Origin of the sequence: Ideonella paludis (assembly GCF_018069865.1) — a bacterium.
In the GTDB taxonomy this organism is placed as follows: domain Bacteria; phylum Pseudomonadota; class Gammaproteobacteria; order Burkholderiales; family Burkholderiaceae_C; genus Ideonella; species Ideonella paludis.
Map to the genome: position 1 here is coordinate 456,032 of NZ_JAGQDG010000003.1, position 115,343 is coordinate 571,374.

A 115,343-nucleotide genomic window follows, 5' to 3' on the forward strand; every position below is an offset into this window, starting at 1 on the left:
GTCGACACCAATCTCAAGGCGGTGTTCCGCATGTCGCGCGCCGTGTTGCGCCCCATGATGAGGCAGCGCTACGGCCGAATCGTCAACATCACCTCGGTGGTTGGGGGGATGGGCAACGCGGGCCAAGCCAACTATGCTGCGGCCAAGGCCGGTGTGGCGGGCATGACCCGCTCCCTGGCTCGAGAACTGGGCAGCCGCTCGATCACGGTGAACTGTGTGGCCCCAGGCTTTATTGCCACCGACATGACCGATGCACTGCCCGAGGCGCAAAAAGCTGCGCTTCAGCAACAAATCCCCTTGCAACGCTTGGGCCAAGCCGAAGAAGTCGCCCATGCGGTGGCGTTTTTGGCATCGCCACAAGCAGGCTATATCACTGGCAGCGAACTACCCGTCAATGGCGGTATGTTCATGAACTGAACCCCCTGGGGCGGAGTACCCACGCTGCCAGCGTAGAATCCGCCCCGTTTTTGAATCACCTCCCGGAGGAGATATGAGCGATATCGAAGCACGCGTCAAGAAGATCATTGCCGAACAACTCGGCGTTCCCGAAGCTGACGTCGTCGGCGACAAGGCCTTTGTGGCCGACCTGGGCGCAGATTCCCTGGACACTGTGGAGCTGGTCATGGCTCTGGAAGACGAGTTCGGCATCGAAATCCCCGATGAAGAAGCCGAAAAGATCACCACGGTGCAATTGGCGGTTGACTACGCCAAGAACAACGCCAAGGCTTGATCCTGACTTCGGGTGCTCTTTGGTGAGCGCCTGACACCAGTCGCCCGCTCTGCCGGGCCCTGGGCCCTACAACGCACCGATCTTCACGCATGACTCGTCGACGCGTCGTCATTACCGGCCTTGGGCTCATCAGCCCGGTCGGCAACACCGTTTCCGAAGGCTGGGCCAATTTGGTCGCTGGCCGCTCGGGCATTGGCACCATCACCAAGTTCGATGCGTCGGGCTTGACCTGCCAAGTTGCCGGTGAGGTCAAAGGTTTCCAAGTCGAGGACTACATCCCCGGCAAAGAAGCCAAGGCCATGGACACCTTCATCCATTTCGGCATGGCTGCGGCCATTCAGGCTGTACAGGATGCGGGCTTGCCGACGGGCGACGCCCTGTCCGAAGATGAAGCTGAGCGCATCGGCTGTCTCATCGGTTCAGGGATCGGTGGCATTCCCGGCATTGAGGCCACGGCCAAACTGATGTTTGACCGCGGCCCTCGCCGGATCTCCCCATTTTTCGTGCCGGCCTCGATCATCAACATGATCTCCGGGCACGTCTCCATCCGCTTTGGTTTCACGGGGCCCAACTTGGCCATCGTGACGGCCTGCACCACGGGCCTGCATTGCATCGGCCAGGCTGCACGCATGATCGAAGCGGGTGATGCCGACGTCATGGTGGCAGGTGGCTCAGAGGCCACGGTCTCGATGTTGTGCGTCGGTGGTTTCGCCTCTGCGCGTGCACTCTCCACCCGCAATGACGATCCCACCACGGCCTCGCGCCCCTGGGACAAAGACCGCGATGGCTTTGTGATGGGTGAAGGCGCGGGTGTCATGGTCTTGGAAGACTATGAATACGCCAAGAAGCGTGGTGCGCGCATCTATGCCGAAGTCGTGGGCTTCGGCATGGGCGCCGACGCTTATCACATGACAGCCCCCAATGTGGATGGCCCCAAGCGGTCCATGAAGGCTGCGCTGCGCAATGCCGGCTTGAACCCAGATCAAGTTCAGTACCTCAATGCCCACGGCACCTCCACGCCCCTGGGTGACCTGAACGAAACCAATGCCATCAAGCTGGCCTTTGGTGACCATGCCAAGAACCTGGTGGTGAACTCCACCAAGTCGATGACGGGTCACTTGTTGGGCGGCGCCGGCGGTGTGGAGTCGGTCTTCAGTGTGCTGGCCTTGCATCACCAAGTCTCGCCGCCCACCATCAACATCTTCAACCAAGACCCGGAATGCGATTTGGACTACTGCGCCAATGAAGCGCGGGAGATGAAGATCGACGTGGCCGTCAAGAACAACTTCGGCTTCGGTGGCACCAACGGCACGCTGGTGTTCCGACGCGTTTGATACCTAGGCCTATTCGCAGCATGGGGGCCGCGCTCTGCACCGCGCCTCCACCTCAAAGGGCTGGGGGCCTGGCTGACCTTTGTGGTCACCACACGTGGGCCTTGACCTGATGGACAGCCCCACCGACCTCGACGCTGCTTTGGTGGCGCGCGTACAGCGCGGCGACACCAAGGCCTTTGAAATGCTGGTCATCAAGTACCAGCGGCGCATCGAGCGCCTGATCGGCCGCATGGTGCGCGACGTCGACTTGGTGCAAGACATTGCCCAAGAGACCTTCATCCGAGCCTACCGCGCTCTGCCGGGATTTCGCGGCGAGAGCGCGTTCTACACCTGGCTCTATCGCATTGCGGTCAATACGGCCAAACGCGCGCTGGGCGACCTTCAGCGCGATCCACTCGTCACCGAAGCCTCTCGGGCAAGTGCTGACGAAGAGGATGAAACTTATCGGCCAGATTTGGAACCAAGCGATGGAGCCACCCCGGAATCGGAGTTGGCCAGCAAGGAAGTCGCTGCGGCGGTGAATGCGGCCATAGAAGCGCTGTCCGAAGATCTTCGGCAGGCCATCACCTTGCGCGAGATTGAAGGTCTGAGTTATGAAGAGATCGCTGAGATCATGGCTTGCCCGATCGGAACGGTTCGCTCGCGAATCTTCCGGGCTCGCGAAGCCATTGCGTTGCGGCTGCGTCCGCTATTGGCCACCCGTGCGGGTGAGCGCTGGTGAGGGGGACGATCTCATGGTTTGGTTTGTTGGAGTAAGGTCATGACATCCGCGATTCCCCACCCAAAGCCACTGACCCCCGAGCAATGCAGCGCCCTCTTCGATGGTGAGGCTGAAGCCGCTGAGTTGGAGCAGCTGTGCCGCCAATGGGCTGATGACGACACCCGTGAGGATTGGCACACATGGTCTCTGATCGGCGATGTCTTGCGCTCGGAAGACCTGGCGCAGACGCCGAGCCATGACGCGCATTTCTTGGCGGGCCTCAGGCAGCGTTTGGCGCAGGAGCCGACCGTCTTGGCGCCCGCGGCTGCCGCCTTGACGCAACAACGGCTAGAGCCTGCCCAGGCAGCGCCTCGACAGCGGCGCGTCGGCACCCGTTACTGGCTGGGCTCGGCGGCAGTGGCGGCCTCTGTCGCCGTCGCTGTGGGCAGTTGGGTCCGTCAACCGCAGGGGCTGCCGCAGGCTGTTGCCCCAGGCTTGGCACAAGTCGGGCCAGCCCCTGAGGTGAGCGCACAAATGCCCATGACCATGGTGCGTGACCCCGAATTGGACCGCTACTTGGCGGCCCATCGTCAGTACGTGCAAGGCCCAGCCCTGGCTGCGCCCGGTGGCGTGCGCCAAGTGGCCGTGAATCCCAGCCGCTGACGCCTCATGAAGCCCACTGTTGCTTTGCGTTTGTGCGTCTGCGTGATGCCGCTTCTCGCGGGCGTCATGGCGTTGCCGGCCCACGCTCAGGACGCCGCAACAGCACAAGGCCATGACGCGCGAGCCTGGCTCTTGCGCATTCATGAAGCGGCCTTGCAGCGCAACTACCAAGGCACCTTGGTGGTCTCCAATGGCGTGCAGACGTCCACCTCGCGGGTCCAGCACTTTGCCGATGGCGGCCAGCAAGTGGAGCGCATCGACTGGCTGGATGGTGAAGCGCGCAGCATGATCCGCCACAACGATGTGGTGCACACGCTGTGGCCCAACGCCAAGCTGGCGCTCATTGAGCAACGCGAGCCACGCGCGACCTTTCCGGCGCTGTTTTCGGGCGGTGAAAAGCGCGTCCTCGAATGGTATGAGCTCCATCCCTTAGGGCTGGATCGCGTGGCCGGCTTGCCCGCCGAAGTGGTGCTGCTCAAGGCGCGTGATGCGCTGCGATTCAGTCAGCGTTTGTGGGCGGAGCGTCGAACAGGGCTGTTGCTGCGTGCGGATGTGCTGGCGGCCAACGGTCAGTTGATGGAATCGGTGTCCTTTACTGAGGTCAGTATTGGCATACGTTCGCAAGCTGAGCAGGCCATGGCGGTGCTGCGCCATCTGCCGGGCTATCGCGTCATTCGCAACCAAGCGCTCCCAACGGCTTTGGAGCAAGAAGGTTGGGTGCTCTCCAAGCCCCCTGCGGGCTTTCAGGAGGTGACCTGTGCGCGGCGCTCACTGGATGTGATGGCCTCCGACAGTTCACCCATCGTGCTGCAAACTATCTTTGCAGACGGATTGACACATATCTCGCTTTTCATCGAACCTTTTGACCCCAAAAGGCACCAAGCAGAAGCGGTCACCACCCTTGGTGCTACGTCCACTTTGGCGACCCGCAGGGGTGACCACTGGGTGACGGTCGTCGGGGACGTTCCTCTGGAGACCCTCAAGAAGTTTGTGCAAGCCTTGAGCCGCAAGCGTTGACGCAAGCGCCGGCCACGGCTTGATGTCGTTGAGAAAAGGAGAAAGCGTGCTGTCTCAATCGAGTTTGTCTCAGTCCAAGTCCCGCAGCCCCATGCTGGGCCTGTTGCTGGCCTCGGTCACCGCGTTCGCCCTGGTGGCGGCGCCCGCCGCACAGGCCCAGCCCAAGGGCTTGCCCGACTTCACCGAGTTGGTGGAGCAAGTCGGCCCGTCGGTGGTCAACATCAAGACCTCTGAGCGGGTGAAGAGCCCTGTGCGTGGCGGCGGTGGCATGGACCCGAATGTCGAAGAGTTCTTCAAGCGATTCGGCATCCCCATGCCCAATCGCCCAGATGGCCGCACGCCCCGTGGTGGCGATGATGATGGCCCGCAGCGCCGTGGTGAAGGCTCGGGCTTCATTCTCACCTCCGATGGCTTCGTGATGACCAACGCCCACGTGGTCGATGGTGCGGATGAGTTGTGGGTCACCCTGACCGACAAGCGCAAATACAAAGCCAAGGTGGTGGGCGCGGATGCGCGCACCGATGTGGCTGTGGTCAAGATCGAAGCCACGGGCTTGCCCGCGGTGAAAATTGGCGATGCCAACCGCCTCAAAGTGGGCGAGTGGGTGATGGCCATTGGCTCGCCCTTTGGCTTGGAGAGCACGGTCACCGCTGGCATCGTCAGCGCCAAGCAGCGCGACACCGGCCAATACCTGCCCTTCATTCAAACGGACGTGGCCATCAACCCTGGCAACTCTGGCGGCCCGCTGATCAATATGCGGGGTGAGGTGGTGGGCATCAACTCCCAGATCTACAGCCCCTCAGGCGGCTATGCCGGCATCTCCTTTGCCATTCCGATTGACGAAGCCACGCGCGTTTCCGACCAACTGCGTAACGGCGGTCGTGTCATCCGTGGGCGCATCGGTGTGCGTATCGCTCCTGTCACAGAAGACGTCGCGGAGTCGATTGGCCTGGGCAAGCCCGTGGGCGCCTTGGTGCAAGGTGTCGAGCCCGGCTCACCGGCTGAGAAGGCGGGCATTGAGGCCGGTGACATCATCGTCAAGGTCGACGGCCGCGCCATCGAAAAGGCTGGCGATCTGCCGCGCATCATCGGTGCCACCAAGCCAGGCAGCAAAGCGACCTTGCAGGTCTTCCGTCGTGGCGGCACCAAAGACATCAGCTTGAGCGTGGTTGAGTTGGAGGCCGACAAAGCGCGAGGCAGCAGCCCCGCAGAGTCGACGCCGGCCTCACCCGTCAAGACCACGCTCGGCCTTGGTGTGGTGGACCTGACGGATGCCCAAAAGCGTGAGCTCAAGCTCAAGGGCGGTGTGCGTGTCGAGTCGGTCGACGGGCCTGCGGCGCGTGCCGGTGTGCGTGAAGGCGACGTGATCACCTTGATGGATAACACCGAAGTGAGTGACGTGAAACAGTTCACGGCGCTGGCGGCCAAGCTCGACAAGAACAAGCCGGTGACGGTGCTGGTGCGGCGAGGAGACTGGGTCAATTACGTGGTGATCCGCCCTAGCCGCTGAAGCCTCAGCCCCACAGACCCGCTGTCCGACCTGGGCAGCGGGTCTTTCCATGTGGTGGAATCCTGAGTCCAAGGAGAAGAAATTTCTGATTGGCGTGTGCGTCGTATCAGGGCCACAAATCAAATGGGTGAGCGCCTACATACTTTTTGCCTGAGCCGCATTGCTCGCGCTCAGCGATAGAATCTGGCGCAAATCTACCGAGATTGTTTCGATAATGAGCGTTGAGTGCGGGGTCGGTGCAACACTCCTGGCTGGCCACTCCAGGTTTGTGGATAAGTTGTTTATAACTTTTCCTGTTGGCACCTTGCAACGAGCCTCTCGCACCAAAAGTCGGGGCTTGCGGACAGGCCCTTTTGGCTACAATGAAGGCCCAACAAGCAGTTGCCATAAGTTTTGTTGGAAGGCGCGTCTCCTCTTGGACGTGCCTTTTTTTTAACCGTGGCGAGCCGCTGCGGTGGGAGTGCTCCAAAGCCATTTGAGTGGGTGTTTCACTCGAAAGAGCAGGGGGCTTTCACTGGCGCTCTCCACCCCCCAATGGCCCCGCTCTGGTGGGGCATGTTCGCGCTGAGAAGCGCTGCTGACTCAAAGCCGCTGGCCCTGTGCCTGCGCATCTCTCTTGCATGGACCACATTCGCAACTTCTCGATCATTGCCCACATCGATCACGGCAAGAGCACGCTGGCGGATCGCATCATTCAACGCTGCGGCGGCCTGAGCGACCGAGAAATGGAAGCCCAGGTGCTCGACTCGATGGACATCGAGCGCGAGCGAGGCATCACCATCAAGGCCCAAACCGCTGCACTGCAATACAAAGCCCAAAACGGGCAGGTCTATAACCTCAACCTGATCGACACGCCGGGCCATGTGGACTTCTCCTATGAAGTCAGCCGCTCGCTGTCGGCCTGCGAGGGCGCACTCTTGGTCGTCGACGCATCGCAAGGCGTTGAAGCGCAGACCGTGGCCAACTGCTACACCGCTCTGGATCTTGGTGTTGAGGTCGTCCCGGTCCTCAACAAGATGGATCTGCCGCAGGCGGACCCGGAGCGCGCCAAGGAAGAGATCGAGGATGTGATCGGCATCGATGCCAGCAACGGCATCCCATGCTCGGCCAAGATCGGCATGGGCATCGACGAGATTCTGGAAGCCGTCATTGCGCGTATGCCGCCACCCAAGGGCAACCCCGAGGGCCCGCCGCGCGCCATGATCATCGACTCCTGGTTTGACAATTACGTCGGCGTGGTGATGTTGGTCCGCGTGGTCGACGGTGAGCTCAAAAAGGGCGACCGCATCCGCATGATGGCCACCAACGCCATCTATCCGGCGGAGCATCTGGGCGTCTTCACGCCCAAGAGCGAGAACCGCGAGGTGCTCAAGGCTGGCGAAGTGGGCTTCATCATCGCCGGCATCAAAGAGCTGCAGGCCGCCAAGGTGGGTGACACCATTACCCTGGAAAAGAAGCTGCCCAACAACGCTGGCCCGGCCAGCGAGGCGCTGCCTGGCTTCAAAGAGATTCAGCCCCAGGTGTTTGCCGGCCTCTACCCCACCGAGGCCAGCGAATACGACCAACTGCGCGACGCCCTGGAAAAGCTCAAGCTCAATGACAGCTCGCTGCGCTATGAGCCCGAGGTCAGCCAGGCGCTGGGCTTCGGCTTCCGCTGTGGCTTCTTGGGCCTGTTGCACATGGAGATCGTGCAAGAGCGCTTGGAGCGGGAGTTCGACCAAGACCTGATCACCACCGCGCCCAGCGTGGTCTACGAGGTGGAACTGAACGACGACACCGTCATCGAGGTGGAAAACCCCTCCAAGATGCCGGACCTGGGTCGCATCAAAGAAATCCGCGAACCCATCGTCACGGTGCATCTGTACATGCCGCAAGACTATGTCGGCCCGGTGATGACGCTGTGCAACCAAAAGCGCGGCATGCAGCTCAATATGGCCTATCACGGCCGCCAGGTCATGCTGACCTACGACATGCCGCTGGCCGAGATCGTGCTGGACTTCTTTGACAAGCTCAAGAGCGTGTCACGCGGCTACGCCTCAATGGACTATGAGTTCAAAGAGTACCGCGCCTCCGACGTGGTGAAGGTGGACCTGCTGATCAATGGCGATCGCGTCGATGCGCTGTCCATCATTGTTCACCGTGCGCAGAGCCAGTACCGCGGCCGTGCCGTCGCGGCCAAGATGCGTGAGCAGATCCCGCGCCAGATGTACGATGTGGCCATTCAGGCCGCGATTGGCGCCAACATCATTGCCCGTGAGAACATCAAGGCGCTGCGCAAAAACGTGCTGGCAAAATGCTACGGCGGTGACATCACCCGTAAGCGCAAGCTGCTTGAAAAGCAAAAAGCCGGCAAGAAGCGCATGAAGCAGATTGGCTCGGTCGAGGTGCCGCAAGAAGCCTTCTTGGCCATTCTGCAGGTGGACGACTGATCGTCGGCCGATGTCCTTCGATTTCCAGATTCCTCTCATTTCGCCCGCTTCACCGTGGGCTGGACAAAACGCATGAGTGCATTGACGGCCGTCCTCTACGCGGCGCTGATCGCCTACCTGGGTGGTTGGTACATGGACATGTGGCACGGCAACTTCTCGCTGCTGCTGTTCATCCTCTCGGTGGTCACGGGCCTGTACTGGCTGGCAGAGATCTTCCGCTTCAAGCCCGCCCGCGAGAAGGCCGCGATCCAACTGGAGTCGCAAGATGCCGCTCGCCGCGCGGAGTTGGCCAAGCAAGGCATCGACCGGGTGGACGGCGACATCACCCAGGCCCGCGAGCGCCTCTTGATGCAACCCTGGTGGCTGGATTGGACGGCGGGCTTGTTCCCCGTCATCGTGGTGGTCTTCCTGATGCGCTCATTCCTGTTTGAGCCCTTCAAGATCCCCACCGGCTCCATGATCCCGACGCTGGAGGTCGGCGACTTGATCTTGGTGAACAAGTTCCACTATGGCGTGCGCCTGCCGGTGATCAACAAAAAGATCATCGACAACCATGCGCCCAAGCGCGGCGACGTGGTGGTGTTTCGCTATCCCATGGATCCTCGCATCGACTACATCAAGCGCGTGGTCGGCCTGCCTGGTGATGAAGTCTCCTATTTGAACCACGAGCTGCGCATCAATGGACAGCCTGTGCCTGTCACGCCTTTGGGCGAGCAGTATGACGACCTGGCCTACCGCTACATGCTGCGCTTCTCGGAGCGGCTGGGTGAGGTAGATCACCGAATTCAGCAAGAAAAGACACCCCTGTCTTTCAATGGTTCGCGGTACGATTTCGCTTTCCGCGATCAATGCCGCCACAGTTTAGAAGGTGTTGTTTGCAAAGTGCCCGCAGGCAACCTGTTTGTCATGGGTGATAACCGTGACAACTCTGAAGATTCGCGTTATTGGGGCTTTGTGCCCGACGAGAATCTCGTAGGGCGTGCCTTTGTGGTGTGGATGAACTTTGGAAACTTGGGCCGTATCGGGGCCTTCCATTGAGACTCAAAAGGACTCGCGACATGCTGCATACACGCCAACGCCAACGTGGATTGACCATTTTTGGCCTCGTGGTTTGGGCTTTCTTTGTGGGCTTCATGGGCCTGATGGCCATTCGCGTCTGGCCGTCCTTTAATGAATACCTGACCATTCAGCAGACGCTGACCCGCATCATGAAGGGCGACAGCCGTCCGGGCTCGGCTGGTGAAGTGCGCGCGGCGTTCGATAAGCAGTCTCAAATCGAGTTCTCCATTGCCACCATCAAGGGCGCTGATCTGGAGATCGAAACCGTCAACGAGCGCATGGAAGTGCGCTTCGACTACAACAAGCAAATCCCCTTGGTGGGGCCGGTCAGCCTGCTGGTGAACTACAGCGGCAAGGTGCGCTGATCCATGCGCTTGGGTGTGTCATGAGTGCGGCCTTAGAGGCCTTGCAGCAGCGATTAGGCTATCGCTTCCAGCAGGCCAGCCTGCTTGCTCGCGCGCTGACACACCGCAGCCACGGCGCTGACCACAACGAACGCCTGGAGTTCTTGGGCGACGCTGTCCTCAACCTCACCATCTCCCGCCTGCTCTACGACCGCTTCAGTGGCTCGGATGAGGGCGATCTGACCCGTGTCCGCGCCCACCTGGTGCGCGAAGAAAGCCTGCACCGCGTCGCCTTGGCTCTGCGCCTGCCCGAGGTGCTCAAACTGTCTGAAGGCGAGGCGCGCGGCGGCGGCGCCCAGCGCCCGTCCATCTTGGCCGATGCCACCGAAGCGTTGTTGGGCGCGGTGTACCTCGACGGCGGTGATGCAGCGGCTCACGCTTTGGTCAAGCAGCTCTTTGGGGAGCTGATTGACACCACCACCATCGACAACTGGCGCAAAGACGCCAAGACCGAGCTGCAGGAACTGTTGCAGGGCAAGCGCTTGCCCGTGCCCAGCTATCGCATTGTGGCCACACACGGCCAAGCCCATGCGCAGACCTTTGATGTGGAAGCGGCCGTGCCCGCGCTGCAACTCAGCAGCATGGGCTCGGGCCGCTCACGCCGCGCGGCCGAGCAAGAAGCGGCTCGCCAACTCCTGGACAAGCTTCGGGCGCCGCCCGCACGCTGACCTCCTCAACCCTTGTGGTGCCCGAATTGAACCTGCCCCCAGAGTCCGACCTGCCTGAGATGCCCGACATGCCCGACATGCCAGAGCTGCCCCCTGGTGCGGCCCGCACCAGCCCCGAAGGCGCGCGCTGTGGCTTGGTCGCCATCGTGGGCCGTCCCAATGTGGGCAAGTCCACCTTGATGAATGCCCTGGTCGGGCAGAAGATCAGCATCACCTCCAAGAAGGCGCAAACCACACGCCATCGCATCACGGGCGTGCGCACGGTCGAAGAAGCGCAGTTCGTGTTTGTCGATACGCCCGGCTTTCAGATGAAGCACGCCACGGCGCTGAACCGCAACCTCAACCGCACCGTGCAGTCCACCTTGTCCGATGTGGACGTGGTGCTGTTCTTGGTGGAGGCCGGGCGCTTTGGGATGGACGACGCCAAGGTGCTGTCCCTGATCCCTGAAGGCAAGCCGGTGGTGTTGATCCCCAACAAGCTCGACACCGTGCACCGCCGCTCAGACCTGCTGCCTTGGCTCAAGAGCATGCAAGAGCGCCACCCCTTTGCCGAGTATGTGCCCATGTCGGCGCAAAAGCAGGCGGACGTCGACCGCCTCTTCCAGATCATCAAGCCCTATCTGCCTGAGCAAGATTGGTTCTACGAGGAAGACGCGCTTACCGACCGCAGCGAAAAGTTCCTGGCCAGTGAGCTGATCCGCGAAAAGCTCTTCCGCCTCACCGGCGATGAGCTGCCCTACAACTCCACCGTCGTGATCGAGAAGTGGGAAGAGGAGGGCAACTTGCGCCGCATCAGCGCCGCCATCGTGGTCGAGCGCGATGCCCACAAAGGCATGATCATTGGCAGCGGCGGCGAGCGCCTCAAGCGCATTGGCAGCGAGGCGCGCCAAGAACTCGAGCGCCTGACCGACGGCAAGGTGTTCTTGGAGCTGTGGGTCAAGGTCCGCTCGGGCTGGGCCGACAGCGAAGAACACCTGCGCTCCTACGGCTACGAATGAGCAACGCACGCGGGGGTGACGCCAGCACGGCCAAGCTGCCGCGCAGCCGCGCCGCCACCACGGCGGCCTATGTGCTGCACCGCTATGACTGGAGCGAGACCAGCCTGATCCTCGACCTCTTCACCCGCGAGCAAGGTCGGCTCACCGTAGTCGCCAAAGGCGCCAAGCGCCCCTATTCGCAACTGCGGCCGGTGCTCCTGCCCTTTCAAGGCCTGCTGGCCAGCGTGAGCCGCCCCAGCCGCGACGAAAACGCCGAGGTCAGCACTCTGCGCGGGGCTGAATGGCTGGGCGGCGCGCCCATGCTCAGCGGAGCGGCCCTGTTCTCGGGCTTCTACCTCAATGAGCTGCTGATGAAGCTGCTGCCCCGGCATGACCCGCATCCATTGCTCTTTGATGCCTACGCCGTCACACTGCCTGCGTTGGCGCAGCCCGATGAATGGGTGTCGGCGGCGGCCTTGCGGGCCTTTGAACTGGTGCTGCTGCGCGAGACGGGCTTTTTGCCGCAGCTCGACCGCCTCAGCACCCAAGGCGCGGTGCAGGCGGGCAAGGCCTATGGCTTGCGCCCTGGCTTGGGCCTGATCCCCGCCACGCCGGACGACCACCCGGTGCCCGGAGAAACACTGTTGGCTATCCAAGCCGCATTGACCGAGGGCGACCTGGCCCGCGTCCAATATGCTTGCGCGGCGCAAAGCACCGCGCTCAAGCTGAGTTTGCGCACGGTGCTTCACTATCATCTGGGCACCCCCCGCCTGCGTACCCGCGACGTGATGCTGGACGCGCAACAATTGCTGGACACGCAGCGCCCTTTGGCGCCCGCGACCCCCACCGCTTGATGGACTGCAGACCATGAACCCGCTCGTCGCCCCCGAATCCTCCGCGCACGCTCTTGGCCGCACGGCTTTGTCGGTCAACCTCAACAAAGTGGCCCTGCTGCGCAACACCCGCCATCTGGGCATCCCCAGCGTCACACGGGCTGCCGAGATCGTGCTCGAAGCCGGGGCCGACGGCATCACCGTCCACCCTCGGCCAGACGAGCGCCACATCCGTGCCCACGACGTGCATGAGCTGGCCGCGCTGCTCAAGCGCTGGCCCCAGGTCGAGTACAACATTGAGGGCAATCCGCTGCACAACCTGATGGACTTCATCCGCGCCGTGCGGCCGCACCAAGCCACCTTTGTGCCCGACAGCGAAGGCCAGTTCACCTCCGACCACGGCTGGAACCTGCCCGCCGACGCCGACACCTTGCGCCCCCTGATCGACGAATGCCATGCCCTGGGCATGCGCGTCAGCCTCTTCATGGACCCGATCCCTGAGCAAATGGCCCACGTCCGTGCGGTGGGCGCGGACCGGGTGGAGCTCTACACCGAAACCTATGCCTCGGCTTTTGGCACGCCCCGCGAACAAGCCGTGCGCGACCAATTCGCCGCCACCGCCCGCGCCGCTTTGGCGGCGGGCTTGGGCGTCAATGCCGGGCACGACTTGAACCGCGACAACCTCACCGCCTTTGTGCGTGAAGTGCCAGGCGTGGCCGAAGTCTCCATCGGGCACGCCTTGATCGCCGATGCGCTGGAGCTGGGCTACAGCGCCACCATTCGGGCCTACCTGGGCTGCATCCACGCGGCCGGCGCGACAGCATGATCCACGGCATTGGCACCGACATCTGCGACAGCCGCCGCATCGCAGCGTCGCTGGCGCGTCGAGGTGATCGCTTTGCCAGCAAGGTGCTGGGGCCGAATGAGCTCAAGGTCTTTGCCGCTCGCCGCGCTCGCAATGAGGCGCGCGGGGTCATTTACCTGGCCACTCGTTTCTCCGCCAAAGAGTCCTTTTCCAAAGCCATTGGTTTGGGCCTGCACCTGCCCATGCGCATGCCGGATTGCGAGATCCTCAACGAGCCCTCCGGCAAGCCCTTTGTGCGCCTGCATGGGGAGCTGGCCACTTGGTTCGACGCCCAAGGCCTGACCGCCCAGGTCACCCTCAGCGACGAGAGTGACTATGTGGTGAGCTTTGTGGTGGTGGAGCGGGCCAGCGCCTGAGCACGGCATGGCTGGCCCCCAGGTCTCCCTCGACGAGGTCAGCTTCAGCGCCATCCGGGCGCAAGGGGCCGGCGGCCAAAACGTCAACAAGGTGTCCAACGCCGTGCACCTGCGTTTTGACATCCAGGCCTCCTCGCTACCCGCGGACGTCAAGGCGCGCTTGCTGGCGCTGCCTGACAGCCGCATCACGGCCGACGGCGTGGTCGTCATCAAGGCCCAAGACTACCGCAGCCTGCCGCAGAACCAAGCTGACGCCATGTTGCGCCTGCAAGCCCTGGTGGACGCCGCCGCCCAGGTGCCCAAGAAGCGCAAGCCCACCCGGCCGACGCGCGGCTCGCAGCAACGAAGGCTGCAGGGCAAGGCCGTGCGCGCGCAGGTCAAAGCGGGTCGTGCTCGGGTTGACGATTGACTACAGCCCCACTTGAGCCAGACGCCCCAAGAACTTCTCTGGCGGCATGAAGCCGACGATGCGGGCCTGGGTTTGCTCCTGGCCTTTCGCATCAAAGAGCAACACGGCGGGTGGGCCAAACAGGGTGAAGTGGCGCAGCAGGGCGCGGTCTGCGGCATCGTTGGCCGTGACATCCGCCTGCAGCAACAAGGCCTTGGCCATGCGCGCCTGCACCTCGGGCTTGGCAAAGGTCAGGTGCTCCATCTCCTTGCAAGACGTGCACCAGTCCGCGTAGAAGTCCAGGATCACGGCCTGCCCGCGCTGACGGGCTGCATTCAAGGCCAGATTGAGGGAAGCCACATCCTTGACCCGCTCGAATCGCGGCGCCTCGGGCTGCGCCGCCGTGCCCGCCACGGCTGCGGTGCTGCTGCGCTCTGCCAGGTGCCGCAGCGGCTGCAAGTAAGCCGTGCCACCCGACAGCGCACCGATCACCAAGCTGGCACCCCAGAGGCCAGCCAGCAAGGCCAAGCCCTTGGCCAGCACGGTCGCCCGAAAGGCCGCCACAGCACCCACCAACAGGCCTGCGCCCAGCAGCAGCATCACCACGGCCTGCGGCAGCACCGGCGCCACCAGCCACAAGGCCACGCCCAAGAGCAGCACGCCAAACACCGTCTTGACCCGCTCCATCCAGGGCCCGGCCCGGGGCAGCAAGGTGCCGGCCGACAAGCCCAGCGCCAACAAGGGAATGCTCATGCCCATGGCCAGGCTGAACAAAGCCACCGCGCCCAGGGCCGCATCCCGGGTCTGGCCGATGTAGACCAAGGCACCGGCCAAAGGGGCCGCTACACAAGGCCCGACCATCAGCGCCGACAAGCCGCCCATGGCAAAGACGGCCGCATGCTGCCCACCCGGCAGGCGTGAGGCTGCGCCTTGCAGCCGGGTTTGCACGGCAGCGGGCATCTGAAACTCCCAGACGCCAAACATCGACAGCGCCAGTGCACTCAGCAGCAAAGCGAATGCCCCCAAGACCCAGGGGTTCTGCAGTGCGGCCGCCAAGCCCGCACCCGCCAGCCCGGCCGCTACCCCCATCAAGGTGTAGATGCAGGCCATGCCCATGGAATAAGAGAGGGCCAGCATGAAACCGCGCGCGCGCGAGACCGTGCCCGTTTGCCCCACGATGATGGACGACAAAATCGGCATCATGGGCAGCACGCAGGGCGTGAAGGACAGGCCGAGCCCAAAGACGAAGAACAAGCCCACGACCCACAGCCACTGGCCCGAATGCAGAGCGGCGACGATGCCGCTCACATCATCGGCTTGGGTTTCCTTGAGGCTGGTGCTGCCTTGGGTGCGGGTGCTCGCCTTGTCGGCCGTGGCTGCGGCGACCGGCGCTGCGAGCGCTGTGCTGCTCGGCAAGCTGCTGTCATCTTCTCGCCACTGCGCTTGAAGCTCGCCAGACGCCCCCGTGCTGACCCTCAACTCACCGGCTTGAGGGGGGTAGCACAGGCCTTGCTCTGCACAGCCCTGGTAGCGCACGGCATAACGTGCGTCCGCCTGGCCTGGTGCGACGGTGAAGCGCAGTGTGGCCTGCTGCTTCCACACCACCATGTCTTTGCCAAAGTTGGGGTCGAACTTGGTGAGGCCTTCTGGCAGTTGCACGCTGGAGGCGTCCAAGCGCGTGCCTTCCAAACCGCTGATCTCGGTGCGTTCGCGATAGAGGTAGTAGCCCGGAGCGATGGCAAAGCTCAGTTGCGCGGTTCGGCCCTCGGTGATGCTGACGCTGGGTTTGAAGGCCTGAGCGGGCTCCAAGAAATTGTCTTCGGCTAACGCAGGGTTCAGCAGGCTCAGGGCCAACAGGGCGCCGCCCAGGCCGCGGTGAATCGTGAGGTTCATCATGTCAGTGAGTCCACAAATGGCCATCCATGCGCCCTTGCGCATCCACCGCCAAGAAGCGCGCGCCTTGAGCCCGCAGCCAGTCGGCGCCCGCCGCGCCCATCAGCATCGCGCAGGTGCTCAGCGAGCCTGCGGCAATGCACAGCGGTGCGACCACGCTGATGGACTGCCAGTGCTGCACGGGCCAGCCGCTCCGAGGGTCGATCAAGTGGCAGTAGCGTTGGCCGTTGACGTCAAAGTAGCGTTCGTAGTCACCGCTGGTGGCCAGGCCCCCGTCAGTCATCGCAACATGGGCCATCACGGTGTCGGGGGCGCGGGGGTGTTGCAGGCCCATCTGCCAGGGCCGGCCACTGGGGTGGGGGCCTAGCACCCGTATGTCACCCGCGAGGTTGACATAGCCGCTGTTCACACCATGGCTCAGCAGCACCGCCGCAGCGCGGTCGGCGGCGTACTCTTTGCCGAAGCCGCCAAAGTCCAACTCCATGCCGGCGTGCTGCAGGTAGATCGACTCCCCGTCCCAGCGCACCTTGTCCCATCCGACACAGGGGCGCAGGGCGGCCAACTCTGCCTCGCTGGGCAGGCGGCCTGAGCGAAAGTCCCAGGCCCGTCGCCACACGCCGCTGGTGATGTCGAACAGCCCCTGGCTTTGCTGGAACAGGCGGTCGGCAAAGTGCAGCAGACCGGCGGTTTCGTCGTCCACGCGGATGCCACAGCCCGTGCCCGCTGTGGCGTTGATGCAGGACAACACACTGTCGATGCGGTAGCGGGAGTACTGCCGCTCAATGCGCAGGATCTCGGCCTGCGCGGCCTCCACGGCCTCGAGCAAGAGGGCTTGGCTGTGCCCGGTGAGGCGCAGCTCAGCCTCACCGCCCAGGGCCACAAAGCTGAAGCCGAGGTCATGCTCGGTGGGCTCCGCCGCTTCAGGCGGCGCCCAGGCCAGACCACGCTGTTGAGGTGCAGACGAGAGCATGGCCATCCTCAGAATTTGTAGCTGCCACCCAGCATCCAATGCCGGGCCGAGAACGGTGCCAAGCCTGGTGAGCCCTCACCGCCCACACGCCAGGCGCCACGCTGCTCGTACTGCTCCACGCGCACATCCAGGCTGAGTGCGGGAGAGACCATCCACTCACCCTTCAGTGACAGCGCCACCGCGCCGAAGCCGGCCAGCCGTTGATCGGCCGAAACCAGCCCGTTGCTGCCCTCTCCGGGCAGAGCCGGCGGAGCGTCGCTACCCGGTCGGGGGTCCACATAGAACGAGGCCGCGCGCTGGCTGTAAAGCCTCAGGCCAGGCGTGATGGTCCAACGCGACCCTATGCTTTGCACCCAGTGACCCTCCAGCGTGTGGGCGCGCACGCCAAAGCTGTCGCCATACCAGCGATAGCTCAGTTTCAGCGCCGCATCCCAGGCGTCAATGGCATGGTTCCAGCGCAGCAGTGCGGTGCTTTGGTGGCGGCTGCGGGGCCGGACATCCGGGAACTTGTAGGGGTCCGAATAAAAGCCCTCACCGCGCCGATGGGTCAGGCTGAACTGCACCAGGTCGCTGGCGGTCCAAGCCTGGGTCACCGAGGCCATGGTCTCCAGCGTGCGGCGCTTCTCTTGCAGACTGGGCTGGCCCGTGGCCCCGATCTTGTCGCGCGTCCAACCCAGGCCCAGTTGATAGCTGCGGTTGTTGTCCTCGGTGCTCCAGCGGTGCTCTACCGACAGGCTGCGCGAGCTGTAGTCATTCTCATCCGACAGCGCGGTCCCCACGCTCCACGACTGGCGATGGCCATAGTGCGTGATGCGCAGGTCCCCGGCATCGCGGCGCTCGGTCTGGCGGGAGGCGCCAGAGACAGCGCTGTGCCAGCGCGGCGAGGCACCGGAGACCGTGTCTCTGACCAAACCGGCTTCCAAGCCCCACTGCTCACCCAGCGGGGTGATCAAGCCCAGCGAAGGGGCTCGCACATGGGTACGCTCCAGGCCGGGCTGGCGGTCTTGATAGTCCAACAACTTGAAAGACAACTCGGTCTTTTCAGGTGCTTGCTGGGCCATGGCAGGTGCAGCCAGGCCGGGCAGCAGCAAGGCTGCGGCCAAGACGCTGCTGCAGCTTGTCGCGTCAGTTGCAGCCACAGCCACCTCCGCCCACGCTTTGGCCGCCCGAGGCGTTCTCTTTGCTGGCATAAATGTGCTGGGTGAAGCGCTGCTCCAGCCCGTCGCCGTCCATGCGCATCGCCGGCTTGGCCAGTTGGCCCTTTTCCCAGGCTGCGGGGGGTGTCATGGCGCAGCCGCCCAAGGTGGACAGCAGCACCAGACTCAGCGCGGCAAAGTGTGCGCCGCAAGACCTGCGGGCTGTTGTACTTGTCATGCTCATACTCACTTTAGTTTTCATGCGAGACCTAGCGCTTGCGCTAAGCGAGTCTCGATCCCAGCGGCGTCACTCTCCTTGAAGCCGGTGTGCCGCCACACCAGCTCCCGTTGGGCGTTCACCAGCATGGAGCTGGGCATGCCCTTGACTTGAAACTCCCGCGCACTGCGGCCCGTGGCGTCAAAGAGCACGGTGAACTGCGCGGGCATCTCCGCCAAAAAGCGGTCGGCGTCGGCCCGCTTGGCATCCAGGTTCACAGCCACGATGGACAAGCCCTTGTCCTTGAAGCGCTGGTGCAGCTTGTTCATCCAGGGGAATGACTGTCGGCAGGGGCCGCACCACGAGGCCCAGAAGTCCACATAAGTGAGCTTGGACGTTGGGCTCAGCAGAGGCACCACACTGCCGTCCGCTTTGGGCAGGCTGAGGGCCGGAACGGACTCGCCCGCCCAGGCCGGTGTCGCAGCGAGGCCGCCGCCCACCCACAGGGCCAAGCCCTGCAGGCTCTGGCGCCGCGTGAGGAGGTCGCTCATGCCTGACCCCCTTGTGCCTTGCGGCGGTGCCACAGCAGCAGGCCGGCCAGCAGCGTCATGCCCCACAGCAGCGGGTCGAAGCGGGCCTCTCCACCGCCCACGGTGCAGCCGCCACCCCCTTGGTTGGTGGCCGACTCACGTTGCCCGTTCAGCGTCACTGCGGCTGGGCTGCCCGCCGCATTGCTGCTGATTTGCAGCGTGCCGCTGGCTTGCTCCGCGTTGCCCGATGCCCAAGTCACTTGCAGTGTGCAGGTGGCTGCGGGCGCCAGGGTCAGCGGCGCGGCTGCACAGCCATTGCTGCTGCCGGGGCTGACGCTGAAGGCGGCATTGCTGCTGCTGTAGGCACTGATGTTCAGCGCCGCGTTGCCGCTGTTGCTCAGCGTCACCGTTTGAGCGGCCGAGGTGCCGCCAGTTGCAGGCACGCTGAAGCTCAAGGATGAGGTCGACAACATCAGCTTAGGCGCGGCCGCCGCCACCCCCGTCCCCCCCAGCGCAATGGTGCCGGGGTTGCTGCCGTTGCTGCTGACGGTCAGCGCGGCATCGCGAGCACCTGCGGCACTGGGTGTGAAGCTCAGCTTGACCGTGCAAGTGCTGTTGGCCGGCAGCGCCAGGCCTTGCGCACAGGTGGAGCTGGCATCGACGCGGTAGTCGCTGGCATGGGTGCCGCTCAGGGCCAGGCTGGCCAGTGTGGCATCGCCCGGGCCTTGGTTGCTCAGCGTCAGCGTCTTCATCGCACTGGCCGCGCCGACGGTGGCCTCACCAAAGGCCAAGCTGGTGGTGGCCGGGCTCCACACCAAGGTCGGTGAGCTCAGCGTGCCCGTGCCGCTCAAGCTCACGCGCTGGGGTGAGCCTGCCGCATCGCTGGTGACGGTGATGGCCCCGCTGGCAGCCCCGGCGCCGGTCGGGGTGAAGCTCACTTGCAAGGTACAACTGCCGCCCGCTGGCAAGCTGCTGCCGCAGGCATGGTTGACACCAAAGGCCCCGCTGGCGGCAATGCCGGTGATGCTCAGGGCCGCGTTGCCGGTGTTGCTGAGCGTGATGTTGCGATTGGCACTGCTGGTGCCGACGACTTGGTTGCCAAAGTCCAGGCTGCTCGGAGAGAGGCTGACCACCGGGGCGGGCGCTTGTTGGCCGTTGCCACTGAGGGCTACGCTGCCGGTGCCGTTACTGGCGTTGGAGGCAAGCTGCAAGGTGGCGCTGCGGCTGCCCACGGCGCTGGGCCGGAAGGTCAGCTCCACCGTGCAGCTCTGCGCGGGCTGCAAGGCTACGCTGGTGCTGCAGGTGCCGGCCGTGGTGTAGTCCGCCGCCGCAGCGCCACTCACCGCCAAGCTGCTGAAGCTCAGGGCGGCTGTGCCGGAGTTGCTGGCCGTGACACTGCGGCTGGCGCTGCTTTGGTTCAAGGTCTGATTGCCAAAGTCCAGGCTGGTGGCATTGAGCGTCAAGGTGGGCACGGCCACGGCTGTCGCGGTGCCACTCAGGCCCACGCTCACGCCGTCCGGGATGCCGCTGTGCACCAGGCTCAGCGTGCCGCTGCGCTGGCCCGCCTGGGTGGGCTGGAACAGCACATCCACCGTGCAAGCACTGTTGGCTGCCAGCGTGCTGCCGCAGGTGCCGCCTTGGCGGGTGAACTCGGCAGAGGTGCTGACGGTGATGTTGCTGAGCGCCACGCGGCCCGTGCGCACGGTCAAGGTCTGCTTGGCGCTGCTGCTGCCCACCGGTGTGCTGGCAAAGCTCAGTGCGGTGGGCGCGTTCCCCAAGAAGGCAGCGATATCCGCTTGGTCAGCTGCGCTGAGCGTGCTGGAAAACACGCCCATGCCGCCACGGTTGGCAGTGATTGCACTTTGCAGCACCGAAGGCGTGTTGCGCGTGTTGAGCGAACGGGCATTGGTGGGGGACTCGGCCGGCCCATGGCAGGCCATGCAATTGGTGTCATAGAGCGTGCCGCCCCGCACGGGGTTGGCGGCGGCCCACACCGAGGGCACCGTGGACATCAAGCACAGCGCAGCGGCCAGGGGCAAGGGGTTAAGACGAGGCGTCATGAATCAGTCCTTCGCAGTCAAGGGGAGAGAAGAGGGGAGAGAAGAGGGGAGAGATGAGCGGCCAGGGCCAGGTGCCACAGCAGATTCGCCCCGGCGTGCAGGGCGATGCAGGGCCACAGACGGCCTGTGCGTTGAAAGACGATGCCAATCACCCAGGCGGGTAGCACGGTGAGCCATGCGGCCGGGTTTGGCTGCAGGGCGGCATGGCACGCTGCAAAGGCCAGTGCCGTTACGAGGTTGGCCCAATGCCCGGCTAGGCGTTTGCTCAAGGCGGTCTGGAGCCCGCTGCGGAACAGCGTCTCTTCCACCCACGGCCCCAGCAGCACACTGCGCCACACCACGGCCCAAGGCAGGCACAGCAGCGCTGTCACGGTGCAGACCAGCCACAGCAGGGCCGCGGGCGTGCACCATCCGCCAAGACGGTGGCTGAGATGCACAGCAAGCAACGGTGAAACAGGCTGGGACGACATGGGTCGTGAACTCAAAGCGCAGCGGCCGAGATGGCCTCTGATGTGCTGTCAGTTCCACACTTCGCTTGGCAGGTTGCAGGCCGCGCCGAAGATTCGGGAAAGCACCAGGGCTGACGTGCTCCTCTGGTCATCCCAGCGCGGTGCCGTTCATGCGCCTGAATCTGCAGTTGATCGGCTCTGAGTAGCTGCTCGTGGCCCATGGCCTTAGCATCTGACTCCTCTCAACAGGAGCCCTTTCGATGAAGCTGACTTCGCTCTCTTTGGCGGTCGCCACCTTGACCGTGTCGCTGATGTCTGCCGGCAGCACGCTGGCTGCAGACGCCACCCCTGCGGCCTCCCGCACCGTCATCACCCAAGCGGACCAACTCCCGCGCCGCACCGTCACCTTGCCCAAGCTGCCCAGCGAACTGCTGGCGGTGCCTTTGGCCGAACTGCAGGCCATTGCCGCCCCGGTCGAGAAAAACCTGCTGGCCGACCTGCAGCGCTATGACATTCAAGATCCCGCGACCCAGCGTGAGTACTACGCCGCCTTGGCCGCGATGGCCCAATTGCGGGGCGACTGGGCGGCCGTGCCGCAGTGGACGGCCAAGGGCCGAGCCCTGCAAGAAAAGGCCGGTGGCAAGCTGACCAGCGGCCTGCTCACAGACTTGTTGTCGCAGCAGCGCGCCGAGGGCCGCGACGCGGCCTGGCTGCAAGCCGAAGTTCAACGCCGCTATGGCGCCTTGCCTTGGGCCGACGTGCAAGCCGTGGTCAAGGCCAACAAGGGCGGCATTGAGACCTTCAATCCTGAACTCATCAAAGGTGCGTTCCAATCCCAAGTGGATGCCGTGGCCAAGAACGGGCAGATGACCATCCCCGAAGGCTTGGTCACCGCCATCGTCAACTCACGCATGCAATTGGAATTGCTGGCTGCGAATAAGCAAGCGGTGGTGGCCGGCTTGCAAGCAGTGATCGACGCCCAGGCACAAGCCGTGGCCAAACCCGACATCTGGACCCCGCGGACCTTTGCCATCCCCGCCACGGCCCCAGCGCAGCCGGTTGTCGTGGGCATCTGGGATTCGGGCGTGGACCTCGCCCTCTTCAAGACAGCAGCCGCCAAGGGCATGGCCTTTGATGACGACGCCAAGCCCTCACCCCATTTGCTGCGCCCCCTGGGAGAAGCCCAGGGCCGCTGGCCTGAGCTGCGGGCGGTGATCAAGGGCGCGATGGACCAACGCGCGGCCTTGGACACGCCGGAGTCGCGTGCCTTCCGCGCCAAGATGGCGGGGCTCAAGGCCGATCAGGTGAAGGCCTTTTCTGAGGACGCTTCGCTGGCCGGCCTGTATGTGCACGGCACGCATGTGGCCGGCATCGCGGTGGACGGCAACCCCTTTGCGCAGGTCTATGCCGCCACCATGCTGTGGAGCCACTTGAACGAGCCCTTCAAGCCCAACGAGGATCGCTCCAAGGCCACGGCCGCCGCTTACACCGCCATGGTGCAAGGCTTCAAGAAAGCCGGCGTCAAAGTGGTGAACATGAGCTGGCGCTATGGCCCCAGTGCGTATGAATCCGCGATGGCCTATCACAACATGGGTGGTAGCCCCGAGGCCCGCAAGCAAGAGGCGCAGCGGCTCTTCAAGATCGAGAGAGACGCGCTGCATCAGGCGATTGCAGGGGCTCCTGAGATCTTCTTTGTGGCCGGGTCAGGCAATGAAGACAACAGCGCGGACTTCGAGGAGTACATCCCCGCAGGCTTCTCGCTCCCCAACTTGATCACGGTGGGCGCGGTGGACAAGGCCGGGACGGAGACCAGCTTTTCCACCTTCGGCAAGACCGTGGCCGTGCATGCCAATGGTTTTGAAGTCGAGGCTCCGGTGCCCGGCGGCGTGCGCATGAAGCTCAGCGGCACCAGCATGGCCAGCCCGCAGGTGGCCAACTTGGCCGCCAAGCTGCTGGCGCTCAAGCCGGGCCTCACGCCGGTGCAGCTCAAGACGGCCATCCTGGACGGCGCCGAGCGCCAAGCCGGGGCGGACGGCAAGCCCGGGCGGGTCAACCTGATCAACCCACGCAAGAGCGCGGCCTTGGTGGGTATCGCCCTCTAAGCCTTAACGCAGGGCCACCGTCTGCTTGCGCCAGGCGGGCTCGGCCCAGCGCTTGAAGCCGCTCAACAACTCTGGCGTACTCGCCTGTTTGTCGATGTTGAGCGTGTCTTGCAGCGCGACTTCAAAGCGGCGCGTGAAGCGGCCCTCCGTGCGGCTTTCACGCGCCAGCAGCAGCTTGGGCTCGGCCTCGGGCACCCAGCCGGCGAACTCGACATAGCCGATGTCGCTGCCCAGCACATTGCCGCTGGCCGGCGGCAACACCTCCACGACCCAGCCGCTGTCGGTCTTCTTCATCAGCCACAGCTCACGCCAGGCGGGCAGGGGCTGCACAGCCAGGGCCACGGCATCGCCGCGCACATTGACCTTGGCCGAGGCCAGCCACGGCACGCCCCAGGTGCAGCGCTTCAAGAGCGGTGCTTGCGGGCCATGCTGGGCATCCACCAGCAGCACACAGGTTTGGCCGGGCTCACCGGCCTGGGTCATCAGGCTGGGCCTGGCCGACAGGGTTGGCGCGGTGACCGCCGCTTCGGCCGCCCAGCGTGAAGCGCCGACGCGGATCGCCGCTTCTTTGTAGGCGGCTTGGTCGTCTTCACTTAACTCAGTCTTGAGGATGGCGGCCAGCTCGTGCACCGCTCGCTGGCCCGCCGGCTGCGCGGCCTGCCCCCTGCGCGCTTGCGAGTGGGCCAGTTCGGCCCAAACCCCGGCGCGGCGCAGGCGCAGTTGGTTGCGCATCTGCTCGGGCAGGGCGGTCCACTCGCTCGCGTTCAGGCTGTCCAGCAGCGCGGCACGGCGCTGGGTGTGGCCCTCGCGCTCGCTCAGGGTCAAGGTGGGCGCCACGCAGTCATGGCGCGTCAGGCCGAGCAGGGCGCGGCCTTTGTGCTCCGGCGTGGCTTGCGGGTGGGCCAGCAAGCGTTGGTAGGCCTCGCCGTCGTAGCACAGGCGCACGCTGCCGTCTTGCTCAATGCTCTGGAAGTTGACGCCGTAAGCGCGCACGCCGTCCAAATGGCCAGACAGCCGTGCGTCCACGCCCCCGGTGGGCGCGGCCGTCACTCCGGCCTGAGCCAAAGCCACGGCATTGCGGCTGGAGGCCCGCTGGGCCAGGCGCTCGGCCATTTGGCCCACGGCCTCCAAGGCTTCGGGGTTGAGTTGGGCGGCGGGCACGGCCCTGAGGTAAGCGGCGGCGTAGCCAATGCCCAGGCTTTCGGTGCCCGGTGTGTCGCGCACAAAGCGCAGCACGGACAGCAACTCTTGCGCCCTGGCCGCATCGGTGCTGATGGGGCGCACTTGCGTGGCCCGGATATAGCCCGGCCGCTCACGGCGGTGGTCCCACACCTGCAGCCAGCCCAGGCGCTCGCCGCGCACCTCCAGCGCATCACCGGGCCAGAGCTGGGCTTGGGTGGGCGCGTTGTCGTTGGCGGCGGCGCGCAGGGGCGCCGCGTCTTGGGTGACCAGGGCCAGGCTGAGAGCTGCGGCGGCGATCATTGCTCGGCTCCTTCTGGGGCAGCGCTGTCGTCGGCGGCTGGGGTGGCGCGCGCGGTCTTTTGCATGCCGCCAATCAGCGCGGCGCCCAGGAAATCGCCGTTGCTGGGCGGCGGCGCGATGATGACTTGGATCTTGTCGCTGAGCTTGTCAGCCATGGTCTTTTGGATCAGCAGCGGGTGGCGGGTGACCAAGGCGCCTTCGCGGGCCATTTGCTCGGCGTTGGCTTGGCCGACTTTGGCCAGGCGGTAGGCTTCGGCGTCGGCCAGCTTTTGGCGCGAGTCGGCCTCGCCCTGGGACTCAATGCGGCGCGCTTGGGCCGAGCCCTCGGCGCTGCGGATGCGGGCGACCTTCTCGGCCTCTGCTTCGAGTTGGCGCTGCTCGATCTGCTTTTGCTTGAAGGGCAGCACATGCTTCATGGCTTCTTCTTGGGCTTTGGCAGCGATCACCTGTTCCCGTGCGGCGGCTTCGGCATCGGTCTCACGGCGCACCTTTTCGGCCTGGGCTTCCAGCTCGGTCTGCTTGACCTGCTTTTCCTTCAGCTCCAGCGTGTAGCGCATCTTCTCGCTGGAGAGTTCTTCCGAGAGCAGTTGGTCCATGCCACGGCGGTAGTCGGCCGGCAAGTCCACCTTGCCAATCTGCACACTGCGCAGCAGCAGGCCATCGGCCGCCAGCTTGGGCCGCAGCTCGGCCTCGATCTGCTGCTGGATGTCGGCCCGCTTGCTGGAGAAGATTTCACGCACGGTGTAGCGCGCCATGGTCTTGTAGACCACGCCTTGCACGGCGGGCTGCACGATGTCTTGACCGATGTCGGCGGGCAGGTTGCGGGCGCTGCTGGAGAGCTTGGCCGGGTCCACCGCCCAGCGCACGCTCAAATCCACGCCCAGCGACAGCCCTTCCACCGACTGAAAGGGCGAAGGCCCGGTGGCGCTGGCGCTGTCGGTGGGGCGATAGAGCTGGTCGCGCAGCGGCAGGCGGCGCAGCTGATGCAGGCCGGGCAGTACCACGACGCTGCCCTCCCGGAACTCGGTGCTGCCTCCGGTCAGCAGGTTGTTGCGCAGGCCTGCCTCACCGGCCGCCACGGTGCTCAGCGGCGGGTGATTGACCAGAGCCCAGCCCAGGGCGCCAACACCGGCCAGCAGCAGGAGGCCGCGCCGTGCGCCCAAGAGGCCTGAGGCCAGCCCGCCAGTGGCTTGGCCCAAGGCATTGGCGCTGCCGCTCACCGCGCGGCGAGCGGCCTGGGCCAGGCGGGAGAGGCGTGAGTTCGGGGTGTCGGGGGCGGTGTCCATCGTGTGCTCCTTGAGCGAGTGGGGTTGCGATGGAGATCATTCTTCGCAAAGGCCCCGGAGCAAAAAAGCGTGGGGCAGGGAGGCTTTGCTCCCGTTTGGCCGCGGCTTTCTTCCGGGCCCGGAAGAAATCCTCACAGCCCCATCCGCCACTCCTCCTGATAATGGGGTGCATGACCCTGATTGCTGTGATCGAAGACGATGCACCCACCAGCCAGCAGTTGCGCGGCTGGATTGCAGCCGCCCGCCCCGACGCCCAGGTCCACGCCTGGTTCAACCGCGACGAGGCCGAGGCCGCGCTGCTGAGAGAGCGCTATGACTTGGTGCTCATGGACATCGAGCTGGGCCGGGAGCGCAATGCGGGCGTGGCCCTGATCAACACCTTGAACAAGCACCGACCGGGCACGCCGGTGCTGGTGGTCTCGGCCATGCCGGCGGCCATCTACCGCAGCATCATGAAGGCGCTGGACGCCTGGGACTATCTGCAAAAGACGACCTTTGAAGAAGCCGACTTCATCGAGACCCTGCTCGACATCCTGCGCGCCACCAAAGACCGCAGCCCTGCTGCGAGCGCGCCGGCCACGGCTGCTGCGCCCGAGCTGGTGCTGGACCCGCTGCGCCAGGGCAGTGCGCTGTGGCGCGGGCAGCGCATCAACCTGCCGCTGACAGCCCAGCGCATCTTGGCCGCCTTGGTGCAACGCAAAGGTGAGGTGGTGAGCTACGAAGAGCTCTACCAGGTGGTCAAGAGCGGGCGCAACCGCGACAACATCCGCAAGCACGTCAGCACCATTCGCGACGCCTTTCGAGAGCTGGACGAGGGCTTTGAGGCCATCGAGAACATCCCCATGCGCGGCTTTCGCTGGAGCGGGCCGTGAGCGAGACGGGCCGCACCGCGGTCTCTGCCGGGGCGGCCTCGCTGTGGACGCGCGGCAGCCAATTGCTGCTGCCCGCCCGCATTCCGCTGCGCCTGCGGGTGTTCTTTCGCGGTGCGTTTGCCCTGCTGGCGCTGGCCACACTCGGCTTGGCGCTGTCGGTATTGATCGAAGAAAAGATCCAGGGCCTACAAAGCTATACCCAGGGTTTTGCCAAGACCCTGGGCCAGATCAGCGACCGGCTGCGCCACCCCACGGGCCAGTTGGCCCTGCTCAACCCGAGCATGGCGCCCCAGCCCGGCGTGGGGCTGCGGCCGGTGGTCTTGCCCTTCTCCGCCATCGACTTTGACGACCGCGCCAAGGTGCAGCAGGCGGTGGAGATGGCCGGCTGTGGCGTGCGCTACGCCTTGCCCGGCGGCCAAGAGGCCCAGTTGTGTGTGGCCATTGGCAGCAGCCCGTTGGCGGGGGGCTTCATCTACGCCGTGGGCAGCGTGCCCAGCCCGGCCCTGGTGGCGCGGCGGGTGGGGGAGCGTGACCTGAGCGCTGCGCATCGCGTGCGGGTGACCCTGCAAATGCGCGGTCAAACCTCTCGTTGGATGGCCCCCTTTGAGGCGGGGCTCGAGCCCTTGGCCGCGGGCAGCAGCTTGGCCCAGCGCGGCCGGCTGACCGGCTTTGTGGAGGGTGAGGACGGCCAGACGGCCGACAAGCCAGTGCGGGACTTTCGCGGCTGGCTTTGGCGCGATCTGCGCTGTTTAGGGCCGGTGCCCTCTGCGGCGGCCAGCGCTGCAGAGCCCGAGGACTGCCTGCGTCAAGCCTTCTTCTCGGTGCGTTTGCCAGTGGAGGTGTTCCGGGACGATCTGCATCTGCGCCGCGCCCAGGTGGTGTGGCCGCCGGCGGACCTGGACCGCATGCTGCTGCGCGTGCAGGTGCTGCCGCCGGGGGCCGACAGTGCGCCTTTGTTCGACAGCGCCCAGGGCGAGCCGACGGCGCCGTTTTCACTGCAGGCCCTGCAAGCCTTGTTGCTGCCGGGTGAGACGCTGAACATCCGCAGCGCCAGCGGCGCACAAGTGGCCGAGCTGAGTGGTCAGGTCGACAAAGAACCCAGCGCCCCGCTGATGGATGCCTTGATACGCCGCTTGCCGGTGGATGGCTATGACACGCCCTTGGTGGCGCGCGAGACCATCCGCACCAGCCTGGGCACTTATGAGCTGACATTGACGGGCGATGTGCGCAGCGTCAACCGCCAGCTCAGCGTGGTGGCCACGCGGGTGGCCTGGTTTGTGGGGGCGATGCTGCTGGCGGTGTTGTTGACCTGGTTGGCCATCGAGCTGCGCATCATCCGGCGCATCACGGTGCTGACGCAGCGCGCGGCCCGGGTGTCGCAAGAGGTCAAGGGCCCGGCCAGTGCCGTCACGCTGGACGTGGCCGACCTGCGCGGCGCGGATGAGCTGGGCCTGTTGGCGGGCACCTTGGGTGACCTGATGCAGCGCGTGAATGACGATGTGCGGCGCGAGCACCTACGCGTGCAGCAAGAGAAAGACCAGTGGCATGCGGTGGGGCACGAGATCATGTCGCCCTTGCAATCGTTGATGGCCCTGCATGGCAGCGCTGAGGACCCCAGCCATCGCTACATCCAGCGCATGCAGCAGGCCATCAAAGTGCTTTACGGCCAGGCCTCGCCCACCGAGGCCTTTGAAGCCACCACACTGGGTGTGCAGGCCTTGGACATCGCCGCCTTTTTGCGGCAAGTGGCCCAGAACGCCCCCCATGCGGGCATTGAGCAGGTGGTGTTGGAGGCGCCGGCGTCGGACACGCCACTGCGCGTGCGGGCCGACGAATATGCCCTGGAAGATGTGGTGACCCATGTGCTGAGCAATGCCGATCGCTATCGCACGCCGGGCTCGCCCATCGAGCTGCGCCTGATGGCCACCGAACAAGGCGTGGAGGTGCAGGTTCACAACCAGGGCCCCCAGGTGCCGGCTGAGTTGCTGGAGCGGGTGTTTGACTACGGCGTGTCGGACGAGGCCCCCTTGCTCGGCGACACCCGAGAGGGCAGTCACCGTGGACAGGGCTTGTTTGTGGCCCGCACCTATATGGCCAAGATGGGCGGCACCATCCGTTTGGACAACACACCCGGGGGGGTGACGGTGCGCTTGAGCCTGTTGGGGGCTTAACCACGCTGTAGTGACTTTGTGGCGTGACGGAAGTCCTGGGAAAACCCCGTCCCACGTTTGCAGGGATAACCCCCCTCATCTCGTCACATCACCGTCACGAAATGCTTGCACAATGATCTCACTGCGACAAAAACAACCGACCGCACCAATGGGCGGAACCCGGAACCCGTGACCGGAGTCTCAGTGACCGCTGGCTTTTTAGCTCTGCGGTAAGCCCAGGGCCACGTCAGTGGCCCTTTGCTTTTTCTGCCACGTCAGTGGCCCTTTGCTTTTTCTGCCACGTCAGTGCGCCTTTGCTTTTGGGGGCCTGTCTTCAGGCCAAGAGCGCAGGGTCCCAAGCGTGCACCGTGTGGGTTTGCTCGCCCAGGCCCGCCACGCCCAATCGCATCTGATCGCCAGGTTTCAGGTAGACCGGGTTCGGCTTGATGCCCATGCCCACGCCAGGCGGCGTGCCGGTGCTGATCAAGTCCCCGGGCTGCAGGGTCATGAAGCGGCTCACATAGCTGACGATGTGCGCCACGCTGAACACCATGGTGCGCGTATTGCCGTTTTGCATGCGCTGGCCGTTCAGCTCCAGCCACAGATCCAGCGCTTGCGGGTCGGGCACTTCGTCGGCCGTCACCAGCCAAGGGCCGACCGGGCCAAAGGTGTCGCAGCCCTTGCCCTTGTCCCAGGTGCCGCCGCGCTCCAACTGATAAGCCCGCTCCGACACATCGTTGACCACGCAGTAGCCGGCCACATGGGCCAGGGCGTCGGCTTCGCTGACATGGCGGGCCGTGCGGCCGATCACCACGCCCAACTCGACCTCCCAGTCGCTGCGGGTGGAGTCAGGGGGCAGCACCGTGGGGTCGGTGGGGCCGCAGAGGCAGCTGATGGCCTTCATGAAGATCACGGGCTCTGACGGCAAGGGCAGGCCGGCTTCGGCCGCATGGTCGGCATAGTTCAGGCCGATACAGATGAACTTGCCCAAGCCCGACCACGGCACATCCAGGCGCCCAGGCTTGAGCACCACCGGCAAAGCCTGTGGGTCTAAGGCACGCAGTGCCGTCAAGCCCTCCGCCGAGAGCGTTTGCGGCGTGATGTCGGCCAGCAAGCCACCCAGGTCGCGCACCTGGCCTTGGGCATCCAACAAAGCCGGGCGTGTGGCCCCCGGCGGTCCGTAGCGGAGCAGTTTCATGGACTTGGGTCTGTTAACAGGCCCCAAAGCCTAGCGGATTTGAGGCGGATCGACCTAGTCTCAAAGCGCAGCCTTGGTTGGCGGCGGGCCTTGATCTGGCGCAACTCGGGCGGCTGGCGGCTCGTGGACAGTCGGCACAACGGCCCCACGCGAGAGATTTCATGGACCACCACCCCGCCAGCCCCGTTGGATTTGCCCCCGTGGACGAACGCGCTCCGCTGACCCGCGCCCGCGCACGGGTGCGCCAAGCTTTGGCCAACACCGCCAGCCGCAGTCCCGCATCCGCAGCGCTGCCCAATGTGGATGATTGGTCTGAATTGTTCCAAGGCCAGGCCATCACGGCCGCTGAGGCCGCGACCCTGAACCGCGTGGCCCAAGTGGGCTCGGTGGCTCAGGGCAGCCTTGTCTTCAGCCGGCAGCAGGTGGCGCAAAGCGTCTTCTGGGTCAGCCAGGGTGATGTGGCTTTGGGCCTGCATCAGGCTGAAGGCAGCTTTCGCATTGAGCAGCACTTGCAAGGCCCCGCCTGGCTGGATGCGAGTGCGGGCTGGCTGTGCGTGCCGCATGCGCAAGACGCTCTGGCGCTCTCCGCGGCGACCGTAGTGCAGATGCCCTGCGCTGCGCTGCGGTCGGTGTTTGAGCGCTCGCCCGCGCTGTCGCAGCGTATGGTGGTCTCGCTGGCGCGCGAGGTTCGCGGCCTGGCACTGGCTTCACAGGCTTTGCTGCATCAAGACGCGCCGGCACGTTTGGCAGCTTGGCTGATGTCGCTGTGCCGCCCTGCGGGGCCCGAGGCCAGCCACGGCGCGGTGGCTTTGCCCATGCGCAAGCGCGACATCGCCTCTCAGCTGGCCATTACTCCAGAAACACTGTCTCGGCTGATGCGCAGCCTCGCCGACCAAGGCGTGATTCGGGTCGACGGCTACACCGTCCATGTGCTGGACATTCCCGCCTTAGCCCGCCGCGCCCTGTAAAGGGGCAGCGGGGCCGCAGGGCTTGGCAGGGCAGGGGCCGCGCGATGCGGCCGGGGCGCAGATCAGCCGATGCTGTCGATCAGGCCCATGTCGGCCGAGCTCATCAGGGCTTGGATGTCCATCAGGATCAACATGCGGTCGCCGACATTGGCGATGCCCGTCAGGTAAGACATGTCCACCTGGTTGTTCATCTCGGGGGCGGGCTTGATGGCGTCGCGGGACAGCTCCAGCACGTCCGACACCGAGTCGACCACCGCACCGACCACGCGGCCGCGGATGTTGAGCACGATCACCACCGTGAAGGCATTGAAGTCAGCTGAGTCGCAGCCCAGCTTCACCCGCAAGTCGATGATGGGCACGATCACGCCGCGCAGATTGACCACGCCCTTGAGGAAGGAGGGCGAATTGGCAATGCGGGTGGGCTGCTCGTAGGAGCGGATTTCTTGCACGCGCAGGATGTCGATGCCGTATTCCTCGCCGCCCAAGCGGAAGGTCAGGTATTCGCCATGAGCCGCTGAGGCGCCAGTGGGCACTCGGCCGCGGGACCCCGGCAGTGCACGATCAGCCTCTTGGCGGGTAGCGAGGGGGGCTTCAGCAATCATGTCCATGGTCGGTCCTTAGTGGCGGGCGGCGGAAGGGAGAATCTCAAGATGGCGTGTTATCGGCAGGTCTGCGGTGGCATTCAAGGGTTCAAAATGTTTCCCAGTCCCCGTCGTCTGCGGCCGCTTTGGGGGCAGGGCTGGCCATCGGCGAGGGGGCTGCGGCAGGTTTGAGGGGCGCTGAGGGGGCCTTTGCCACCTGGGCCAAGACCTGCTGGGCGGCCGTCTCATGGGCCGCCGGCGCACTCGGCGCCGATGCGGGCCGCAGGACGGGCGCAGCCGGGCTGCTGAACCTTGGTGCGTCGCCCAACTGGAAAGCAGACACCGCTGAGATCAACAGCTCGGTTTGCGAGCGCATGCTGGCCGCAGCGGCGGCGCCTTGCTCCACCAGCGCGGCGTTTTGCTGGGTCATTTGGTCGAGCTCGGCCACCGAGGTGTTGACTTCGCTGATGCCTCGGCTTTGTTCCACCGCGGCGGACGAGATCTCGCCAATGATGTCGCTGACCCGGTTGACTGAGGACACCAACTCGTCGATGGCGGTGCCGGCCACGCCCACCAAGCGGGCGCCGGTTTCGACCTTTTCGACCGAACCGCCGATCAGCGTCTTGATCTCGCGGGCCGCTTCGGCCGATCGCTGGGCCAGCGAGCGCACCTCTCCAGCCACAACCGCAAAGCCGCGGCCTTGCTCGCCAGCTCGGGCGGCCTCGACCGCAGCATTCAGGGCCAGGATATTGGTTTGGAAGGCAATGCCGTCGATCACACTGGTGATGTCGGCAATCTTGCGGCTGGCGCCAGAGATCTCGGCCATATTGGAGACGACCTCGGCCACCACCTTGCCACCGCGCTGGGCCGCTTCTGCGGCCGAAGCCGCGAGTTGGTTCGCCTGGGTGGCCGACTCCGCGCTGTGCTGCACGGTGCTGGTCAGCTCTTCCATCGCGCTGGCGGTGCGCTGCAGGTTGCTGGCGGTTTGCTCGGTGCGCTGGCTCAGGTCCAGGTTGCCCGAGGCCACCTCGGTGCTGGCCAGGTGAATGCTGTTGGAGCCATCGCGCACCTTGGCCACCACGCTGCGCAAGGAACTGCGCATGTGGTCCAGTGCGGTCATGAAGTCGTGGACCTCATCGCGGCCTTTGTCTTGCTGCACCGCGTTCAAGTCCCCCTCGGCCATGCGCTGGGCTTGAGAGGCTGCTTCTTGCAGCGGGCGGGTCACGGAGCGGGCCACGTTGACCATCAGCCACATGGCCATGGCCATCACCAGCAAGGCGCTGCCAGCGCGGAAGTTCGATTGCATCTGGCCGCGCTCGCGTTGTTGGGCGCGCGCTTGGGTGATGCTGTCTTGCGTGGCGGTGGCCCAGGCCCCCAGCGAGGTGCGGGCTTGGTCCAGCGAGGGCTGAGCGCGGCTGGTGTAGGCATAGCCGGCGTTGGCATCGATCTTGGCGTCCACCACCTGCTGCAACACCGGCTCGACCTCGGTGGCATAGGCTTTCAAGGCGGCCAGGCCTGCTGTGACATGGGTGTTGCGCTGGGTGTCGCTGCTGTCGCTGGCCTTGGCGGCCTCCAACAAGTCGTTGGCTTGCTTGACTTGCTTGCCCCAGGCCGTCTTTTGCTCAGCGGCTTCGACGGCATTGTTGGCCGTCAACAGCACTGCTTGCTCCATGCGCGCCATGCGCTCCAGGGAGGCCAGCACGGTGCTGCTGTCGCGCTGCGTCTCCATCTGCCATTTCAGCATCTGGTCGGCTTGGGCTTGCACTTCTTTGTAGGCCAAGGCCGCCCAGGCGCCCAGGCTGACCAGCACCAGGCTGATCAGGCCCATCGCACCCAGCAGGCGCCGTTGAATGGACAGTTGGCGAAGCAGTTGAATCATGGTGGGGACAACTTCTAGTCGATCGAGAAATCAAGCAGACACCCGGAAGCGGGCGACGACGGCGTTGAGCCGCTCAGCTTGGTCTCGCAGGCTCTCCGCGGCAGCGGCGCTTTGCTCGACCAAGGCGGCGTTTTGTTGGGTCATTTGGTCCAAGTGGCTGACGGCACCGTTGACCTGGCTGATGCCATCGCTTTGTTGCGCGGTGGCTTGGGTAATGCCTTGAATGGTTTCGGTGACGCGCTGCACCGACTGCACGATGTCGGTCATCGTGGTGCCGGCGTCTTGCACCAGGCGGGTGCCGCCGTCGATGCGCTCGACCGACGCTTGGATCAGGGTCTTGATCTCGCGGGCCGCCGCGGCGGAGCGTCCGGCCAGGCTGCGCACTTCAGAGGCCACCACCGCAAAGCCGCGGCCTTGCTCGCCCGCCCGCGCCGCTTCCACCGCGGCGTTCAGGGCCAAGATATTGGTTTGGAAGGCAATGCCGTCGATCACGCCGATGATGTCGGCGATCTTGCGTGAGGCCGTGTGGATGTCGCCCATGGTCTGCACCACTTGGTGCACCACTTGGCCGCCGCGTTCGGCCACCGAGGAGGCCGAGCTGGCGAGTTGATCCGCATGCACCGCAGCGTCGGCACTGTGGCGCACACTGCTGGTGAGTTGCTCCATGGACGAGGCCGTTTGCTGCAGGCTGCTGGCGGTGGTTTCCGTGCGGTGGCTCAAGTCTGCGTTGCCCGAGGCCACCTCGCTGGAGGCCACATGGATGCTCTCGCTGGCGCGGCGCACATCGCTGACCACGCTGCCCAGCTCTTTTTGCATATGGGCCAAGGCACGCAGCAGATCGGCCGTTTCGTCCTTGCCGTCGGTGTGGATCTCCGCCGTCAGGTTGCCGTCTGCAATGGCCAGCGCCACCTCACGGGCATGGCTGATTGGCGCCGTGATGGAGTGGGAGTTCATCAGGGTCAAGGGCACGACCACAACGATGACCAGTGTCATGGTGGCCACAAAGGTCCACAGCGTTTGCGTCATCTGAGCGTCGAAGCCCGCTTGGTTGGCGGCGGCTTCCTCGTTCACGATCTTGGCAATCGCGGTGAGGTTGGCCCCCACTTTATTCACCAAGTGCTTGGCATCGTCCAGCGCCTTGTCGGCGACTCGCACATCGTCATACTCGCCGTTTTGCATTTTTTCCAGCACCACCTGAGTGGCCTTGACATAGGCTTCCAGGTCTTTGAGGGCGGTGCGGGCCAGCGGGTTGTCTTCGTCCTCTTCGCCTTCGAGCAAGCTGCCCAGCGCGGTGTTGACCTGCTTGATCTCCGCCAGCCAAGCCTCGCGATGCTTGAGCACCGCCAAGCCGTCTTGGTAGTCGATGATCATGGCCTTTTCGTGCACCCGCACCCGGCCGAGCGCGACGTTGACGTCACCCAGGTTTTGCACTTCCTTGATGGAGTGCTCCATGAACTCGTGGTTCAGCGAGGCCAGGGTGTTGCCGCCGACCAAGCCTGTCAGGCCGACGAGCGCGAACAAGGCCAGCACCATGGCGATGGCGCCCTTCATTCGCAATCGAATGGAGAAGTGCCGCATCCAATTCATCCAGGCTGACATGTTCTGATCCTTCTATGCGCTGTCAAGGTGACGGGCCGCTGGAGGCTCGCCACCCTGAAGGTGCTCAACAAGGTTGGATACAGCGCTGCACCTTCTTGAGACTGTGGCGATCGACCTTGAGGCGACGCCGACACAGAGGGCCTTGTGAGCCCTCTTCCTTTAATGTCGAGAGTGGCGTACGAGCGCGCCGATGTCGAGAATCAGGGCCACCCGGCCGTCGCCCATGATGGTGGCGCCGGAGACGTCATTGACCTTGCGGTAGTTGGCTTCCAGGTTCTTCACCACCACCTGTTGTTGCCCCAATAGCTCGTCCACCAGCAGGGCCACGCGGCCGCCTTCGGCCTCAACGACGACCATGATGTTGGAGACGTTTTCAAAATCGAAGCGCGGTACGTTGAAGACCTTCTCCAGGTCAATCACCGGCATGAACTCATCGCGCACTTCCACCACGCGGCCGGAGCCGCCGATGGTTTTGATCATGGTTTCTTCCACTTGGAAGGACTCGACCACCGAGGACAGCGGCAGGATGTAGACCTCGTCGCCGACGCCGATGCTCATGCCGTCCATGATGGCCAGGGTCAGTGGCAGGCGCACTTTGACGCTCATGCCATAGCCTTCGGCGGAGTCGATCTCGACCGTGCCACCCAGTGAGGTGATGTTCTTCTTCACCACGTCCATGCCCACACCGCGCCCGGAGACATCGGTGACTTGGTCAGCGGTCGAGAAGCCCGGCGCAAAGATCAGGCCGTAAACCTCTTGGTCGGTCATGGTGTCTGGCGCGTCCAAGCCGCGCTCGCGGGCCTTCTTGAGCAGCTTCTCGCGGTTGAGGCCGCGGCCATCGTCGCGCACCTCAATGACGATGGAGCCGCCTTGGTGCGAGGCGATCAGCGTCACCGTGCCATGTTCAGGCTTGCCCCTGGCCAGTCGCTCGGCGGGCTGCTCGATCCCGTGGTCGCAGCTATTGCGCACCAAGTGGGTCAGCGGGTCAGTGATTTTTTCGACCAGGCCCTTGTCCAGCTCCGTGGCTTCCCCTTGGGTGACCAGCTCCACCTTTTTGCCCAGCTTGGCGGCCAGGTCGCGCAACATGCGCGGGAAGCGGTTGAACACCATCGACATGGGAATCATGCGGATCGACATCACCGCTTCTTGCAAGTCGCGGGTGTTGCGCTCGAGATCGGCCAAGCCTGAGAGCAATTGTTGGGAGACGCTCTCTTCTACGGCTCGGCTGTTCTGCGCCAGCATCGCTTGGGTGATCACCAGTTCGCCCACCAAGTTGATGAGCTGGTCGACTTTTTCCACCGAGACGCGCAAGGTGGTGGAGTCAGGGCCTTGGGCCGCGGCGCGCGCATCGGGCTTGGCAGCGGGCTTGGCAGCGCCTGCTGCGGCGGGCGCAGGGTTTGCGGGCACGGGGCTGGGCGCCACGCTGGGCGCTGCTGCAGCGGGCGTGGGGTTGGCGGCCTCGGTGCCAGGGGCGCCGGGGGCGTCGTCAAAAAATCCATAGCCCAGTTCGACCTTGGGTGCGGGGGCGGGGCTGGCCTCGGCCTGTGGCGCACCGGGTGCGCCGTCGTGGAAGCCATAGCCTGGGCCCAGGGTTCTGAGCTGGAGCTTTTCGCGATCCACGTGGAAGGTGAACAAGTCCAGCAGGTCGTCGTCTGTGGCAGTGGTGGTGATCTTGAAGCGGCGCATGCCATCGGCCGCGCGTCCAGCGTCCAAGGGCTCCATCGTGCCCAGGGCTGTGATCTCCTTGAAGAGATCAAACAAATTGTCAGCCTGCTCGGGCTGGTCCAAGGGGCCGACGGTCAGCTCCAAGGAGCGAGTGCCAGCGGCAGCGGCCGGCTTGGTGGCCGGGGCCGCCACGGGCTCAGCGGCCACAGGCGCAGCGGCCGGGGCAGGAGCGGGCTCGGCGAAGACATCTGCAGCCTCACCAGAGCCCTCGGCCATGGCGCGAATGCGGCCCACCAGCTCTGAGGTGTCGATGGGATCACCCCCACCGCCTTGGTGCCGGCTGAGCATGAACTTGAGGGCGTCACCTGAGGCCAGCAGCACGTCCACCATGGCGGAGGTGGGTTGCAGCTCATGACGGCGCAGCTTGTCCAGCAGCGTCTCCATGTGGTGGGTCAGCTCGGCGACGTCCGAGAAGCCAAAGGTGGCCGCGCCGCCTTTGACGGAGTGGGCGCAGCGGAAAATGGCATTCAGCTCTTCGTCATCTGCGGCGCTGACATCCAACTCCAGGAGCTTTTGCTCCATTTGCTCCAGGTTCTCACCGGCTTCTTCGAAGAAGACTTGGTAGAACTGGCTGAGGTCAATGCCTGCACTTGCGCTGGCGCTGTCTTGTGAGGTTTCGCCCATGAGGTCTGGCTCCAATTAGAGAAAGGTGTGCCCGTGCCCGCTTCAGCGGATGACCTTGCCGATCACTTCGATCAGCTTGGCTGGGTCAAAGGGCTTCACCAGCCAACCGGTGGCGCCCGCAGCGCGGCCGGCTTGCTTCATCTGATCGCTGGACTCGGTGGTCAGGATCAAGATGGGAGTGCTCTGAAACTTGGGGTTCTCGCGCAGCTTTTTGGTCAGGCTGATGCCATCCATGCGCGGCATGTTTTGGTCGGTCAGCACCAAGTTGAAATCGCGCTGATTGGCCTTTTCCCACGCGTCTTGGCCATCGACTGCCTCGACAACGTTGAAGCCAGCGTTCTTCAAGGTGAACGTCACCATTTGGCGCATCGAGGGCGAATCGTCAACGGCAAGAATGGAATGCATCACTTTTCTCCGGGTTTCTCTGAGTGGGGGCGGGCAGATTTGGGCGTTCAGAACAAGTCGACGGACCCAGCGTCCATTTCGTCTTGCGTCACAGGATTCGGTTTGGTCGGGATTTCTTCAACGATGGTTTCACCGTCTTCGTCATCCCCCATGGCTTCGCGGGCAATCCGGTCGGCACAGCCGCGCAAACGGCGTTGGGTATGGCTGATCAGCTGCGTGGCCATGTCATGAAACTGCAGCGCGGTGATGGCACCGGCTAGGTCTCGCATGGCTTCGTGCATTTGCCCACCGTCGTCCACCGACTGCATGGCCGCTGCCCGCAACAGGCGTTGGATGTGGTCTGTGGCGCTGTAAAAGTGACCCGAGAGGGACTCGCTGGCGTCGTCCAGCAAGCGTTGCAGGCGCTCAAGGTCATTCGAGGCCACCATCAGGTGGTCCTGCAGGTCAGTCGCCACCAGCATTGCGTGCTTGTCAGGTGGCTCCGGAACACCGGCGTCGAGGTTGTGCATCGTGGCTCCAGGGGGCTGGGGTGTCCTGCGGTGTGACGAATCGCCGTCGCAGGGGCCAAATACCCCGCTTTGGGCGACTCTCACCCCACAGGAGGGCTTAGGGGGATTCTTCGGCAGACTGACAAGGTCGATTGAGCCGATCACACCCCAAATCACCGTTCATTTCGGCGCAAAGCCAACCGCCTGGTCAGGCCGGTCTGGGAGATACTTTGGCCATGACAGCCTCTGCGCCCCCCCGGTCCTTGCGCCTGCTTCATCTTGAAGATTCGGACATGGATCATGAACTCGCCATGGCCCACCTGCGACGGGGTGGCCTGGAGGTCGACTGTGAGCGGGTGGACACCGAAGACGCCTTCAGAGCGGCCCTGACCCAGCACTGGGACGTCATCCTCTCCGACTACAACATCCCCGGCTTCTCCGGCATCAAGGCCTTGGAGATCGTGCGGGAGCTGGGCGTGACCTCGCCCTTTATCTTGGTGTCTGGCGAGATTGGCGAGGACGTGGCCGTCACCGCCATGCGCAATGGCGCCAGCGATTACCTGCTCAAGGGCAATCTGGCTCGGCTGGGACCCGCCGTAGAACATGCTTTTGAGGCCGCCGAGACCCAGCGCGCCAAGCTGCAAGCCGACCAAGCCCTGGCCGCCTCGCGCCAGCGCCTGTCTGAGTTGGCCCAGCATTTGCAAACCAGCGTGGAGATGGAGCGCGCGGCCATCGCCCGTGAGATCCACGACGATGTAGGTGGCAGCCTCAGCGCGCTGAAGTTTGAGCTGGCTTGGCTGGCCCGCAACGCGGCCAACACGCCGGAGGTCAAGCTGCGCATCGACAGCGCCATGGAAACCGTGACCCATGCGCTGGAAGCCAGCCAGCGCATCATGCACAACCTGCGCCCGGCCATCCTGGAGCAAGGCCTGGTGGCCGCACTGCAATGGATGGCCAACCGCTTCGAGCGCCGCACCGGCATCTTGTGCGCGTTTCGCACCAATGCCGACAACCCGCAACTGCCGGCGGGTGTGCCGCTGGTGGCCTATCGCACGGCGCAAGAAGCGCTGACCAATGTCTCCAAACACGCACAGGCCACGCGGGTCAGCATCGACTTGTCCGTGGCTCAGGGCGTGATGTCCTTGGAAGTGAGCGACAACGGACGCGGCTTGACCGATACTGATCTGGTCAAGGTCAAAAGCTTTGGCATCCGGGGCTTGCATGAGCGCGCCTCGACCGTCGGCGGCTGGGTGGACCTCTCCAGCGGCGCTGCCGGCACCACCCTGATTTTGTCCATTCCACTCGACGCGGCGGCTGCGGCTGAGCATGACCACGCGCTTGATGAACCACCGCATGATCCAAGTTCTTGGGGAGACGTATGACTCGCGTGATCATCTGTGACGACCACGCCCTGATCCGTCGCGGCATTCGCGACACCCTCTCAGACGCACCCGATATCGACGTGATTGGCGAGGCCAGTGACTACGGCGAGCTGCGCAGCCTGTTGCGCAACGAGAGCTGCGATGTGCTGGTGCTGGACATCAATATGCCGGGCCGCAGTGGGCTGGATGTGCTGCATGTGCTGAAAGACGAGGGCTCGACCATCAAAGTGTTGGTCGTCAGCATGTACCCCGAAGACCAATACGCCATTCGAGCCCTCAAGGCCGGTGCCTATGGCTATGTCAACAAAGGCGGCGACCCGGCGGCCTTGGTGCAGGCCGTGCGCACCGTGGCCCAAGGCCGCAAATATGTGACGCCAGAGATCGCGCAGATGCTGGTGGAGAGCTTGACCACCCCTGATGTGGCCAATGCCCATGAAAAGCTCTCCGACCGCGAGCTTCAAACCTTGGTGATGATCGCCTCGGGCAAGCGGCTCTCAGACATCGCCACTGAGCTGACCCTGTCGCCCAAGACGGTGAGCGTTTACCGCGCCCGCGTGCTGGAGAAGCTGGCCCTGGCCAATAACGCAGAGCTCACGGTGTACGCGATTCGAAACGGGCTGGTGGGCGAGTAGGCTCGCAGCTGACTTTGGCTTGGCAGCTCTTGCCGCAGGCACGGGCCATCGCAGCGGTACACCGATGAGGCGTGGTCGCGCCAAACGGTGCTTGATACAGCCACACCGGCTTGCCCGGCACGGTCTCTAGCCGGGTGTGAGGCGTCCAGCCCGGCACTTCAAACTCCAGGCTCACCAGCCAGGCGCCGGGGCGCAGCTCGCGCAGCGCCTTGTCGCGCGCCTTGGGCATGCTCTCGGGCCGCTGGAAGAGGTAAACCACATCCAGGCCGCTCCAGTCGGCGGCCCAAATGTCGCCCCGCCGTACCTGGGCAAAGCCACAGCGCCAAGCGCAGGCCCAGCGCAGCGGCGCACTCCACTCCAAGCCACGCAAGTCGGCTTGCGGATACTCGCGGCGCAGCGCCAAGAGGCCATCGCCCAGGCCGCAGCCTGCATCCAAGACCTTGGCGCTTGCCGGCAAAGGCAGGGCTTGGCCCAGGCCCTGCAGCGCATCTTTGGGTGTGGGAAACAGCGGCGCATCACCCCAGGTGCTGCGCGGGTAGAGCACGGCCAACACCGCCAGCGGCACCAGCCAGGCCCACGCGGGCCAGGTGCTGATGGCGCCGCCTTGCAGCATCAACCACGACAGCGGAAAGCCCGCTGCCACCATCAGCCGCCGCCAGCGCTGGCTTTGCTGCAGAGCGATGGCCAGAGACCAGCCCACCGCGACGGCACCAGCCACCCACACATCGACCCCGAAACGGGGCGCCAAGACCATCAAGGCCCAGGCCGACAGCCAGGTCAGCAAAGCGGGGAGGGGCCAGCGGGAGGTCAGCATCCGGAGGTGTCCACGGTGACGGTGGGTGCTTGACCAGCCGCCGATGGTGTGCGGTAGGTGACGCTGCAGGTCAAAGGATTGCTGGCAGCGATCAAGCCCATCGGTGTGCCCACCACGGCCGGCCAGTTGTAAAGGTCCACAAAGCCAGCGTGGTTCATCAGGGCGGGCAAACCACCACCTTGGCCCGTTCGGTCATCCCAGGGATAGCCGAACTGCAGGCGATGGGTGACGCCATCGATCACGACACGCGGTTGGGCCGCTGCGTGATAGTTGAGCTTGATATCGCAAGTCGGCGAGATCACACACTTGGCATGCACCGTGTGCAGCGCGTCATACACGGCGGCTTCCATGCCCTTCACAGCGGCGATGCGCGCATCGCGTCGCATGTCCATGAACTTGGGCAATGCCACCGCAGCCAGAATGCCCAATATGACGATCACCACGATCAGCTCGATCAAGGTGAAGCCCCGCGCGCTCAACTGGCGGGGTAAGGCGGCAAGGCGGGGCGGCAGGCGTGACATGACCGCCTGATTGTGAGAGGCGGGCGACGACTTAAAGCGCGAAAAAGCGCGGGCCTTGCCGCCTTCAAGTGCCGCGAACCAGCGCTTGGCTCCCCGCTCAATGCCCGCTGTGGCCTGCCGCCTTGTCCGGTCCGCCTTCGCGGGTCAGGCGCTCGGCAAACGAGATGCCGATGGCCGACAGCACGAAGGTGAAGTGGATGACGGCAATCATGGTCACCACCTGCACGCTGGCCAAGGTCAGCTCGCCGCTGAGGTAGGTCTTCAAGGCGTGCACGCCCGAGATGGAGATGATGGCAAACGCCAACTTCAGCTTCAGGTTATAGGTGTTCACATGGTCCAGCCAGTCCGGCTTTTTCATGTCGCTCTTGTCAAAGTGCCCCGTCGTCACAAACAAAGAGACGCCGGCCAAAGCCACCACCCACACCAACTGCGCCACCATGGTCATGTCGACCAGCTCCAACACCTTGATGATCAGGTCGATCTTTTGCAGATCGCCAAACAGCAAGGTGTTCATCAGCTTGTAGGTCTCAAGCAGGAACTTGCCCAAGATGCCGAAAATAATGCCGACCAAGCCGACATAGAAAAACAGCATCGTGAACCGCATGCGATACAGCAGCGACCCAACCTCCGACAAAATCTTGTCCATTCCGAACCTTTTGGTGGCAACGCTTGGGCGCACCGCGCGCAAGCCAATGGGCCGGATGATAGTGGGCTGGCGTTTCAGCGGGCCGACAGGGGCAATAGTCCGCTAAGCGGAAGCTAGCGCGTCGGCCACCTGCTGGGCGGCAGCGATGAGGTCGCCGACGAGGCGCTCATCCACTTCCAGCAAGCCTTCATACTCACCCAGATTGCGTTTGTTGTGACACAAGTCCAGCACGCGCCAGACCGCTGGCCCCAGGCCCAGCGTATGCGGCAGCACCTGAAACACGATGTAGCGATTGCTGGCCCGATAGCCCTTGGCGCGAAGTGCTGCAAGACACAAGGCATGCGCAGCGTTGTAGGCCAGGTCAAAGCGGCTCTCAATCGCAAGCGCTGTGTTAGCCGCGTCCAGCAAACGTGCGCGCCCGGTGCGCAGCAGCCCGGCAATCTCCGCCGCGTCGGGGGGTTCAGGCTTGAGCGAGCCGCCGCTTCGGCTCAGGTTTTCAAGGGGTGATGACGGTGGGCTCATGGGGTGAGGGCTCCTGTTCGCCAAGCAGCCAAATCTTGGGCTGTTGCATCACGCGGGTGAGGAAGGCATTGTCCCCTTGCTGCCGCCGCTGAAACTCGGCCTCGCTGTAGAGCACTGGGTTGATGGCTCGGGCCAGTGTGTGGCGGGCGCCTTCCAGCGCACCCAACACCTCACCATAGGTTAAGGCATCGCTCACCACCAGCAGGTCAATGTCGCTTGCAGCAGTGTCTTGCTGCTTGGCCACAGAGCCAAACACAAAGGCACGTACGATCTGGCCGGCCAATGGCGCCAGGGCTTGGTGCAGCACATCCGCCAGCCCCATGGTCTTGAGCACCAGCCCACGCAGCTCTGCAAACACCGGCGACGCGGCATTGGCCTGATAGTGCTTTTGATTGCCCTGCCTGCGCACGGTGAGCAAGCCCGCAGCAGCCAAGCCCGCCAGCTCCCGTTGCACCGCGCCTGCGCCCGTCTGCGCCAGCGCGATCACCTCGTTGGTGTAGAAGCTGCGATCGGGTGTACCGAACATCACCCCCAGCACCCGTTGGCGCGCCTTTGAGAACAGTGCGTCGGCGAGGGGGAGAGGTGCGGGATGGTTGATGTTCGTACCCATAATGGGTTTGATCATACCTAAATTGGGTTTTTGTGTCGTATGATTTGTGCTGCGGTGACTGGGGCAAGTGGCACAGAAACGCATGCAGACCGCACCCCTGCTTGAGGCAAGCTGATGGTTTCGAAATTGGCAACGGAAGATGAGCTGAAGTCCATGCTGGAACAGTCATGGGCGCTGGACGAAGACTTGACCCAATTGATGGCTGCATTGCCAGACCCTGTCAACCGCCGGCAGACCATAGTCCGAGGAATGGCGAGTACATCTCACAGCCACTACCGTTCTCAGCGGGCTTTGATGGAGATCGGGACGACCCCGACGATTCTTGCTCTCGTGCGTCTTCACTATGAAAGCGTCATCCGATCTCTTTGGTACGCCACCGGGGCGACCGACGACTGGATCGACCGTATGACGTTGGAGAACTCGAAGGAGAACGGTGAGCCAGTGATGGGGCCACCTGTAGATGCCATGTTGAAGCGCTTAGATGAGGTCTTGCCTCCTCATGTCAGTGCTTCGTTGCGAGTCTTGAAGGATGCCTCATGGAAGCCCATGAACTCCTTTGTTCACGGTGGCCTTCACGCCATCCTTACAGGGCTCTTCGATGCCTACACGCCGTACCACTGTATTTGCGTTCTGAAGAACGCGAACGGGCTGGCACTCATGAATACCCAATCGCTAGTCATCGTTTGCAATCAAAAGGGCACACGCGGGCTGATTGCGGCCCTGCAGCAGAGGCACATGAGCTGTCTGCCTGAGTAGGCCAGACTGACTCTTAATGATCGCACTACCGATCCATCAGCCGCAGTTCGATCACTCTAGTCGATGGCTACTTCCCCCACGAATCCTTCAAGCCCGTCACCCGATTGAACACCACCTTGCCGCCCACGCCGTGGTCCTTGCGGTCGGCCACAAAGTAGCCGTGGCGCTCGAACTGGAACTTCTGGTCGGGCTGCGCAGCGGCGAGGGAGGGCTCGACGATGGCGGTGATGACTTTGAGGCTGTTGGGGTTCAGGGCTTGCAAGAAGTCTTTGCCACCGGCGTCGGGCTGGGGCTCAGAGAAGAGGCGGTCGTAGAGGCGCACTTCGGCGGGCACGCCGTCGGCCACGGCCACCCAGGTGATGGCGGCTTTGGCTTTGACGCTGTCGGCGCCTGGGGTGCCACTCTTGGTGTCGGGGATGACCTTGGCCAGCACTTCGGTGACTTGGCCGTTGGCGTCGCGGGTGCAGCCGGTGCACTCCACCACATAGCCGCCTTTGAGGCGCACGAGGTTGCCAGGGAAGAGGCGCTTGTAGCCCTTGGGCGGGGTTTCTTCAAAGTCTTCGCGCTCGATCCAGACTTCGTTGCCGATCAAGAACTGCCGCTCGGGCGGCGGGGTTTGGCCTTCGGGCACGGCGCTGGCGGGCAGGGCGGGCTGGGTGCAGGGCTCGGTGTAGCCAGGCGCGCCAAAGACTTCGGCCCAGTTGGTGAGCACCAGTTTGACCGGGTCGAGCACGGCCATGCCACGGTGGGCTTTGTGCTCCAGGTCGTCGCGCAGGCAGCCTTCGAGCACCGAGTAGTCGAGCCAGCTATTGGTTTTGCTGGCGCCACTGTCGTCGGCCATTTTGCGGATGGCTGCGGGTGTGTAGCCGCGGCGGCGCAGGCCGGCCAAGGTGGGCATGCGGGGGTCGTCCCAGCCCTGCACATGGCCTTCGTCCACCAGTTGCTTGAGCTTGCGCTTGCTGGTGATCACATAGCTCAGGTTGAGCCGGCCAAACTCATACTGCTTGGGCAGCGGGTGCTGCAGCAGGCCGCCCACCTGGCGGCCGTCGGGCAGGGTGACGGTCTCAGCCAGACGCTCCAGCAGCCAGTCGTAGAAGGGGCGCTGGTCTTCAAACTCCAGCGTGCAGATGCTGTGGCTGATGCGCTCCAGTGCGTCTTCAATCGGGTGGGCATAGGTGTACATCGGGTAGATGCACCATTTGTCGCCGGTGTTGTGGTGGGTGGCGCGGCGGATGCGGTAGAGCGCCGGGTCGCGCAGGTTGATGTTGGGGCTGGCCATGTCGATCTTGGCCCGCAGCACCATGGCGCCGTCGGGGTGCTGGCCGTCGCGCATTTCTCTGAAGCGCGCCAGGTTTTCCGCCGGGGTGCGGCCACGGAAGGGGCTGTCGACGCCAGGCTTGCTAAAGTCGCCTCGACTGGCGCGCATTTGCTCAGGCGTTTGCTCGTCCACATAGGCTAGGCCGCGCTCGATCAGCAGCTCGGCCGCCTGGTACATGAAGTCGAAGTAGTTGCTGGCGTAGAACTTGTGGCTGGTCCCGTGGGCGTCCCAATTCCAGCCCAGCCACTGCACCATCTCTTCGATGGCGTCCACGTATTCCTGCTCTTCTTTCTCGGGGTTGGTGTCGTCAAAGCGCAGGTGGCAGACCCCGCCAAAGTCGCGCGCCAAGCCAAAGTTCAGGCAAATGCTTTTGGCGTGCCCAATGTGCAGATAGCCATTGGGCTCCGGCGGAAAGCGCAGGCGCACTCGCGCCGGGTCCGGCTGGCCTGCCGCATGGTGGGAGGCATCACCCGGGCTGCCCGCAAAGCGACGCTGCTCGTACGTGCCCGCCTGCTGGTCGCGCTCGATGATGGCGCGCAAGAAATTGGCAGGGGCGGGCTTGGCCGCAGCGTCGGTGGGGCGATGGTCGCTCATAGAGGGGCGTGCCGGGGGTGCCCGGCGGTCTTTGAAGTGAGCGCTGATTGTAGCCAGCGCCCCTGTGCCCGCAGGTGCGGCGGCGGCCCCTAGTCAGGGCTCAGCGTGGGCCGCGCAGCTTGGCGGCTTCGGCCTCCACCATGCGCTGGCGCCAGCCGTCACGGCTAAGGCTCAGCCAAGTGCCCAGGGCATGGAAGAACAAGCCCACGCCCCAGCCCAGCAAGGGGAAGAGGTTCCAGTGCGCGTCGCGCTGCTGGGCCAGCAGGTAGAGGCCCAGGTTGACCAGCACATAGATGGCGGCATGGGTCATCAGGCCGATCTTGCGGTTCACGCGGTCTTCGGCTTGGGCGTAGAGGTCCGGGGTGTGGGTCGTGCTCATGCGGGGCTCCTGAGGGGGTGAATCAATGATGAGTCAGTGCCTGCATGGTGCACCCCGCAGAACGCCTCGTCGCGCGGTGTGCGACGAGGCGTCTGTCGAGGGCGCGAACGGTCAGCTCGCGGCGTGAATGGCGGTCAGAGCGCTCAGTACTTCTCGCGCCAAGACATGCGGCCGAGCTTGGAGGGGTTGGCGTGGGTCAAGGCCTTGCTGTTGGAGGGGGCCATGCTGCTGCTCCCACTGCTGCTGCCGCCTGACCAGGAGTTGGCTTGGCCGGTGTCCTGGCCCAAGCTGGGCAAGAGCAAGGAGATTTGCTGCGCCTGCGTAGAGGCCGAGCGCAGCAGGGCCGGTGGGCCAAACTGCGAGCCGCTGACCGCCATGCTGGTGGGCGAGATGGGCTTGTCGGAGTCGGCGTCAAAGCGGTCCTGGCCGTCGATATTGCCGTCGCCGTTGGTGTCGAAGGCGACCAGGGCGCTGTAGCCATGCAGCGGGTCCACCTCATTGAGCCAAGACCGAGGGCCTGTGCAGATATTGGTGGCGCGGTCGGGCGTGGTGGGCCGCACGGACGAGAACATGACCAAGCCCGTGGGCTGCTGGCGGGGCGCCCCGACGCCGTGCTCAAAGCCCTGCAGGTTGACGCGCCAGCCCAGCGCGCTGTCATTGGTGTAATCGATGGTGGTGGGCTTCAGGGCGCGGTACTCCACGCCGTTGATCACGCGGTTGGTCTCGTAGTTGATGGTGGTCAGGTTGCCCTGCGACACGCTGCTGCCCTTGCCCTTGTCCAAGATGCCGTAGATGGACTGCGTGGCGACATTGGGCGAGCCCAGCAAGGGCGAGATCGCGGCCCCAGTGGCAAAGACCACCTGCCAGCAGCGTTTGGCATTGGCCTTGGCCTCGGCGGCCCCGCAGTTCTTGGCCAGCGGGTTCATGGTGACAAAGGGCGCCTGGGTGATGGGCTGTTGCTCATCGGTCTTGAACAGGCGGGTGGCCTTGACGGCGCTGGGCGTGCGCACATCAAAGCGCCAGAGGTTGCCCTTGATGTCGCCGGCATAGACCACATCGATCTTGCCGTCGTGGTCGATGTCCACGGGCGTGGGGGTGCTCAGGCCGTTGTCGAAGGCCACCTCGGGCTCGGTCTCGATGCCGGACCACACGTTCTTGTCGCCGATGGACCAGGCACGGTAGGTGACGTTCTCGTCCGCGCGGTCCAGATAGAAGGCATACAGCACCGGCGTACCCGTGCCGCTGTTATCAGCCCCGCCGAACTTGCGGTCGTTGCTGTCAATGCCGTTGCCCACCAGCACTGCACTGCGGGCGTCGCCCAGCTTGACCATTTGGGCCGAGCTTTGGCCGGTGCTGTTGTCGGGCTGGCTGATGATGTAGCCCAGGTCTTTGAGGGCGGGTGCGCTGGCATTGGTGAACTCGAAGAGCACGCCCTTGCCTTGCTTGAGCTCGGTTTGGCTGACATCCAGCGCCGTGATGGCTCGGGCACCGCGGCCATAGAGGATCACCGCCACCGCGCGCCAGTCGGGCTTGCTGTCGGAGCCGGTGTTGGCATGGCCAATGATGGGCACGTTGTCCACAAAGTAGGGCTTGCTGCGAATCTCCGCGATGTTGAGGTCGCTGTAGTCGGCGGCCCGGCGCAGCATCACATCGGGCACAAAAGTCCAGGCCTCGCGCAGAGAGTCCCCCGTGGCCTCATAGGCGTGCAGGGCGCCATCATTGCCGCCGTAGATGGCCAGCGGGTAGGCGCGCGGCAAGGTCTTGCGGTACTCGGTGAAACCCGGGAAATGCGCCTCTGGGCGAGACTCGGAAGCCCAGGTCGGCAGCACCACGGGCGCGGAGTTGATCACCGGCCCCAGCGTGTAGCCATTGCGGGCTCTGAAGCCACTGGCGTCGGTGCCCTTGAGGTACTCCAGCCGCGCCGCGCCGCGGCTGTCGGCCACGCGCTTGGCGTCGAGATTCAAAGCCTGGCGCTGCACATCGCTGAGGTTGGCCCAGATCAGCTCGGTCACGGCTTGCGGTGCGAGGTTGGCGGTGGGCTGGGCGGTGAAGACATTGCGCTGGCCGGGGGCCGGCGTGTTGCTCTGGGCTGACGCGTACTCAGTGGCCAGCAACTGGCCGCTTTGGTTGAGGTTAAAGGCCCAGAGGTCGCCGCTGAAGTGCTGCAAAGACCAGCGGCCCTGCACGATTTGCGTGCGTGGGTCGCGGCTGCTCAGGCTGCTGTGGGTCAGGCGCGGGGTGGTGGCCGAGGTGAAGGCCGCATAGCCAGTCGTCAGGCCACCGGGCGACATGATCTTGGTGGCGGTTTGTTCCTCCGAGAAGCCGTCTCCCGAGCGATCAATGGCCCGGCTCTTCAGCAGCACGGTGGCCTCGGTCGGGCAGTCAGGCACGGCGGGCGCTTTGGTGGCGACGCAAACCTGGATGGGGTCGCCGTCATAGGTCAAGTCCACCCCGAATGCGGCCTCCTGGGGCAAGGTGCCGGCCGATTGGAACTCCAGCGTGATCTTCAGCGCCGGGTACTCCGAATAGGGAATGCCGGTGGGGTCGGAGGCCGTGGGGCCAATGTCCATCACATAGCTGCCCTGCGCAAACTTGCGCTTGGGCGTGTATTTGTCGGGCAGCAATGCGCCGTTGGCATCGCGCAGAGTGACGAGCACGTCGGTCAGCCCATCGGCGCCTCCCCAAGGCAGGCTGGGGCTCAAGCGCAGTTGGCCCCAAGCATTGACCTTGGCGCGGCTGCTGTCGCACTGGAAGTAATCCAGCCGGGGGTCAAAGGTCAGCTCGGTTTCCTTGGGCACGGAGATCGTCTTGCAGAGACCGCCGTCGTTCACGTCAAAGATGGCGGCATTGGCGTCGTCACCAATCACCAGCAGGCAGTCCTTGCGGGTCGGGTCGAACTGGGTGCTGTAGGGGTAGATCGATGCAGAGGTCCAGGTGCCGCAACTGCTATCGGTTTTAGCGTCATAGCATCCGATCTTGTTGGCGTAGCCCGCCGCATAAAGCTTGCTGCCCTTGATCGCATTGAGGTTGTGATACATCGAGCCATAGCCCGGGTACAGGAACTCGTAACTGGCCAGGAAGGTTTTGTAGGCCTGTGAGGCGGAGAAGCGCTCGCCACCGGCGCTGACGCATTCCCCGGTGTTGGTGCAGGCGCCCCGGGCTGAGCCATCGCCGTTGACGATGGGATAGGCTCCGGCACCACCACCGGCATTGACACCGCTGGACGACCAGCCCTGGCAGGGCTGATTGCTGACGCTGTCATGGCAAAAGAGCTGGCTGCTGTTGGGGCTGAAGTAAAGCTGCGTCCCCACGGCGGCAGAGGTGCCAAAGGCGCTGAAGCTGCCAGGGTAGCTGGTCTTGCCGCACAGAGCGCGCTTATCGATGTCAAAGCACACCAGCTCAGCATCGCTGTTGAGCACGTAGTACTTGTTGCCGATGGTGTTGAAGTTGGTCAGAAAGGTGTAGTTGGACCCATTACCGACGCGCCAAGATCCGCAGGCTTGGCGCGTATTGAGATTCATGCAGGCGATGTGGCTGCCGTTGGCATTGACCACGCCCACAAACATCTCGCCGGTTTTGTAGTTCACGGCTTCCAAGGGGTTGTTGGGTGTGCCCCCGTAGCTGCCATCGCTCAGCCGCAAAGGCTCACCACCTTCCGACCAGCCTTCGCAGGCCAGTCCGTTGCTGGCCTTGCGGCACTTGACTGGCGTGCCGTTGTCCCAGTGGTGGTTCACCACAAAGAGGTTGTTGCCATAGGGAATGATGCGATAGCCGTCGCCGGTGCCGGCGAAGTTGACCGACTTATCGACGGTGCCCGTCGCGGTTTTGAATTTGGTGCTGTAGAGCCACTTCACTGCGGTGACTGCCGCACCATTGGCAGGCTCAATATCTGTCCATGCGCCATTGACTTGCCATTGCAGCGTGGTGTTGGCGGGTTTTCGCACGGAGCCCACGACATAGGTATGGCCCGGTGGCAGATTGATCAGTCCCTCGGATTCAAAGGGGCTGGCAATGCGGGTATTGAATGACGCCGTCCAACGCACCACATCAAACGGCTCCAGGTCGTAGGTGCTGTTCAGGGCTTTGGACGTGCTGGGGGCGATCACCTGACCGTTGATTTCCAGGTAGCTCCCCAAAGGTGACTTGACCGCGTTTTGCGCCACGGCCCACACCAATGCGCCGCAGGCGGCCGCACCCAGGGCCACACGCCACACTTTTGATTTCCGCAGTTCCGACCACAGCATGTCTTGTTCCTGGCTTCACCGAGGCCCTTGCCTCGCATGCGGAGCTTATTGATAACCTGGCTTGAGTTTAATAAAGCTCAGCGTGAATACGTGAAAAACATAACAACTGGCGCTGATATTTATATTTCAAACAGAGAGTTAAATTTACCAGTGGATCGCCCTGCTTTTGGCTGATTTATGCGAGTGTTGACATTAACGTGAGTCAGGGGGCTGGGTGTCGTTCATATGAGCTTGGGTATCTCGATTTTTTGCGGAATTGGGGTCATTATTGAAATATATATTTCTGGGTTGGAATATTCATCTCGCGTGCTCACCTTGGCATCTTCGGCCAGCCCTGCACGCTCTAAAGCGCAAGAGACCGCGCCTTCATGCAAAACGCCTCACCACCCAGGGGGCGTGAGGCGTTGATGGGGGCAGGGGGGGGCTGCTCAGCGCAGCACCCCGGTTGTGGCGTCAGTACCGCTCGCGCCAGGTCATGCGGCCCAGGTTGGCCTTGTTGGCGTGGGTCAAGGCCTTGCTGTTGGAGCCTGTGGGCGAGCTGCTGCTGCCGCTGCTGGTGCCACCGGACCACGAATGGGCCTGCCCCGTGTCCTGACCCAGGCTGGGCAGCAGCAGGGACATCTGCTGAGACTGCGTGGATGCAGAGCGCAAGATGGCGGGCGGGCCAAATTGCGCGCCACTGACGGCCATGCTGGTGGGGGACAGGGGTTTGTCGGAGTCTGGATCAAAGCGGTCTTGCCCGTCGATATTGCCGTCGCCATTGGTGTCAAAGGCGACGATGGGGCTGTAGCCATGCAACGGGTCCACCTCATTGAGCCACGAGCGGGGGCCGACACAGACATTGGTCTTTTCGCCCGGCGTGGTGGGCCGCAGCGAGGAGAACATCACCAAGCCGGTCGGCTGCACGCGGGGGGCCCCCACGCCGTGCTCATAAATGCCCAAGTCCACTCGCCAGCCCAGTTTGGCGCTGTAGTCCACGGTCAAGGGCTTCATGGCCCGGTACTCAATGCCGCTTTCTTTGCGCGGGTCATCCTTGCGGTAGAGGACCTTGGTGGTGTCGTAGCTGTTGCGCACCAGCTCAGGCATCTTCACTTCGGTGCCCTTGCCCTTGTCGAGAATGCCGTAGATGGCCTGGTTGGCGACGTTGTCGTCGCCTGTCAGTGGCGAGAGGTGCACGCCGGTCGAGAACACCACTTGCCAGCAGCGCTTGGCATTGGCTTTGGCACCGGGGGCACCACAGTCCTTGGCCAAGGGGTTCACCTGAACATAAGGGGCTTGGCTGATGGGTTGCTTCAGCTCGGTCTTGAACAGACGGGTGGCGCTCACGGCCTCCGGGTTGCGCACATCAAAGCGCCAGAGGTTGCCCTTCATGTCGCCCGCGTAGACCACGTCGACCTTGCCGTCGTAGTCGATGTCCACAGGCGTGGGCGTGTTCAAGCCGTTGTCAAAGGCCAGGTCGGGCTCTAGCGCGATGCCGGACCACACATTCTTCAATGACCAAGCCCGGTAGCGAGGCCCTTGGCCCGGCTTGTCCAGGTAGAAGGCGTAGAGCACGGGCGTGCCGGTGCCGCTGAATTGGTCTGCATCGTCCTCGCTGTCATTGCTCTGGATGCCATTGCCCACCAGCACCGCGCTGCGCGCATCACCCAGCTTGACCAGTTGGGCCGAGCTGATGCCCGCACCGTTGTCCGGCTGGCTGACGATCTTGCCCAGGTCTTTGAGGTCGGGCGCGCTGGCGTTGGTGTACTCAAAAATCACACCCCGGCCTTGCTTCAGATCCGTTTTGCTGATGTCGATGGCGGTGATGGCGCGTGCGCCTCGGCCATAGAGGATGACGGCCACTGCGCCCCAATCCGGGCTGGCATCCGTGCCCATGTTGACATGGCCGACGATGGGCACGTTGTCCACGAAGTAGGGCTTGTTGCGGATCTCGGCGGGGTTGAGGTCGCTGTAGTCTGCGGCGCGGCGCAGCATCACATCGGGCACAAAGGTCCACGCCTCGCTCAGCGAATCGCCCCGGGTTTCGTAGGCATGCAGGGCACCGTCATTGCCCCCGTAAATCGCCAAGGGGAAGTCCCGCAGTACGGTCTTGCGGTAGTTGGTGAAGCCTGGGAAGGAGGCTTCAGGCCGAGACTCTGCCGCCCAGTTGGGCAGGATCACGGGCGCAGAGCTGATGACCGGGCCCAAGGTGTAGCCATTGCGAGCGCGGAAGTTGCTCGCATCGGTGCCCTTGAGATAGGCCACACGGCCGAGGCCTTGGTTGTCGCGCACACCCTCATGGTTGAGGTTCAGCGCGTTGCGCTGCACCTCGGCCAGCTTGGCCCAGTCGAGATCGGTGACGCCCAGGAATTTGCTGTTATCGGTGGGCAAGCCCACCAGAAACTTGCGCTGGGAGATGAGCTTGGAGCTGTCCTGCGCCTTCTTGATCTTGGCAGGGTCGCTGTCAATCTGTCCCTTGGCATCGACGTTAAAAGCCCACAGATCGCCGCTGAAATACTGCAGTGACCAGCGGCCTTGCACGATCTGCGTGCGCGGGTCGCGCGGCCCGAGGTCGCTGACGTTCAGGCGCGGTGTGGTGGCAGACGGGAAGGCGGCATAGCCCGTGCTCAGGCCGCCGGGTGACATGACTTTGCTGGCCTTTTGCTCCTCGGAGAAGCCAGGCTGCGGTTTGTCGATGGCGCGGCTCTTCAGCACCACCTCGGCCTTGGTTTGGCATTCCGGAGAGGCTGGCGCTTTGCTGGCCACACAGACTTGGATGGGGTCGCCCTGATAGGTCAAGTCCACGCCAAACGCAACTTCCTGGGGCAAGGCCCCGGCCGATTGAAACTCCAGCGTGATCTTGAGCGTCGGATAGTCGGCATAGGGGATGCCGCCGGTGTCCTTGTCGTCCTTGGGGCCGATGTCCATGGCGTAGCTGCCATAGGTGAACTTGCGCCGTGGCGTGTACTTGTTCGGCAGCAAAGCGCCTTTGCCATCACGCAGCGTGACCAGCACATCGCTCAAGCCGCTTTGGCCGCCCCAGGCCAGGCTCGGGCTGAGGCGCAACTGGCCCCAGGCGGTGACTTTGGAGCGGCTGCCATCGCACTTGAAGTAGTCCAGCAGCGGCGCAAAGGTCAGCTCGGTTTCCTTGGGGATATTGACGGTCTTGCAAGGGCCGCCATCGCTGACATCAAAAATGGCGGCATTGGCATCGTCGCCGATCACCAAGAGGCAGTCCTTGCGTGTGGGGTCGAAGTGCGAGGAGTAAGGAACCCGAGCCGACACAGCCCAGGTGCCGCACATGGTGTCGCCTTTGGCGTTGTAGCAGCCCACTTGGCCATTGCCTGCGGCATAGAGCTTGCTGCCCTGGATGGCGTTCAGGTTGTGATAGCCCGAGCCCAAAAAGTTATAGGTGGACAAGAAGTTTCTATAGGTCTGCGAAGCGTCATAAACCTGCCCCGTGACGCTCACGCATTGGCCTGAGCTGGTGCAGGCCCCTCGCGGTGTGCCGTCGCCGTTGACGGAAGGGTAGGCCCCCGCGCCACCGCCGGCATTGACGCCGCCGCTGGGCCAACCTGCGCAAGCCCGGCCGGTGGCGCTATCGTGGCAGAAGAGTTGGCTGCTGTTGGGGCTGAAGTAAAGCTGAGTGCCCAGCGCCGTCGAGGTGCCCCAGCCGTTGAAGCTGCCCGGATAGCTGGTGCTGCCGCACACTTCGCGCTTTTCGATGTCAAAGCACACCAGTTGGCTGTTGTTGTTGAGCACGTAGTACTTGTTGCCGATGGTGTTGAAGTTGGTCAACTGTGTGTAGTTGGTGCCTTCGCCGATGCGCCAAGAGCCGCACGCTTGCCGAGTGTTGAGGTTCAGGCAGGTGATGTAGCTGCCTGTGCCATGCGTCACGCCCACAAACATCTCGCCGTTCTTGTAGTTCAGCGCCTCCATCGGGTTGTTGGGTGTGCCACCAGCGCCGCCGTTGGCCAGCGTCAAGGCTTGGCCGTTGCTGGGCCAGTTGGTGCAGTTTTGCCCGTCGCCGGCTTTGCGGCATTTCACGGGGGTGCCACCGTCCCAGTGGTGGTTGACCACGTACAGATTGCTGCCGTAGGGAATGATGCGATAGCCGTCCCCGGTGCCCGCAAAATTCACCGACTTGTCGATGGTGCCGGTGGCCGTCTTGAACTTGGTGCTGTAAAACCATTTCACCGCGGTCACTGGCGCACCGTTGGCTGGTTCGGTCTCGGTCCAGTTGCCATTGACCTGCCACTGCAGGCTGGTGTTGGCGGGCTTCTTCACTGAGCCTGCCACCCATGCGTGGCCGGGGGGCAGGCTCAGCTCGCCCTCGGATTCAAAGGGGCTGGCAATACGGGTGTCGAAGTAGCTGGTCCAGCGAATCGTGTCAAAGGGCTCCAGGTCGTACGTGCTGTTGATGGCCTGAGAGGTGCTGGGGGCAATGACTTGGCCGCTGATCTCCAGATAGCTGCCCAGGGGGGATTTGACTTGGCTTTGCGCCACGGCCCAGACCAAGACACTGCACCCGGCCACGCCCACGGCCCAGCGCATCGCCTTCAACACTGCCGATTTCGACCCACCCATGATTGACTCCGTGACAACTGTGGCCCACCCGTTGGTGAACTCCCACGGATTATCGAAAATCTGCATTCATTGCGGGGAATCACGGGTGCCGCAAAGCGTCAATATTCATCACTCGACGGGTAATATGAGTGACTCTCTATTTTGAGTGGCAGAGAATAGCTATCCGCGGCGATGATATTTAATATCGCGGGGATAGCCTTATTCTTGAGAATCTCTTTTGGGTGAGAGTTTGGGCGGCCTTTGCCCACGCGCGTGCGATCTACAGGGCCTTGAAGCGGCTCGCATAGATGCGGCTGACGGCCAAGCGCTCCGGGCGCTGGCGCAGGGTCAGGGTGACCTTGCCGGTCTCGTCGCGCAGGGCTTGCGCCACCTCACGCCACTGCACCACCGTGCCACGGTGAATCTGCCAAAACTGTTGGGGGTCCAACTGCCCCATTAATTCTCGGAGCGACAGACGGATCAAATGCTCTTTGTCGGCAGTGAGCACCCGCACATATTTATCGGCAGCTTCGAAGTAAATCACTTCGTCGACCGGCACCAAGCTAATATTTGCGCCCTGCGAAACCTGCAGCACTTGCAGGCGTTCCGGGCTGGCCGACGGGGCCGCCGAGGTGCTCAACAAGGCGCGCAAACGGGCCAGCAAGTGGGCGTCTTCGTGGGGCTCGGCTACGGCCGAGGAGGGGGCGGGCGCAGGCGGGTTGAGACGAGCTTGCAGTCGCTCGCAACAGGCCTTCAGTCGCTCCGGCTGTACGGGCTTGAGCAGATAGTCGGCCGCGGCCCGCTCAAAGGCCTGCAAGGCATAGTGGTCGTAGGCCGTCACAAACACGATCAGCGGCAAGGGGCGATCACTGGGCCACTCTTCGATGATGGCTTGGGCTGCTTCCAGGCCATCGCGGCCGGGCATGCGAATGTCCAGCCACAAGACCGTGGGCTGATGCTGCAGCGCCAGGCTGACCGCCTCGTCGCCATCTTGGGCCAGCGCCACCACGCGCAACTCGGGCCAGGCCCGGGCCAATTCGGTTTGCAAGGCACGGGCGAGCAGGGGCTCGTCTTCGGCGATCAGCGCAGTGAGTGTCATGTCGCGGTCACAGGGAGGTCGATCTGAGCCACCGTGCCGCCGCCCTCGCGGGGCTGCAGGCTGAAGTGGGCGGCGGCGCCGTGCAGCGTGGCCAGGCGTTCGCGAATCTGGGTCAGGCCAAAGCCCGAGCCGGGCGCGTTGCTGGGCCGGGCAGCCAAGCCAGCGCCCGAGTCTTCCACACGCAAGCGCAGCAACTCACCCTCGCGGTGGGCAGACACCCGCAGCAAGCCGCCGGGCCGGTGTGGCTCCAGGCCATGCTTGATGGCGTTTTCCACCAAGGGCTGCAGGAGCAGGGGCGGCATGGGCAGGGCAGCGGCGTCGGGCGCCACATCAAACTCTACGGTGAGGCGTGAGCCCATGCGGATCTGCATCAGGGCCAAGTAGTCTTGCAAGCGGGCGACCTCGGCCGACACCGCATGGGCGGGGCTGCGGCTGGCATTCAGCGTGGCGCGCAGGTAGTCGATCAGGCGGTCCAGCATGTGCTGAGCCTCTTGCGGGTCCAGCCCGATCAAGGCGCGCAAGTTGGCCAAGGTGTTGAAGAGCATGTGCGGCTCTAACTGGCTCTCCAGCAGGCGCAGCTTGGCCTCGGTGGCGTGGCGCAGGGCTTGTTCGGCCTCCGCTTGCGCAGCGGCCAGGCGCGCACGGCTGCGGAACAGCCAGGTCCCGGCCAGCGAAGGCAGCAAGGAGATCGCAAAGATCACGCCCCAGGTGTGCAGGCTGGGGCTGAGCCAGTTGGTGGTGTGACCCAAGAGCGCATCGCCGACGCGCGAGCCAATGATCATGCCGCCCAGCACGCTGGCCACGATCAACACGCCGGTGGTCAGCGCATTGGGCCAGCCGTCCTGGGTGGGGTGGCCGCGACGGGCCCGGTAGAGGCTGATGCCGCGCAGGCCCAGGTTGATGAACAAGGCGCAGAGGTTGCCGATCAGCAGCGAATACAGTGCGGCAGGCCACCAAGGCGTGCCCAGCAGGGCCAGCACCAACGCCACGACCAAGCACAGGGCTTGCGTGGCGGGGAGGCTTTTAAGGTAGTCCGGCCAGAAGGAAATGACTTGGGGGGAGCAAGGGTCAGGCTGCATCGGCACGCATGGTGCCATAGGCCCCGCTGGTTTCTGGCCTGGATGCGATGAAGGGTCGCAGGTGGGCGCTAACCCTGCCGGGGCTGGCGCCAGTGGTGTCAGCGCCGCTTGCTGCCGCCGCCCAGAATGCCGCCCAGCACGCCGCGAATGATCTCGCGGCCCACCGCGGTGCCCATGGTGCGGATGGCCGACTTGGCCGCCATCTGGGCCAGGCCATCCCGCTGGCCGCCGCGCGGGCCGGTGGAGCCAAAGAGCAGGTCGCTCAGGCCGCCCATTAGGCCGCCACTGGCCTCTTCGGCCGCGCCCTTGGCGGCGTCCATCATGCCGCCCTTGGTGGCGTTCGCGGCTTCTTGGGCCAAGCCGCCACTGGCGCCGCTGGCGGTCGTTGCGCCGCCCTTGAGCTTTTCATAGGCCGATTCGCGGTCGACGGTCTTCTCATAGACACCCGCGACCAGGGACTGCTGCAACAACTGCTGGCGCTGCGCCGCGGTGATGGGGCCGATCTGGCTGCCCGGCGGCAGCACAAACACGCGCTCGGTCACGCTGGGGCGGCCCTTGGCGTCCAAGAAGCTGATCAAGGCTTCGCCCACACCCAACTCGGTGATGACGGTGGCAATGTCCAGCCCAGGGTTGGCGCGCATGGTTTCAGCCGCGCTCTTGACGGCCTTTTGGTCGCGCGGCGTGAAGGCGCGCAGCGCGTGCTGCACCCGGTTGCCCAGCTGGCCCAGCACGGTGTCGGGCACGTCCAGCGGGTTTTGCGTCACAAAGTAGACGCCCACGCCCTTGGAGCGCACCAAGCGGACCACCAGCTCAATGCGCTCGACCAGGGCGGCCGGGGCATCTTTGAACAAGAGGTGGGCTTCGTCGAAGAAGAACACCAGCTTGGGCTTGTCCAGGTCACCCACCTCGGGCAGGGTCTCGAACAGCTCCGACAGCATCCACAGCAAGAAGGTGGCGTAGAGCCGGGGCGCGTTCATCAGCTTGTCGGCGGCCAGGATGTTGATGACACCTTGGCCTTGCACCGTTTGCATGAAGTCGGCGATGTTGAGCATGGGCTCGCCGAAGAACTTGTCGCCGCCTTGCTCTTCAATCTGCAGCAAGCCGCGCTGAATGGCGCCGATGCTGGCCGGGCTGATGTTGCCGTATTCGGTGGTGAACTGGCTGCTGTTGTCGCCCACGTACTGCAGCATGGCGCGCAGGTCTTTGAGGTCCAGCAGCAGCAGGCCGTTGTCGTCGGCCACCTTGAACACCAGGCTCAGCACGCCGGCTTGCGTCTCGTTCAGGGCCAGCATGCGGGCCAGCAGCAGCGGGCCCATGTCCGAGATGGTGGCGCGCACGGGGTGTCCGGCCTCGCCAAACACATCCCACAGCGTGGTGGGGCAGGCCAGGGGCTCGGGGGTGGGCAGGGCGCGCTCTTTGAGGATGCCGGCCAGCTTCTCAGAGATGCTGCCGCGCTGCGAGATGCCGGTCAGGTCGCCCTTGACGTCGGCCAGGAACACCGGCACGCCCAGCTTGGAGAAGTTCTCAGCCAGGTTTTGCAAGGTGATGGTCTTGCCGGTGCCGGTGGCCCCGGTGATCAGGCCATGGCGGTTGGCCAGTTGCGGCAGGAGGTGGCAGGCAACATCGCCATGCTGGGCAACAAGGATCGGATCAGCCACAAGCGGTCTCCACGCAGAAAGAGTGAGAAAATCAGAGTCTATCCAAGAACACTGCATCGCCAGGCCCCTGGGCGCTGGCAGGAGAAATACGCCATGGCAGGGCATTCCAAATGGGCCAATATCCAACACCGTAAAGGCCGTCAAGACGAAAAGCGCGGCAAGGTTTGGACCCGCATCACCCGTGAAATCATCGTCGCTGCGCGCCAAGGCGGCGGCGACGTGGCCATGAACCCACGCTTGCGTTTGGCCATTGAAAAGGCCAAGGCGGCCAATATGCCGGCCGACAACATCAAGCGCAATGTCGATAAAGCCACGGGCAACCTCGACGGCGTGACCTACGAGGAAATCCGCTACGAAGGCTATGGCATTGGCGGCGCGGCCATCATCGTGGACTGCATGACGGACAACCGTGTCCGCACCGTGGCCGAAGTGCGCCACGCCTTCAGCAAGCACGGCGGCAACCTCGGCACCGAGGGCTCGGTGGCCTTCCAGTTCAAGCACTGCGGCCAGTTGGTGTTTGCGCCGGGCACCTCCGAAGACAAGGTCATGGAAGTGGCTTTGGAGGCTGGCGCTGAAGACGTGGTGACCGGTGACGATGGCTCGATTGAAGTGCTGTGTGCCCCCACTGACTTTGAAGCCGTGAAAAAGGCGCTCGAAGCCGCTGGCTTGGCCGCAGAGATCGCCGAGGTGACCATGCGGGCGGAGAACACCATCGCGCTGGCGGGTGATGACGCCGCCCGGATGCAGAAGCTGCTGGATGTGATCGAAGATCTGGACGACGTCCAAGACGTGTTCCACAACGCAGAGTTGGACGAGTGAAGCCCGGTCTCTTCAGTGCCGCAGCCTGAAGCCCACCCGCTCGCGCTGCCCCGGGCTGCACACGCCACTTCCGCCTGGGTTGAAGGCCTGTGGCTGCTGGTGAGCATCGGCCTGATCTGGGCCTTGTACGCGCTGTCGCTGTCTGCCTTGCAGGCCACCAAACTGGCGGTGCTGGCGCTGCCGGCTTGGCTGCTGCTGGGGCGATGGCAGCCCCGGGCTGCGACGGGCCTTTGGCTGCGCCGCGCCGTCCTGGCGCTGTGGGTGGCCGCATTCGTGGCTGACGCTGTGGTCAGGGCCTACCTCTGGCAGGCTTATGGCAGTGCGCCGGACAGCGCCAAGATGTTGATGGCGGTGGCCAACACGGCAGCCGAAGAGACCGCCGAGTACCTGCAGCACGCCAAGGTTCGATTGCTGGGCTGGGGCCTGTTCGGCCTGGTGGTCTGGGCCGTGCTGCTGTGGGCGGCGCCACAGGCCCTGGCAGCCGGGGCCCGCTGGGCGCGCTGGAGCGGGGGGCTCAAGGCGCCGACATGGGAGCAAGCGCGGCGGCTGTTGGGGGCCCTGTTGGTTCTGCTGATGTTGGCGGCCTATGCTAGCAAGCCATGGCGACGCCTGCACCCGGTGCTGTGGTGGCCCGCGTGGTCAGTGGTGGTGGCCGACACCCGTGCCACCTGGCATGACTGGGAGCTGCAGCGGGATGCTTGGCTGAGCGCTGGGCAGTCGAGCGGCGTGACCATCGCGCCGGATGCGCCACGCACCGTCATGCTGGTGATCACCGACAGTGTCAACCGCGACAACTTGAGCCTGTATGGCTACGGCCGGCCGACCACCCCCTTGCTGGATCAGGAGAAGAGCCAGCTGAGCATCATGCGCAACGCGTGGTCGGTGGCGGCCAACACGCTGATGACAATACCCAGCATGCTGCGGCTCCAGGCCTCCAGGCCTCCAGGACGCCCACGGCTTTGGCGGTGAATGCCCAGCCGCCGGCGGCGCAAGATGTGCTGGCGCTGGCTCGCGCAGCGGGCTATGAGGTGCATTGGATCAGCAACCACGATGACTTGGCCATCCAGCAGCGCCATGGCGCTCTGGCCCAGGAGCAGGCCTACCCCAATCACACGCCGGGCCGGGCCAGCAAGTCGCTGGACGAGGTCGTGCTGCCCTATGTCGAGCAAGCGCTGGCGCGAGGGGCCAAACATAAGCTGGTGGTGGTTCACCTCCTGGGCGCGCACCCTCACTACAGCGCCCGCTTCCCCGAGTCGTTCGAGAAGTTCGGCGACAATGACGCCGTGGCACAGCAGATGCGCGAGCAAGGGCGCTGGCCTTGGATACGGCACTTGCGCCATGACTACGACACCAGCTTGCGCTACCACGACCAAGTGCTTTCCCGCCTCTTGACTCTGACGCAGGCCCAGGCCTCAAAGGGGCCGGCCACCTGGATCATGGTGTCAGACCATGGCCAAGAAGTCGGGCATCAACGCAATCACACGGGGCACAGCCCCAGCACGCCGGCAGGCTATCGCATTCCTTTGGTCGTGTGGCGCGATCGCGGCCTGTGGCCCGAGGCCATCACGCAGCAGCCAGTGCGGGGGGATTGGCTGGGCATGACCTTGGTCTCTCTGTTGGGTTTGGAGTGGAGCGGGTACGATCCGTCCCGCGATGTCACCCACCCCCTCTACCAGTGGCAGCCCCCGGCGCTTGCAACGGCGGTCCCCGATTTTCGACATTGACCCCTTTTTTCGACTCATCCATCTGGCAAGACCATGAACATTCTCGTCATCGGCAGCGGCGGCCGCGAGCACGCCCTGGCCTGGAAGCTGGCCGCCAGCGACAAAGTGCAGCAGGTGTTTGTGGCACCGGGCAACGGCGGCACGGCGCTGGACAAGCGCCTGAGCAACCTGGCCATCACTGACCCGCATTTGCTGGCCGACTTTGCCCTGGAGAACAAAGTGGGCTTGACGGTGGTGGGCCCCGAAGCGCCGCTGTCGCAAGGCGTGGTCGATATCTTCCGGGCCCGCGGCCTGCGCATCTTTGGCCCCACCCAGGCGGCGGCCCAGTTGGAGAGCTCCAAGGCCTTTGCCAAGGCTTTCATGGCGCGCCATGGCATCCCCACGGCGGCTTACGGCACCTTCTCGGACCCGGCCGAGGCCCATGCTTACATCGACAAGATCGGTGCGCCGATTGTGGTCAAGGCCGACGGCTTGGCGGCGGGCAAGGGCGTGGTCGTGGCGATGAGCCTGGACGAGGCCCACGAAGCCGTGCGCTTCATGCTCGAGGACAACACCCTGGGCGTGGTGCACAACGCCGGCGGCGCGCGGGTGGTGATTGAAGAATTTTTGCAAGGCGAGGAAGCCAGCTTCATCGTGCTGTGCGATGGCAAGAACGTGCTGCCCCTGGCCACCAGCCAAGACCACAAGCGCATTGGCGACGGTGACACCGGCCCCAACACCGGCGGCATGGGCGCTTATTCGCCCGCACCGGTGGTCACGCCCAATGTACATGCGCGGGCCATGCAAGAGATCATCTTGCCCACCATTGCGGGCATGGCCAAAGACGGGGTGCCGTTCACGGGCTTCCTCTATGCCGGGCTGATGATCTCGCCCGAAGGCCAGGTCAAGACCCTGGAGTTCAACACCCGCATGGGCGACCCCGAAACCCAGCCCATCATGATGCGCTTGAAGAGCGATCTGGTGGACGTGCTGCTGCATGCCACCGACGGCACGCTGGACCAGGTCGAGCTGCAATGGGACCGCCGCGTGGCGCTGGGCGTGGTGATGGCTGCCGCCGGCTACCCCGCTGCACCGCGCAAGGGTGATGTCATCACCGGCCTGCCCGCCAACCCGGCGGGCACCGAGGACGCGGTGGTGTTCCACGCCGGCACGGCCTGGCAGGGCGGTGAGCTCACCGTCACCGGCGGTCGTGTCTTGTGCGTCACCGCCTTGGGTGACAGCGTCAAAGCCGCCCAGCAGCATGCTTATGCCGCGCTGGCGCCGATTCAATTCAACGGGGCGCAGTGGCGCACAGACATTGGACACCGCGCCCTCATCAAGCGCTGAGCGCGCCGCCTCAGCCAGCACGCCGCAAACCGTGGCGCTGTCGCCGTGGCTGACAGAGCGGCCGATTCAAACCCGAGGGTTTGGCGTGGCGCGCGCCTTGCTCAAGCTCGCGGGCTGGGAGTTGGTGTGGCAAGGCCTGCCCAGCCAGCAGGGCGTTTTTCTGGGCTACCCGCACACCTCCAACTGGGACTTTGTCATCGGCCTGCTGCTGAAGTGGGGCACGGGCATGCAGGTCAAGTTCTGGGGCAAGGACAGCTTGTTCAAGGTGCCGGTGTTTGGCGCTTGGATGCGCTGGCTTGGGGGCCTGCCTGTCGACCGCAGCAGCGCCAACGGCATGGTCGGCTCCATGGTCGACCGCTTCAACGCCGCCAAGGCTCAAGACCAGCTCTTGTGGCTGGCCGTCACGCCCGAGGGCACGCGCAGCTACGTGCCTTACTGGAAGTCCGGCTTCTACCAAGTCGCCGTGCAAGCCCAGGTGCCGGTGGGCTTGGTGGTGTTCGACTTCAAGCGCAAGCGCGTGGGCGTCGACCACTTCTTGCGCCTGAGCGGCAACCCCGATATTGACCTGCCGCTCATCGCCGCCTACTACGCCGATGTGCAAGGCAAGCGGCCCGCCTTGGCCGGGCCGGTTCGTTTTAAATGACACAGCGAGGCTGATGTGAGTTTTGATTCTTCCGCGCTGCGCGCCTATTTCTTGGGCCTGCAAGAGCGCATCGTCAGCCGGGCTGAAGCCCTGGACGGCACGCCCTTTGTGACCGATGCCTGGACGCGCGGCCCGGAAGAGCGCCTGCAAGGCGACGGCATCACCCGCCTGGTCGAAAACGGCGGCCTGCTGGAGCGCGGCGGCTGCAACTTCAGCCATGTGCGCGGCCCGGCCATGCCGCCGTCGGCCACCCAGCACCGGCCCGAGCTGGCGGGCGCACCCTTTGAAGCCATGGGCGTGTCCTTGGTCTTTCACCCCCGCAACCCCTATGTGCCGACCGTGCACATGAACGTGCGCTGCTTCCTGGCCAAGCCGGCAGGGCGCGAACCTGTGCTGTGGTTTGGCGGCGGCATGGACCTCACGCCCTATTACGGCCAAGAAGAAGACGCGGCGCATTTCCACCGCACCTGCCAAAAGGCACTGGCACCCTTTGGCGAGGGTCTCTTTCCGCGCTTCAAGACCTGGTGCGACGAATACTTCTTCTTAAAGCATCGCCAAGAGCCGCGCGGCATTGGCGGCGTGTTTTTTGATGACTTTGCCGAGCTGGGCACCGAGGGCAGCTTTGCCATGACTCGCGCGGTCGGCGATGCGTTCTTGGACGCTTGGGTGCCTATTGCCCAGGCGCGTCGCGACACGCCCTATGGCGAGCGCGAGCGGGACTTCCAAGCCTACCGCCGTGGCCGCTATGTCGAGTTCAACCTGGTGTTTGACCGCGGCACTTTGTTCGGCCTGCAGTCGGGCGGGCGTACTGAAGCCATCCTGATGTCCATGCCGCCCGAGGTGAAGTGGCGCTACCAGTGGGCGCCCGAGCCGGGCACGCCCGAGGCCCGGCTCTACACCGACTTCCTGCGGCCGCGTGATTGGGCCGCCTGGGCCCCTGACGCATGACGCAGCCAGAGGGGCTGAGTGCAGAGGCGGGCCTGGAGGACGGCCCCGTGCAGCCCATCGGCTTGTTCGGTGGCAGCTTCAACCCGCCGCACCTGGCCCACCTGGCCCTGGCCCGCTTGGCCTTTGAGCAATTGGGCCTCGCCAAGGTGCTGTGGGTGCCGGCCGGCCAGCCTTGGCAAAAGGCCGGGCAAGAGGTCTCGCACGGCCCGCACCGCGCGGCCATGGTGGCCGAGCTGATCGCCGGCGAGCCGGGCTTTGCACTCGATGAGCGCGAGATCCAACGCAGCGGCCCGAGCTACACCTTGGTGACTGTCAGACAATTGCAGGCTGAACACCCCGGTGCGGAAATCGTGCTCATCATCGGCCAAGACCAATATGCCCGGCTTCACACCTGGCATGGGGCGGCCGAGTTGCTGGCGGCGGTGACCTTGGCCGTGGCGGGCCGAGAAGGGCAAGCGCCTGAGCCTTCCGAGGTGCTGGCAGGGCTGCCACACCGCATCATGCCCCTGCCTTTGCCCAGGCTGGATATCAGTTCAACCCAGATCCGCGCGCGGGTGAAGGCTGGCGAGCCGGTGGATTCGCTGGTCGGCACCCGAGTTGCGCGCTATATTGACCATCACCACCTTTACCAGGGCACACCCTGAATGGACATTCGTAAACTCCAACGCGCCATCGTCGACGCTCTCGAAGACGTCAAGGCCCAAGACATCGTCGTCTACAACACCGAGCATCTCTCGGCGCTTTTTGAGCGCGTGATCATCGCCTCAGGCACCAGCAACCGTCAGACCAAAGCGCTGGCCTCCAGCGTGCGCGAGACGGTCAAGGGCCGGGGCCTGCAGATCATGCGCACCGAAGGCGAGGACAACGGTGAGTGGATCATCGTCGACTGCGGTGCGGCGGTGGCCCACATCATGCAGCCGGCCATCCGCGCCTACTACAACCTCGAAGAAATCTGGGGCGGCAAGCCCGTCAACGTCAAGCTGGGCGCTGCCAAGGGCCTGGTCAAGGCCGAGGGCGCAGAGGACGACGAGGACGAGGCCAAGCCCGCCAAGAAAGTGGCGCGCAAGACGCTCAATGCCAAAGCGGCCAAGCCGGGCAAGGCTGCGTCCACCGCCTCCTCGGCGGCCGGCAAAGCGGCCCTGGGTGCCGCTGCGAGCAAAACGGCTGCCGGCAAGGCTGCGCCGGCCAAGGCCGCGGCCAAAGTGGCCGCCAAGCCCAGCGCACCGCGCAAGGTCAGCGTGGGCACCACGGCGGCGGCCAAGACAGCCGCCGCCAAGGCGCCTGCCACCCGCCGCAAGGCTGCCGAGCCCGTGACCACCGTGGTGGTGCTGGCCAGCGGCAAGAAGGTGACCAAGTCGGCCTCCAAGGCGCCGCTCAAGGCCGCTGCCGCCAAGGTGGCGGCCAAGACCGGCAGCAGCCGCCCCGCCGCCAAGGTTGCAGCGCCTAAGGCGGCACCCGCCAAAGCCGCACCGAAAGCGGCACCTAAGGCCGCCGCCAAGGCACCGGCCAAGACGGCGGCTCGCAAGGCCGTGACGGTCACCGCAGGCAAGCTGGCGCCCAAGCGCAAGGCCTAACGGCTTTCGTGAGGCGCTCACCGTAGGCGAGCTTTATGCAGATCATCCTCGCCGCGGTGGGCCAGCGTCAGCCCGCCTGGGCGGACGCCGCTTATGACGACTTTGCCAAGCGCTTCCCAGCGGAAGCGCGTTTGGTGCTCAAGGCCGTCAAGGCCGAGCCGCGCGGCTCACGCTCCGCAGAGCAGATGATGGCGGCCGAAGCCCAACGCCTCGAAGCTGCCGTGCCCAAAGGCGTGCGCCGCGTGGTGCTGGACGAGCGCGGCACCCGCATGACCACGGTGCAACTGGCCGAGCGCATGGAGTTCTGGCTGGGCGACGGCCGCGATGTGGCCTTCTTCATTGGCGGGCCGGACGGCCTGCATCCCAGCCTCAAGGCCACAGCGGACGAAACCCTGCGGCTGTCTGACCTGACCTTGCCCCACGCCTTTGTGCGCGTGATGCTGGCCGAGGCGCTCTACCGCGCCTGGACCCTGCGCAACGGCCACCCCTATCACCGAGAGTGACCCGCAAGATCCTCGGCGCCTGCATTGGCATACAGGCAGAGATGAGGTGATGGAAGGCGGGCCTTCAAAGACCCAAGACCCTGACATCGGTCGCCTGCAGCGCTTCATGGCTGGCGATCACCGTCACCATTTCGGTTGATTGCGCTCGCACAGCCAACACGGCTTGGGCATGGGCCAGCGCGGCAGCATCCAGGCCTGAGAGCGGCTCATCGAGCAGCAGTGCCGGCGTCTGGGCAGCCCAGGCCACCGCCAATGCCAGCTTGCGCTGCGTGCCCGTCGAGAGCGCCGCAATGCGCTGGTGTTGGTGCGGGGCCAGCGCAAATGCGTCCCAGTGCTGCTCAAAAGCCGCGCGGTCAAAGCGCGGGTAGAGCCCGGCCATGAAGCCGGCCCACTCCAAGGGCTTGAGGTGGTCGAACGCAATGCGGTCTGGCCCCAACCACAGCACCTGTTGGCGATAGGCCAGCGGGTCTTGGCTCGCGTGGCAACCGTTGATGCTGAGCGTGCCGCCTTGGGGCGCGATCGCACCGCCCATCAAGCGCAGCAGGGTGGACTTGCCACAGCCATTGGGCCCCTGCACCCAGGTCAGGCCGGGGCCGAAGTGGGCCGACCAATCGGCCAACAGCAGACGCTGGGAGAAGCCAAAAATCAGGTGGCTGACGGTCAGCCCGAGTGGGTGTGAAGACATGAATCAAGTCGGGGTGAGTTCGCTGGCCCAGGCCAGGCACAGGCACAGCATCAAGAGCCAGCGGCTGGCGTGGTGCTCGGGTTTGCTGACCGGCCAATGCGTCTCCAAGCCCCCTGCGACCGCCAAGCACAGCATCAAGCCCAGGGTGGGCCCGGGGCGTAGCGGCAGCGTGGCCGTGGCCAGGGCCAGCCCCAGGCACAGCACCCACAACGCCACAGGCAGCGCAGCCACTCCGCGCTGCCAGTGATGCCAGACCGTTGGCGGCAATGGCAGCGCCGTGCTGGCCGCCTGCAGCGCGGCCAACTCGAGTGTCAAGCGGCGCAAGGTCAGCGCGGTGCAGACCAGGGCCACCGCGGTGGCGCCACACAGCCAAGCGGTGGCCCAGTGGGGGCTCCACGCGGCCCCACCCAGTGCTAACGCGGGCATCAGCAGGCCCACGCTCAAGGCCTGCAGGCTGAGCGGCGCAGAGCCACGCAGCAGCGGGGCCAGCACCAAGGCCCAACCCGCCGGCCGAGGTGACCAAGAGGTGGTGGGCCTGGGGCTTGCTGGCGCAGCGCCCGCCCACGTCGGTGGGGCAAGGCACCGCCAGCGGCGCAGGCTGCGTTCAGCCGCCGCCAGCCCCAACCCCAAGGCCAGGCTCAGGCCCAAGGCCGCGCGGCTGGCCTGCGCCCATGCCGGGCCGGGCTGCCAAGCCCACAGCAAGCCCCAGGCGGTGAACAGCAGCACGGCCCAGGGGGCCAGCACCACCGCCAGCATGTGCCGGTCGGTGCGCTGCACACAGGCCATGGGCAGCGGCAGGCTGGCTTCGGCGGCGCGCCAATGCGCGGGCCACACCGCCGAGCGCCACGCCCGCAGCCATGCCCAGCCCAGCAGCGCATACAGCAGCGTGACGCCGGCCCATTGCAGCCAGCCCATGCCACCGCTTTGGCCGCTCGACCACCACAGCGGCACCAGCATCATCGCCAGCCCGGCCAGCGCCACCTCGGGCGTGTTGCTGACGGCTGCCAGCAGGCCCAGCGCCATCAGCCCCCACATGCCCCAACGCCGCAGCGCCCGCAGCACCGCCGCCTGCACGGCCAGGCGGCGCAGGCGGGGATAGCTCAGGGAGGGCAGGTCGGCCATGGCGACCATTAAAGCGCAACGGCCAAAGCCCATGCGCAGCCCCGCGATGAACTGCCGTCAGCCCGTCATGAGTGGCCGCTTTGGCGTCTCGGTGGCCTCTGGCTGCGGAGCCGCAGGCCCGTCAGAGGGTTCGGGCAGCTCAGCACAGGCTTGTCGTCGCCCCGACCATGTCGGTGCATGCAGTTTGAAGTTTTGCTCCAGCAAAGTGCGGGTGTCGTCAAAGGCGGCGCGGTCGCCGCGTCGCCGCTGCAGTTGCAGCAGTTTCAGATACGGCATCAGATGGGCTCGGCGTGCGCTGCGCACATAGTTCAGCACCAGCTCCACTGCCGTGCCGAGCAAACCCTGGGCCGCCAGCGTGTTGGCTTGTTCTTCGACCTCCGGCCACTGGTGCTCGGGCTCCACAAGCGCGGGGCGTGCCGGCCCTCGCGTGAGCTGCGTGACGGCAGGTTGCGGCGGCGGCGCGTGAGGGCTCGGCGGCGGGGTGGCGGGGCGGGCTGGTGGCGTGGCGGTGCGTGCCTGGCCCGATGGGCGCGGGCGCTTGGCGGGCGCTGCGGTGCAGAGGCGGGCGGCCATCGGCCGGCCAGGCCGCGCCAGTGGGTGGCGTGTGAGCCAGGCCAGACCCGCAGCGAGCAGCAGCACGGCGGCGCCTGCCACAACCCAGCCCTCAGAGTCGATCAGGGTCGGCTCCTGTGCAGGCGGGGTGCTGTGGGCGCGGGGCGCTACCGGATCGCGCGAGGGCAAGGTTTTGAGGGTGTAGCGCTTCCACAAGCGCCTGTCGCAGCCCGCACTGACCGTCACCCTGACCTGCGGCTGGGTGATCGGGGTGCGGGTCTCCAGCAGCGCATGCCAGTGCCCTTCGGCGCCGGCCGCGTCGAGGCGCACCGTCACCTCCGGGCCCCAGAGCAAACGCTCGCCATCCACGATGTCCGCCTTGATGCACTCAGGCCTCAGCGTCTCCCCGGGCTCGGTTTGAACACTCACATTGAGCTGTAGCGGCTCGCCGCGTTGGGCTCTGGAGGCCTCGGCGCTGAAGTCCAGGCTCCAGGCCTGCGTGGCGCTGCACAGCAGGCCAGCCGCCAGGACGAGGCGGGCCTGCATCATCCCTCCAAGCCGCCCTGGCGGCGCAGCTCCTCCAAGGTGAGGGTGGAGATCGTGGGGTTCTGCAGGTAGAAGTCCTGCAGCTTGATGCTGAAGCCGGCGTCGAACTGGCCGTCACCGTCGTCGTCAACGCGCAAGACCGCGCTATTCCCCTCGCGCGAGAGCTGCAGCCACTGGTCGATGCTCTGTGTCTCCACCACGTCGGCAAACAAGTCGGTCAGCATCAGGCGGTCTTCGCCCAGCTTGAAGTCCAACACCACGTCCTGGCCTTGGGCAAAGGCCTGGGCCGTGCCCGCGGGGGCGTTCCACGCAAAGGTGTCGGCGCCGGCGCCACCGCGCAGGCTGTTGCCCCCGTCGGCGCCTTGCACCCACAGCGTGTCGGCACCCGCGCCGCCCAGCAGCGTGTCATGCCCACCATGGCTGAACAGCACATTCCCATTGGCTTGTGCGCTGGCATCGATGACATCGTGGCCGCTGGTGCCCACCCACACATGGTTGGCATCAAAGCCCAGGCCCAGCCCGCTGTGGATTTGATCGGTCGCGAAGTTCAGATGCACCACGCCCGAGCCGATCACCTGCCCAAAGCCCAGGTTCAGCACGTTGTCTGCGCTGCTCACGCTTTGCGCCTGTTGGCTGCCCAGCGAGAAGCCGCGCGCGTCCAGGGGCTCGGTGGCCAGTGCTTGGTCAAACACCAAACCGACTGTCGAGCCCGAGACGGTCATGTCAATCAGCACCGGCCCCTTGGCGGCGGTGCGCATGGCGGCGAACTCCGCCAGCACGCTGGTGTCGGCCACCGCGTCCCAGCGCAGCAGCTCGCCGCTGTTTCCAAAGCGGGCCACCTGCAACGCACCTTGCGCATCGACCTTGAAGACCGAGTCCAGGGCGGCATCAAAGTCTGAGACCGAGCGTTTCAACTCGCCCACATTGGCGAACGAGAGCTGGCGCTCATAGAAGAAGAAGCGATCCGCGCCTTCACCGCCCAGCGCGGTGTCGCCACGCTGCAGCCAGATGGTGTCCAAGCCCTCGCCGCCTTCTAAGCGGCTGCCATGGCCGCGGCTGATCAGCGTGTCATCCCCGGCATTGCCGCCCAGCACGCTGCCGCGCACCGCATTGCCGATCAAGAGATCATCACCATCGCCGCCAAAGGCGTTCTCGATGACGGCGCCTCCCAAGATGCCGATGCTGCGGTCCAGCAACTTCACTGATCCACCGCGGCCCAGGTCCACCTCGATCTTGGTGTTCATGGCCGAGCCCATCACCGCATCCGTGCCCCCATCACCATCCGTCAGCCACAGCATCTTTTTCTGCGTGGCGGCATCAGCCGCTGCGAAGTGCGTGTTGAATTGGTCGGTGTAGACATAGCGGTCCAGCGTGGGGGCTACATCGCCGAAGAACTTCAGGCTCACGTTGCTCAAGGTCGAGGGGGCCGACACATCTTGGGTGTGCTCATAGCGCACCGTCCACGTGCCCTTGCTCGACTCGCCAAAGAACTTGTGCGTGGTCAGATCAAAGGTCTCATTGACCTTGGTGATCCAGGCATTGCCCTCAGTCAGCTCGCTGGTGGTGCCTGCGGGCGAGGTGATCCAGACCCGCATCTTGTCGAAGCTGCTGCTGTTCAAGAACTGGCGCAACTGCAAGGCCTCCAGACGCACATCGTCGGTCACCGTGATGCTCACCGTGGTGGCCGTGCGGGCGCTGGCCGAGATGCTGGTGGCTGTGGTCTGGGCGACGGCAGACTGTGTCTCCCAGCCGCGCTGCAGGGTGCTGGCTTCGCCCTGGCGCAGCCAATCTTTGGCCAGGCGCGCTGCGTTGTAGACATTGCTGGAGCCAAAGCCCACATCATTGGAATAGTGGAAGCCTGCACCGTTGAAGGTGTCGCCGCCATTCATGCCGAAGCCCTTCGTGGGCGTGTCAGTGGGCAAGTAGGTGGCGGCCTGAGCCAGGATGTTCTTCACGTCGCGCACGCCCAGGCCCGGGTTGGCTTGCAACACCAAGGCCACCTGTCCTGCCAAGCCGGGGCTGGCATAGCTGGTACCACCCCAGCCCGCATGGGCCACCCACACCGCAGGCCCGGATGTCGAGAACCCCGCATGTTGACCTGACAAATTGTCCAGCGAGGCTGCAGCGATGGCGATGGGGTTCTTGGTATCCACGCTCATGGCGGTGTTATCCAAACCGTTATCGTTGCCGGCAGAAATCACCCACACCGTCCCCAGGCCGCCCCGACCTGTGGTGCACACCGACAGATTCCACGTGTTGTTGAGGAAGCCGCTGGTCGCCACACTCCAATTCGTGACATCCAGGCCGCTGACATCGCCATTGGTCCACTTGATGGTGGAGTCATAGGCCGGGCCGGTGAAGCTGCCTGTCAAAGAGCCGGCCATGCGCAGGCCGGTGTTATGCCCATGGTGGCCGGAGTTGTTCCCGAAATGGGTGCCTGCCTCTACGCGTCCCATGTCGAAGGCTGCAGTGTCATAGAGGTTGACGCTGGTGCCCTCGTTGATGCCGACCTTGATGCCCTTGCCACTCAGGCCGGTCAAGCCCAGGTTCCAGGCTTCTTCCAACTGGCCCAAATTGGAGAAGTCCTCCACCTCGTTCACATCCTCAATACCCAACCACGCATCAATCTCGCCATGGATGCGCGCTTGCGACACGGCCTGCCAGCGGCCGAGGGCGTCTTTGCGCTCATAGGTGGTGGTCAGCGTCACACGGCCCTGCTGGCTGTCGGTGGTGAGCAGGCGCAAGTCCGCCAAGTCGCGGCCTGCCACGGTCCAGGTGCCTTGGTTCAACACGCCATGGCTGAGGCTGGCCCCTGCAGGCACGCCGCTGATGCGGACTTGCCAATCGGCACTGTCTAAGTTGACGCCCGGATCGCGCAGATCCAGGCTGACGGCTTTGCCTGCTCTCACCTCAAAGTGCTGGCTGCTGGGGTGAAGCGCCGCTTGGCTGTCCAGGGGCAAGTTCCAGGCCCAGCGCTGGGCGCTGGGGCTGGGATTGCCCGCAGGGTCTTTCAACTCACCACGCAGCAATTCCACAAACGCCTCGGTGGCGACGGTCACCGCACCGGCGGTGAAGGTGACCGTGCGCTGCTGGCCGGTGCCCGAAAGCTCGCTGAGCGTGCCGCCAAAGCAGCGCAGGCTGTTGAGGCTGAAGCTTTGGCCCGGGTCTTCACTGAAGTTCAGCGTCAGGCTCACGCGCTGCCCAGGCGCCAGAGACGTGGAGTCACCCAGGCTGTGCACACTGCTGCCCGTCAGCACAGGGCTGCTGGTGTCGATATGAACTTGCTGCTCATACAGCGGCTTGCTCACCATCGCGCCCGTGGCGTTCATCAGCTCAATCTTCACCAGCGGGTCAGGGTCTGTGGGAATGCTGTGGCCATACAGCGACTCTTGCTTGTAGAAGCTGCTGCTCCAGCGGCCTTGGGCATCGGCGGTCACGACCGCATTGACCTTGTCGCCGAGTGAGACCCGAATCTTGGCAAAGGGCTCGGCTTCACCGCTGAAGGTGAGGCCGCGCTCGACATCGGCCCGGTTGAAGTAGACCGGTGTTCCTGGGGCCACGACCGTCAAGGTGTGCGAGTGGTCCGCAGACCTGCTCACCCATCCGTTGGCGGTCTGGCCCTCAATACGCCAACTGACTCGGTGGGCTTGCAGGGACAGGGCGTCAAAGTCGTAAGACCAGTCTTTGCCGATCACGTTGGCGGCCCCTTTGAACACCCCGTCTACATAGACGGCGACGCGTTCATCAGCGGCCAATGCGGCCCCCAACTGGCCGTGCAGCGTCGGCGTGGTGTCCGTCAGGGGCAGGCCCTCGGGCACCAAGGCATGCAGGTCGGTCTCTATCCAGCTCGACAAGGCCTTGCTCTGCACCTCGATGGCTTTTGGCAAGGTCGATAGGGCCACATTGCCCGCCGCATCGCTGGTCTTGACCCACACCTGTTGGGCGGCGTAGCGGCCCTCGGGCAGCACAAAACTCGTGCCCTCTCCAGGCAGCCAAGTTTTGCCACCATCCAGCGAAAAGGACCATGCTTGCCGCTGGCCACCATCGAGGCGGACCTCCACGGTGCCATTGGCGGTGATGCCATCGCTGGCACTCATGCCCGTGTCTTCGGCCAGGGTCAGCAGCGGCTTGGCCGGTGGGGTGCCGTCCAGCGTGAACACCTGGGTGGTGAGCGATTTGCTGCCATTGGCCAGTGTCGAGGTGATGCCAAAGCTCAGCGGTCCTTCTGCTAGCGGCATCATGCTCAAGGTCTGAGCATTGGCGTTGGCCAAGGGCGCGCTCACATAAGCGCCCGGCAGGTTCAGCATGGCCATGGGTGGCAGGGTGCTGGCATCGGTGTTGGACAGCACCACCTGCGTGCCTTCGACGCGGTTGCTCCAGTTGGGGCGCGCCGTGATTTGGATGGACTCCACCGGCATCGCTGTGCCCAAGTCGATCTGCACCCAACGCCCGTTGCCCGAGGTTTCGGCATAGCTGCGAGCGTTGCCATCGGTCAAGGCGGTGGTGCTGCCTGTGGCCCAGGACATGGTGGTGGGCTTGCCTGCCGCCACGTTCACGCCACGGCTCATCACCGAGACCTCGGCCACCGACCAGGCGTTGTAATAGTCATGCGGCGTGGCTTGGTAGAGCCACACATAGCGTGCTGTTGGCGGGGCGGCCGTGACGGTGGTGCTCCAGTGTCCGGCGCTGTCCGCCTGCACTTGACGCGTGCTGCCGTCGGGCAGGCTGATGTTGACGGTAGAACGTGCTTGCGCATCACCGCTCAAGACGATGGGGTCTCCGTAGCCCACGGTGGCGTGCGTGGTGGGCGCTGCGGCGGGGACGCTATAGACGGCACTGGCGGCTGTGACCGTGCTGGTGTTGCCCACTGCATTGCTGGCCACCAAGGTGGCGTCGATGCGTTTGTCGGCATCTTGGGCCAGGTCGAAGCCTTGGACCTCGATGGCAAAGCGCCCGGCCGCGTCCAGGCTGCCCGTGTAAACCACCTTGTTAATGGTCAGGCTGACTGCATCGCCGGCGCGGGCGTTGGTGGCTGTTCCCGTCAAGGTCACATTGCCGGCCAATTCACTCGCACTCAACGCGTTGTCCGCCGAGACAGCGTCCAAGCGCAACGTGGCTGCAGGTGCGGTGGTGTTCAGCACATAGCTTGCGCCAATGGCCGTCACGCTGTTGGTGTTGCCTGCAGCATCGCTGGCCACCAACGTGGCGTCCACGCGCTTGTCCGCATCTGCCGCCAAGTCACTGCCCTTGACCAAGACGCTGAAGCGTCCATCAGCCTGGACGGTGCCGTGATAGCTTTCGCCGTTCACCTGCAGGCTGACCCGGTCACCTGCGCGTGCGCCGGTGCCGCTGCCGGTCAGCGCGACGCGTCCTGCAGCTTCTGCGGTGTTGATCGTGTTGTCTGCCGTGACGGCGTCCAAGCGCAGCGTGGCATTCGGCCCTTGGGTGTCTACTTTGTAGGGCGCGCTGCTGGCTTGCTGGGTCAGCACCTGGCCTGCTGCTGTGGTGCTGCGTAAGGTGGCGTCCACGCGCTGATCGGCGTCGGCCACGAGGTCACTGCCGCGCACTTCAATGGCAAAGCGCCCGCTCGCATCCACCGCGCCTTGGTAGCGGGTCTGGTTCACGCTCAGCGTGACGAGGTCGCCCGCCTTGGCGTTGGCCGCAACCCCGGTCAGGGTCACCAGGCCAGCGGCCTCGCGGGCGTTGATGTGCTGGTCGCCCGTCAAGGGGTCGAGGGCTAAGTAGAGCGCATTCTTGGGGCCTACAGAAATGATTTGCACGTCGCTGTCCAACTGGCCTTGTGCATTGAGGCTGCTGGCCATGATGGAGTGCGTGCCCGATTCAAGAGGTAGCACCTGCAGCGTGGTGGTGGCGGCTTGCGTGAGGCGCGGCAGCAAGCTGCTCTCGGCCAGGGTCAGCATGGCACTGGGCGTTTGCGTGGCGGCGTCGGTGTTGGAGAGCACCACTTGCGTGCCGATCAGCCGCCAGGGCCAATCGCCGCGCGGTGCCACCTGAATGCTGTCGACCGCCACGGCCTGTCCCAGGTCGATCTGCATCCATCGCCCACTGCCTTGTACCTCCGCATAGGTGCTCAAGTTGCCGTCTGTCAGGGCGGTGGTGGTGGCCCTGCTCCATGACATCGTCGCGGGCTTGCCCGCGGCCACGTTGACGCCGCCGCTCATCACCACCACCTCGCCCACCGACCAAGCGTTGTAGGGGTCGTTAGGGGTTTGCTGATAGAGCCACACATAGCGCGTGGTGGCAGGGGCCGTGGTGGCGGCTAGGCTCCATTGGCCGCCGGCGTCGGCGGTGAGCTGCCGGGTGTGGCCGCCGCCCAGGCTGAGGGTCACCGTGGCGCCTGGGGCTGCGGTGCCGGACAAGGACACGGGTTCACCGAAATGGGTGACGTTGTCACCGGAGAGAGCACCCAGGCTGACCCCGGAGCGCCCATAGACGCTGCTTTGCGTGCTGGCCGTGCTGGTCAGTCTCTCGGCGGTGCTGGCCACTACGGTGGCTTCGATCCTCTGGTCCGCGTCGGCGGCCAGGTCGCTGCCTTGCACGTCCACCACAAAGCGGCCCTTGGCGTCCACCGTGCCCTGATAGCGGCTGTGGTGAATGGTCAAGGTCACCGTATCGCCGGCGCGCGTGCCGGCGGTGGCGCCGGTGATGGCGACCATGCCTTGCTGTTCAGACCGGCTCAAGGCGTTGTCGGGGCTGATGGCGTGCAGGCTGATGGCCGCCACGGGGGCCGGCCCTGTGTTGGGCGCGGGTGCGGGTGGTGCGTCGGGGGTTGGCGCTGGCGCTGGCGCTGGCGTTGGCGTGGGCGTGGGCGTGGGCGTGGGCGTGGGCGTGGGCGTGGGCGTGGGCGTGGGCGTGGGCGTGGGCGTGGGCGTGGGCGTGGGCGTGGGCGTGGGCGTGGGCGTGGGCGTGGGCGTGGGCGTGGGGACCGGGCTGGGCGCGGGTGTCGGTGTGGGAACTGGCGCGGGTGTCGGTACCGGCGCGGGGGCGGGCGCAGGTGTGGGGGCGGGCGCAGGTGTGGGGACAGGCGTCGGTACGGGGGCCGGCGTGGGTGCCGGCGCCGGTACAGGTGCGGGCGTTGGCGTGGGAGCAGGCGCCGGGACAGGCGTTGGAGTGGGGGCCGGCGCAGGGGCAGGGGTTGGAGCCGGTGTGGGTGCTGGAGTGGGAGCCGGCACAGGCGCAGGCGCAGGCACAGGCGCAGGCACAGGCGCAGGCGTCGGTGCTGGAGTGGGTGCCGGAGTGGGCACAGGCGTCGGTGCCGGCGTGGGTGTAGGCGCCGGCGTTGGCGCAGGCGCTGGAACCGGCGCTGGTGCGGGCGTGGGCGCCGGTGTTGGGATCGGGCTTGGCGCGGGCGCAGGCGTTGGCGCGGGAACTGGTGCAGGAACTGGTGCAGGAACTGGTGCAGGAACTGGTGCAGGCGCTGGCGTTGGCGTGGGCGTGGGCGTGGGCGTGGGTGCCGGCGCCGGCGCAGGGATGCCATAGGCAGCACCCAGCACGGTCGCGGTGCCGGTGTTGCCCACCGAGTCAGTCGCAAGCACTTGGGCATCGACCCGGTGATCGGCATCGGCCAGCAAATCACTGCCATTGACCTTGATCGAGAACTTGCCGCCTGCTCCCACCTTGCCGGTGTAGCTCACGCCGTTGATCGTCAGGGAGACCCTGTCGCCCCATCGAGCGTTGGTGGTGACGCCACTCACGACGACGCTGCCTTGGGCCTCGGTTGCCGTGAGCACGTTGTCGGCGGTGATGCTGTCCAGCTGGATGGTGGGTTTGGGTGCGTCGACCACGACGCCGTAGTAAGGGCCCTTGCTGCTGGCAAGCAGCGTCTGCCCGGCGCTGCTGGTGGTTTGCAGGCTGGCTTGAATCTTGTGGTCGCTGTCGGCGGCGAGGTCGCTGCCCTTGACCTTGACCGCAAACTCGCCGGAGGCACTGACCGCGGCGCTGTAGGTCACGCCATTGACTGTCAGCGTGACGGCATCGCCCACGCGCGCGCCGGAAGTTTTGCCGGTCACCGTCACCATGCCCTCGGCCTCTTGGGCATTGAGCACGTTGTCAGCGGTCAATCGATCGACTTGAATGCTGGGCTTGACAGCAGCGCCGGGCGCCCGGCCGCGTGCGCCGCTGGCTGGCGCAGAGGCCAACGACTCCAGCAACGCGTTGGTGTAGCTCAGTGCGCCCGCCGGTGCGGCCTCCACGCTTTGCGCGTTATCAGCTGATGCTGCCGCTGCCGCTGCTGCGGCTGCGTTCTTGTCAGCTTTCAGCAGTGCCGCGGGCAGCTCGATGAACTTCTCGGCCAGCGCGGCGGGCACGAGGCTCTTCTTGGTCGTGAGTTTGGAGGACGGGGCGTTCTTCATGGCAAGGCTCTCAATCTGGGGCGGCTGATGCGGGGTTTCAGCGGGGGCTGAAAACAACGTGGGCTAGCAAGGCGCTGGTTGGGGTGCTGCGGGGCGTTCAGGCCCGGGCAAACCAGCGTTCGGGGGCGGGTGCCGGGTGGGAGCAGTCGGAGGTGTGCGCTGGAAGCGGCCCGTTTGGCAGGCCCGTGACGGCGCCGCCCCCGGCCGCATGGGCCTGTCCCAGCGCAAAGTAAAAGTCCTCTTGGCGTTCAAGGGTGGACGGTTCAGGCAGCGGCGCCAGCATCGGCGCAGAGGCCAAGCCGGTAGGGCGGGTACGCCAGAGCAAGCGCCCAGCGATGGCCACGAACAGCAGCACTGCCGCGCTCAGGCCGCGCAGCCATTCGTTGTCGGCTTGCGCCCGCTCCCATCGCTGCTCCAAGTCCTTCAACTCTGCGCGCGCCCTCTCTTGGGTGTGGCGCAAGGCGGAAATGGCCTGCTCCAGGTTGGCTACTTGGGTCGAGAACTTGGAGGGCAGCTCCGCCATGCCAGACCAGAGGGTGGGCTCCGCATCCAGCTTCAAGCCTGCAGGGCTGGCCTGCGCCCTGCCTGCGGAGGTGGGCCCCCAGGGGGCAAGCACTGCGGCCCAGGCCTTGGGTGGGGCAGCAGGCGCTTTGAAGCTCGTCTCCCACTGCTCGCTCACGTGCTGAACTTGGGGCACAGACATGGCCCCTGGCGGGCTGGCCAGCACGGTCATTTTTTGCCAGGCGCGCTGCTGGCAGCCCGCACTGATCGTCACCTCCAGCACGGGCTCGGTGATCGGGTCGCGGGTCTTGATCTGGAGCTGCCAGGTGCGGCTTGCGCCAGTGGGGCTCAGTGCCACCGGCACCTCAGCGCCGCTCAGCAGGCGCTCGCCGACTTGCACATCGGCCGTCACGCAATCGGCCCGCAGCCGCTCGCGCGGGGAAAGGTGGAGAGGCATCTCCAGGCGCAGTGGCTCGCCCATCACGGCGTGCGCAGTGACCGGGCCCATCTCCAGGCTGTGGGCGTGTGTGGCAGCGCCCATCAGGGCGGCCGCCATCCAGGGCAAAGCTATCGAGTGCCGCATCGCGGTGTCTCCAGGCGTTAGGGCTGCGTCAGAGGTCAAAGCCGCCCAACTGGCGCAGGTCGTCTGCGCTCAAGTTGGTGATGTGGGCGTTGTGGCGATAGAAGTCTTCCAAGGTCATGTGCAGGGCTTGGCTGAAATCCCCTTGACCGGATTCGTCCACGCGCAGCACGCCGTCCAGGCCCTCTTGGGTGAAGTCCAACCAGGGCTGCAGGCTTTGACCGGGCGCCCACACGTCCACCAGCAAGTCGGTGATCACCAACTGGTCCTCACCGAGCAGGAAGTCCTGCACCCGCTCGGGCTGCGCCACGGGGTCACACACCATCAGTCCGTCGCTGAGGGCAAAGCCCACGGTGCTCAGCCACACCTTGTCAGTGTCGTCACTTAAGTTCACGTTGTTCTGTCTTTCAAAGAGGCAGGCGAGGTCGGGTGCGGTGTCAAAACCCAGGGTCAGTGCTTCGCGGTCCAAGACCACCAGCTCGGCACGCTGGCCGTTGAGGCGGATCTCAGGAATCTCATGACCCGCAGGCAAATGCTTGTCAAAGGTCATGGTCACCATCGAGCCCTCAATCTGGACGTCTTTGAGCACTGGCTGTGGGGGCAGAGCTGCGTTCCAGTCCTCTGCCAAGCTGCTCCACATAGAGACTTCCTCGGTGGCGCCAAAGACCGTCGATTGACCCAAGGCGATCACCTCATCCCAGGCCACCTTCTGCAGCAGAAACTCCGCCGATTCATTCAGAGTGAGCCCGTGGGGCGGCTGCTCTGCGGGCTTGGGCGTGCTGCACTCTTGCGCACGCTGAAGCAGGGTTTGGAGATAAAGAGGGGCATTCATGGGTCAGACTCCTCAGACGTGGTGGGGCCTCGAACTCATCCGATGTGCTGGGGCGGTGCAGGGTGTGAGGCGGCTGCGGGCCCGCCTCACTTTGTCCAGGCTTATTGGCTGCCGAGGTACTTCCAGTCCTCGTTGTCAGCGCGGTTGGTGGGGTAGTACCAATAGGCCCGACTCTTCAGCATGAAGTAGTCGCCACCCCCCTTGTAGAGCCAGCCGGGCTGGCCAGAGGTGCCGCCCTCGCCCCACGAGAAGAGTTGATCCTTGCCCCACCACTGCAGGACGGCGGCATCCAGGATGGCCTCATCTCGGGTGCGCAGGATTTGCTCAATGCCGCGGGCATTACCCAAGTAGTCCCAATGGCGGTTGGACTGCTGGTTGATGGGGAAGTAGCCGTAGTTCGAGGTCTTGAGCTGGAAGTACTCGCGCTGCTGGGTGTAGGGGTTGTCATAGACATACACCGCACCCACCGTGCCGCGGCCACTGCCGCTCCATGGGGCCAGGCTGCTGGCCTTGTAGTAGCTCAGTACGGCGGCATCGGCAGTGGGCTGCGCTTGTTGGCGCAGGGTCAAAGGGTTGGGTTGAGGGTTGACCACCTCAGAGGCCGTGCCCAGGAACTTCCAACTGTGGTTGCTCGTTTTGTTGGTCGGGAAGTAGCCATAAGGTCCGCTGCGCTTGAGCACAAAGAACTCGGTGTCGCCGTTGTAGGGGTTGGCGTACTCATACACCCGGCCGCCCTCAGCGTTGACGTCGTTGGCGCGCCAGGCCAGGATCGGGCCTCTGTGGTGCTGGAGGTTAGAGCGCAGCTCGTTGAGCGAGCTCAGCGGCAGGTTCGCGGCGCCGACCAGGTTCTTCAGACCGGCGTTTTCTTGGGCCATGGCGGCATAGCCCTCGGCTCGGCCGACCTCCGTCAACACCGGCTTGAACTGTGCCGGCTTTTGCAGCGTGGCGCTGGCTAGGCGGGTCCAGCTGCCTGAGCGGGCACACTCCACCGTCGCGCTGCTCGGGTTCATGCTCAGCGGCACATTGATGTGGAACTTGTTCATCTCCGCGCTGTTCAGTCGCGAGGCTGCCAGCGCTGCCACCCAAGGGCTGCTGCCTGGCGCCCCCTGCACCACCACACGGCAAGCATTGCTCGTGGGCGCGACCTGCTCGGAGGCATAGGTCATGCCATAGGTGCCCCAAAGGCCCGGGTAGATCGTGCTGGGCAAAGTGCCCTGAGGGTCGTAATAGCCCACCAAGGTCAGCACGCCGTCGCGCACCACAGCGGTGGGTTTGCGGCGGTTGGCATCATGGAGCACCGCCATGGTCTTGCTGGGCTCGTCCCACTTGCGCCAGCCCGTGCTGCTGCTGAGATCGACGACGCCGTAACTGCTCAGGGCCTTTTGAATCCAGTTGGCGGCAAAGCCCGTGTGCTGTGTGTAGCGCGAGACGGTCCCCATCGGCCCGCCGCCGGCCATGGCGTCAAAGCCATAGGGTCTGGAGGCAAAGCGGCCCACGGGCTGGCCAAAGAATTCTCGTGCCTCGCTATGGCCCCACTCCAGATTGCCGATCATGCGATGGCGATAGGCGTCGTAGCCCCAGCCTGATTGACGGCTGTGCACCGAGCCTGCGAATCCATTCGGGTAGTGCCCGAGGCCAAAGTTGTGACCTAACTCATGGCTGAACTCATTGCCGGTGGTGTCCCACAGCGTGGCCATGCCATTGCCGCCACTCAAGCCGTGGCTCACCACCCCACTGGTGTAGTTGCCTTTTTGATGGTGCACCACCACCTGGGCGTAGTAGCCCGGTTGGTTCTGCGAGCTGCCCGGTGAGCTGTGAATGCCGTAGTTGGCCAAGTTGATGCCCACCGACACCAAGGCCTTGCCGATGTGTTCGCGCATGTCGCCGCTATGGACGTCGGCGGCGCTGGGGCTGGCCTTGGTGTAGACCGTGCCATCGGGCAGCGTCACGCGGTTGAACTGCACGGGCAGGTATTGCGACACCAATAAGCGGGAGACAGGAATTTTTTGGAAGTAGTCCACCGCAGCCAAGGCTGGGTTGGTTTCTAACAGCGTGGCCCCGGGTGGGCGGGTCAGCATGCCCACCCGAATGTGTTGCAACACTAGCTCGGAGGGCGCGCCTATCTCGATGTTGGAGACGGTCTGCTGCAAGCCTGTGTCACTGGCGATCTGCAAGGTCAGGCCTGGCTTCACCCAGTGCCAGGGCAAGTTGACGCTCCAGGCCTTGGTGGCGTACTCCACTTGGGTGTCGCTCACATTGTGCTGATCGGACTTCGGGAACTTGGGCGGTGGCGCCATCTCCAAGGTGCCCAAGACCTGCGTGCCGACCTGCGCAGTCAGCTTCAAGCTGCGCAAGGCGCCATCGGCCGCATTGGGGCTGTAGATCACCAGGGCAGACCGATCCTGCACGGTTTTGGGCAGGCTCATGGCATCGTTATCGCGCGGCATCACCGCATGCGATTGCGCCAACTGCACCGCGCCTTTGAGCGTGCCGGTGCCTTGCACAGGCAGCGGCAGGTCATCAATAAAGCCCACCACGGCCAAGGTGGCGGCCAGTGCCACGGTGCCAAGGGCGGCAGCGCCGCCCACGAAGATCAAGGGAGTGCGTTTCATTGGGGCGCCTTTTTGGGGTGAATGAGGTGTTGGTCGTCGCCTTGGTGAGACCAATCTTTTTGCAAATCGGCCGCCGTGGGACCACTGGTTTCTGGCGCTGCACCACCGCAGGCCTGCAAACCCAAAAGTACGGTGAATCCGCAAATCACCAAAGCCGCCCGACGAGTTTTCTGGCGTGATTTAGGTGATATTTCAAAATGGAATGAATGGCGCATGTTTTAATATCCTCAGACGTGACGGGGCCTCGAATAATTTCGATTCAAATGTGGGCGGCTGCACTCCGCCCTGTCGTCGCCAGGCTTGCTGGCAATGACATGGGCTGTCAGAGTGGCTTTTCAGAGGAGATGGGCGGTCAGATCAACAACATCAGGGCGCTCGCAGCGTGGAAATGGAGATGCGTTGAACTAAGCTAGATTCATGCCAGCTTGGGTATTTGTCTTCCGGCTTGAAAAATCCCTCTGCATGGGCATTAATCTGCAGGTGTCTGACAATTTTTGGCAGCCGTGGTGCAGGGGTGGGTGACGTTTTTTGTCAGGGTCAATAAATGTCAATCATGAAGGCGATACAAAATAAAACCGGCCCCTTGGAAATTTACCAAGGGGCCGGTTTGAAAGGGGTTTGGGGTGGTTTAGAGCGATACCTTGCGGGTGCTGTTTCGGGGGCTGAGTTTGGCCGGGCGCGGCCTGCCAGGCGCCGTGCCTTGCAGACGCGCTGGCCGGCTGGCGCTCGCCACGGCGCGGGGCCAATCGGGCACGGCCATGGCATAGCGTTGCTCCAGCAGCGTCTTGGTCAGCAGATAGGCATTGCGGTTGTCGTCTTGCGCATGGATCTCCATCAGCTTCAGGTAGGGCAGCGGGCCGGCCCAGTCTGCTGCCTTCAGGTGCTCGGTCAGGGTGTCCACAGCGGCGCTGGTCATGCCCAGGGCCATGTAAAAGTCCACCAGTTGTTCCATGTCCAGCCAGGCCTCGCACTGAGCGGCTGCTGCCATGCTGACGGCGCCTGGGCTGGGTTGTGCGGTGGGGCTGGCGCGGCGCTGGGCTTGAAGCTTGCGCAAGGCGGCCCAGCCCCTTGCTAGGCGGTGGCTCACCACCTGGAGCCAGGGGCGCGATACGGGCTGCTGAACAGGCTTATGCATGGCTCACCCCGGCCAAGCAGGCGGTGGCGGCCAGGTGCAGGCCGGCGCGGCTGCGGTGGGCCCAGGCCCTGCGCATTTCAGCGGCCGGCAGCGTCAGGCTGCCGCTCGCGACGGCGGGCGTGCCTTGGTCGTCGGTGGCAATGACCACCGCCGATAAGGTCGGCGTGCGCTTGGCCATCAGTTGCGCCACCGGCACCGCCACGGCGAAGCGACCCCGCTCATCGACTGAGCCGCGCACGGGGAGGTTGTTCACCAGCACGGTCACCCGGTCGCCGCAGCGGCCACTGGTGCTGCCGCACACGCTCAGGGTGTCTGAGTGCATGAGCGCCTGGAGCAGCGGCCCCAAGCTCAAGGGGTCTAGGGTCAGCTGCGCCTGTCGCATCAGCGAGGGCTTGCTCAAGACATGGGCCAGCGGGGCACAAAAGGCGTAGGGCTTCATAGGACGGTTGGTAGACGGTACAGCTCAAGGGTCACCAGCACATTCCGCGGCGCTTACTCAAAAATGAGAGCTAACGGATGAATTGCTATGAATTATCGAGATCAACTCACAACATGGCACGGAATTTATCCCCACTTCTAGGGGGGTTGGAAGGCTGTCACTGTTGCAATACGTAACTATCTCGGCATACCTTGTGCAGTGTTTTTCCCTGCGTTATGTGCAGCAATCCTGCTTCTTCTGGGGCTGGTGAGCGGCACGGAGCAGCGCACCTGACACAAGTTGCAAAGAATCATCGCTGCGACTAAATCTCAAAACTCAGTAAACCTCGCGCCAGGTCATGCGGCCCAGCTTGGCCGGCTTGGCGTGGGTCAAGGCGGTGCTGTTGGAGCCTGGCGCGGGGCTGCTGCCCCCACCTTGGCCGGGGCCGCCCGACCACGAATTGGCCTGCCCGGTGTCCTGCCCCAAACTGGGCAGCAAGAGCGACATCTGCTGCGCCTGGGTAGAGGCCGCTTGCAGCACGGCTGGCGGCCCAAACTGCCCGCCGCTGACCGCCATGCCCGCAGGGCTGAGGGCTTGAGCGCTGTCGGGGTTGAGCCGGTCTTGGGCGTTGATCTGGCCATCGCCATTGATGTCAAACGGCACCAGCGCGCTGTAGCCATGGAGCGGGTCCACCTCATTGAGCCAAGAGCGCGGGCCAATGCAGACATTCACCGCCCGGTCGGGCGTGACCGGCCGCACCGACGAGAACATCACCAAGCCCGTCGGCTGCACCCGTGGCGCACCCACGCCATGCTCAAAGGCTTGCAGGTCCAGCACCCAGCCTAATGCGCCGCCCTGGTAGTCCACCGTGGTGGGCTGCAAAGCGCGGTATTCCACACCGTTGACCACCTGGTTCAGGGCAAACGGCAAGCTCGTGAGCTGCCCCCTTGCCACCGTGGCCCCTGTGCCCTTGTCCAGCACGCCGTAGATTGACTGCGTGGCCACATTGGCCGAGCCCTGCAGCGGCGAGATGGCCGCCCCCGTGGCAAACACCACCTGCCAGCAGCGCTTGGCTGCAGTGCCCGCCTCTGCGTCTGCACCATCTGCATCGGCCGAGCCACAGCCGGCGGCCAGCGGGTTGGCCGTCACAAACGGGGCTTGTGTCACGGGCTGTTGGGCCTCGGTCTTGAACAATCGCGTCACACGGGCCGCCGCTGGGTTGCGCACATCAAAGCGCCAGACATTGCCCTGCAAGTCACCGGCATACACCAGGTCGATCCGACCATCGCCGTCCACATCCACCGGCGTGGGCGTGCTCAAGCCGTTGTTCACGCTCAGGCCCGGCTCGCTGGCCGCACCGGCCCACAGCTCATCCACGGCCCAGCGCTGCCAGCGCTCTGCGCCGTCTTGGTCCAGGTAAAACGCATACAGCACCGCCTTGCCCGTTCCGCTGGCCGCGGCCCCACCGTTGCCGTCATTGCTGTGGATGCCATTGCCCACCAGCACCGCAGAGCGGCGGCCGGCATGGGCACCTGTACCGTGGGCCAACTGCACCAACTGCTGCGACACCAAGGCGTTGTTGCTCAGCGGCTGGCTGATGATGTAGCCCAAGTCCTTCAAGGCCGGGTCACTCACATTGCTGTACTCAAACAGCACCCCCGCGCCCTGGCCCAAGTCCGCCTTTGTCACATCCAGCGCCGTGATGGCGCGGGCCCCGCGGCCATAAGTCATCACCGCCACCGCGCGCCAGCCCAGAGCCGCCCCCGCGTTCACATGGCCCACCATCGGAATGTTGTCCACAAAGAAAGGGTTGGCGCGAATCCCCGCCAGGTCCGCGTCCGCATAGTTCGCCGCGCGGCGCAGCATCACATCCGGCACAAACGACCAAGCCTCGCGCAGCTCACCACGGCGCACCTCATAGGCATGCAGTGCACCGTCATTGCCCCCAAACAAGGCGATCGGGTGGGGCCGCGTGACAGCAGCACGATAGGCTGTGTAGCCCGGGTAGCTGCGCTCGTTCAGGCTCAGCGTTGCTGTGGGCAACAACACGGCCGGGCTGGAGTTGATGACCGGACCCAGGCTCTTGCCGCCGCGAGGCCTGAAGCCACCGTCGCTGCCGCGCAAATAGGCCAGGCGCGCGGCGCCCAGCGTGTCGGCCTGGCCTGACAAGCTTTGGTTCAGCGCGGCTTGCTGGCCTGCGCTCAGGTTGGCCCACGTCAAAGGCTGCACCGGCTGCACGCCATTGGCCGCCACACCCGCCGTGAACATGGGCCGCGCATCGGGCGCCGCGGTGGCAGCCTGGGCCGAGAGATAGCCCGAGCTGTCAATTTGGCCTGTGGGTGTCAAGCCGAAGGCCCACAAGTCGCCACTGAACTGCTGCAGCGCCCAGCGGCCCTGCACCACCGAGGTCTTGGGGTCTCGCGGGCCTTTGTCGCTGAGTACCGCGCGCTGTGAGGTGGGCGACGCCATGGCCGAGAAGCCGCTGCTCAGGCCACCGGGGGACAGGACCTTGCTGACCGTCAGCGCTTCGCTGACGCTGCTGCCCAAAAGTGTGGACTTGACGTTCAGCGTGGCCACGGTTTGGCAGTCGGGAGCGGGCGGGGCTTGGGTGCCCACGCACACCTGCATCGGGTCGCCCTTCCAGGTCACATCCACGCCGATACTGCCGGCCGGGCTCTGGCCGCTGGAGGTCCGCAGCTCCACTGCGACTTTGAGCGCTGGATAGTCGCTGTAGGGGATGTCGCTGATGTCGAGGTGATAGCTGCTGTATGGCATTTGCCGCACAGGCTTGAGGACCTCGGGTAGCGGCGCACCTGCTGGCGTTTTGAGGGTAACCCTCACTTCGCTCAAGCCATTTGCTCCCCCCCAAGCGACGCCCTGACTCAGGCGGACTTTGTCCCAGGCGCTGACTCTGGCTCTCGTCGCATCGCACTGCATGGCGAGGTCCGGAGACACATCCAGCTCGGGCAAGCTGCCGCCGCCGCCGCCGTCGCAGGCTTGGGGTGGGCTATTTTGGGAGAGGCGCCCTCCGGTCTTGGTGGGGTCGAACATATGCGCCTGGCCGTTGGGGCCAACGATCAGCACGCAGTTGGGCCTCGTGGGGTCAACTCGCGCAGTGGTGGTGTTGATCGTGCTGGAGTAACCGGGGCCGCGGGGCTCGTTTCGGTAGTCCTCTGGGGTGTAGTAAAGCCCGCAGTCAGAGTCGGTGGCGAAGTCAAAGCAACGCAGAATCATGTCCCAGCGCAGATACACCTTTGTGCCCACAATCGCGTCGGAATTGTGAAAGCCAAAGTACATGGACTGAGCGCTGATGGCTGCGTAGTTGAGGTTCGACTTGAACCCGCTGCCGTTCAAACCGATGCAAACCTGGTCTGTACTCCCTACGCAAACGCCGCGTGGGCTGCCATCTCGATTGAGGTAAGGGTGAAGGCCTGACCTGTCCGTGGCAAACACACGACCCTCGCTGGGAAACCCCGAGCAAGGCGCACCTGTCGCACTGTCGTGGCAGGCGAGGCTCTCGTTGCGCAGATTGAAGATGAACAACTTGCCTGCCAAGACCAAGCCTTGGGTGGCCATCACATACAGTTCGTTGTTGTAGGCGTTGGGGTAGGTTTGCCGCCCGCACTCCGATCGGGAGGCGGTGTCGAAGCAGACCACGGTCCCGGCGCTATCCACCATCATGAAATACTTGCTGCCAACGCTGCCAAGATTGATGATGGCCTCCTTGGCGGGGCTCAAGCGCCATTGGCCGCAATGCCTCAGAGTGTCGAGGTTCAAGCACACCACGTAGTTGCCAGAGCCATCGGCTTTTTGCATGCCCATGAACATCTCGCCGGTCTCGTAGTTGACGCTTTCAAGGGGCACGGGCGAACTGATCCAACTCGTGCCCCAACGAGTGATCATTTGCCCTTCCTTGTCCGGAAAGCTATAGGCCTCTGTGGACAAAAATCCCGCACCGCTCTCCCAGACCATGGGGCAAGGTTGATTGGTGCTGGTCACGAGGCGACACTTGAGGTGACCGGTCTTCAAAGCGCCGTTGAGGCTGTCTTTCATGGACACCAGCATGCGGTCCTTGTAGGGAATCAGCCGGTAAGCCGCGCCTAGGCTCTCTAGGTATCTGCCGGTAGGTGAACTGCGGGTGCCAACCAGTCTGGCTTGGGGCGCTAGGGTCCACTTCACCTGCGTTACCGCACTGCCGTTGGCCGGCTCTGTCGTCGTCCATTGGCCGTTGACCAACCACTGCATGCTCGCGTTGGCAGGCTTGCGCACACTGCCCGCCAGCCAGGTGTGGCCGGGAGGAATGTCCAGCACACCCTCGGTCTCGTGCGGGCCGTCGAGCTTGGACTGGAAGTAACTCGTCCAGCGCACTTGGTCGTTGCCACTGAGATCCAGCGTGCTGTTCAGAGTGGGCGAGGTGGCTGGGCCGGTGACTTGGCCGCCCAACTCCAGATAGCTGCCGATCGGACTGGTGACCTGGCTTTGAGCGGCCACCCACACCACCGTGCCGATCAGCAGGCCCAATCCCGTGAGCTTGGCCAAGCCTTGCCAGGGACGACGGGTGCCCATGGCACGGCAAAAAGTGTCGAGGGCTGGGTGCATGTGGCTTGATCCAAGGTGAGGTTTGCAGGAGGAGCCCGTTTTCATGGAGGGGCCAACCTATGCGGAGCGTGTGGCTGCTGGTGCGGCGTGAGGGCGTCCAGAGGGTCTTGTTTGGGGGCAGGGTCAGGTCCATGCGGCGGCCCCGGTGTGGCCTGTGCGCGCCACACCGAAAGACCCTGACCCCATGACGGGCCAGGGTGGCTGGGGCCGGGGCTCAGTGCATCAGGTGCTGCAACTGGGCATCGAGGTGCAGCCCGGTATGGCGCAGTCCGTGGTGGGCCACCAGCTCGAGTTGCTCAGCGCTGGGGCCTTGGCCCGTGGCGGGCGCCTCGGCGGCGGCGGCTTGCTCCAGCGGGCTGGGGGCCTGCAGCAGGTCAGCCGCCGCCAGCGGCTGGGGCGCGGCGGCCGTAGGCCCCGCCTCAAACCACACGTCCACCAGGTCGTGCCGCTGGCCGTCGGCGGTGGTGTAGTCGGACACCAAGCCCAGCAGGTTGCCGTGCTGCACCTCGGTGCCGGCTTCAGCCTTTAGGTTGAAAGCCACGATGCCCAGCTCGCCCAGGCCTTTGAGCTCCCCCGCTTGGGTTTGCCCGTCGAGGTTGCCGTCCACCCACACCTGCAGTTGCGCGAACACAGCGTCTTGGGCATTGATCAGGCCGTCGCCGTTGTCATCGGCCTCAGCCAGGGCCACAAAGCCGTCGGCCGCTTTGCGGCCATCCGCCAAGGTGGTGCCTTGGCCAAACAGCTCGCTGCCGTCATCGATGCGGCCATTGCCGTTGCGGTCTAGCGCCAGCAGGCCGTCGCGGCCGTCCGTCCAGCCGACGTTGCTGGCCTGGCCCTCGTCCAGCACATCGAAGTTCACGCCTTGCTCCAGGCCCACGGTTTGCACGCCGTTGCCGTCGAGGTCGAGGACGAGGGGGCAGCCGCCGGTCCATTGCCACCAGACAGAGACGAATGATCCCGTCGCCGGGATGATGACCTCGTCCAAGACGTCGCCCGTCAGGTTGACCTCGCGCACATGCAGGTCAAACGCAACCGACCACGAACTCATGTTGCCGAAGTTGTCGAGCTTGCCGGCAACCTGGATTTGGGTGCCGGGGGCGGCCCAATACCGGCCGTCGGCATCTGGCGTCATCGGCGACCAGTAAGGGTTCGCCGGGCCGCTGCCCACAGTGACTTCGCCAAAGACACGAAAGCTCACCAGGAGTCGCTCGCTGCCGTCTTGGTCTGGCGAGCTGCCGTCGACCAGCAGTGTGAAAACAGACACGTTGGGGGCCATGTTGGTCTGCATCGGCGCCAAGCTCAGCGTGCCCAGGTCGGCCTTGGGCGCGATGTCGATGGTCATCGTGCTGTCCGTGTGGGTGCTGCCGTCGGCACCGTAGGCGGTGAACTTGAACTGCGCATAGTCAGACAGCTTGTTGCCCACTCCGCTGCGCTGGTAGGCATCGACACCCGATTCTTGTCCGTCGGGCACAAATCTCAGCTTGCCAGCGTCAATATCGGTGCGGCTGACCTCCTCGCCCACTTGCACCAGCCGCCAGCGGCCGTCGACCTCGTGTTGCAGCAGGCCATCGGCGGGTAATGCAGAGATCATCAGCTTGGGCAAGGCGGCTGCCAGTTGGTTCAGGCCGAAGTCGGCCCAGCTCAAGGTCAGGGGCATGTCCTCGGTGCCGCTGGCCGTGCCGCTCAGGTCGTTGTCCATCACCCTGCCAGCGCCCGTGGCGCTGCTGCCATTGGCCGAGACGACCTTCAGGCTCAGGGCTTCGGCTTGCTCAAACGTGCTGTCATCCACCGTCGCCACGCGGACCTGAAAGCTGGTGGTTTGGGCGGGCAGGGTCACCAAGCCCCCGGCCACGTCGACCCAGCCTTGGCCCAGGTTGACTTGCAGCGGGCCTTGGGTGTCTTGGCCCACGGTGGCGGTGCCGCTCATCAGCTCCAGCAGCAGGGCCGTGGGTACGGCGGCGTCGCTGGTCTGCACGGTGTAGGTCAGGGCATGGCCTTCGACCACGGCCTCCGGGGCGCTGACCGCCTCCACATTGGCTTGCACGGGCTGCACATTGAAGTTCAGGCGGCTGGGCTGGACGGCGCTTTGGCCTTCGGCGTCCTTGGGCAGGTAGTAAAAAACATCCACGGCCGGCGCGGTGAGGCCAAAGGACTTGTCGGCCACATAGCTGTAGCTGCCGTCGGCGTTCAGGGTCAGGTGGCCGTACTGTCCGGCCAGCCGGGTGCCCAGGTTTTCACCGGGCGTCACACTGGGGTTGTTGTCGACACCGGCCACGCGCAGGTCAGCCTGGCGGCCATCGGGGTCACTGTCGTTGGCCAGCACATTGCCGGTGTTGATGGGCAAGTCTGCCCTGGCGGCAGGCGTGCCGGGCTCGGCCGGCACCTGCACGCGCAAGCCTTGTTGGGCCAGCACCTGGGCTTGCAAGGCGCTGTGCTCAAACACCACATAGCTGCTGCCGTTGACCTGCACCGTGCCCACGCGGAGCCATTGGCCGGCGTCGCCACCGTGGCTGACCAAGGGCGTCAAGCTCAGGGTGTCGCTGCTGTCGCCATTGACCATGACCTGAGTCTTGCCATTGGCTACAAAAGCATCGGTTCGGCCTTGGGCCAGCACGTCATTGATGCTCATCTCCAGCGTATTGCGCGCACCGGTGCCCAGCTCAAAGCGCTCCACATTGTTGAGCGTGGCTGCTACGCCGGGCGTGCTGGAGTGCAGGCTCAGGTTCAAGCGCATGTCGCTGCCGCTCAGGCGCAGGGTGTCGGTGCCGGCGCCAGCATCCAGGCCTTGGGCCAAGGCTGAGTCCAGCTCGGCCTGGCTGGCGAAGCTCAGCACGTCGTTGCCTTGGGTGTCATTCACCAGGGCCCCTGGGGTGATGCTGCCGTCGTCCGCGCCGGGGTCGACGCCCACCGTGGGAAGACGCTGCCCGAGCTGAACAAAGTAGGGGAAGAGATAGGGGTTGCTGCTGCCGGTTTGCGTCAGGGTGATGCTGACGATGTCCCCCGACAGGCCGATCAGGCCTTGGCCGTACCTGCCGGCACCCAACAGCAGATTGCCACTCACCTCACCCAAGCTGCCGTTGTCTGACACCTGGTAGAGCGTGGGGTTGAAGGTGTTGCCCTTGGCGTCGGTGGCCGTGACGCTCAGGTCGGCGGAGAGCTGCTGGAAGAACAGGTTGGGGTCGGTGACGGGCTTGCTGAAGTTCAGCGTCAGGCTGGCGCCCTCGCTGACCATCACGGCGGCTCCGTGGAACCCTGTGGGTTTGTCGCCGAACCAGAGGCTATGAAAGGATGAGTTGACCGAGGCCGATCGGTCCACCACACCGTTGTTGGTTTTGTCCGAGCTGATGGCGGTGAACTCCACGCTGCCATCAATGGTGCCCAAGCTGCCGGTGTGCGTTCCGCTGCTGTTGGCGGCGGCAAGGTCCATGTAGGCGAAGGACTCTTTTGTGGTCCCCGCTTGGTTGACGATCTTCAAGTCCGCCTTGTTGGACCAGGCACCGGCTTCGCCCGAGGCATTGGTCTCTTGGGCATAGAAGTTGTGGGTGCGTCCGCCGTTGGCGAAGTCTCGGCTGTCGCGCAGGTCCAAGATCCAACTGCCGTCGGCTTGCACGGTGGTACTGCCAATCGGGTGGTCCGTGCCGTTGTCGTACACGGTGATGGTGTTGCCGGCGCTGGCGGCCCCATTCGCGGCGTGGCCCTTGATCGCCAGGCGGGTGGCGTCGGTGGTGCTGCCGATGGCGGGTTGGCTGTCTATCGGCAGATAGCCACTGAAGGGGCTGTAGTGCAGGGCGTCAAAGCCCTCAATGGTCGGGGCCTTGGCCTCGCCGCCTTCATAGATCACGTCCTGGCTCACCGTGGGCGAGACGGCTTGGCCGCTGGCGTCCACCACGCGCGCGTTGTAGGTCCAGTCCTTGTTGTGGGCCTGGGCGTCCACGGCTGTCCAGTGGCGGCCGTCTGCGGAGATGACCGCGTCGAACCACACGCCGGGGTGGTCTGAGCTGCTGACCTGAACTTTCATGCCGGGGGCCAGCAAGTCGGTCAGCAAGCCGTACACGCCACGGCCGGCGTCGCCGTCCGAGGTGCGCCAGGTTTGCCCGCCCGGCAGCACGCTGCCACTGTCTTGGCTCATGGCCAAGAAGGTGGCCACAGGCGCAGCCAGGGCGCGCACCGGGGCCGCATCGTCGCTGCCGATGGGCGAGAAGTTGCCGTTGAAGATCACCCGGTCTTCGGCCATAGGGGACACCTTGTTGGAGGTGTCGGTGATCTGAGCCGTAACCACCAGAGTGGCTCCCGAGGCTGGCAGGGGGAAGGCCCCCGCGAAGGCGATGCTGCCGCTGTCAACATCGGCTTGCACCACACGCTTGCTCACCCCATGGCCCGCGTTGTCTTTCACTTCCACCAGGTCGCCCACACGGATGGTGTCGGGCAGGTCCACGCGTACGTCGACGCGAGTGGCGCCAGCCAACTCATCACGGGTCAGCAGGCCGTCATTGTTGGCGTCGTCCGTCAGCTGCACCACGGGCGCCTCAAGGGGCGCGTCCATCACCACGGTGATGTCATAGGGGCTGCTGTCCGCACGGGCGCCATCCGCTGCGGTGGCGCGCACCTGGAAGTTGTGCGGGCCGGCGGCCAGCGGGGTGCTGGGCGTCAAGGTCCACTGGCCTTGTGCATTGGCCTGGGTGGTGCCGATCAAGGTGCTGCCGTCATAGACATCCACACGCGCCAGCGGCTCGGCGGTGCCGCCTAAGGTGGGTGTGGTGTCGTCCGTGCTGCCGCCCTTGCTGACATTGCCCTGGGTGGAGCCGACGTTGTCGTCCACCGTGGTGATGGTGGGCGCAGCCATGCCGGGGCCGACGTGCAGGGTCACGGTGCCTTGGCTGGTGTTGCCCTGGGCATCGCTCACGGTGTAGGTGAAGCTGTCATCCCCCACATAACCCGCGTTAGGCTGGTAGGTCAGCGTGCCATCGGCAGCGCGGCTCAGCGTGCCGTGGGTGGGCTGGCCGTAGCCGGTGGGCACGATGCTCAGCGGGCCACCTTCCGGGTCGCTGTCGTTGGCCAGCAGCAGGCTCTCGGGCGCGCTCACGGCGCTGCCTGCGCGCAGCGCGGCCTCTTCACCCATCACCACCGGCGGGCGGTTGGCACTGGCGGCCACCTGCAGGTGCACCGTGCCTTGGGTCAGGCCGCCCTGGCCGTCGCTGACCAGGTAGGTGAAGCTGTCTTCGCCCACATAGTTGGCGTCGGCGGTGTAGGTCAAGGTGCCATCGGGGGCGCGGCTGAGTGTGCCGTGCGCGGGCTGGCCAACGCTTTGAATGCTCAGCGGGTTGCCATCGGGGTCGCTGTCGTTGGCCAGCAGGGCGCTCTCATGGGCGCTGACGGGTGTGCCGGCTTGCACGTTCACAAACTCGTCCATCACCACCGGGGCCTCGTTGGGCACAGGGATGGGGTCCGGCGGGCAGACGTTGATGTGGACGGTCTCGGTGCAGGTGTTGCCGAACTGGTCTTGCACGGTGTAGCTGAAGCTGTCGGCCCCCACATAGCCCGGGGCCGGGCTGTAGGCATAGCTGCCATCGCTGTGCAGCACCAGGCTGCCGTGGGCAGGCTGGCCGACCGAACGCAGGCTGATGACCGAGCCGTTCAGCCCGGTGTCATTGCCCACCAGATCTTCAGGCGTGATGCGCTGCGTGTGCCCTTGATAGATGCTGAAGCGCTCGTCCGCGGGGCGGATCCAGGATTCAATGGGGGTGATGCTCATGGGCGTGGTCCTCTATGCTTTTGATCGTGACGTCCCTGGCCCAGGGACTGGGGGTTGGCTTGCGGGGCTCAATACACTTCGCGCCAAGTCATGCGGCCCAGCTTGGCGGGGTTGGCGTGGGTGAGGGCGGCACTGTTGCTGCCAGGGGCGGGGTTGCTGCCCCCTTGGCCAGGGCCGCCTGACCAGGCATTCACTTGGCCGGTGTCTTGGCCTAGGCTGGGCAGCAGCAACGACATTTGCTGTGCTTGTGAGGAGGACGCCAGCAGCACGGCAGGAGGGCCAAACTGCGCCCCACTGACCGCCATGCCCGAGGGCGACAGCGGCTGGTTGCTGCTGGCGGCCAAGCGGTCTTGCGCATCGATGCGGCCATCGCCGTTGGTGTCGAAGGGCACGAGGGCGCTGTAGCCTTGCAGTGGGTCCACCTCATTGAGCCATGAGCGCGGGCCGATGCAGACATTGCTGGCGCGCTCTGGCGTGACGGGGCGGATGGACGAGAACATCACCAGCCCGCTGGTTTGCAGGCGCGGAGCGCCCACGCCGTGCTCAAAGGCCTGCAGGTCGATGCGCCAGCCCAAGGCGCCACCGGCGTAGTCCACCTGAGTGGGCGTCAGTGCGCGGTACTCCACGCCCCGGACCACCTCATTCAAGGCATAGTCAATGCGCGTCAGGCTGCCCAGCGCCACACTTTGGCCGCGGCCCCTGTCCAGCACGCCGTACAGCGACTGCGTGGCCACATTCGCCGAGCCGAGCAGCGGCGAGATGCCCGCACCCGTGCCAAACACCACTTGCCAGCAGCGCTTGGCCGCGGCGCTGGCCTTGGCCTCTGCCAAGCCGCAGCCGCTTGCCAGTGGGTTGGCTGTGACAAACGGCGCTTGGGTGATCGGCTGCTGCGCATCGGTCTGGAACAAGCGGGTGACGCTGGCGGCGTCGGGGTTGCGCACATCAAAGCGCCACAGATTGCCCTGCTGGTCGCCGGCATACACCACATCGACCCGGCCGTCGCCGTCCACATCCACCGGGGTGGGCGTGCTCAGGCCGTTGTTCACGTTCAAGCCCGGCTCGCTGGCAGCGCCCGGCCACAGCTCGTCCACGGCCCAGCGGTGCCAGCGGGGGCTGCCGCTGCGGTCGAAGTAGAAGGCGTAGAGCACGGGCTTGCCCGTGCCGCTGTGGGCTTGGCCGCCAGCGCCGTCATTGCTGTTGATGCCATTGCCCACCAAGACGGCCGAGCGGCGGCCCGCGCCGTCGGGCGTGGCCATCTGCACGATCTGCTGGGCCATGAACGCGTTGTTGCTGACAGGCTGGCTCACGATGTAGCCCAGGTCCTTGAGCGCCGGGTCGGTGGTGTTGCTGTACTCAAACAGCACACCAGCGCCTTGCTCCAGATTGGCGGAGGTCACATCCAGCGCCGTGATGGCTCGGGCACCGCGGCCATAGGTCATCACCGCCACCGCACGCCAGCCCTGGCTGCCGCCCACATCGGTGTGGCCCACCATGGGAATGTTGTCCACGAAGTAGGGGTTGGCGCGCACACCGGCCAAGCTGGCGTCGGCAAAGTTGGCGGCGCGGGGCAGCATCACATTGGGCACAAACGACCAGGCTTCGCGCAGGCCATCGGGCCGCACTTCATAGCCATGCAAGGCGCCGTCATTGCCACCAAACAGTGCCATCGGGTGGGCGCGGGTGACGCTGCTGCGGTAAGCGGTGTAGCCGGGGTAGGCCTTCTCGCTGAGCCCCAGGGTGGCGCTGGGCGGGAGCATGGCGGGGCTGGAGCTGAGCACCGGCCCCAGCACCTTGCCACCGCGGGCGCGGAAGGGGCCGTCGGTGCCGCGCAGATAGTCCAGGCGCGCAGCGCCCTGCGTGTCGGTCAAGCCACTCAAGTTGGTGTTGAGCGCGGCCTGCTGGCTGGGGGTGAGCCCTGCCCACTCCAAGGGCTTGACGGGCATGGCGCCGCCGCTGGGCGTGGCCACATACACCGGGCGCTGCGCAGGGGCCAGCGTGCCGGCTTGGGCAGAGAAGTAGCGGCTGCCGTCGATCTGGCCTTGGTTGTTCAGCCCAAAGGCCCACAAGTCACCGCTGAAGTCAGACAGCGACCAGCGCCCTTGGGTGACCTGCGTCCGGGGGTCGCGTGGGCCTCTGTCGGTCAGCACAGCGCGGGCCGAGGTGGCCGTGGCAATGGCCGAGTAGCCGGTGCTGCTGCCGCCCGGCGACAGCACCTTGCTGACCGACAAGGCCTCGCTGACGCTGCTGCCCAAAAGTGTGGACTTGACGTTCAGCGTGGCCACGGTTTGGCAGTCGGGAGCGGGCGGGGCTTGGGTGCCCACGCACACCTGCATCGGGTCGCCCTTCCAGGTCACATCGGCACCGGCCTTGCCCTGGGCTTGCAGGCCGGAGGGCGAGGCCAAGGTGAACGACACCTTCAGATGCGGAAAGTCGGCGTAGGGGATGTCACTGATGTCGAGCTTGTAGCTGCCATAAGGCATTTGCCGCACGGGGTTCAGCCGTGCCGGCAACGTGGTGCCATTGGCGTCTTTGAGGGTCACGGTGACGCCACTCAGGCCATTGGCGCCACCCCAGGGCAAGCTGCTGCTCAGCCGCACCTGATCCCAGCCTTGCACCTTGGTGCGGGTGCCGTCGCATTGCAGGCCAACGGCCGGGCTGACATCGACGTCCGGGAGCTTGCTGCTGGAGCCGCCGCCGCAAGGGCGGTGCGGTGCATAGCTGTAGAAGGAGCCCAGGCTGTCAGCGTCAAGGAGGTCGGCCTGCCCGTTCATGCCAACGATGAGGATGCAGTTCGGGCGGGTGGGGTCCAATCGCGCCGTGTAGGTGTGCTGCATGCCGTAGGCTTGAGCCGGGACACTGGGGTGGTATGCCGCCTTGGGCAAGAACGCAAAGCCGCAACTCGAATCGGTGGCAAAGTCGAAGCAACGGTTCATCGGGCCGTAGCGGGTGAACATCCTCGACCCCACAAAGGAGTCGATGTGGTGGAAGCCAAAGTTCATCTCCTGCGAGAACGCGTTCTGATAGGTCAGCGAGGGCTCAAAGTTCAACCCATCCAGGTCCACGCAGCGCCGGAGCGGCGCGCAGACGCCTCGGGCGCTGCCATCCCGGTTCAGGTAGGGATAGACGGCCGGGTAGGTCTGGGGGCCCATGGTGGTTCCGGCGGCGCTCCACGATGCGCACGGGCCGTTGGTCGCCGGGTTGTGGCAGTAGAGCTGCGACGACCGGGGATTGAAAATGAAGAGCCGGCCAGCCAGGGTGATGGACTGCGTCGCCAGGAGGTATTCGCTGGCATAGGCTCCGGGGTAGCGCGTGCGCCCGCACTCGGCGCGAGTCACGCTGTCAAAGCAAACCACGGTGTCAAATCCATCCACCAGCATGAAGTATTTGGTCCCCACGCTGCCCAGGTTGATGACGGGCGCCGCGCCCCAGGCCTTGCCATCGCTGACCTTCCACTGTCCGCAGTGGGTGAAGGTGTCGAGGTTGGTGCACACCACATAGTTGCCCGAGCCATCGGCTTTCTCCATGCCCATGAACATCTCGCCGGCCTCGTAGTTGACGATCTCCAGCGGCACGGTCGAGCTGCGCCAAGCCAGGCCATTGCCACTGTCCGCCGCCCCCGGGGTCTCTTTGTCGGCGAAGCTGTAGCCGTACATGGACAGGGTTCGAGGCGTCCAGGAGTTGGGCGGATCGGCGGGGAAGGTGCACGGCGCGTTGGGCTCAGGCAGGACGCCGAAGGCCATGCGGCACTTGATGTAGCCTGAGTTCAGCGTGCCCACATTGGGGCCCTGCGGAGCGTCTTGGTTCCGCAGGGACACAAACATCTTGTCCTTGTAGGGGATCAGACGGTAGGCATCACCCAGGCCCCACAGATAGGCCGCGGTTGGGGTCGAGGACTGGGCGCTGAACACCGATGGCGGTGTGTAGGACCACTTCACCTGCGTGACGAGTGCGCCTTGGGCGGGCTCGGTGCTGACCCATTGGCCATTGACCGACCACTGCAGGCTGACGTGGGCGGGCTTGCGCACACTGCCCGCCAGCCAGGTGTGGCCGGGAGGAATGTCCAGCACGCCCTCGCTCTCATGCGGGCCGTCGAGCTTGGACTGGAAGTAACTCGTCCAGCGCACCTGGTCGTTGCCGCTGAGATCGAGCGTGCTGTTCAGCGTGGGCGAGGCGGCCGGGCCGGTGACTTGGCCGCCCAACTCCAGATAGCTGCCGATCGGACTGGTGACCTGGCTCTGGGCGGCCACCCACACCACCGTGCCGATCAGCAGGCCTAATCCCGAGAGCTTGGCCAGCCTTTGGAAGACCTTTTTCATGGCTGCCCCTCTTGAGATCTGGGCAGGTCTCGCGGGTCTATTTGTAACCGCTCCAGCGCGGAAGGAGGCGCCAAAAGCGGGCTCGCATCACAGACCATGGCGGGTTCAGCAGCGGCGTGGTCGGCGCTCAAGAGGGACACGTCTTGGCCGAGAAACACCCCATGCAGCGGCCACACGGGGCTGGGCCAGAAGCCCACAAACGTGCCAAAAAAGTCCATTGCAAGCGGTGACAGCACCACATCCACTCCCGTTCAGCCTCAAAAAGCGAGATCAAATCTCAAACATGAGCTTGGATTCTCATTGTGAAGAGCGCTGAAGGTGAGGAATTTGTGCCCACTTCGTGTTGGATTGAGGGGTCAAAAGTGTGTGTAACAGTTACTTCGGCGCGTCGCTTCGCTGGCTGAGAGGGGGTGAAAGTGCGCAAAAAAGCGCAGATGAAGCCCAAGCTCGGCAGATTCGGGGCTGTCACGAAAGATACAAAAAGATACGCATGGGTGAGAGACTGGCCCGGCTGCTGAACACCCCCCGGGGGGGATATCTCGTGTGAGAGCAGCGGCCGCGCTCTGGCTGTGGTGGGGCGTGCCGGCCCGTGCACAATGCAGCGGCCATGAGCCTGCACCCCTACCTCTATCTCGCCTCTCAAAGCCCGCGCCGTGCCCAACTGCTGGACCAGCTGGGTGTGGCGCACGAGTTGCTGCTGCCCGATGACAACGAAGACGCCGAGCGCCTGGAGGCTGAGCGCCCTGGCGAGCGGCCCGAGGACTATGTGCTGCGGGTGACACGCGCCAAGCTGGTGGCCGCGCGTGAGCGCTTGGCCCGCCGCGCTTGGCCCCAGGCGCCGGTGCTGTGCTCGGACACCACCGTGGCCTTGGGCCTGCGCATCTTGGGCAAGCCGGCAGACGCTGAGCAGGCCCGCCAAACCTTGGCACTGCTGTCCGGCCGCACCCATCAGGTGTTCACTGCGGTGGCGGTGCATGACGGGCGCCGCACGCGGGTGGCCTTGAGCCGCTCGACCGTGCAGTTTGCGGCGCTGCCGCCCGAAGTGATCGACGCTTATGTGGCCAGCGGCGAGCCCTTTGGCAAGGCCGGCGCCTATGCGGTGCAGAGTGCGCTGGCGGGCTGGATTGCCCAAATCAAGGGCAGCTACTCCGGTATCATGGGTTTGCCCCTTTACGAGACCACCCAACTGCTGCGTCAAGCCCGCTTGCGCATGGCCTTAACGCCAAGCTGAGCGCCTCCAGCAGCGCTGGTGGTCCCACAGCGCCCTGACATGCACGACATTCTCATCAATTGGGCTCCTCAAGAGACCCGCGTCGCCATCATCGAAAACGGTGCCGTGCAAGAGTTGCACATTGAACGCACCCTAGAGCGCGGCTTGGTGGGCAATGTGTATCTGGGCAAAGTGGCGCGGGTGCTGCCGGGCATGCAGAGTGCCTTCATCGACATCGGGCTGGAGCGCGCGGCGTTTTTGCACGTGGCCGATCTGCACACCAGCCCGCATGGCCTGCGCGGCGAGAGCCAAACCCTGGTGCCCATCGAGAAGCAGGTCTTTGAAGGCCAGACCCTGATGGTGCAGGTCATCAAAGACCCCATCGGCACCAAAGGCGCGCGCCTCTCCACCCAGATCAGCATTGCCGGGCGCATGCTGGTGTTCTTGCCGCAAGACAACCACATTGGCATCTCGCAAAAGATTGGCTCGCCCGAGGCCCGCGAGCAACTGCGCGCCCGCATGCAGGCCTTGGTGGGCAAGCCCGAAGAGGGCGGCGGCGGTGGCTTTATCTTGCGCACCAATGCCGAGGAAGCCAGCGACCAAGAGCTGGCCGACGACATTGCCTACCTGCGCCGCACCTGGGCCCGCATCAAGCAAGGCGGGCTCAAGCAGCCGGCGGGCACGCTGCTGCATCAAGACCTCTCGCTGGCCGAACGTGTGCTGCGGGACCTGGCCAATGAGCAGACCCAACACATCCGGGTCGATTCCAAAATGCAGTTCGACCTGCTCACCGCCTTTGGCGAGGCCTACACGCCCACCTCGATTGCGCGGCTGGAACACTACAAAGGCGAGCGGCCCATTTTTGACCTCTATGGCGTGGAAGAAGAAATCGCCCGCGCCCTGGCGCGCCGGGTGGATTTGAAGTCGGGTGGCTACCTCATCATCGACCAGACCGAGGCCCTGACCACCATTGATGTGAACACCGGCGGCTATGTGGGTGCGCGCAACTTTGATGAGACGATCTTCAAGACCAACCTCGAAGCCGCACTGGCCATCGCCCGCCAACTGCGCCTGCGCAACTTGGGCGGCATCATCATTGCCGACTTCATCGACATGGTGCGCGAAGACCACCAGCAAGCGGTGCTGGCTGAGTTCCGCAAGCAGCTCGCGCGCGACCGCACCCGCACCACCGTCAGTGGCTTCACCCAGCTCGGCCTGGTGGAGATGACGCGCAAGCGCACGCGGGAATCGCTGGCCCATATGCTGTGCCAGCCTTGCCCCACCTGCCAGGGCCGCGGCCAGGTCAAAACCGCGCGCAGCGTCTGCTACGACATCCTGCGCGAGATCCTGCGCGAGGCCCGCCAGTTCGACCCCAAGGATTTCCGCGTTGTGGCCAGCCCCGCTGTGGTCGAGATGCTGCTGGACGAAGAAAGCGCCCACCTGGCCGACCTCTCGGCCTTCATCGGCAAGCCTATTTCCCTCTCGGCCGAGCCCACCATGAACCCGGAGCAGTACGACATCGTGCTGTTGTGATCAGCCGACCTCTCGCTCGATGCTTTGGTCAGGCCCGGTGCACCGAGGATGACATTGACTGCTCTTCAGTCGCGCTGGGGTGAAGCCCAAAGCGGGTTTGCTCAGGGACTGTAGGACCTGACGGGCGGCTGATCTGTCAGCAGCCACTGTTTGTGATGGCATAGGTCGGCGAATTGCCCGCTGCCCAAAACCAAGTGCGATAGGTGACTTTGCAGTTGGCGGGGTCCGGCGCCTCGGGGATTTGGAACTCCATCTCAAAGGAGCTGCCGACATAAGGGCGGACAGAGATGCCCCCCAGGTTCAAGGCGCGGGCGAAGGAGGCGTAACCCGAGGACAGGCCGTAGCCGTCAAAGGGCGCGGGCCAGCCATGCTGCATGCCGAAGTCTCTGCCGTCCATCGTGACATGCGGTGCCTGTCCGTTGGGCATGGCCGTGATGTGGCCGTAGGCGTCCCCACACTGGGTGTACTGCAGCTTGCACAAGGCTCGCATCTGGTTGGCGCTGGAGATCAAAACCCCTTGTAGAGCCTGTAGCTTGGCGAGCCGTGCGTCGCGCTGCAGGTCCATGAACTTGGGGAGCGCCGCAGCAGCCAGCACGCCCAAGATGACGATCACCATGATCAACTCGATCAGGGTGAAGCCAGAGACACTGCGACCGAAGTGTCTACCTTGGGAGGGCTGAAAAAGAGGCCTCATGGTGTGTTAACAACCGGAGGTAGAAAGCACAAATCGGGCCGTACCGCTTGGATTGGGCATCCAAAGCTGATAGCTGACTTTGCAGTTGGTCGGGTCTTGCGCGTCGGCGATTTGAAAGTCTCGCAGAAAGCTCCCGGGAACGTAGGGGGCCACCGTGAAGTCTGTGAGGGTGAGCCCCGCCGTGATGTCTTTATAGCCCGCGGTAGGCCCGTAGCCCCACCAAGCCGTGGGCCACCCGTAATACATGCCAATAGTGTCGCCATTGCTGACGACCCGAGGCATCTCGGTGGTGCCGGGCACAGCCGTCTGGAATGGCACCTGATCACTGCAGTGCTGGTACTGGAGGTAGCAAAGTGCGCGAAGTTGATGGGCCGTCGTCTTGAGGGTCGCTTCAAGTCCCTGCAGCTTGGCCACGCGGGCGTCACGCCGCATGTCCAGAAACTTGGGCAGGGCCACGGCCGAGAGCACGCCCAAGATGACGATCACCATGATCAACTCGATCAGGGTGAAGCCATGCGCGTGCTGCCTGGGCGAAAGACGAGGGCTGAACTTCATGCGGAGACCTTACTGGCTGAAGATATCGGCCAGCGTCTGCCCGCACTTGAATCGCCCGCCTTCAGGCTCCCCTCTCAGCGCCAGTTGTGGGCGCTCGGGCTTGGCGCGTGGCGGGCAACTGAGCCGCCATGCCTGCCTTCTTTCCCTCATTGTTGTGCAGTGATTTCTCTAGCATGGCGGGGTGATGAACCCCCACTTTCTGACCCTCTGGGTCTGCCGTACCTTCTGTGCCCTCTTTCAGCGTGGGGCGCGGCTCATCGCGGCCGTGCTCTGCAGCGTGCTGGTGCAGGGTGTCGCCCAGGCCAGTGACTATCGCGTGGAGCTGTCCTACGCCGTGGATCAAAGCCGCAAGCTCACGCTGGCAGAGGTTCAGGCCTTGCCTGCTAGCGCGTGGAAGGACGAGAGCACCCGACATTTGTCGTTGGGCTACACAGACGCGGCGGTCTGGTTTCGCGTCCGCGTGACCTCTCTGGCCCGCGTGCCGCAAGAGGGCATGTTGGAGATCACCTATCCGGTCCTGAGTGACATCAGAGCCTATCGCAGCGCCCCGGCACCGGTCAGCACCGACGAGCCGATCTACCTGGGCTCACATCTGCCCTTTGAGCAAAGACTGGTGCTGAATCGCAACTTTGTCCTGCCTTTCCTCAGCCTGGCCGGGGAGCGCAGCGAGTGGCTGGTGCGGGTGGTGACACCCACCTCGATGCAGTTCCCCGTGGTGGTGCGCAACCGGGATAAGTTTGAGCGCAATGAGCAGGCGGCCTCGACCGCGCACGGCATTTACCTGGGCGTGGTGCTGGCCATGTTGGCCTACAACCTCTATCTGTGGGTGGCATCGCGGGAGGGGGTCTACTTTTGGTATGTGGGCTGGATGCTGGCCATTGCCGGCCTGGTGCTGACCATGGCGGGGGTGAGCTACCAATGGGCGTGGCCAGATTCGCCCGAATGGAACCTGGCGAGCATGCCCTTTTTCCTCTCGCTCTCGGCCTTCAGCGGGGTGATGTTCTACAGCGCCTTGTCGCGCATCCGCACCCACTGGCCGCGCGGCTGGCAGGTCAGCCGAGGCTTGGCCGCGCTGCAGATCGCGGCCATCACGGTGGCCTTGGTGGCGCCCTACCAGGTCGCCATCTTGGTCGGCATCGGCAGCGCCATCTTCACGATGACCGGTGTGGTGTCTATGGCCGCTTGGATGTCTCACCGCCAAGTGGCTGCCGCGACCTCGTTCCTGAAAACCTTCATGGTGTTTGTGCTGGGCGGGTTGGCGCTGGCTGGCACCAAGCTGGGATGGCTGGCGGCCAGCCCGTGGCTGAACCATGCGCCCCAAGCCAGCTCCGCGCTGGCCATGCTCTTGTTCTCGGTGATGTTGGCAGCGCGGGCCGATGCTGAGCGCAAACTGCGTGAGCGCACCCAGCAGGAGTTGCTGACTCAACACGAGCGTTGGCATGCCGAGCTAGAGAGCAAGGTGGCGGTGCGCACCGACGAACTCAAACGCCTGAACCAAACCTTGGCCAAACTCAGCCGCACCGACGCGCTGACCGGCCTGTTCAACCGGCGTTATCTCGAAGAGTGTGTGGAGGCCGAGCTGACGCGCTGCGCCCAGGAGCACCTGCTCATGGCGGTTTTCATGCTGGACATCGACCACTTCAAGCGCTTGAATGACACCTACGGCCATGCGGCCGGCGACGAATGCCTGCGCACGGTGGCCCAGCGCTTGCTGGCCTGCACGCGGCCCACCGAAGACGTGCTGGTGCGTTGGGGTGGCGAGGAGTTCTGCCTCGTGGCCTTGGTGACAGAGGCAGCCGCCGCAGCGGCATTGGGCGAGCGCTTGCGCGCCAGCGTGTGTGCCGAGCCGGTGCTTTGCGATGACGTTCAGATCACCGTCACCGCCAGCGTGGGTGTGGCCGTGGGGGTGCCCAAGACCAGGCTGGATGTGTTCGACCTCCAACTGCGCGCCGATGAGTCGCTCTATGCGGCCAAGGCCACGGGCCGCAACCGCTGCGTGTTGGCGCCGCAGCCTTCCGCCTACTGAGGTCTTCCAGCGGCGTCTTCGCTCAAATCTGGCAGCACAGAGGCGCTGGCCGCAAAGGCCTGCTCGACGGCCACCATGGCTTGATCGGCGGGTATGCCTTGTTCCAACTGCGTGTTCATCACACAGGCCGCGATCAGCGCGCGGGTCAGCGCGGGGGCGTTGGCGTCAGGCGGCTGCAGCGAGTGTTCAATGGCGTCTGCGGCTGTGTCTGGCAGCCCAATCTCGGCCGCCCACCAGGCGCTGACTTCGGGGTGAGCCACGCCAAAAGCGAGGAGCTCTCGCTCGGCCAACTCATGGCTGCTGCACAGGGCCAGTTGGCTGGGCATGGCCCCGAAGGCCTGCTCGGCCTGGTCGGGCAGGCAATGGCACAAGATGATGTGGCCCATGCCTTGCAGCAGGCCTGCACTCTGTGCCTGGTCTTCCGGCGCGCCCCAGCGGCGGGCCCATTGCCGCGCGCAAGTGCCGGTGACCACGGCCCGCCGCCAAAAGGCCGGCAGGTCCACATGCGCTGTTTTCTGGAAGGCGCCCACCGAGCCGTGCAGCAGCAGCACGCCCTCCACGGCGCGCAAGCCCATCACGGCGACGGCATCGCGCACCGAGGACAGCGGCCGGTCACTGGCGTAATGGGCCGAGTTGGCGATCTGCAGCACGCGCGAGGTCAACACTGGGTCGAGCGCCACTTGGGCCGCCACGTCGGCCAGGCTCGCGCTGTCGTCGCGCAGCGCTTGCAGCAGCTCTCGGATCACCCGCGGCACGGTGGGCAGTTGCACCTCACCCGACAACAGTTGTGCAAAGAAGGGGGTCACCAGGGTGTCCTTGGGGCCAGAGGAGGATGTGAAGTCTCAGGCTTCAGCGGTTTGTGTTGGGGCCGTGGCGGCCCGGCGGCTGAGTTGAGTGGCCGCTTGGCCGCTGAAATACTGCAGACCTAAAGCCTTGAGGGCGGCCAGTTGCGAGTCGTCCTCGAGGCCGCAGGCCACCAAGACACATTGGCTGCGCTTGGCCCAGGCCACCATCACCTCCACTAGGCTGCGGGCGCGCAGGCTTTGGCAGGCGGCGCGGCAGAGGTCGGGTGCTAGCTTGATGTACTGCAGGCCTTCTATGCCGATGGCCTGGCGCAGCGAATAGGACCAGCCCATATTGTCCAAACCGAACTGGCAGCCGTGGCGTTGCAGCAGTTGGCCCAGGCCCAGCAGACTGGGCAGGGCCACACTGGCGACGTCCGGGTCGCGCACCTCCACCCACAGCAGGTGGGTGTGACCGGCGTAGCGCGTCAAGAGCTCGTCCAAGCGGCGCATGAACATGGGGTGCTGGGTGGATTGCAAGGCGCAGTTCACCGCTACCGCCTGGCCCTGCTCGGCGATCTGGGCCAGGCCCAGCGCCACAGCGCGCAGGTCCAGCTCCATGGTGCGGCCGCAGCGCACGGCGGGGGGCAGGAACTCAGCGGCCTCGTAGATCACGCCGTGCGGCTCCTTCAGGCGCAAAAAGGCCTCTTGATGCAGCACGCGGCCTTCGCCGTCGGTGACGGGATAAAAGGCATGGCTGAGGTGGCCGTTGTCCAGCGCGGACTCGATGATCACCCGCCACTGCGCCACTGCCAGGGTGTGGTGCTTGGGCGAGGGCTGGCTGATGACCATGGCCTTTTGCTCAAACTCCGCCCGGCCCACGGCGGCATCCGCCCGCAGCAGCACATCAGAGGCCTCCTCGCCCGCGCGGAACGAGGTCGCACCGATGCGCACCACCAGCGGCACATCGGCCAAGCCGTCCACGCTCAGCTGGGCAATGGTGTTGGACATGGCGGCCAGCAAATGGGCCAATGCTTCGACCTCATAGGGCGGCAGCAGCAAGCCGAACTCCGAGCCGTTCAGGCGGGCCAGCACGCCGGCCTCTGCGGCTTGTTTGTCCAGCAGCAGGCGGGCATTCAAGGCGGTGGCCACGGCCACCAGCAAGTCGTCGGCGCGCTGGCGGCCCAGGCGCTTGTTCAGGCCGTCCAGGTCTTGCAGGCGGAAGATGGCCACCGCGCCGCCCGGGCCCTCGTGGCGCACCGCTTTGGCCATCACCTCCATCAAGCGCTGGCGCGAGGCCAGTTGGGTCAGGGCATCTTGGCCAGCTTTGCGCTTCATGCGGTCGACCGCCTCGTCGCGCTCGGTCAGCATCATCTGCACACGCGCCACCATCACGTTCAGCGCTTTGGAGAGGGTGACCCATTCGCTGACCTTGGGCTCTTGCAGTTCAATGAACTGGCGGTCGCTCAGGGCTCGGATCTGTGTCTTGAAGGAGCGCAGCGGTGCCTTGGCATAGCGCACCAGCAGCATCAGGCCGCCCACGGTGAGGGCGCCGCACACCGCCACAATGCCCAGCACGCCGCCCAGCACCGTCAGGCGTTGATCCAGCGGGCTCCACCACAGCCAGGCGGCATTGGCCGCCATGCAGACGGTCGCCATCAGCACCACCCAGGCATAGGACCAGCGGATCACGGACATGGCGGTGGCCTCCGAAGCGGCGAGTGGTGCGGCGCGGTCATAGCGGGCCGGGGAGGGTTTGCAGCTCGGCGAAGTCGGTGGAGAACTCGTCGCTGCTGACATAGTCTTGCAGGCCGAGCTGGGCCACCAAGCCGGGCTCCAGCTCGCCCAAGGCCGTGTCCAGGCTGCGGCCTTCGGCCACGGCATCGGCCACGGTGCAGGCCAAGCGCAAGATGCGGGCCAACGCCGGTGCCGAGGTCTCCACGGGGTAGAGCGACGTCAGCACGGCGTCGGCCACCAGTTGCGGCATGCCGAGTTTGTCGACCCACAGCGCGCTGATCTCGGGGTGGGCGATGCCGAACACGCTGACTTCGCGCGCCGCCAGCTTGAGACCCCACTCATTGACAAAGGGCGAGAAGCCCTGGCGGGCCTTGTCGGGGTGGCATTGGCACAGGATCAGGTGGCCAATGGCTTGCAGCAGCCCGCCGCTGTAGGCGGCGTCGGCGTTGTTGCCGCTGCGCGCAGCCAATTGGCGTGCCGCGTTGCCGGTGATGACCGCCCGCAGCCAGAAGTGCCGCAGGTTCACCCCTGGCGTGTCGACAAAAGCCGCCATGGAGCCGCTGACGGCCACCAAGGTTTGCAGGGCATTGACACCGATGACCGAGATGGCCTCGGCGATCGAGCTGAGCTGGCGCCCTCGGGCGTAATAGCCGGAGTTGGCCAGGCGCAGCACCCGCGACGACAGCACGGGGTCCTGGGCAATTTGCTCGGCCACATCATGGGTGCTGAAGTCCTCGCGGCGCAGGCTTTGCAGCACCTGCTCCACCACCCGGGGCACCATGGGCAGGGTGATGCGCCCGGTCAGCACATCGTCAATGAAACCCAGAGGCGTGGCGTTGGGGTTGGCAATGTTGACGGTCATGATGTGGCACTGTCCAGCATGTGTTTGAGGGCGTTCTTTTCAGAGTTCCAGAGCGTGGCGTCCAGGCGCTTGGCCACGTCGCCTTGCAGGCGCACTTCGGTGGTCAGGTCGCGCAGCGCAGACTGCGACTTGCCCAGGTTGGCCGCCATCTCCTGCACCGCGCGCAGGTTGTGCGAGAGCTTGGCGCTGAGGTCTTCTTGGCCGGGCAGGTGCGCCGCCATATCGTCCAGCATGACCCGGGTTTGAAGGACTTCGGCATGCACGGCCTGCGAGGCCTGTGCCACCTGAGCCATCAGCGGCACGGCTTGGGTGAACTGGCCCAGCACGGCCGCGGTCTTGTCGGCCGACTCCACCTGCTTGAGCATGGCCCGCGCCAAGGTGCTGTTGACCTCGGAGGCTTGCTCAATGCGCGGCAGCAGGGCGGAGAGCTTGTCGGTGATCTGCAGCATGCTTTCTTCGGACTTGCGGTGCTGCTCCATCACATCGGCCAGCAGGTTGGCCAAGAAGCGCTCGGTGATCTCGACATTGGCATTGACCTTGGTCTTCTCGGCCAAGGACAGCACTTCTTCACGGATGTTGTCGATCAGGGCGGCCTCGGTCTTGCGGACCAAGATCATCTGAAAGCCCAGCATGATGGAGCCCACCAAGCCAAACATCGAGGCCGAGAAGGCCGTGCCCATGGCCTCCAGGGGCTTTTGCAGGCCGCCGACGATGCGGGCGAACTCGCTCTCCATGCCGCCACCACCGCCCGAGCCGCCCACGCCATTGGCAATGGTGGCGATCAAGCCCGAGGTGGCGATCAGGGTTTCGAGCAGGCCGATGAAGGTGCCGAGCAGCCCCAGGCCCACCATCAGGCCGACCAGGAACTGCGACAACTCTTGCTTCTTCTCGAAATGGTGGCCCAGCGCATCCAGTTCAGGCTCCATGGCCGCACTTTGCACATAGACCTGATGGCCCAGGCCCAGCTTTTCCAGGCGCTCCAGCATGCCCTGCACATAGGCTTTGGGGCCCAGGCGCGGCGGCGGCTCGTCGCTCCAGACACCGCGCTTGAGCCAGTCCACGCCGGCAAAAAACACCTTGTCTTCTTGGTAGGCACTGCGCACATGCAGCAGCATGGTGATGGCGCCCCAGAGCATCACCGTCAAGATCAGCCCGTTCAAGGCTGGGCTGGAGGTAAAGGCAAAGCTGACGAAGTGCCAGAAGCTGGCCGCCCCGGCCACCACGGCCAACATGGGCGCCCAGATCATCACCGCATAGAGGCGGCTCAGGCTGCCTTTGGCGGCAGCCACCACGGGTTGGGGAGAGGCGGAGAGTTCCATTACTTGCGATCCCTGAAGGCGGTGCTGTTCAAGCCCCGGATGGGCGAAAGGAGGTACTGCAGCACGGTGCGCTGGCCGGTGACGGCGTCAGCCATCACCGTCATGCCCGGCGTCAAGGCCTGGCCAAACTGTTTGGCGCTGGCGGGGTCCACGTCAATGCCGACGCGGAAGTAGCGCTCGCCGCGCTCGTCGGGCAGGGAGTCGGCGCTGATCTCGGTGACCCGCCCCTCCAGCGTGCCGTAGGTGGTGTAGTCGAACGCGGCCACCTTGACGACGGTGCGCTGGCCGACTTGCATGGCGCCGCGCTCGCTGGGGGAGACCCGAGCCTCGATCACCACATTGCTTTGTGAGGGCGTCAGCTCCATCAAGGTGTCGCCGGGCTTGACCACGCCGCCCACGGTGTTGAAGAAAACCTTGTTGACCGTGCCAGCCATGGGCGCATTGATGACGGTGCGGCGCACGCGGTCGTCCTCGGCGCCCAGCTCTTGCTGCAGGCGCTCCAGCTCGATGCGGGTGTCGGAGAGACCGCTGCGGGCTTCGCTGCGGAACTGTGCGCTGACCTCGGCGTGGCGGGCCTGCAGCTCTTGGGCGCCGGCGCGCAAGCGGGGCAGGGCAGCTTCAGCCTCGCGGATCTGGGTGCTGAGCCGCTCGTGCTTGGCGCGGGCCTCCAGCAGCTCGAGCTGCGAAGCGGCGTTCTTGGCATGCATGGCGCTGACCAGGCTGAGCTGCTGACGGGCCACCTCCAGCTCACCACTCAAGCCTTTGGCGCGTACCTCATGCTCGGCCAGCTCTTGGCGGCGCTGGGTGATCTGCTCATCCAGCACCCTCAGCGTTTGCGAGAGCTTGGCCTGGCGGGCCGTGAAGGCGTCCAGCTCATTGCTCATGGCCGGGGAGCTGGCGTCGACGCCGGCCGGTGCCGCAAAGCGTGTGCCCTCGGCCTCGGCTTGCAAGCGGGCGGCGCGGGCCAGCAGGCCTTCCAGCCGGGCGCGCTTCTCGCCGCGCGAGGAGTTGGCCAGCAGGTCGGAGACGGCGATCAGGCTTTGGCCGGCCTGCACCGTGTCGCCTTCCTTCACAAACACCTTGGAGACGATGCCGCCCTCCAGGTGCTGCACGAGCTGCTGCTTGCCCGAGGGAATGATGCGGCCTTGGGTGTGGACCACGCGGTCGACCTCGGCCACGGCCATCCAGGCGCCCAGCAGCACGGTGCTCAGCGCCACACCCCAGATCAGGCTGCGCGAGAGCTGAAGACGGCGATGCTGGCCCAGGCTTTGCTCGAAGTGCAGGCACAGCGCGTCCAAGGCGCTGGCCTTCGGGGAGGCGGCGGCGGCGAGGCTCATGGGCCCTCCGTGAAGGCGACACTGACCATGGGCGTGGCCGCGTCGCTGTTGGCATCAATGCGGGTGCTGATGCTGGTGGCGGGGTGCCCTAAAGCGATCAGCGCATTGCGCACGTCCATCAGTCGCATGAAGGCCGAGCGTTGGTTGTCGCTGAGCACCATGGACGGCCCGGTGGCCACCAAGACCACGGGCTTGTCGCGGGCCGCTTCAGGCAGGGCCTTGACGGCTTCGCCCAAGGCTTTGAGCGCGGCTTCATCCAGGGTGATGGCGCCGGGCACATACTTGAGCTGCAACACATTGCGGGCTGGGGTGACTTGCGGGCTCTTGGGGGCGGAGGCCGCCTCATTGCCCTTGACGTTGATGATGGTGCGGCCCACCAGCTTGGACTCGGGCACTGGCGGCACCTCGGGCGAGGCCGCTCCGGCTTGCGGGCCGGCGGCAGCGGCGGCGGCCGACGCGGCCGAGGCCGCGGCTGCTGCCTTGTACTCGCTGATCATCTTGTCGGCCACACGCTTGCCCATCAATTGGGCCGCAAACGACAAGGCGATGGCCAGCACCACCACCACAAAAATCATGGCGATGATGACGTTGGTCAGGGCATCCACAAACCCTGGCCAATAAGAGTTGCCGCCGCCTTTTCCGCTTTCCATGGTCTTGGGCTGTTGCTCAGGGTTGGGTGGTGACTTCGGGCTTGCTCTGGGCCAAATGACCCGTCAGATGAGCCACTTTGAGGTGGCTTTGCAACTCACTCATCATCAGGCTGGCCACATCCAAGCGGCTTTGGTGCAGGCGCTGGCAAGCGTCCAGCACATCCAGCAACGAGCGGTTGCCCACACCCAGTTGGGAGCGGAAGGCGTCGACCACCGAGGTGTTGGCGCTGACCTCTTCGCGCAGCGCACCGATGCGCTCGGCCACAGCGTCCAGGCTGGCATAGGCGCCGTCGAACTGCTGGCGCAGCTTGCGCTGCACATCGCTGGCGCGAGCGAGCTTTTCGAGCTGGCGGGCTTGGGCGGCACGGCCTTGGTAGTAGTCGGCGCTGCCATTGAGCAGCGACCAGTTCACCACCACCATGGCCTTGGAGTCGCGCTGGTAGCTGGGGGTGCCGGCGCTGTTGATGTTGCGGCTGTGGCTCAGCTCTAAGTCCACACGGGGCAGGAAGCGGCCGTAGAGCGATTGGCTCTCCAGCTTGGCGGCGTCGCCTTCCAGCCGGGCGGCCAGCAACTCCGGGTTGCCTTGGTTGGCCCGGTCCACCGCCGCCTCTATCGTGGTGGGCGCGGCCAGGCTGGCGGCGATGCTCAGCTCCAGGGCGTCGGGGCGCTGGCCGGTGAGGGTGCTGAGGTTGCGCAGTGCGGCCGTCAGGTTGGCGCGGCTGTCGGCGATCTGGGCGCGGGCATTGGCGGTGCGGGCGCGTACGCGGTCGCGTTCGGCCACGCTGGCGCCGCCGCCGGCCGCACGGGTGGTGATGTGGTCCAGCAGCTCTTGCAGCAGCCGCTCGTAGTCGCGGCTCAGCTCCATCACCATGCGGGCTTGCAGCGCTTGCACATAGGCCGAGGCTGTTTCCAGCGCGGCATCGTTCATCGCGGCTTCGAGCTGGCGGGCGGCGGCGTCAGAGAGCCGGCCTTGGCGGCGCCATTCCAGATAGGCGCCGGCATCAAACAGCGGTTGACGCAGGGTCAGCACGCCGTCGCGCCGGTCGGTGAGGGGCTCGCCGACCTCGCTCTCTAAGCGGCCCCGGCCAGCTGCCGCCCGGCCATCCAGATGTGGCAGCAGCGCGCCGCGCGCTGCGTGGCTGGTGTGGGCGAAGGAGTCGGCGCGCGCGGCATTGGCTTGGACCTCCAGGCTGTTGCTGACGCCCAAGGCGATGGCCTGCTCCAGGCTGAGCGCCTGGCTGGGCTGGCTGACGCCGTCCAGCGGCAGTTGGGAGGGCAGCTTCAGCAGGGCCGAGAGCTGCAAGATCTGGATGGGGCGCTGGGTTTGCGCGGTGCTGGCCAAGGCGCCCGCCAAGGTGGCCAAGACCGTGCGGCCGGTCGGCACATTGGTGCTGGCTTGAGCACTGGGCGCAAAGGCCTGGATGAAGACCGGTGGCAGGCCATCGCCCATGTCAAAGCTCAAGGCCCAGGCGCTGGATGACGCACAACTTAAGGCGGCCAGGTTCAGGGCCAGCCAGGTGCGCCGAAACGGCGCGCGTGGGCGGGCGGTGACGGGGCTGGTGGACGGGGCGGGCAAGTGCCTCATTGCAGGATCTCCTTGGGCTCGTGCACCACGGCTTTGGGTGGTGTCGGCGGTGTTTGTGGGTGTGGTGTGGGGCGCGCCGCCTTGGCTGCGCCCGGCTTGGCTTCTAGCAGCCGGGCCGGCGGGCCGTCAAGCACGATGCGGCCTTGGTCCAACACCAACACTCTGTGCGTCAGTCGAATCAACTCGGTGGCATGGGTGCTGACCAGCACCAGCCGCTGAGGCGCCAGCGCAGCCAGGGTCGCCATCAAGGTGGCTTGGGCGGCACGGTCCAGCCCCAAGGTGGGCTCGTCCAGCAACAGCACCGGGGCTGGGCTGTAGAACGCGGCGGCTAAGGCCAGCATTTGGCGCTGGCCGCCAGAGAGGCCGTCGCCATTGGTGCCCACGGCGGTGTTGAGGCCCAGCTCATTGCGCTCCAACTGTGGCCCTAGGCCGGCTTGGCGCAGCGCGGCGACCACCCGCTCATCGTCCACGTTGGTCGCCCAGTCGCTGACGATCTCCCGCACGCTGCCCGGCAGAAAACGGGGGTCTTGGGATTTGTAGGCCAGGTGATGGCGCAGCCAGTCGCGGTCGGCGTCCGTGTGGATGAGCTGGCCGGCAAATTGGTAACGCCCTTCTTGCGGGGCGGCCAAGCCGCCCAAGACCTTGAGCAGGCTGGACTTGCCAGCGCCGGAGTTGCCCAGCACCGCCACCAGGCCGGTGGCCGGGAGCTGCAGGCTCAAGGCTTGCAAGGTGGAGCGATGGGCCGGCGCGTAGCGGAAGCTGACGTTCTCCAGCCGCAGGCCTTCGGTGGCCAGGGCGGTGGGCGCTGCCACCTCGGTGGCAGGGGCCGCGGCTGAGAGCTTGACGGCGTCAGCCAAGGCCAGCAGGCTCATCTGGAACTCCCGGCCGCGATGGGCCAGGGGGGCGATGGCCACCACAATCGACAAGAAGCGGCTGGCCAAGAGGTTGAGGGCGATCAGGCCGCCCACCGACAGGGCTTGCTCTTCGACCCGCAACACCCCCCAAGCCATCAGCACCACGGTGGCCAGCGAGAGCCACACCGGCGTGGCCTGCTGGCCGACCTGCAGCCACCAGCGCAGGCGTGCGCCGTGGCGCGCCGCCTGGTTGGCGGCTTGCTGAAAGGCCTGCTTGAAGTGGCTTTGCGCGCCCACGCCCATCAGCCCTTCGCGGGCGGCCAGCACATCAATGATGCGGGTCAGGCGCTGCTTTTGGGCCTCGGCCATCGGCCCCTGGCAGCGCGTGGCCAGTGCCTGGGTGCCCAGACCCAGGGCCAGCACCCCCAGCGCGAACAAGGCCGGAACCAGGGCCAGCGGCCCGCCGATCAGCACCAACACCCCCAGAAAGAGCAGGGCGAAGGGCAGGTCGATCAAGGCCAGCATCATGCTGGAGCCCAGCACCTCGCGGGCATTGCCCACCTCGCGGTAGCGGGACAGCACCTCGCCGGCGGGCAGGCGCTCGGTCAGCGGAGCTTGCAGCAGTCCGCGGCAGAGGCGCTCGTCCAAGAACATGTCCCAGCGGGCACCGGCGTGCTCGACCACCTGGACGCGGGCCAGGCGCAGCAGCAACTCTTGGCCCAGCAGCAGGCCCATGCCGGCGCACAAGGCCCAGAGGGTGTCGTGGATGGCATTGCCCATGGCCTTGTCATAGACCAGCATGGTGAACAAGGGCATGGCCAGGAAGAAGACATTGATCAGCGCGCTGGCCAGCGCCATCGCCAGCAGGTGGCGACGGTTGGCTCGAACGAAAAGCAGCAGAGGCTGAAACACACACTCTCCCTCAGCGCAGGGTCGGCCACAGGCGCCACCCCGCTGTGGCACGCAGGCAAAGGCCCTGCCGCCTCAGTCTAAAAAGGGTAGACCCTGGGGCATCGTGTGAACTACGGCCTGAACCACAGGCATTTCTAAGGTCTGCAGGCCGGGCGCGTCCTTCAGCCCGCCGGCACGGGGTCGGGTCGGTAATGGACTTCCACCGTACTGGCGACGGTGCTGCGGCTCGGGTCGGCATAGACCTGGTAGAGCACGGTCATGAAGCCGTTCGCATCCACGCTGATCGTGCCTTCGTCATGCTCACCCAGCAGTTGGAACTGGTCGCCGCTGTCCAGCTCGATGTTCAGGTGATGGTTGGCATCGGTCAGCCCCAGCAGGGCGT

At 64.9% G+C, this 115,343-nt stretch carries 87 protein-coding genes (2 of these 87 running past the window's edge); 35 read left to right on the top strand and 52 right to left on the bottom strand.

All coding sequences use genetic code 11. The annotated features are described in order from the left end of the window. From fabG to arfB, 16 genes are all read left to right on the top strand, one after another. On the top strand, positions 1–417 hold the 3' portion of the coding sequence (gene fabG / locus KAK11_RS09865; protein WP_210808748.1) for a 3-oxoacyl-ACP reductase FabG. Its footprint begins 336 nt before the window's first position; only the last 417 of its 753 coding nucleotides appear in the window; its start codon lies beyond the left edge, outside the window; its stop codon occupies positions 415–417. Positions 418–490: 73 nt separating this feature from the next. Continuing rightward, positions 491–730 carry an acyl carrier protein gene (gene acpP, locus KAK11_RS09870; RefSeq protein WP_210808750.1) on the top strand — a complete coding sequence of 80 codons (240 nt, stop codon included), beginning with the start codon at positions 491–493 and terminating at the stop codon, positions 728–730. Positions 731–819: 89 nt separating this feature from the next. Beyond that, complete coding sequence (gene fabF, locus KAK11_RS09875; protein WP_210808752.1) at positions 820–2,064, top strand: beta-ketoacyl-ACP synthase II; 1,245 nt, start codon at positions 820–822, stop codon at positions 2,062–2,064. 109 nt (positions 2,065–2,173) lie between these two features. Then, positions 2,174–2,785, top strand: coding sequence for an RNA polymerase sigma factor RpoE (rpoE, locus tag KAK11_RS09880; protein WP_210808754.1), 612 nt, complete (start codon positions 2,174–2,176; stop codon positions 2,783–2,785). A 39-nt stretch (positions 2,786–2,824) separates the two neighbouring features. Next, a complete protein-coding gene (locus KAK11_RS09885) occupies positions 2,825–3,427 on the top strand; it encodes a sigma-E factor negative regulatory protein (protein WP_210808756.1) in 603 nt (200 codons plus the stop codon). Positions 3,428–3,433: 6 nt separating this feature from the next. Further along, complete coding sequence (locus tag KAK11_RS09890; RefSeq protein WP_210808758.1) at positions 3,434–4,444, top strand: MucB/RseB family sigma factor regulatory protein; 1,011 nt, start codon at positions 3,434–3,436, stop codon at positions 4,442–4,444. Between the two features lie 91 nt (positions 4,445–4,535). Continuing rightward, entirely contained in the window at positions 4,536–5,954 is a 1,419-nt protein-coding gene (locus tag KAK11_RS09895; protein WP_210809001.1) for a DegQ family serine endoprotease, read from the top strand. A 620-nt stretch (positions 5,955–6,574) separates the two neighbouring features. After that, complete coding sequence (gene lepA / locus KAK11_RS09900; RefSeq protein ID WP_210808760.1) at positions 6,575–8,383, top strand: translation elongation factor 4; 1,809 nt, start codon at positions 6,575–6,577, stop codon at positions 8,381–8,383. A gap of 72 nt (positions 8,384–8,455) precedes the next feature. After that, on the top strand, positions 8,456–9,421 hold the full coding sequence (gene lepB / locus KAK11_RS09905) for a signal peptidase I (RefSeq protein WP_210808762.1): 966 nt from the start codon (positions 8,456–8,458) through the stop codon (positions 9,419–9,421). Between the two features lie 20 nt (positions 9,422–9,441). After that, positions 9,442–9,807, top strand: coding sequence for a DUF4845 domain-containing protein (locus tag KAK11_RS09910; RefSeq protein WP_210808764.1), 366 nt, complete (start codon positions 9,442–9,444; stop codon positions 9,805–9,807). A gap of 20 nt (positions 9,808–9,827) precedes the next feature. Continuing rightward, the gene (gene rnc, locus KAK11_RS09915; protein WP_210808766.1) at positions 9,828–10,514 is read left to right on the top strand and encodes a ribonuclease III; all 687 of its coding nucleotides are present in this window, start codon (positions 9,828–9,830) and stop codon (positions 10,512–10,514) included. A gap of 68 nt (positions 10,515–10,582) precedes the next feature. Continuing rightward, complete coding sequence (gene era / locus KAK11_RS09920) at positions 10,583–11,512, top strand: GTPase Era (protein ID WP_246498789.1); 930 nt, start codon at positions 10,583–10,585, stop codon at positions 11,510–11,512. After that, complete coding sequence (gene recO, locus KAK11_RS09925; RefSeq protein ID WP_210808768.1) at positions 11,509–12,345, top strand: DNA repair protein RecO; 837 nt, start codon at positions 11,509–11,511, stop codon at positions 12,343–12,345. Before era ends, recO begins: the two co-directional genes overlap by 4 nt. Before the next feature lie 13 nt (positions 12,346–12,358). Next, positions 12,359–13,150, top strand: a complete 792-nt coding sequence (locus KAK11_RS09930; RefSeq protein WP_210808770.1) for a pyridoxine 5'-phosphate synthase — start codon at positions 12,359–12,361, stop codon at positions 13,148–13,150. Beyond that, positions 13,147–13,545, top strand: coding sequence for a holo-ACP synthase (gene acpS / locus KAK11_RS09935; protein ID WP_210808772.1), 399 nt, complete (start codon positions 13,147–13,149; stop codon positions 13,543–13,545). Before KAK11_RS09930 ends, acpS begins: the two co-directional genes overlap by 4 nt. 7 nt (positions 13,546–13,552) lie before the next feature. Beyond that, positions 13,553–13,954 (top strand): alternative ribosome rescue aminoacyl-tRNA hydrolase ArfB, encoded by a 402-nt coding sequence (gene arfB, locus KAK11_RS09940; protein ID WP_210808774.1) that lies wholly within the window; start codon positions 13,553–13,555, stop codon positions 13,952–13,954. Here arfB and dsbD read toward each other — a convergent pair whose 3' ends face one another. Genes dsbD through KAK11_RS09975 form a run of 7 tightly spaced genes read right to left on the bottom strand, consistent with a single transcriptional unit; the run spans position 13,955 to position 21,209 of the window. Next, positions 13,955–15,829 carry a protein-disulfide reductase DsbD gene (gene dsbD / locus KAK11_RS09945; RefSeq protein WP_210808776.1) on the bottom strand — a complete coding sequence of 625 codons (1,875 nt, stop codon included), beginning with the start codon at positions 15,827–15,829 and terminating at the stop codon, positions 13,955–13,957. 1 nt (position 15,830) lies between these two features. Further along, complete coding sequence (locus KAK11_RS09950) at positions 15,831–16,796, bottom strand: FAD:protein FMN transferase (protein WP_210808778.1); 966 nt, start codon at positions 16,794–16,796, stop codon at positions 15,831–15,833. 8 nt (positions 16,797–16,804) lie between these two features. Then, positions 16,805–17,935 (bottom strand): DUF3570 domain-containing protein, encoded by a 1,131-nt coding sequence (locus KAK11_RS09955; protein WP_210808780.1) that lies wholly within the window; start codon positions 17,933–17,935, stop codon positions 16,805–16,807. Then, complete coding sequence (locus tag KAK11_RS09960) at positions 17,922–18,170, bottom strand: DUF4266 domain-containing protein (protein WP_210808782.1); 249 nt, start codon at positions 18,168–18,170, stop codon at positions 17,922–17,924. Before KAK11_RS09960 ends, KAK11_RS09955 begins: the two co-directional genes overlap by 14 nt. A gap of 20 nt (positions 18,171–18,190) precedes the next feature. Further along, the gene (locus KAK11_RS09965) at positions 18,191–18,700 is read right to left on the bottom strand and encodes a TlpA family protein disulfide reductase (protein ID WP_210808784.1); all 510 of its coding nucleotides are present in this window, start codon (positions 18,698–18,700) and stop codon (positions 18,191–18,193) included. Beyond that, positions 18,697–20,739: a choice-of-anchor D domain-containing protein gene (locus KAK11_RS09970; RefSeq protein WP_210808786.1), complete on the bottom strand. Its 2,043-nt coding sequence runs from the start codon at positions 20,737–20,739 to the stop codon at positions 18,697–18,699. The genes KAK11_RS09965 and KAK11_RS09970 overlap by 4 nt, the downstream gene beginning before the upstream one ends. A 17-nt stretch (positions 20,740–20,756) precedes the next feature. Next, complete coding sequence (locus KAK11_RS09975) at positions 20,757–21,209, bottom strand: CPBP family glutamic-type intramembrane protease (protein WP_210808788.1); 453 nt, start codon at positions 21,207–21,209, stop codon at positions 20,757–20,759. A 239-nt stretch (positions 21,210–21,448) separates the two neighbouring features. On the opposite strand from KAK11_RS09975, the gene KAK11_RS09980 reads away from it, so the two are divergent. Next, the gene (locus tag KAK11_RS09980; protein ID WP_210808790.1) at positions 21,449–23,290 is read left to right on the top strand and encodes a S8 family serine peptidase; all 1,842 of its coding nucleotides are present in this window, start codon (positions 21,449–21,451) and stop codon (positions 23,288–23,290) included. A gap of 3 nt (positions 23,291–23,293) precedes the next feature. On the opposite strand, the gene KAK11_RS09985 is transcribed toward KAK11_RS09980, so the two are convergent. Both KAK11_RS09985 and KAK11_RS09990 read right to left on the bottom strand, forming a co-directional pair. Beyond that, entirely contained in the window at positions 23,294–24,772 is a 1,479-nt protein-coding gene (locus tag KAK11_RS09985; protein WP_210808792.1) for an SH3 domain-containing protein, read from the bottom strand. Continuing rightward, positions 24,769–26,058, bottom strand: coding sequence for an SPFH domain-containing protein (locus tag KAK11_RS09990; protein ID WP_210808794.1), 1,290 nt, complete (start codon positions 26,056–26,058; stop codon positions 24,769–24,771). The genes KAK11_RS09985 and KAK11_RS09990 overlap by 4 nt, the downstream gene beginning before the upstream one ends. Before the next feature lie 170 nt (positions 26,059–26,228). Here KAK11_RS09990 and KAK11_RS09995 point away from each other — a divergent pair, with 170 nt between their 5' ends. Beyond that, positions 26,229–26,930, top strand: a complete 702-nt coding sequence (locus KAK11_RS09995) for a response regulator transcription factor (protein WP_210808796.1) — start codon at positions 26,229–26,231, stop codon at positions 26,928–26,930. Then, positions 26,927–29,101, top strand: coding sequence for an ATP-binding protein (locus tag KAK11_RS10000; protein ID WP_310737780.1), 2,175 nt, complete (start codon positions 26,927–26,929; stop codon positions 29,099–29,101). The genes KAK11_RS09995 and KAK11_RS10000 overlap by 4 nt, the downstream gene beginning before the upstream one ends. 313 nt (positions 29,102–29,414) lie before the next feature. On the opposite strand, the gene KAK11_RS10005 is transcribed toward KAK11_RS10000, so the two are convergent. Continuing rightward, on the bottom strand, positions 29,415–30,278 hold the full coding sequence (locus tag KAK11_RS10005) for a fumarylacetoacetate hydrolase family protein (protein ID WP_210808798.1): 864 nt from the start codon (positions 30,276–30,278) through the stop codon (positions 29,415–29,417). Between the two features lie 161 nt (positions 30,279–30,439). Here KAK11_RS10005 and KAK11_RS10010 point away from each other — a divergent pair, with 161 nt between their 5' ends. After that, positions 30,440–31,246 (top strand): Crp/Fnr family transcriptional regulator, encoded by an 807-nt coding sequence (locus tag KAK11_RS10010; protein ID WP_210808800.1) that lies wholly within the window; start codon positions 30,440–30,442, stop codon positions 31,244–31,246. A 62-nt stretch (positions 31,247–31,308) separates the two neighbouring features. On the opposite strand, the gene KAK11_RS10015 is transcribed toward KAK11_RS10010, so the two are convergent. From KAK11_RS10015 to KAK11_RS10040, 6 genes are all read right to left on the bottom strand, one after another. Further along, a complete protein-coding gene (locus KAK11_RS10015) occupies positions 31,309–31,854 on the bottom strand; it encodes a chemotaxis protein CheW (protein ID WP_210808802.1) in 546 nt (181 codons plus the stop codon). A gap of 82 nt (positions 31,855–31,936) precedes the next feature. Then, positions 31,937–33,706 (bottom strand): methyl-accepting chemotaxis protein, encoded by a 1,770-nt coding sequence (locus tag KAK11_RS10020; RefSeq protein WP_246498714.1) that lies wholly within the window; start codon positions 33,704–33,706, stop codon positions 31,937–31,939. 30 nt (positions 33,707–33,736) lie between these two features. After that, on the bottom strand, positions 33,737–35,305 hold the full coding sequence (locus KAK11_RS22180; protein ID WP_210808804.1) for a methyl-accepting chemotaxis protein: 1,569 nt from the start codon (positions 35,303–35,305) through the stop codon (positions 33,737–33,739). Between the two features lie 159 nt (positions 35,306–35,464). Beyond that, complete coding sequence (locus KAK11_RS10030; RefSeq protein ID WP_210808806.1) at positions 35,465–37,654, bottom strand: chemotaxis protein CheA; 2,190 nt, start codon at positions 37,652–37,654, stop codon at positions 35,465–35,467. 42 nt (positions 37,655–37,696) lie between these two features. Continuing rightward, complete coding sequence (locus tag KAK11_RS10035) at positions 37,697–38,059, bottom strand: response regulator (RefSeq protein ID WP_210808809.1); 363 nt, start codon at positions 38,057–38,059, stop codon at positions 37,697–37,699. Positions 38,060–38,106: 47 nt separating this feature from the next. Continuing rightward, the gene (locus KAK11_RS10040; protein ID WP_210808811.1) at positions 38,107–38,568 is read right to left on the bottom strand and encodes a hypothetical protein; all 462 of its coding nucleotides are present in this window, start codon (positions 38,566–38,568) and stop codon (positions 38,107–38,109) included. A 215-nt stretch (positions 38,569–38,783) separates the two neighbouring features. On the opposite strand from KAK11_RS10040, the gene KAK11_RS10045 reads away from it, so the two are divergent. Further along, positions 38,784–39,929, top strand: a complete 1,146-nt coding sequence (locus KAK11_RS10045) for a hybrid sensor histidine kinase/response regulator (RefSeq protein WP_210808813.1) — start codon at positions 38,784–38,786, stop codon at positions 39,927–39,929. After that, the gene (locus KAK11_RS10050; protein WP_210808815.1) at positions 39,926–40,561 is read left to right on the top strand and encodes a response regulator; all 636 of its coding nucleotides are present in this window, start codon (positions 39,926–39,928) and stop codon (positions 40,559–40,561) included. Before KAK11_RS10045 ends, KAK11_RS10050 begins: the two co-directional genes overlap by 4 nt. Here KAK11_RS10050 and KAK11_RS10055 read toward each other — a convergent pair. The 5 genes from KAK11_RS10055 to KAK11_RS10075 all read right to left on the bottom strand — a co-directional run bounded on the left by KAK11_RS10055 (position 40,521) and on the right by KAK11_RS10075 (position 43,689). Further along, the gene (locus KAK11_RS10055; protein ID WP_210808817.1) at positions 40,521–41,375 is read right to left on the bottom strand and encodes a class I SAM-dependent methyltransferase; all 855 of its coding nucleotides are present in this window, start codon (positions 41,373–41,375) and stop codon (positions 40,521–40,523) included. The two genes, KAK11_RS10050 and KAK11_RS10055, sit on opposite strands and share 41 nt — an antisense overlap. Beyond that, the gene (locus KAK11_RS10060; protein WP_210808819.1) at positions 41,369–41,896 is read right to left on the bottom strand and encodes a type II secretion system protein; all 528 of its coding nucleotides are present in this window, start codon (positions 41,894–41,896) and stop codon (positions 41,369–41,371) included. The genes KAK11_RS10055 and KAK11_RS10060 overlap by 7 nt, the downstream gene beginning before the upstream one ends. 97 nt (positions 41,897–41,993) lie before the next feature. Then, positions 41,994–42,542 (bottom strand): YqhA family protein, encoded by a 549-nt coding sequence (locus KAK11_RS10065; protein WP_210808821.1) that lies wholly within the window; start codon positions 42,540–42,542, stop codon positions 41,994–41,996. A gap of 102 nt (positions 42,543–42,644) precedes the next feature. After that, positions 42,645–43,064 carry a hypothetical protein gene (locus tag KAK11_RS10070; RefSeq protein ID WP_210808823.1) on the bottom strand — a complete coding sequence of 140 codons (420 nt, stop codon included), beginning with the start codon at positions 43,062–43,064 and terminating at the stop codon, positions 42,645–42,647. Next, complete coding sequence (locus KAK11_RS10075) at positions 43,039–43,689, bottom strand: nucleotidyltransferase domain-containing protein (RefSeq protein ID WP_210808825.1); 651 nt, start codon at positions 43,687–43,689, stop codon at positions 43,039–43,041. Before KAK11_RS10075 ends, KAK11_RS10070 begins: the two co-directional genes overlap by 26 nt. Positions 43,690–43,788: 99 nt before the next feature. On the opposite strand from KAK11_RS10075, the gene KAK11_RS10080 reads away from it, so the two are divergent. After that, positions 43,789–44,430 (top strand): DUF6988 family protein, encoded by a 642-nt coding sequence (locus KAK11_RS10080; RefSeq protein WP_210808827.1) that lies wholly within the window; start codon positions 43,789–43,791, stop codon positions 44,428–44,430. Positions 44,431–44,497: 67 nt separating this feature from the next. Here the strand turns inward: KAK11_RS10080 and KAK11_RS10085 are convergent, their stop codons facing one another. From KAK11_RS10085 to KAK11_RS10115, 7 genes are all read right to left on the bottom strand, one after another. Beyond that, positions 44,498–46,342, bottom strand: coding sequence for a glutamine--tRNA ligase/YqeY domain fusion protein (locus tag KAK11_RS10085; protein ID WP_210808829.1), 1,845 nt, complete (start codon positions 46,340–46,342; stop codon positions 44,498–44,500). Positions 46,343–46,442: 100 nt separating this feature from the next. Then, entirely contained in the window at positions 46,443–46,721 is a 279-nt protein-coding gene (locus KAK11_RS10090) for a 2TM domain-containing protein (protein ID WP_210808831.1), read from the bottom strand. 143 nt (positions 46,722–46,864) lie between these two features. Next, positions 46,865–50,965, bottom strand: coding sequence for a pilus assembly protein (locus KAK11_RS10095; protein ID WP_210808833.1), 4,101 nt, complete (start codon positions 50,963–50,965; stop codon positions 46,865–46,867). 453 nt (positions 50,966–51,418) lie between these two features. Then, positions 51,419–55,531, bottom strand: coding sequence for a pilus assembly protein (locus KAK11_RS10100; protein WP_210808835.1), 4,113 nt, complete (start codon positions 55,529–55,531; stop codon positions 51,419–51,421). Between the two features lie 259 nt (positions 55,532–55,790). After that, entirely contained in the window at positions 55,791–56,609 is an 819-nt protein-coding gene (locus tag KAK11_RS10105; protein WP_210808837.1) for a LytR/AlgR family response regulator transcription factor, read from the bottom strand. Then, positions 56,606–57,688, bottom strand: a complete 1,083-nt coding sequence (locus KAK11_RS10110) for a sensor histidine kinase (protein ID WP_210808839.1) — start codon at positions 57,686–57,688, stop codon at positions 56,606–56,608. Before KAK11_RS10110 ends, KAK11_RS10105 begins: the two co-directional genes overlap by 4 nt. A gap of 98 nt (positions 57,689–57,786) precedes the next feature. After that, positions 57,787–59,346 (bottom strand): helicase HerA-like domain-containing protein, encoded by a 1,560-nt coding sequence (locus KAK11_RS10115; RefSeq protein WP_210808841.1) that lies wholly within the window; start codon positions 59,344–59,346, stop codon positions 57,787–57,789. A 93-nt stretch (positions 59,347–59,439) separates the two neighbouring features. Between KAK11_RS10115 and KAK11_RS10120 the strand changes: the two genes are divergently transcribed. The 9 genes from KAK11_RS10120 to rlmH are packed head-to-tail and all read left to right on the top strand — an operon-like array spanning position 59,440 to position 66,883. Then, positions 59,440–60,165 (top strand): YebC/PmpR family DNA-binding transcriptional regulator, encoded by a 726-nt coding sequence (locus KAK11_RS10120; protein ID WP_210808843.1) that lies wholly within the window; start codon positions 59,440–59,442, stop codon positions 60,163–60,165. 15 nt (positions 60,166–60,180) lie between these two features. Beyond that, complete coding sequence (locus tag KAK11_RS22185; RefSeq protein ID WP_210808845.1) at positions 60,181–61,134, top strand: sulfatase-like hydrolase/transferase; 954 nt, start codon at positions 60,181–60,183, stop codon at positions 61,132–61,134. Next, positions 61,131–61,889, top strand: a complete 759-nt coding sequence (locus KAK11_RS10130; RefSeq protein WP_210808847.1) for a sulfatase-like hydrolase/transferase — start codon at positions 61,131–61,133, stop codon at positions 61,887–61,889. The genes KAK11_RS22185 and KAK11_RS10130 overlap by 4 nt, the downstream gene beginning before the upstream one ends. Before the next feature lie 33 nt (positions 61,890–61,922). After that, entirely contained in the window at positions 61,923–63,215 is a 1,293-nt protein-coding gene (purD, locus tag KAK11_RS10135; protein ID WP_210808849.1) for a phosphoribosylamine--glycine ligase, read from the top strand. Beyond that, positions 63,187–63,858 carry a 1-acyl-sn-glycerol-3-phosphate acyltransferase gene (locus tag KAK11_RS10140; protein ID WP_210808851.1) on the top strand — a complete coding sequence of 224 codons (672 nt, stop codon included), beginning with the start codon at positions 63,187–63,189 and terminating at the stop codon, positions 63,856–63,858. Before purD ends, KAK11_RS10140 begins: the two co-directional genes overlap by 29 nt. Positions 63,859–63,873: 15 nt before the next feature. Next, complete coding sequence (gene hemF, locus KAK11_RS10145) at positions 63,874–64,806, top strand: oxygen-dependent coproporphyrinogen oxidase (protein WP_210808853.1); 933 nt, start codon at positions 63,874–63,876, stop codon at positions 64,804–64,806. Beyond that, the gene (gene nadD, locus KAK11_RS10150; RefSeq protein ID WP_210808854.1) at positions 64,803–65,450 is read left to right on the top strand and encodes a nicotinate-nucleotide adenylyltransferase; all 648 of its coding nucleotides are present in this window, start codon (positions 64,803–64,805) and stop codon (positions 65,448–65,450) included. Before hemF ends, nadD begins: the two co-directional genes overlap by 4 nt. Next, positions 65,451–66,380, top strand: coding sequence for a ribosome silencing factor (gene rsfS, locus KAK11_RS10155; RefSeq protein ID WP_210808855.1), 930 nt, complete (start codon positions 65,451–65,453; stop codon positions 66,378–66,380). Positions 66,381–66,415: 35 nt separating this feature from the next. Next, positions 66,416–66,883, top strand: coding sequence for a 23S rRNA (pseudouridine(1915)-N(3))-methyltransferase RlmH (gene rlmH / locus KAK11_RS10160; RefSeq protein ID WP_210808856.1), 468 nt, complete (start codon positions 66,416–66,418; stop codon positions 66,881–66,883). A gap of 64 nt (positions 66,884–66,947) precedes the next feature. Here the strand turns inward: rlmH and KAK11_RS10165 are convergent, their stop codons facing one another. The 13 genes from KAK11_RS10165 to KAK11_RS10225 form a co-directional block, all read right to left on the bottom strand. After that, a complete protein-coding gene (locus KAK11_RS10165; RefSeq protein ID WP_210808857.1) occupies positions 66,948–67,568 on the bottom strand; it encodes an ABC transporter ATP-binding protein in 621 nt (206 codons plus the stop codon). A gap of 3 nt (positions 67,569–67,571) precedes the next feature. Beyond that, a complete protein-coding gene (locus tag KAK11_RS10170; RefSeq protein WP_210808858.1) occupies positions 67,572–68,690 on the bottom strand; it encodes a hypothetical protein in 1,119 nt (372 codons plus the stop codon). Positions 68,691–68,747: 57 nt separating this feature from the next. Further along, the gene (locus KAK11_RS10175) at positions 68,748–69,788 is read right to left on the bottom strand and encodes a hypothetical protein (RefSeq protein ID WP_210808859.1); all 1,041 of its coding nucleotides are present in this window, start codon (positions 69,786–69,788) and stop codon (positions 68,748–68,750) included. Then, complete coding sequence (locus tag KAK11_RS10180) at positions 69,788–78,160, bottom strand: Ig-like domain-containing protein (RefSeq protein ID WP_210808860.1); 8,373 nt, start codon at positions 78,158–78,160, stop codon at positions 69,788–69,790. The genes KAK11_RS10175 and KAK11_RS10180 overlap by 1 nt, the downstream gene beginning before the upstream one ends. A 97-nt stretch (positions 78,161–78,257) precedes the next feature. After that, positions 78,258–79,244: a type IV pilus assembly protein FimV gene (locus KAK11_RS10185; RefSeq protein WP_210808862.1), complete on the bottom strand. Its 987-nt coding sequence runs from the start codon at positions 79,242–79,244 to the stop codon at positions 78,258–78,260. 28 nt (positions 79,245–79,272) lie between these two features. After that, a complete protein-coding gene (locus tag KAK11_RS10190; protein WP_210808864.1) occupies positions 79,273–80,073 on the bottom strand; it encodes a type I secretion C-terminal target domain-containing protein in 801 nt (266 codons plus the stop codon). 101 nt (positions 80,074–80,174) lie between these two features. Then, complete coding sequence (locus KAK11_RS10195) at positions 80,175–82,685, bottom strand: M66 family metalloprotease (RefSeq protein ID WP_210808866.1); 2,511 nt, start codon at positions 82,683–82,685, stop codon at positions 80,175–80,177. Continuing rightward, complete coding sequence (locus KAK11_RS10200) at positions 82,682–82,900, bottom strand: hypothetical protein (RefSeq protein WP_210808868.1); 219 nt, start codon at positions 82,898–82,900, stop codon at positions 82,682–82,684. The genes KAK11_RS10195 and KAK11_RS10200 overlap by 4 nt, the downstream gene beginning before the upstream one ends. A 413-nt stretch (positions 82,901–83,313) precedes the next feature. Beyond that, the gene (locus KAK11_RS10205; protein WP_210808870.1) at positions 83,314–83,820 is read right to left on the bottom strand and encodes a hypothetical protein; all 507 of its coding nucleotides are present in this window, start codon (positions 83,818–83,820) and stop codon (positions 83,314–83,316) included. Beyond that, positions 83,813–84,259 (bottom strand): hypothetical protein, encoded by a 447-nt coding sequence (locus KAK11_RS10210; protein ID WP_210808872.1) that lies wholly within the window; start codon positions 84,257–84,259, stop codon positions 83,813–83,815. The genes KAK11_RS10205 and KAK11_RS10210 overlap by 8 nt, the downstream gene beginning before the upstream one ends. 315 nt (positions 84,260–84,574) lie before the next feature. Further along, positions 84,575–88,837 (bottom strand): pilus assembly protein, encoded by a 4,263-nt coding sequence (locus tag KAK11_RS10215; RefSeq protein WP_210808874.1) that lies wholly within the window; start codon positions 88,835–88,837, stop codon positions 84,575–84,577. A gap of 214 nt (positions 88,838–89,051) precedes the next feature. Beyond that, a complete protein-coding gene (locus tag KAK11_RS10220) occupies positions 89,052–94,589 on the bottom strand; it encodes a cadherin-like domain-containing protein (RefSeq protein ID WP_210808876.1) in 5,538 nt (1,845 codons plus the stop codon). 68 nt (positions 94,590–94,657) lie between these two features. Next, positions 94,658–98,905, bottom strand: coding sequence for a pilus assembly protein (locus tag KAK11_RS10225; protein WP_210808878.1), 4,248 nt, complete (start codon positions 98,903–98,905; stop codon positions 94,658–94,660). A 607-nt stretch (positions 98,906–99,512) separates the two neighbouring features. On the opposite strand from KAK11_RS10225, the gene KAK11_RS10230 reads away from it, so the two are divergent. After that, entirely contained in the window at positions 99,513–100,136 is a 624-nt protein-coding gene (locus tag KAK11_RS10230; RefSeq protein WP_375140677.1) for a Maf family protein, read from the top strand. 39 nt (positions 100,137–100,175) lie between these two features. Continuing rightward, positions 100,176–101,648: a ribonuclease G gene (gene rng / locus KAK11_RS10235; RefSeq protein ID WP_210808880.1), complete on the top strand. Its 1,473-nt coding sequence runs from the start codon at positions 100,176–100,178 to the stop codon at positions 101,646–101,648. A 136-nt stretch (positions 101,649–101,784) separates the two neighbouring features. On the opposite strand, the gene KAK11_RS10240 is transcribed toward rng, so the two are convergent. Continuing rightward, positions 101,785–102,264, bottom strand: a complete 480-nt coding sequence (locus KAK11_RS10240) for a type II secretion system protein (protein ID WP_246498720.1) — start codon at positions 102,262–102,264, stop codon at positions 101,785–101,787. 84 nt (positions 102,265–102,348) lie between these two features. Then, positions 102,349–102,897, bottom strand: a complete 549-nt coding sequence (locus KAK11_RS10245) for a type II secretion system protein (protein ID WP_210808884.1) — start codon at positions 102,895–102,897, stop codon at positions 102,349–102,351. 184 nt (positions 102,898–103,081) lie between these two features. Here KAK11_RS10245 and KAK11_RS10250 point away from each other — a divergent pair, with 184 nt between their 5' ends. Next, complete coding sequence (locus tag KAK11_RS10250; RefSeq protein WP_210808886.1) at positions 103,082–104,923, top strand: sensor domain-containing diguanylate cyclase; 1,842 nt, start codon at positions 103,082–103,084, stop codon at positions 104,921–104,923. Here the strand turns inward: KAK11_RS10250 and KAK11_RS10255 are convergent. From KAK11_RS10255 to KAK11_RS10295, 9 genes are all read right to left on the bottom strand, one after another. Further along, positions 104,917–105,729, bottom strand: a complete 813-nt coding sequence (locus KAK11_RS10255) for an HDOD domain-containing protein (RefSeq protein ID WP_210808888.1) — start codon at positions 105,727–105,729, stop codon at positions 104,917–104,919. The genes KAK11_RS10250 and KAK11_RS10255 overlap by 7 nt on opposite strands. 36 nt (positions 105,730–105,765) lie before the next feature. Next, positions 105,766–107,403: an EAL domain-containing protein gene (locus tag KAK11_RS10260; protein WP_210808890.1), complete on the bottom strand. Its 1,638-nt coding sequence runs from the start codon at positions 107,401–107,403 to the stop codon at positions 105,766–105,768. Between the two features lie 37 nt (positions 107,404–107,440). Further along, positions 107,441–108,304 (bottom strand): HDOD domain-containing protein, encoded by an 864-nt coding sequence (locus KAK11_RS10265; RefSeq protein WP_210808892.1) that lies wholly within the window; start codon positions 108,302–108,304, stop codon positions 107,441–107,443. After that, positions 108,301–109,623 (bottom strand): hypothetical protein, encoded by a 1,323-nt coding sequence (locus KAK11_RS10270; protein WP_210808895.1) that lies wholly within the window; start codon positions 109,621–109,623, stop codon positions 108,301–108,303. The genes KAK11_RS10265 and KAK11_RS10270 overlap by 4 nt, the downstream gene beginning before the upstream one ends. After that, positions 109,623–110,960, bottom strand: coding sequence for an HlyD family type I secretion periplasmic adaptor subunit (locus tag KAK11_RS10275; RefSeq protein WP_210808897.1), 1,338 nt, complete (start codon positions 110,958–110,960; stop codon positions 109,623–109,625). The genes KAK11_RS10270 and KAK11_RS10275 overlap by 1 nt, the downstream gene beginning before the upstream one ends. Further along, complete coding sequence (locus tag KAK11_RS10280) at positions 110,957–111,610, bottom strand: hypothetical protein (protein WP_210808899.1); 654 nt, start codon at positions 111,608–111,610, stop codon at positions 110,957–110,959. Before KAK11_RS10280 ends, KAK11_RS10275 begins: the two co-directional genes overlap by 4 nt. A 16-nt stretch (positions 111,611–111,626) precedes the next feature. Continuing rightward, positions 111,627–113,195, bottom strand: a complete 1,569-nt coding sequence (locus tag KAK11_RS10285) for a TolC family protein (protein WP_210808901.1) — start codon at positions 113,193–113,195, stop codon at positions 111,627–111,629. Beyond that, positions 113,192–114,961 carry a peptidase domain-containing ABC transporter gene (locus KAK11_RS10290; RefSeq protein ID WP_210808903.1) on the bottom strand — a complete coding sequence of 590 codons (1,770 nt, stop codon included), beginning with the start codon at positions 114,959–114,961 and terminating at the stop codon, positions 113,192–113,194. Before KAK11_RS10290 ends, KAK11_RS10285 begins: the two co-directional genes overlap by 4 nt. Positions 114,962–115,122: 161 nt before the next feature. Beyond that, positions 115,123–115,343: the end of a PA14 domain-containing protein gene (locus KAK11_RS10295; RefSeq protein ID WP_210808905.1), read on the bottom strand. It continues 13,162 nt past the right edge of the window; only the last 221 of its 13,383 coding nucleotides appear in the window; its start codon lies off the right edge, out of view — the gene reads right to left on this strand; the stop codon is at positions 115,123–115,125.

What these genes read in the sequence shown, in the direction of transcription:
- acpP (WP_210808750.1), top strand. Translation starts at nt 491, where the DNA reads ATGAGCGATATCGAAGCACGCGTCAAGAAGATCATTGCCGAACAACTC.
- fabF (WP_210808752.1), top strand. Translation starts at nt 820, where the DNA reads ATGACTCGTCGACGCGTCGTCATTACCGGCCTTGGGCTCATCAGCCCG.
- rpoE (WP_210808754.1), top strand. Translation starts at nt 2,174, where the DNA reads ATGGACAGCCCCACCGACCTCGACGCTGCTTTGGTGGCGCGCGTACAG.
- KAK11_RS09885 (WP_210808756.1), top strand. Translation starts at nt 2,825, where the DNA reads ATGACATCCGCGATTCCCCACCCAAAGCCACTGACCCCCGAGCAATGC.
- KAK11_RS09890 (WP_210808758.1), top strand. Translation starts at nt 3,434, where the DNA reads ATGAAGCCCACTGTTGCTTTGCGTTTGTGCGTCTGCGTGATGCCGCTT.
- KAK11_RS09895 (WP_210809001.1), top strand. Translation starts at nt 4,536, where the DNA reads ATGCTGGGCCTGTTGCTGGCCTCGGTCACCGCGTTCGCCCTGGTGGCG.
- lepA (WP_210808760.1), top strand. Translation starts at nt 6,575, where the DNA reads ATGGACCACATTCGCAACTTCTCGATCATTGCCCACATCGATCACGGC.
- lepB (WP_210808762.1), top strand. Translation starts at nt 8,456, where the DNA reads ATGAGTGCATTGACGGCCGTCCTCTACGCGGCGCTGATCGCCTACCTG.
- KAK11_RS09910 (WP_210808764.1), top strand. Translation starts at nt 9,442, where the DNA reads ATGCTGCATACACGCCAACGCCAACGTGGATTGACCATTTTTGGCCTC.
- rnc (WP_210808766.1), top strand. Translation starts at nt 9,828, where the DNA reads ATGAGTGCGGCCTTAGAGGCCTTGCAGCAGCGATTAGGCTATCGCTTC.
- era (WP_246498789.1), top strand. Translation starts at nt 10,583, where the DNA reads ATGCCCGACATGCCAGAGCTGCCCCCTGGTGCGGCCCGCACCAGCCCC.
- recO (WP_210808768.1), top strand. Translation starts at nt 11,509, where the DNA reads ATGAGCAACGCACGCGGGGGTGACGCCAGCACGGCCAAGCTGCCGCGC.
- KAK11_RS09930 (WP_210808770.1), top strand. Translation starts at nt 12,359, where the DNA reads ATGAACCCGCTCGTCGCCCCCGAATCCTCCGCGCACGCTCTTGGCCGC.
- acpS (WP_210808772.1), top strand. Translation starts at nt 13,147, where the DNA reads ATGATCCACGGCATTGGCACCGACATCTGCGACAGCCGCCGCATCGCA.
- arfB (WP_210808774.1), top strand. Translation starts at nt 13,553, where the DNA reads ATGGCTGGCCCCCAGGTCTCCCTCGACGAGGTCAGCTTCAGCGCCATC.
- dsbD (WP_210808776.1), bottom strand. Translation starts at nt 15,829, where the DNA reads ATGATGAACCTCACGATTCACCGCGGCCTGGGCGGCGCCCTGTTGGCC.
- KAK11_RS09950 (WP_210808778.1), bottom strand. Translation starts at nt 16,796, where the DNA reads ATGCTCTCGTCTGCACCTCAACAGCGTGGTCTGGCCTGGGCGCCGCCT.
- KAK11_RS09960 (WP_210808782.1), bottom strand. Translation starts at nt 18,170, where the DNA reads ATGACAAGTACAACAGCCCGCAGGTCTTGCGGCGCACACTTTGCCGCG.
- KAK11_RS09965 (WP_210808784.1), bottom strand. Translation starts at nt 18,700, where the DNA reads ATGAGCGACCTCCTCACGCGGCGCCAGAGCCTGCAGGGCTTGGCCCTG.
- KAK11_RS09970 (WP_210808786.1), bottom strand. Translation starts at nt 20,739, where the DNA reads ATGACGCCTCGTCTTAACCCCTTGCCCCTGGCCGCTGCGCTGTGCTTG.
- KAK11_RS09975 (WP_210808788.1), bottom strand. Translation starts at nt 21,209, where the DNA reads ATGTCGTCCCAGCCTGTTTCACCGTTGCTTGCTGTGCATCTCAGCCAC.
- KAK11_RS09980 (WP_210808790.1), top strand. Translation starts at nt 21,449, where the DNA reads ATGAAGCTGACTTCGCTCTCTTTGGCGGTCGCCACCTTGACCGTGTCG.
- KAK11_RS09985 (WP_210808792.1), bottom strand. Translation starts at nt 24,772, where the DNA reads ATGATCGCCGCCGCAGCTCTCAGCCTGGCCCTGGTCACCCAAGACGCG.
- KAK11_RS09990 (WP_210808794.1), bottom strand. Translation starts at nt 26,058, where the DNA reads ATGGACACCGCCCCCGACACCCCGAACTCACGCCTCTCCCGCCTGGCC.
- KAK11_RS09995 (WP_210808796.1), top strand. Translation starts at nt 26,229, where the DNA reads ATGACCCTGATTGCTGTGATCGAAGACGATGCACCCACCAGCCAGCAG.
- KAK11_RS10005 (WP_210808798.1), bottom strand. Translation starts at nt 30,278, where the DNA reads ATGAAACTGCTCCGCTACGGACCGCCGGGGGCCACACGCCCGGCTTTG.
- KAK11_RS10010 (WP_210808800.1), top strand. Translation starts at nt 30,440, where the DNA reads ATGGACCACCACCCCGCCAGCCCCGTTGGATTTGCCCCCGTGGACGAA.
- KAK11_RS10015 (WP_210808802.1), bottom strand. Translation starts at nt 31,854, where the DNA reads ATGGACATGATTGCTGAAGCCCCCCTCGCTACCCGCCAAGAGGCTGAT.
- KAK11_RS10020 (WP_246498714.1), bottom strand. Translation starts at nt 33,706, where the DNA reads ATGATTCAACTGCTTCGCCAACTGTCCATTCAACGGCGCCTGCTGGGT.
- KAK11_RS22180 (WP_210808804.1), bottom strand. Translation starts at nt 35,305, where the DNA reads ATGTCAGCCTGGATGAATTGGATGCGGCACTTCTCCATTCGATTGCGA.
- KAK11_RS10030 (WP_210808806.1), bottom strand. Translation starts at nt 37,654, where the DNA reads ATGGGCGAAACCTCACAAGACAGCGCCAGCGCAAGTGCAGGCATTGAC.
- KAK11_RS10035 (WP_210808809.1), bottom strand. Translation starts at nt 38,059, where the DNA reads ATGCATTCCATTCTTGCCGTTGACGATTCGCCCTCGATGCGCCAAATG.
- KAK11_RS10040 (WP_210808811.1), bottom strand. Translation starts at nt 38,568, where the DNA reads ATGCACAACCTCGACGCCGGTGTTCCGGAGCCACCTGACAAGCACGCA.
- KAK11_RS10045 (WP_210808813.1), top strand. Translation starts at nt 38,784, where the DNA reads ATGACAGCCTCTGCGCCCCCCCGGTCCTTGCGCCTGCTTCATCTTGAA.
- KAK11_RS10050 (WP_210808815.1), top strand. Translation starts at nt 39,926, where the DNA reads ATGACTCGCGTGATCATCTGTGACGACCACGCCCTGATCCGTCGCGGC.
- KAK11_RS10055 (WP_210808817.1), bottom strand. Translation starts at nt 41,375, where the DNA reads ATGCTGACCTCCCGCTGGCCCCTCCCCGCTTTGCTGACCTGGCTGTCG.
- KAK11_RS10060 (WP_210808819.1), bottom strand. Translation starts at nt 41,896, where the DNA reads ATGTCACGCCTGCCGCCCCGCCTTGCCGCCTTACCCCGCCAGTTGAGC.
- KAK11_RS10065 (WP_210808821.1), bottom strand. Translation starts at nt 42,542, where the DNA reads ATGGACAAGATTTTGTCGGAGGTTGGGTCGCTGCTGTATCGCATGCGG.
- KAK11_RS10070 (WP_210808823.1), bottom strand. Translation starts at nt 43,064, where the DNA reads ATGAGCCCACCGTCATCACCCCTTGAAAACCTGAGCCGAAGCGGCGGC.
- KAK11_RS10075 (WP_210808825.1), bottom strand. Translation starts at nt 43,689, where the DNA reads ATGATCAAACCCATTATGGGTACGAACATCAACCATCCCGCACCTCTC.
- KAK11_RS10080 (WP_210808827.1), top strand. Translation starts at nt 43,789, where the DNA reads ATGGTTTCGAAATTGGCAACGGAAGATGAGCTGAAGTCCATGCTGGAA.
- KAK11_RS10085 (WP_210808829.1), bottom strand. Translation starts at nt 46,342, where the DNA reads ATGAGCGACCATCGCCCCACCGACGCTGCGGCCAAGCCCGCCCCTGCC.
- KAK11_RS10090 (WP_210808831.1), bottom strand. Translation starts at nt 46,721, where the DNA reads ATGAGCACGACCCACACCCCGGACCTCTACGCCCAAGCCGAAGACCGC.
- KAK11_RS10095 (WP_210808833.1), bottom strand. Translation starts at nt 50,965, where the DNA reads ATGCTGTGGTCGGAACTGCGGAAATCAAAAGTGTGGCGTGTGGCCCTG.
- KAK11_RS10100 (WP_210808835.1), bottom strand. Translation starts at nt 55,531, where the DNA reads ATGGGTGGGTCGAAATCGGCAGTGTTGAAGGCGATGCGCTGGGCCGTG.
- KAK11_RS10105 (WP_210808837.1), bottom strand. Translation starts at nt 56,609, where the DNA reads ATGACACTCACTGCGCTGATCGCCGAAGACGAGCCCCTGCTCGCCCGT.
- KAK11_RS10110 (WP_210808839.1), bottom strand. Translation starts at nt 57,688, where the DNA reads ATGCAGCCTGACCCTTGCTCCCCCCAAGTCATTTCCTTCTGGCCGGAC.
- KAK11_RS10120 (WP_210808843.1), top strand. Translation starts at nt 59,440, where the DNA reads ATGGCAGGGCATTCCAAATGGGCCAATATCCAACACCGTAAAGGCCGT.
- purD (WP_210808849.1), top strand. Translation starts at nt 61,923, where the DNA reads ATGAACATTCTCGTCATCGGCAGCGGCGGCCGCGAGCACGCCCTGGCC.
- nadD (WP_210808854.1), top strand. Translation starts at nt 64,803, where the DNA reads ATGACGCAGCCAGAGGGGCTGAGTGCAGAGGCGGGCCTGGAGGACGGC.
- rsfS (WP_210808855.1), top strand. Translation starts at nt 65,451, where the DNA reads ATGGACATTCGTAAACTCCAACGCGCCATCGTCGACGCTCTCGAAGAC.
- rlmH (WP_210808856.1), top strand. Translation starts at nt 66,416, where the DNA reads ATGCAGATCATCCTCGCCGCGGTGGGCCAGCGTCAGCCCGCCTGGGCG.
- KAK11_RS10165 (WP_210808857.1), bottom strand. Translation starts at nt 67,568, where the DNA reads ATGTCTTCACACCCACTCGGGCTGACCGTCAGCCACCTGATTTTTGGC.
- KAK11_RS10170 (WP_210808858.1), bottom strand. Translation starts at nt 68,690, where the DNA reads ATGGCCGACCTGCCCTCCCTGAGCTATCCCCGCCTGCGCCGCCTGGCC.
- KAK11_RS10175 (WP_210808859.1), bottom strand. Translation starts at nt 69,788, where the DNA reads ATGCAGGCCCGCCTCGTCCTGGCGGCTGGCCTGCTGTGCAGCGCCACG.
- KAK11_RS10180 (WP_210808860.1), bottom strand. Translation starts at nt 78,160, where the DNA reads ATGAAGAACGCCCCGTCCTCCAAACTCACGACCAAGAAGAGCCTCGTG.
- KAK11_RS10185 (WP_210808862.1), bottom strand. Translation starts at nt 79,244, where the DNA reads ATGCGGCACTCGATAGCTTTGCCCTGGATGGCGGCCGCCCTGATGGGC.
- KAK11_RS10190 (WP_210808864.1), bottom strand. Translation starts at nt 80,073, where the DNA reads ATGAATGCCCCTCTTTATCTCCAAACCCTGCTTCAGCGTGCGCAAGAG.
- KAK11_RS10195 (WP_210808866.1), bottom strand. Translation starts at nt 82,685, where the DNA reads ATGAAACGCACTCCCTTGATCTTCGTGGGCGGCGCTGCCGCCCTTGGC.
- KAK11_RS10200 (WP_210808868.1), bottom strand. Translation starts at nt 82,900, where the DNA reads ATGCGCCATTCATTCCATTTTGAAATATCACCTAAATCACGCCAGAAA.
- KAK11_RS10205 (WP_210808870.1), bottom strand. Translation starts at nt 83,820, where the DNA reads ATGCATAAGCCTGTTCAGCAGCCCGTATCGCGCCCCTGGCTCCAGGTG.
- KAK11_RS10210 (WP_210808872.1), bottom strand. Translation starts at nt 84,259, where the DNA reads ATGAAGCCCTACGCCTTTTGTGCCCCGCTGGCCCATGTCTTGAGCAAG.
- KAK11_RS10215 (WP_210808874.1), bottom strand. Translation starts at nt 88,837, where the DNA reads ATGCACCCAGCCCTCGACACTTTTTGCCGTGCCATGGGCACCCGTCGT.
- KAK11_RS10220 (WP_210808876.1), bottom strand. Translation starts at nt 94,589, where the DNA reads ATGAGCATCACCCCCATTGAATCCTGGATCCGCCCCGCGGACGAGCGC.
- KAK11_RS10225 (WP_210808878.1), bottom strand. Translation starts at nt 98,905, where the DNA reads ATGAAAAAGGTCTTCCAAAGGCTGGCCAAGCTCTCGGGATTAGGCCTG.
- KAK11_RS10230 (WP_375140677.1), top strand. Translation starts at nt 99,513, where the DNA reads ATGAGCCTGCACCCCTACCTCTATCTCGCCTCTCAAAGCCCGCGCCGT.
- rng (WP_210808880.1), top strand. Translation starts at nt 100,176, where the DNA reads ATGCACGACATTCTCATCAATTGGGCTCCTCAAGAGACCCGCGTCGCC.
- KAK11_RS10240 (WP_246498720.1), bottom strand. Translation starts at nt 102,264, where the DNA reads ATGGTGATCGTCATCTTGGGCGTGCTGGCTGCTGCGGCGCTCCCCAAG.
- KAK11_RS10245 (WP_210808884.1), bottom strand. Translation starts at nt 102,897, where the DNA reads ATGAAGTTCAGCCCTCGTCTTTCGCCCAGGCAGCACGCGCATGGCTTC.
- KAK11_RS10250 (WP_210808886.1), top strand. Translation starts at nt 103,082, where the DNA reads ATGAACCCCCACTTTCTGACCCTCTGGGTCTGCCGTACCTTCTGTGCC.
- KAK11_RS10260 (WP_210808890.1), bottom strand. Translation starts at nt 107,403, where the DNA reads ATGTCCGTGATCCGCTGGTCCTATGCCTGGGTGGTGCTGATGGCGACC.
- KAK11_RS10265 (WP_210808892.1), bottom strand. Translation starts at nt 108,304, where the DNA reads ATGACCGTCAACATTGCCAACCCCAACGCCACGCCTCTGGGTTTCATT.
- KAK11_RS10270 (WP_210808895.1), bottom strand. Translation starts at nt 109,623, where the DNA reads ATGGAACTCTCCGCCTCTCCCCAACCCGTGGTGGCTGCCGCCAAAGGC.
- KAK11_RS10275 (WP_210808897.1), bottom strand. Translation starts at nt 110,960, where the DNA reads ATGAGCCTCGCCGCCGCCGCCTCCCCGAAGGCCAGCGCCTTGGACGCG.
- KAK11_RS10280 (WP_210808899.1), bottom strand. Translation starts at nt 111,610, where the DNA reads ATGGAAAGCGGAAAAGGCGGCGGCAACTCTTATTGGCCAGGGTTTGTG.
- KAK11_RS10285 (WP_210808901.1), bottom strand. Translation starts at nt 113,195, where the DNA reads ATGAGGCACTTGCCCGCCCCGTCCACCAGCCCCGTCACCGCCCGCCCA.